At 47.1% G+C, this 115,343-nt stretch carries 98 protein-coding genes, 2 tRNA genes, 4 pseudogenes and 1 riboswitch (1 of these 105 running past the window's edge); of the genes and pseudogenes, 69 read left to right on the top strand and 35 right to left on the bottom strand.

The window, feature by feature from the left end; genetic code table 11:
• Window positions 1-235, bottom strand: the 5' portion of a protein-coding gene (lepB, locus tag AC5JR3_RS22770) for a signal peptidase I (RefSeq protein ID WP_495848839.1). It extends 383 nt beyond the left edge of the window; the window shows 235 of its 618 coding nt (coding positions 1-235); the start codon lies at window positions 233-235; the stop codon falls past the left edge of the window.
• A 155-nt stretch (window positions 236-390) separates the two neighbouring features.
• Here lepB and AC5JR3_RS22765 point away from each other — a divergent pair.
• Window positions 391-729: pseudogene (locus tag AC5JR3_RS22765) on the top strand (dihydroorotase); the annotation flags it as partial.
• A gap of 275 nt (window positions 730-1,004) precedes the next feature.
• On the opposite strand, the gene tsaE reads toward AC5JR3_RS22765, so the two are convergent.
• Together tsaE and AC5JR3_RS22755 are read right to left on the bottom strand one after the other, a co-directional pair.
• The gene (gene tsaE, locus AC5JR3_RS22760; RefSeq protein WP_495848838.1) at window positions 1,005-1,481 is read right to left on the bottom strand and encodes a tRNA (adenosine(37)-N6)-threonylcarbamoyltransferase complex ATPase subunit type 1 TsaE; all 477 of its coding nucleotides are present in this window, start codon (window positions 1,479-1,481) and stop codon (window positions 1,005-1,007) included.
• 44 nt (window positions 1,482-1,525) lie between these two features.
• A complete protein-coding gene (locus AC5JR3_RS22755) occupies window positions 1,526-2,935 on the bottom strand; it encodes a gluconeogenesis factor YvcK family protein (RefSeq protein ID WP_495848837.1) in 1,410 nt (469 codons plus the stop codon).
• Between the two features lie 303 nt (window positions 2,936-3,238).
• Here AC5JR3_RS22755 and ruvC point away from each other — a divergent pair, with 303 nt between their 5' ends.
• From ruvC to AC5JR3_RS22740, 3 genes are all read left to right on the top strand, one after another.
• Entirely contained in the window at window positions 3,239-3,772 is a 534-nt protein-coding gene (ruvC, locus tag AC5JR3_RS22750; RefSeq protein ID WP_495848836.1) for a crossover junction endodeoxyribonuclease RuvC, read from the top strand.
• A gap of 164 nt (window positions 3,773-3,936) precedes the next feature.
• The gene (locus tag AC5JR3_RS22745) at window positions 3,937-5,184 is read left to right on the top strand and encodes an FtsX-like permease family protein (protein ID WP_495848835.1); all 1,248 of its coding nucleotides are present in this window, start codon (window positions 3,937-3,939) and stop codon (window positions 5,182-5,184) included.
• 49 nt (window positions 5,185-5,233) lie between these two features.
• Entirely contained in the window at window positions 5,234-5,704 is a 471-nt protein-coding gene (locus AC5JR3_RS22740; RefSeq protein ID WP_495848834.1) for a nitrate reductase associated protein, read from the top strand.
• A gap of 365 nt (window positions 5,705-6,069) precedes the next feature.
• Here the strand turns inward: AC5JR3_RS22740 and AC5JR3_RS22735 are convergent, their stop codons facing one another.
• Window positions 6,070-6,249 (bottom strand): hypothetical protein, encoded by a 180-nt coding sequence (locus tag AC5JR3_RS22735; protein ID WP_495848833.1) that lies wholly within the window; start codon window positions 6,247-6,249, stop codon window positions 6,070-6,072.
• Window positions 6,250-6,611: 362 nt separating this feature from the next.
• Between AC5JR3_RS22735 and crn3 the strand changes: the two genes are divergently transcribed.
• Window positions 6,612-6,956, top strand: coding sequence for a CRISPR-associated ring nuclease Crn3/Csx3 (gene crn3 / locus AC5JR3_RS22730; protein ID WP_495848832.1), 345 nt, complete (start codon window positions 6,612-6,614; stop codon window positions 6,954-6,956).
• 135 nt (window positions 6,957-7,091) lie between these two features.
• Here the strand turns inward: crn3 and AC5JR3_RS22725 are convergent, their stop codons facing one another.
• On the bottom strand, window positions 7,092-8,510 hold the full coding sequence (locus tag AC5JR3_RS22725) for a TIGR03985 family CRISPR-associated protein (RefSeq protein ID WP_495848831.1): 1,419 nt from the start codon (window positions 8,508-8,510) through the stop codon (window positions 7,092-7,094).
• 184 nt (window positions 8,511-8,694) lie between these two features.
• On the opposite strand from AC5JR3_RS22725, the gene AC5JR3_RS22720 reads away from it, so the two are divergent.
• The 9 genes and pseudogenes from AC5JR3_RS22720 to AC5JR3_RS22680 form a co-directional block, all read left to right on the top strand.
• A complete protein-coding gene (locus AC5JR3_RS22720) occupies window positions 8,695-9,975 on the top strand; it encodes a PDDEXK family nuclease (protein WP_495848830.1) in 1,281 nt (426 codons plus the stop codon).
• The gene (locus AC5JR3_RS22715; protein WP_495848829.1) at window positions 9,972-11,669 is read left to right on the top strand and encodes a Cas10/Cmr2 second palm domain-containing protein; all 1,698 of its coding nucleotides are present in this window, start codon (window positions 9,972-9,974) and stop codon (window positions 11,667-11,669) included. Before AC5JR3_RS22720 ends, AC5JR3_RS22715 begins: the two co-directional genes overlap by 4 nt.
• Window positions 11,620-12,300, top strand: coding sequence for an RAMP superfamily CRISPR-associated protein (locus tag AC5JR3_RS22710; protein ID WP_495848828.1), 681 nt, complete (start codon window positions 11,620-11,622; stop codon window positions 12,298-12,300). Before AC5JR3_RS22715 ends, AC5JR3_RS22710 begins: the two co-directional genes overlap by 50 nt.
• Window positions 12,297-13,880 (top strand): RAMP superfamily CRISPR-associated protein, encoded by a 1,584-nt coding sequence (locus tag AC5JR3_RS22705; protein WP_495848827.1) that lies wholly within the window; start codon window positions 12,297-12,299, stop codon window positions 13,878-13,880. The genes AC5JR3_RS22710 and AC5JR3_RS22705 overlap by 4 nt, the downstream gene beginning before the upstream one ends.
• On the top strand, window positions 13,880-15,436 hold the full coding sequence (locus tag AC5JR3_RS22700) for an RAMP superfamily CRISPR-associated protein (protein WP_495848826.1): 1,557 nt from the start codon (window positions 13,880-13,882) through the stop codon (window positions 15,434-15,436). Before AC5JR3_RS22705 ends, AC5JR3_RS22700 begins: the two co-directional genes overlap by 1 nt.
• Window positions 15,437-15,484: 48 nt before the next feature.
• Window positions 15,485-16,063 carry a type III-D CRISPR-associated protein Csx19 gene (csx19, locus tag AC5JR3_RS22695; protein WP_495848825.1) on the top strand — a complete coding sequence of 193 codons (579 nt, stop codon included), beginning with the start codon at window positions 15,485-15,487 and terminating at the stop codon, window positions 16,061-16,063.
• Between the two features lie 72 nt (window positions 16,064-16,135).
• A complete protein-coding gene (locus AC5JR3_RS22690; RefSeq protein ID WP_495848824.1) occupies window positions 16,136-16,711 on the top strand; it encodes a Uma2 family endonuclease in 576 nt (191 codons plus the stop codon).
• 51 nt (window positions 16,712-16,762) lie between these two features.
• Window positions 16,763-19,156, top strand: coding sequence for a TIGR03986 family type III CRISPR-associated RAMP protein (locus tag AC5JR3_RS22685; protein WP_495848823.1), 2,394 nt, complete (start codon window positions 16,763-16,765; stop codon window positions 19,154-19,156).
• A gap of 116 nt (window positions 19,157-19,272) precedes the next feature.
• A pseudogene (locus AC5JR3_RS22680) lies at window positions 19,273-19,512 on the top strand (hypothetical protein); the annotation flags it as partial.
• On the opposite strand, the gene AC5JR3_RS22675 reads toward AC5JR3_RS22680, so the two are convergent.
• Entirely contained in the window at window positions 19,509-20,504 is a 996-nt protein-coding gene (locus AC5JR3_RS22675; RefSeq protein WP_495848822.1) for a DnaJ C-terminal domain-containing protein, read from the bottom strand. The pseudogene AC5JR3_RS22680 and the gene AC5JR3_RS22675 overlap by 4 nt on opposite strands.
• Window positions 20,505-20,604: 100 nt before the next feature.
• Window positions 20,605-22,644: a molecular chaperone DnaK gene (gene dnaK / locus AC5JR3_RS22670; protein WP_495848853.1), complete on the bottom strand. Its 2,040-nt coding sequence runs from the start codon at window positions 22,642-22,644 to the stop codon at window positions 20,605-20,607.
• A gap of 339 nt (window positions 22,645-22,983) precedes the next feature.
• Between dnaK and AC5JR3_RS22665 the strand changes: the two genes are divergently transcribed.
• The 6 genes from AC5JR3_RS22665 (at window position 22,984) to AC5JR3_RS22640 (ending at window position 27,524) form a co-directional block, all read left to right on the top strand.
• Window positions 22,984-23,967: an alpha-ketoacid dehydrogenase subunit beta gene (locus tag AC5JR3_RS22665; protein ID WP_495848821.1), complete on the top strand. Its 984-nt coding sequence runs from the start codon at window positions 22,984-22,986 to the stop codon at window positions 23,965-23,967.
• A 240-nt stretch (window positions 23,968-24,207) separates the two neighbouring features.
• Complete coding sequence (gene secD, locus AC5JR3_RS22660; protein WP_495848820.1) at window positions 24,208-25,611, top strand: protein translocase subunit SecD; 1,404 nt, start codon at window positions 24,208-24,210, stop codon at window positions 25,609-25,611.
• Window positions 25,612-25,624: 13 nt separating this feature from the next.
• Window positions 25,625-26,590, top strand: coding sequence for a protein translocase subunit SecF (gene secF, locus AC5JR3_RS22655; protein WP_495848819.1), 966 nt, complete (start codon window positions 25,625-25,627; stop codon window positions 26,588-26,590).
• A 35-nt stretch (window positions 26,591-26,625) separates the two neighbouring features.
• Window positions 26,626-27,051 carry a hypothetical protein gene (locus tag AC5JR3_RS22650; protein WP_495848818.1) on the top strand — a complete coding sequence of 142 codons (426 nt, stop codon included), beginning with the start codon at window positions 26,626-26,628 and terminating at the stop codon, window positions 27,049-27,051.
• A gap of 134 nt (window positions 27,052-27,185) precedes the next feature.
• Window positions 27,186-27,329 (top strand): hypothetical protein, encoded by a 144-nt coding sequence (locus AC5JR3_RS22645; protein ID WP_495848817.1) that lies wholly within the window; start codon window positions 27,186-27,188, stop codon window positions 27,327-27,329.
• Between the two features lie 15 nt (window positions 27,330-27,344).
• The gene (locus tag AC5JR3_RS22640) at window positions 27,345-27,524 is read left to right on the top strand and encodes a hypothetical protein (protein ID WP_495848816.1); all 180 of its coding nucleotides are present in this window, start codon (window positions 27,345-27,347) and stop codon (window positions 27,522-27,524) included.
• A gap of 22 nt (window positions 27,525-27,546) precedes the next feature.
• Here AC5JR3_RS22640 and AC5JR3_RS22635 read toward each other — a convergent pair whose 3' ends face one another.
• Window positions 27,547-28,938: an ArsB/NhaD family transporter gene (locus tag AC5JR3_RS22635; RefSeq protein WP_495848815.1), complete on the bottom strand. Its 1,392-nt coding sequence runs from the start codon at window positions 28,936-28,938 to the stop codon at window positions 27,547-27,549.
• Between the two features lie 67 nt (window positions 28,939-29,005).
• Between AC5JR3_RS22635 and AC5JR3_RS22630 the strand changes: the two genes are divergently transcribed.
• Window positions 29,006-29,500, top strand: a complete 495-nt coding sequence (locus AC5JR3_RS22630; RefSeq protein WP_495848814.1) for a GNAT family N-acetyltransferase — start codon at window positions 29,006-29,008, stop codon at window positions 29,498-29,500.
• Window positions 29,501-29,608: 108 nt separating this feature from the next.
• On the opposite strand, the gene AC5JR3_RS22625 is transcribed toward AC5JR3_RS22630, so the two are convergent.
• Window positions 29,609-32,764 carry an MFS transporter gene (locus AC5JR3_RS22625; protein WP_495848813.1) on the bottom strand — a complete coding sequence of 1,052 codons (3,156 nt, stop codon included), beginning with the start codon at window positions 32,762-32,764 and terminating at the stop codon, window positions 29,609-29,611.
• A 713-nt stretch (window positions 32,765-33,477) separates the two neighbouring features.
• Between AC5JR3_RS22625 and AC5JR3_RS22620 the strand changes: the two genes are divergently transcribed.
• The 5 genes from AC5JR3_RS22620 to pth all read left to right on the top strand — a co-directional run bounded on the left by AC5JR3_RS22620 (window position 33,478) and on the right by pth (window position 36,948).
• Window positions 33,478-33,888, top strand: coding sequence for a DUF4112 domain-containing protein (locus AC5JR3_RS22620; protein ID WP_495848812.1), 411 nt, complete (start codon window positions 33,478-33,480; stop codon window positions 33,886-33,888).
• A gap of 2 nt (window positions 33,889-33,890) precedes the next feature.
• The gene (locus tag AC5JR3_RS22615; protein WP_495848811.1) at window positions 33,891-34,115 is read left to right on the top strand and encodes a hypothetical protein; all 225 of its coding nucleotides are present in this window, start codon (window positions 33,891-33,893) and stop codon (window positions 34,113-34,115) included.
• Between the two features lie 364 nt (window positions 34,116-34,479).
• Entirely contained in the window at window positions 34,480-34,704 is a 225-nt protein-coding gene (locus AC5JR3_RS22610; protein WP_495848810.1) for a DUF2811 domain-containing protein, read from the top strand.
• 135 nt (window positions 34,705-34,839) lie between these two features.
• Window positions 34,840-36,261, top strand: coding sequence for a protoporphyrinogen oxidase (gene hemG, locus AC5JR3_RS22605; protein WP_495848809.1), 1,422 nt, complete (start codon window positions 34,840-34,842; stop codon window positions 36,259-36,261).
• Window positions 36,262-36,324: 63 nt separating this feature from the next.
• Window positions 36,325-36,948: an aminoacyl-tRNA hydrolase gene (pth, locus tag AC5JR3_RS22600; protein WP_495848808.1), complete on the top strand. Its 624-nt coding sequence runs from the start codon at window positions 36,325-36,327 to the stop codon at window positions 36,946-36,948.
• 73 nt (window positions 36,949-37,021) lie between these two features.
• Here pth and AC5JR3_RS22595 read toward each other — a convergent pair whose 3' ends face one another.
• Window positions 37,022-38,296: a Sll1247 family protein gene (locus tag AC5JR3_RS22595; protein WP_495848807.1), complete on the bottom strand. Its 1,275-nt coding sequence runs from the start codon at window positions 38,294-38,296 to the stop codon at window positions 37,022-37,024.
• A gap of 338 nt (window positions 38,297-38,634) precedes the next feature.
• Between AC5JR3_RS22595 and AC5JR3_RS22590 the strand changes: the two genes are divergently transcribed.
• Window positions 38,635-39,981 (top strand): UDP-N-acetylmuramoyl-tripeptide--D-alanyl-D-alanine ligase, encoded by a 1,347-nt coding sequence (locus AC5JR3_RS22590; protein WP_495848806.1) that lies wholly within the window; start codon window positions 38,635-38,637, stop codon window positions 39,979-39,981.
• A gap of 541 nt (window positions 39,982-40,522) precedes the next feature.
• Window positions 40,523-41,326, top strand: a complete 804-nt coding sequence (locus tag AC5JR3_RS22585; protein ID WP_495848805.1) for a WecB/TagA/CpsF family glycosyltransferase — start codon at window positions 40,523-40,525, stop codon at window positions 41,324-41,326.
• A gap of 158 nt (window positions 41,327-41,484) precedes the next feature.
• Here the strand turns inward: AC5JR3_RS22585 and AC5JR3_RS22580 are convergent, their stop codons facing one another.
• From AC5JR3_RS22580 to AC5JR3_RS22570, 3 genes are all read right to left on the bottom strand, one after another.
• Entirely contained in the window at window positions 41,485-41,652 is a 168-nt protein-coding gene (locus AC5JR3_RS22580) for a hypothetical protein (RefSeq protein ID WP_495848804.1), read from the bottom strand.
• A complete protein-coding gene (locus tag AC5JR3_RS22575) occupies window positions 41,636-42,646 on the bottom strand; it encodes a glycosyltransferase family 2 protein (RefSeq protein ID WP_495848803.1) in 1,011 nt (336 codons plus the stop codon). Before AC5JR3_RS22575 ends, AC5JR3_RS22580 begins: the two co-directional genes overlap by 17 nt.
• A 269-nt stretch (window positions 42,647-42,915) precedes the next feature.
• Window positions 42,916-43,845, bottom strand: a complete 930-nt coding sequence (locus AC5JR3_RS22570) for a UPF0104 family protein (protein ID WP_495848802.1) — start codon at window positions 43,843-43,845, stop codon at window positions 42,916-42,918.
• Between the two features lie 503 nt (window positions 43,846-44,348).
• On the opposite strand from AC5JR3_RS22570, the gene AC5JR3_RS22565 reads away from it, so the two are divergent.
• The 9 genes from AC5JR3_RS22565 (at window position 44,349) to AC5JR3_RS22525 (ending at window position 57,124) form a co-directional block, all read left to right on the top strand.
• Entirely contained in the window at window positions 44,349-46,007 is a 1,659-nt protein-coding gene (locus tag AC5JR3_RS22565; protein WP_495848801.1) for an alkaline phosphatase family protein, read from the top strand.
• Window positions 46,008-46,279: 272 nt separating this feature from the next.
• Window positions 46,280-47,359 carry a polysaccharide biosynthesis/export family protein gene (locus tag AC5JR3_RS22560; protein ID WP_495848800.1) on the top strand — a complete coding sequence of 360 codons (1,080 nt, stop codon included), beginning with the start codon at window positions 46,280-46,282 and terminating at the stop codon, window positions 47,357-47,359.
• A 2-nt stretch (window positions 47,360-47,361) separates the two neighbouring features.
• Window positions 47,362-48,870 (top strand): GumC family protein, encoded by a 1,509-nt coding sequence (locus tag AC5JR3_RS22555; RefSeq protein ID WP_495848799.1) that lies wholly within the window; start codon window positions 47,362-47,364, stop codon window positions 48,868-48,870.
• Window positions 48,871-48,905: 35 nt separating this feature from the next.
• Window positions 48,906-50,201, top strand: coding sequence for an O-antigen ligase family protein (locus AC5JR3_RS22550; RefSeq protein WP_495848798.1), 1,296 nt, complete (start codon window positions 48,906-48,908; stop codon window positions 50,199-50,201).
• 35 nt (window positions 50,202-50,236) lie between these two features.
• Window positions 50,237-51,208: a glycosyltransferase family 2 protein gene (locus AC5JR3_RS22545; RefSeq protein WP_495848797.1), complete on the top strand. Its 972-nt coding sequence runs from the start codon at window positions 50,237-50,239 to the stop codon at window positions 51,206-51,208.
• A 143-nt stretch (window positions 51,209-51,351) separates the two neighbouring features.
• A complete protein-coding gene (locus tag AC5JR3_RS22540; protein WP_495848796.1) occupies window positions 51,352-52,632 on the top strand; it encodes a lipopolysaccharide biosynthesis protein in 1,281 nt (426 codons plus the stop codon).
• Between the two features lie 24 nt (window positions 52,633-52,656).
• A complete protein-coding gene (locus AC5JR3_RS22535) occupies window positions 52,657-53,688 on the top strand; it encodes a glycosyltransferase family 2 protein (protein ID WP_495848795.1) in 1,032 nt (343 codons plus the stop codon).
• 36 nt (window positions 53,689-53,724) lie between these two features.
• The gene (locus AC5JR3_RS22530) at window positions 53,725-54,747 is read left to right on the top strand and encodes a glycosyltransferase family 2 protein (RefSeq protein ID WP_495848794.1); all 1,023 of its coding nucleotides are present in this window, start codon (window positions 53,725-53,727) and stop codon (window positions 54,745-54,747) included.
• Window positions 54,748-54,853: 106 nt separating this feature from the next.
• The gene (locus tag AC5JR3_RS22525) at window positions 54,854-57,124 is read left to right on the top strand and encodes a WD40/YVTN/BNR-like repeat-containing protein (protein WP_495848793.1); all 2,271 of its coding nucleotides are present in this window, start codon (window positions 54,854-54,856) and stop codon (window positions 57,122-57,124) included.
• A gap of 36 nt (window positions 57,125-57,160) precedes the next feature.
• On the opposite strand, the gene galE is transcribed toward AC5JR3_RS22525, so the two are convergent.
• Window positions 57,161-58,159 carry a UDP-glucose 4-epimerase GalE gene (gene galE / locus AC5JR3_RS22520; protein WP_495848792.1) on the bottom strand — a complete coding sequence of 333 codons (999 nt, stop codon included), beginning with the start codon at window positions 58,157-58,159 and terminating at the stop codon, window positions 57,161-57,163.
• Window positions 58,160-58,609: 450 nt separating this feature from the next.
• Between galE and AC5JR3_RS22515 the strand changes: the two genes are divergently transcribed.
• Window positions 58,610-59,077 carry a hypothetical protein gene (locus AC5JR3_RS22515; protein ID WP_495848791.1) on the top strand — a complete coding sequence of 156 codons (468 nt, stop codon included), beginning with the start codon at window positions 58,610-58,612 and terminating at the stop codon, window positions 59,075-59,077.
• A 135-nt stretch (window positions 59,078-59,212) separates the two neighbouring features.
• Window positions 59,213-59,872 carry a DUF3318 domain-containing protein gene (locus AC5JR3_RS22510; protein ID WP_495848790.1) on the top strand — a complete coding sequence of 220 codons (660 nt, stop codon included), beginning with the start codon at window positions 59,213-59,215 and terminating at the stop codon, window positions 59,870-59,872.
• Between the two features lie 102 nt (window positions 59,873-59,974).
• Here AC5JR3_RS22510 and AC5JR3_RS22505 read toward each other — a convergent pair whose 3' ends face one another.
• Window positions 59,975-60,769, bottom strand: a complete 795-nt coding sequence (locus AC5JR3_RS22505) for a 7-carboxy-7-deazaguanine synthase QueE (protein ID WP_495848789.1) — start codon at window positions 60,767-60,769, stop codon at window positions 59,975-59,977.
• Window positions 60,770-60,873: 104 nt separating this feature from the next.
• Here AC5JR3_RS22505 and AC5JR3_RS22500 point away from each other — a divergent pair, with 104 nt between their 5' ends.
• Both AC5JR3_RS22500 and AC5JR3_RS22495 read left to right on the top strand, forming a co-directional pair.
• Complete coding sequence (locus AC5JR3_RS22500) at window positions 60,874-61,872, top strand: anti-sigma factor antagonist (protein ID WP_495848788.1); 999 nt, start codon at window positions 60,874-60,876, stop codon at window positions 61,870-61,872.
• 345 nt (window positions 61,873-62,217) lie between these two features.
• On the top strand, window positions 62,218-62,652 hold the full coding sequence (locus tag AC5JR3_RS22495; RefSeq protein ID WP_495848787.1) for an ATP-binding protein: 435 nt from the start codon (window positions 62,218-62,220) through the stop codon (window positions 62,650-62,652).
• A gap of 104 nt (window positions 62,653-62,756) precedes the next feature.
• Here the strand turns inward: AC5JR3_RS22495 and AC5JR3_RS22490 are convergent, their stop codons facing one another.
• Together AC5JR3_RS22490 and AC5JR3_RS22485 are read right to left on the bottom strand one after the other, a co-directional pair.
• Window positions 62,757-63,644 (bottom strand): hypothetical protein, encoded by an 888-nt coding sequence (locus AC5JR3_RS22490; protein ID WP_495848786.1) that lies wholly within the window; start codon window positions 63,642-63,644, stop codon window positions 62,757-62,759.
• Window positions 63,645-63,755: 111 nt separating this feature from the next.
• On the bottom strand, window positions 63,756-64,289 hold the full coding sequence (locus AC5JR3_RS22485) for a hypothetical protein (RefSeq protein ID WP_495848785.1): 534 nt from the start codon (window positions 64,287-64,289) through the stop codon (window positions 63,756-63,758).
• 253 nt (window positions 64,290-64,542) lie between these two features.
• Here AC5JR3_RS22485 and AC5JR3_RS22480 point away from each other — a divergent pair, with 253 nt between their 5' ends.
• From AC5JR3_RS22480 to AC5JR3_RS22455, 6 genes and pseudogenes are all read left to right on the top strand, one after another.
• Window positions 64,543-65,772 carry a glycosyltransferase family 4 protein gene (locus AC5JR3_RS22480; protein WP_495848784.1) on the top strand — a complete coding sequence of 410 codons (1,230 nt, stop codon included), beginning with the start codon at window positions 64,543-64,545 and terminating at the stop codon, window positions 65,770-65,772.
• Between the two features lie 219 nt (window positions 65,773-65,991).
• A pseudogene (locus AC5JR3_RS22475) lies at window positions 65,992-66,096 on the top strand (bis(5'-nucleosyl)-tetraphosphatase (symmetrical) YqeK); the annotation flags it as partial.
• A gap of 112 nt (window positions 66,097-66,208) precedes the next feature.
• Complete coding sequence (gene rsfS, locus AC5JR3_RS22470) at window positions 66,209-66,643, top strand: ribosome silencing factor (protein WP_495848783.1); 435 nt, start codon at window positions 66,209-66,211, stop codon at window positions 66,641-66,643.
• On the top strand, window positions 66,643-67,143 hold the full coding sequence (locus AC5JR3_RS22465) for a CGLD27 family protein (protein ID WP_495848782.1): 501 nt from the start codon (window positions 66,643-66,645) through the stop codon (window positions 67,141-67,143). Before rsfS ends, AC5JR3_RS22465 begins: the two co-directional genes overlap by 1 nt.
• An 83-nt stretch (window positions 67,144-67,226) precedes the next feature.
• Window positions 67,227-68,180: an asparaginase gene (locus AC5JR3_RS22460; protein ID WP_495848781.1), complete on the top strand. Its 954-nt coding sequence runs from the start codon at window positions 67,227-67,229 to the stop codon at window positions 68,178-68,180.
• A 93-nt stretch (window positions 68,181-68,273) separates the two neighbouring features.
• Window positions 68,274-68,350: transfer RNA gene (locus AC5JR3_RS22455), tRNA-Met, on the top strand.
• A 162-nt stretch (window positions 68,351-68,512) separates the two neighbouring features.
• Here AC5JR3_RS22455 and AC5JR3_RS22450 read toward each other — a convergent pair.
• Window positions 68,513-69,707, bottom strand: a pseudogene (locus tag AC5JR3_RS22450) (RNA-guided endonuclease InsQ/TnpB family protein).
• Between the two features lie 424 nt (window positions 69,708-70,131).
• Between AC5JR3_RS22450 and AC5JR3_RS22445 the strand changes: the two are divergent.
• Window positions 70,132-71,622, top strand: a complete 1,491-nt coding sequence (locus AC5JR3_RS22445; protein ID WP_495848780.1) for a YcjF family protein — start codon at window positions 70,132-70,134, stop codon at window positions 71,620-71,622.
• A gap of 79 nt (window positions 71,623-71,701) precedes the next feature.
• Here the strand turns inward: AC5JR3_RS22445 and AC5JR3_RS22440 are convergent, their stop codons facing one another.
• From AC5JR3_RS22440 to modA, 10 genes are all read right to left on the bottom strand, one after another.
• Window positions 71,702-74,482, bottom strand: coding sequence for a PAS domain S-box protein (locus tag AC5JR3_RS22440; RefSeq protein WP_495848779.1), 2,781 nt, complete (start codon window positions 74,480-74,482; stop codon window positions 71,702-71,704).
• Between the two features lie 58 nt (window positions 74,483-74,540).
• Entirely contained in the window at window positions 74,541-74,966 is a 426-nt protein-coding gene (locus AC5JR3_RS22435) for a secondary thiamine-phosphate synthase enzyme YjbQ (RefSeq protein ID WP_495848778.1), read from the bottom strand.
• 184 nt (window positions 74,967-75,150) lie between these two features.
• The gene (locus AC5JR3_RS22430; protein ID WP_495848777.1) at window positions 75,151-75,387 is read right to left on the bottom strand and encodes a hypothetical protein; all 237 of its coding nucleotides are present in this window, start codon (window positions 75,385-75,387) and stop codon (window positions 75,151-75,153) included.
• A gap of 13 nt (window positions 75,388-75,400) precedes the next feature.
• On the bottom strand, window positions 75,401-75,964 hold the full coding sequence (locus AC5JR3_RS22425; RefSeq protein WP_495848776.1) for a hypothetical protein: 564 nt from the start codon (window positions 75,962-75,964) through the stop codon (window positions 75,401-75,403).
• Window positions 75,965-75,977: 13 nt separating this feature from the next.
• Entirely contained in the window at window positions 75,978-77,063 is a 1,086-nt protein-coding gene (locus AC5JR3_RS22420; RefSeq protein WP_495848775.1) for a glycosyl transferase, read from the bottom strand.
• Window positions 77,064-77,266: 203 nt separating this feature from the next.
• Window positions 77,267-77,563, bottom strand: a complete 297-nt coding sequence (locus tag AC5JR3_RS22415) for a GNAT family N-acetyltransferase (RefSeq protein ID WP_495848774.1) — start codon at window positions 77,561-77,563, stop codon at window positions 77,267-77,269.
• Between the two features lie 17 nt (window positions 77,564-77,580).
• Window positions 77,581-78,783 (bottom strand): aminotransferase class V-fold PLP-dependent enzyme, encoded by a 1,203-nt coding sequence (locus AC5JR3_RS22410; RefSeq protein ID WP_495848773.1) that lies wholly within the window; start codon window positions 78,781-78,783, stop codon window positions 77,581-77,583.
• A gap of 342 nt (window positions 78,784-79,125) precedes the next feature.
• Window positions 79,126-80,187 carry a sulfate/molybdate ABC transporter ATP-binding protein gene (locus tag AC5JR3_RS22405; RefSeq protein WP_495848772.1) on the bottom strand — a complete coding sequence of 354 codons (1,062 nt, stop codon included), beginning with the start codon at window positions 80,185-80,187 and terminating at the stop codon, window positions 79,126-79,128.
• Between the two features lie 5 nt (window positions 80,188-80,192).
• Window positions 80,193-80,864 carry a molybdate ABC transporter permease subunit gene (modB, locus tag AC5JR3_RS22400; protein ID WP_495848771.1) on the bottom strand — a complete coding sequence of 224 codons (672 nt, stop codon included), beginning with the start codon at window positions 80,862-80,864 and terminating at the stop codon, window positions 80,193-80,195.
• A complete protein-coding gene (gene modA, locus AC5JR3_RS22395) occupies window positions 80,861-81,685 on the bottom strand; it encodes a molybdate ABC transporter substrate-binding protein (RefSeq protein WP_495848770.1) in 825 nt (274 codons plus the stop codon). Before modA ends, modB begins: the two co-directional genes overlap by 4 nt.
• 124 nt (window positions 81,686-81,809) lie before the next feature.
• On the opposite strand from modA, the gene AC5JR3_RS22390 reads away from it, so the two are divergent.
• Together AC5JR3_RS22390 and AC5JR3_RS22385 are read left to right on the top strand one after the other, a co-directional pair.
• Complete coding sequence (locus tag AC5JR3_RS22390; RefSeq protein WP_495848769.1) at window positions 81,810-82,301, top strand: ureidoglycolate lyase; 492 nt, start codon at window positions 81,810-81,812, stop codon at window positions 82,299-82,301.
• Between the two features lie 236 nt (window positions 82,302-82,537).
• Window positions 82,538-83,317 carry a class I SAM-dependent methyltransferase gene (locus tag AC5JR3_RS22385; RefSeq protein WP_495848768.1) on the top strand — a complete coding sequence of 260 codons (780 nt, stop codon included), beginning with the start codon at window positions 82,538-82,540 and terminating at the stop codon, window positions 83,315-83,317.
• A gap of 146 nt (window positions 83,318-83,463) precedes the next feature.
• Here AC5JR3_RS22385 and AC5JR3_RS22380 read toward each other — a convergent pair whose 3' ends face one another.
• Both AC5JR3_RS22380 and AC5JR3_RS22375 read right to left on the bottom strand, forming a co-directional pair.
• Window positions 83,464-84,495 carry a diguanylate cyclase gene (locus tag AC5JR3_RS22380; RefSeq protein ID WP_495848767.1) on the bottom strand — a complete coding sequence of 344 codons (1,032 nt, stop codon included), beginning with the start codon at window positions 84,493-84,495 and terminating at the stop codon, window positions 83,464-83,466.
• A 102-nt stretch (window positions 84,496-84,597) separates the two neighbouring features.
• Window positions 84,598-87,018, bottom strand: coding sequence for a response regulator (locus AC5JR3_RS22375; protein WP_495848766.1), 2,421 nt, complete (start codon window positions 87,016-87,018; stop codon window positions 84,598-84,600).
• Window positions 87,019-87,216: 198 nt separating this feature from the next.
• Between AC5JR3_RS22375 and AC5JR3_RS22370 the strand changes: the two genes are divergently transcribed.
• From AC5JR3_RS22370 to AC5JR3_RS22340, 7 genes are all read left to right on the top strand, one after another.
• A complete protein-coding gene (locus AC5JR3_RS22370) occupies window positions 87,217-88,749 on the top strand; it encodes a TM0106 family RecB-like putative nuclease (RefSeq protein WP_495848765.1) in 1,533 nt (510 codons plus the stop codon).
• Window positions 88,750-88,929: 180 nt separating this feature from the next.
• Complete coding sequence (locus AC5JR3_RS22365; RefSeq protein WP_495848764.1) at window positions 88,930-89,181, top strand: hypothetical protein; 252 nt, start codon at window positions 88,930-88,932, stop codon at window positions 89,179-89,181.
• A 231-nt stretch (window positions 89,182-89,412) separates the two neighbouring features.
• Window positions 89,413-89,486, top strand: a tRNA-Asp gene (locus AC5JR3_RS22360).
• A gap of 92 nt (window positions 89,487-89,578) precedes the next feature.
• A complete protein-coding gene (gltX, locus tag AC5JR3_RS22355) occupies window positions 89,579-91,027 on the top strand; it encodes a glutamate--tRNA ligase (RefSeq protein WP_495848763.1) in 1,449 nt (482 codons plus the stop codon).
• Window positions 91,028-91,214: 187 nt separating this feature from the next.
• A complete protein-coding gene (locus tag AC5JR3_RS22350; RefSeq protein WP_495848762.1) occupies window positions 91,215-91,721 on the top strand; it encodes a hypothetical protein in 507 nt (168 codons plus the stop codon).
• Window positions 91,722-92,078: 357 nt separating this feature from the next.
• Entirely contained in the window at window positions 92,079-92,297 is a 219-nt protein-coding gene (locus AC5JR3_RS22345) for a hypothetical protein (protein WP_495848852.1), read from the top strand.
• On the top strand, window positions 92,294-92,557 hold the full coding sequence (locus AC5JR3_RS22340) for a type II toxin-antitoxin system RelE family toxin (RefSeq protein WP_495848761.1): 264 nt from the start codon (window positions 92,294-92,296) through the stop codon (window positions 92,555-92,557). The genes AC5JR3_RS22345 and AC5JR3_RS22340 overlap by 4 nt, the downstream gene beginning before the upstream one ends.
• A 701-nt stretch (window positions 92,558-93,258) precedes the next feature.
• On the opposite strand, the gene AC5JR3_RS22335 is transcribed toward AC5JR3_RS22340, so the two are convergent.
• Window positions 93,259-94,167 carry a metal ABC transporter permease gene (locus tag AC5JR3_RS22335; protein ID WP_495848760.1) on the bottom strand — a complete coding sequence of 303 codons (909 nt, stop codon included), beginning with the start codon at window positions 94,165-94,167 and terminating at the stop codon, window positions 93,259-93,261.
• 51 nt (window positions 94,168-94,218) lie between these two features.
• Window positions 94,219-94,965 (bottom strand): metal ABC transporter ATP-binding protein, encoded by a 747-nt coding sequence (locus AC5JR3_RS22330; protein WP_495848851.1) that lies wholly within the window; start codon window positions 94,963-94,965, stop codon window positions 94,219-94,221.
• 185 nt (window positions 94,966-95,150) lie between these two features.
• Here AC5JR3_RS22330 and AC5JR3_RS22325 point away from each other — a divergent pair, with 185 nt between their 5' ends.
• The 4 genes from AC5JR3_RS22325 to cobW all read left to right on the top strand — a co-directional run bounded on the left by AC5JR3_RS22325 (window position 95,151) and on the right by cobW (window position 98,859).
• Complete coding sequence (locus tag AC5JR3_RS22325) at window positions 95,151-96,140, top strand: metal ABC transporter substrate-binding protein (protein WP_495848759.1); 990 nt, start codon at window positions 95,151-95,153, stop codon at window positions 96,138-96,140.
• Window positions 96,141-96,473: 333 nt separating this feature from the next.
• Window positions 96,474-96,995 (top strand): GNAT family N-acetyltransferase, encoded by a 522-nt coding sequence (locus tag AC5JR3_RS22320; RefSeq protein WP_495848758.1) that lies wholly within the window; start codon window positions 96,474-96,476, stop codon window positions 96,993-96,995.
• A gap of 215 nt (window positions 96,996-97,210) precedes the next feature.
• Window positions 97,211-97,356, top strand: a riboswitch (cobalamin riboswitch).
• 36 nt (window positions 97,357-97,392) lie between these two features.
• On the top strand, window positions 97,393-97,770 hold the full coding sequence (locus tag AC5JR3_RS22315; RefSeq protein WP_495848757.1) for a DUF1636 domain-containing protein: 378 nt from the start codon (window positions 97,393-97,395) through the stop codon (window positions 97,768-97,770).
• Window positions 97,771-97,806: 36 nt separating this feature from the next.
• Window positions 97,807-98,859: a cobalamin biosynthesis protein CobW gene (cobW, locus tag AC5JR3_RS22310; protein ID WP_495848756.1), complete on the top strand. Its 1,053-nt coding sequence runs from the start codon at window positions 97,807-97,809 to the stop codon at window positions 98,857-98,859.
• A 347-nt stretch (window positions 98,860-99,206) separates the two neighbouring features.
• On the opposite strand, the gene AC5JR3_RS22305 is transcribed toward cobW, so the two are convergent.
• The 3 genes from AC5JR3_RS22305 to lepA form a co-directional block, all read right to left on the bottom strand.
• Window positions 99,207-100,595: a UDP-glucose dehydrogenase family protein gene (locus tag AC5JR3_RS22305; RefSeq protein WP_495848755.1), complete on the bottom strand. Its 1,389-nt coding sequence runs from the start codon at window positions 100,593-100,595 to the stop codon at window positions 99,207-99,209.
• 104 nt (window positions 100,596-100,699) lie between these two features.
• Window positions 100,700-101,656 carry a UDP-glucuronic acid decarboxylase family protein gene (locus AC5JR3_RS22300; RefSeq protein ID WP_495848754.1) on the bottom strand — a complete coding sequence of 319 codons (957 nt, stop codon included), beginning with the start codon at window positions 101,654-101,656 and terminating at the stop codon, window positions 100,700-100,702.
• A gap of 351 nt (window positions 101,657-102,007) precedes the next feature.
• Window positions 102,008-103,819, bottom strand: coding sequence for a translation elongation factor 4 (gene lepA / locus AC5JR3_RS22295; protein ID WP_495848753.1), 1,812 nt, complete (start codon window positions 103,817-103,819; stop codon window positions 102,008-102,010).
• Window positions 103,820-104,149: 330 nt separating this feature from the next.
• Here lepA and AC5JR3_RS22290 point away from each other — a divergent pair, with 330 nt between their 5' ends.
• The 8 genes from AC5JR3_RS22290 (at window position 104,150) to AC5JR3_RS22255 (ending at window position 115,275) form a co-directional block, all read left to right on the top strand.
• Window positions 104,150-104,380 (top strand): hypothetical protein, encoded by a 231-nt coding sequence (locus AC5JR3_RS22290; protein WP_495848752.1) that lies wholly within the window; start codon window positions 104,150-104,152, stop codon window positions 104,378-104,380.
• A 166-nt stretch (window positions 104,381-104,546) separates the two neighbouring features.
• Complete coding sequence (locus AC5JR3_RS22285) at window positions 104,547-106,250, top strand: ATP-binding protein (protein WP_495848751.1); 1,704 nt, start codon at window positions 104,547-104,549, stop codon at window positions 106,248-106,250.
• A 231-nt stretch (window positions 106,251-106,481) separates the two neighbouring features.
• Entirely contained in the window at window positions 106,482-107,135 is a 654-nt protein-coding gene (locus AC5JR3_RS22280) for a DUF3386 domain-containing protein (protein ID WP_495848750.1), read from the top strand.
• A 186-nt stretch (window positions 107,136-107,321) separates the two neighbouring features.
• Window positions 107,322-107,564 (top strand): NifU family protein, encoded by a 243-nt coding sequence (locus AC5JR3_RS22275; protein WP_495848749.1) that lies wholly within the window; start codon window positions 107,322-107,324, stop codon window positions 107,562-107,564.
• Window positions 107,565-107,742: 178 nt separating this feature from the next.
• Window positions 107,743-109,989 (top strand): glycoside hydrolase family 57 protein, encoded by a 2,247-nt coding sequence (locus AC5JR3_RS22270; RefSeq protein WP_495848748.1) that lies wholly within the window; start codon window positions 107,743-107,745, stop codon window positions 109,987-109,989.
• 195 nt (window positions 109,990-110,184) lie between these two features.
• Entirely contained in the window at window positions 110,185-111,048 is an 864-nt protein-coding gene (locus AC5JR3_RS22265) for a Tab2/Atab2 family RNA-binding protein (RefSeq protein WP_495848747.1), read from the top strand.
• Between the two features lie 13 nt (window positions 111,049-111,061).
• Window positions 111,062-112,372 (top strand): TldD/PmbA family protein, encoded by a 1,311-nt coding sequence (locus AC5JR3_RS22260; protein WP_495848746.1) that lies wholly within the window; start codon window positions 111,062-111,064, stop codon window positions 112,370-112,372.
• Between the two features lie 233 nt (window positions 112,373-112,605).
• The gene (locus tag AC5JR3_RS22255; protein WP_495848745.1) at window positions 112,606-115,275 is read left to right on the top strand and encodes a chloride channel protein; all 2,670 of its coding nucleotides are present in this window, start codon (window positions 112,606-112,608) and stop codon (window positions 115,273-115,275) included.
• Window positions 115,276-115,343 lie beyond the last annotated feature (68 nt).

Below are 115,343 nucleotides of genomic sequence, written 5' to 3'. Positions count from 1 at the left end.
CACCCCGCTCTGGACTCCGAAAGTTGTAGCTCACCTTTTCGATAATCAGGCGGTCATTGATCTGTAGTGTTGGTAACATCGACCCTGAGGGAATGTAACGCGCTTCGGCAACAAAGCTGCGAATACCAAAGGCGAGAATGCCACTCAAGGTTAAGGTTTTGAGTAGTTCTACCCAAGGATTTTCAACCGATTGGAGGGGCTGTTTCTCAGGATCTTGTTTCTGCACGCGAGTCATAGGCGTTCAATCACCGTAGAGTCAGGATATTGCGAGAAGGGCGATGTCAGTAATGAAGCGATTCCGTTAACGGAAACAAAATCATGTCTACATTTAACTGTACAAACTTAAATATACATAGACAGCAGCGTTGAAGTTTAGTATCTATCTTAATTATGTCCTCCCAACCTTGCCTGTTAATCCGCAATTCGCATTCTCTTACCGACGGGTGAATTTTTGTAGGAGATGTGCAGACCGCAGGACGTGAAATTATCCAAGTGGCAGCTACACGGCCTGACATTAGCAACACTAAGGAAATAGACGCTTAGGGTTTAACTTTGTTGCCAGGGGTAATTGACCCACAAGTTCACTTCCGAGAGCCAGGGCTAGAACATAAGGAAGACTTATTCACGGCTAGTTGTGCCTGTGCTAAGGGTGGCGTGACTTCGTTTTTGGAAATGCCCAACACTCGCCCCCTGACTACCACTCAAGCGGCACTTGATGATGTTATTGAATACTAGTGCTTACGAAAAGATTGGGACGTTGGCGCAAATGAATCCGCCTTGGCGATCGCCTCACGACAATAGACCTCTTGCATAAGTCGAATAGACCCCCCTTAATCCCCCCTTAGTAAGGGGGGAGACTTGAAATCTTGCCCCCTCCCCTTACTAAGGGGAGGGTTGGGGAGGGGTCTGGTACATTTTTGCAAGAGGTCTAATGAAGTCCTTTGGCAAGCGCTACTCGATGGTGTCATTGACTTTATTGCCACCGATCGCGCACCCCATACCTTCTAGTCTTTATACAGGGATAGGGCACTGAGTTCAAATTCCCCAACGGCGGTTAATTGCGCCTGTCGTCCGCCATCAGCGGAGTAATGCAGTTGGATGCTGAGATAAGTTTCTGGTAAGTCTGGCATCCGTTCTGCCCACTCTATTGCCATAATTCCTGGTTCTACTTCAATCCCATCCCAGTACTGTTCTAAATACAAAGCGGAAACATCTGGAGGTTGTAAGCGGTACAAATCCAGGTGATAGAGGGGTAGCTGTCCTTCGGTATATTCGTTAATTAGGGTAAAGGTGGGACTAGCGATCGCCTCAGTAATCCCTAGCCCTTCTCCAATACCTTGAACCAGGGTTGTCTTACCCGCCCCTAAATCCCCTGCTAGTAAAATTACGCTACCAGCAGCCAGAGATTGTCCTAGCACCACACCCAGTTTATGGGTGGCGGCGGCATCATGTAGTGCAACTGTCAACGACTCTTCTACCATCTCTCTTGTGGGGTAAGTACCCTCCCTGACTCCCGATTACTCCCTCAGCTAGGCAATTTTAATAATCGGTGATTCAACTCCAATTTCTCGGTCTCGGCACGACTATACCAGCGCAATAGCACCCGTGCTAACCGTTCGGGATTGTGCCGCACCAGATTAGTTTGCTCATCCTCATCCATGACATTGGTCAGAACGACGCGCCGCCCTAGGGCTGCAACTTCGTCTCGATCGAGGAAAACCGGGTGGGAGTTTTCTTGGGCGTATTTAATTAAAGCCAGAGCCGATGGCGATCGCCGATGGACGAGTACGGCGTTAAATAGCTTTTGTCCACATGCCTCATCAATAGCACGGATGTGGTCTGAGACAGTATAGCCCTGAGTTTCCCCTACCTGAGTCATGATATTGCATACGTAGATGCGGGGTACGGCCCTCGCGGCGATCGCCTTGGCAATTTCTGGGACTAGGAGATTGGGAATAATGCTGGTATACAGACTACCAGGCCCAATAATAATGTAGTCAGCTTCTTTAATTGCCTTGAGCGCGGCGGGTAAGGCGGGAGGGTTTTCGGGAATGCAACCAATTTTTTTGATTTTTCCCAGAGCGGCGGTAATGTTAGACTCGCCTTGAATTTGTCGTCCATCCGTTAATTCTGCCCAGAGACAAACATCGCTCAACGTTGCAGGTAATACTCGTCCTCGCACCGCCAACACTTCAGAACTTGCCGCGATCGCCCGTTCTAAATCCCCCGTGATTTCACTCATCGCCGTCAGGAACAAGTTACCAAAGCTATGACCCACCAGCCCATCTCCTGCCCGGAAACGGTACTGAAATAGTTCCGTCATCAGCTTTTCCTGGTCGGCTAATGCTGCCAAACAGTTGCGGATATCCCCTGGTGGCAAGACGCCAATTTCCCGGCGCAACCGTCCACTAGAACCCCCATCATCCGCCACCGTGACAATGGCTGTGATATTAGCGCTGTATACCTTCAGCCCTCTCAGTAAGGTTGAAAGACCTGTACCGCCCCCCACCACAACGATTTTTGGCCCTCGATACAGTTTCCGATGCGCCATCAGCACATCAATCAGTTCTGCGTCTTTTCCTGGCTTGAGTACTTCAGTAATTGACCCTAGGGTTCGGGTTTGTCCCCAGAAAATCAAGACAATACCAAAAATAATTGCCACGGGGCCAGAGACGTAACTGGGGATAATGGTGGTAATCAGCTCTAGGATATCCACCATAAATTCGATTAAGTAAAACACCGGAGTGAGCTTTACCCAAATCGCCACTCCCAGACTGGTGAGCAGAACACCACCCGCGCTCAAAAGCAACCAACGCTTGACAAACAATCCCGGTGCTAACCATTTAAACCAGCGATTGACTCGTTGCGGCGTTCGACTTTGCGACTCATGGCGCAGGGTGCGCAGGGCTTTTTTGAAGAAACTGATTGAGGTCATTACTGATTTAGGTCGGGAAACACGGAAGATTGGGTAGACAAAGAGCGCTCCTTTGCAGAACGGCTCAAGCTAACGACTATATTTCAGCGTGATCTGTTGCTAACGGTGTCATATTACTTGCCAACTGCTGCTAATGTTCATCAGGATGAATTTAAGCCATGAAATTAAGGGGCGATCGCTAAAACATCAGTAATTTGGTTAGTTGGGCTGGGAATTGACAAATACATTGACGCAGTCGGCAATTAGACTAAGCGCCGCCAACAGAGTATCAGACTAAACGGGTATCTTAAAGCAGCAAGGTTAATGGAACAACGCATTTTAGGACTTGACCCAGGGTTAGCTATCTTGGGATTTGGGACAATTATCTGCCAAAAGGCAAAAACGCTTGCTGTCACCTCCGGGAATTCTGCCCCAATCACACCAGAGCAGCAATCGGAGTCAGTGCAGTTGCTGGATTTCGGCGTGATTCAAACTCCGGCTCGCACAGAAATAGGCGATCGCCTCCAAACAATTTATGAAGATTTACATACCCTAATGCAGCAGATGCGTCCGGATCTAGTGGCGATTGAAAAGCTGTTTTTCTATCGCATGAGCAGCACAATCAACGTTGCTCAAGCACGGGGAGTACTAATGCTGGTCTTGGCTCAACACAGCGTTCCCTTTGTTGAGTTTACGCCTGCACAAGTTAAACAAGCACTTACAGGATACGGCAACGCGGATAAACGTGAAGTGCAAGAAGCCGTAGCCCGAGAGTTGAGTTTAGAAAGCATTCCCAAGCCAGACGACGCCGCCGATGCCTTAGCTGTCGCTTTAACCGCCTGGTTTCACGAGGAGTGATGGAGTTTTAATCCTCGGGCGATGACTCGTTTTCTGACTCAGTCTTCTGAGCCAGCTTGACTAAAAGAGCGATCGCCTCTCAATTACCTTGGCAAGTCTCGCCATACTTTTATCTACTCTCGCCCTATTTTGTACTGCAACCCTAACGTTTATACGCCCTTACTATGGTTTCAATTGCTCGGAAAAACCTGCTTGAAGACCTTCCTCGCTTCCTTGTTGCTCAGGCAGGTATTATGTTTGCCGTTAGTTTGGTCACTATTCAAACAGGGATCTTCAATGGGTTCACCCGTTCAACAGCTCAGCTAGTTGACAACTCTAACGCCGATATTTGGGTGGCTTCAGAGAGCCTGGTACAACTGGAACTCACCCTACCAATTCCTCTATCTCATGTGATTCAATCGCGAAAGGTTAAAGGTGTTGAGCGAGCTGAAGCTTTTATTTTCAATGGTGGACTGTGGCGTAGCCCTAGCCAGGAAATTACCCGTGTCCGGGTGATTGGGTTTAACCCGGAGGGGCAATTATTTACACCCAAAAATCTTGTTCAAGGCAATTTGCAGGCGCTTAAAGAGCCATACAGCGTTATCGTAGACACCACGAATCAGGATTCTTTGAAAGTTGATCGGGTAGGCGATGTTGTTGAGGTGAATTCCTTACCAGCAGGGGTTGTTGGCTTCACGCAAAGAAATCGCTCTATTATTTCTAATTCCTACATGTTCACGTCTTTAGAAAATGCCAATGCCTACATAAACTCCGGTCAGAGTTCCAAATTATCCTGCGAATTACCATCAGGTTCTCAAAATCTGATCTGCACCAACACCTACTTCCCGGATTCGTCTCCAACCGAAACGCTTCCAGTTCCCAATAAGCTAGCCGCTTCTGACGTAATCAGTTTCGTTTTGATTCGCGCCCAGCCAAATCAGGATTTACAAGCCCTCAAGCAGCAGCTAGAAGCCGCTTTGCCCAACACTCGTGCCTATACCCGTGCTGAACTCATTGAAAAGACTCAGAGGTATTGGCAGCAACGTACAGGAATTGGCTACATTTTGGGACTAGGTTCTGTAGTGGGGATTATTGTTGGGGTAATTATTGTTGCTCAAATTCTCTATGCGTCCGTATCTGACCATCTCAAAGAGTTTGGTACCCTCAAGGCAATGGGCGCGTCGGATTGGGAGCTTTACGGCGTGATTATCGAACAGGCGCTTTGGATGGCAGTTCTCGGCTACCTTCCTGGCATGGTGCTATGTTATGGCGTAGTAACTTGGACTTATACCACTCAAGGTATTCTGATTTTGATTACTCCTGGTTCAGCGATCGCTGTTTTTGGACTGACAGTTGCAATGTGCATTGGTTCTGCTATCTTTGCCATCCAGAAAGTCACCCGTCTCGACCCGGCAATGGTATTTAAGGCATAGTTAAGTTAGATGCCATAAGATAAGTCGAAGAGTTTGCAAGCAACACTCAATGACACCAACTGATTCTCCCTTAGAATTTTTTCAGTTTGAAGCCGATTTTGTCGATTCCCTGCGCTGCATCCCCATGCAAGTCCGCTACAAACTTGACACTTGTGGCATCAAACTAAAACTGTCCCACTGGCATCAATTTAGTCAGGAAGAACGCACGCAACTCGTTACCATGCCCTATAGAACCCAACAGGAAGTTAAAGCCTACCGGGACTATCTTAATCATCTCGTCTTGAAACACACAGGTGAACTAGCAAAAGATTTGCCCGTTGAAGCCCATCCCCCTTGGATGAATGTCACCGCCGTACCGGAAACTCTCCAAGAGCAAGCCAGCGTCACTGACATGACTGTCACTCTTGAGCAATGGACAACTCTAACCCCCCTACAGCGATTTGTCTTACTTAAACTCAGCCGCCCTAGCCACGAAAACAAAAATTTTCTCCCTGCCTTAAAAGAATTTCACCTCATTTAAGAACAATCTTAAAAAGAGTTCATTCTATTAAGTAAGGTAAATTCCACGTAGCGTCTACACAATATGGAGGAAAAGCCCTTTTTATCTATTAGCATTCGCTATGCTAAAAGCAATTTTTAGCAGAATAACCCTCCTTTCGGTGGTTTATTGAACTCATTAATTGTTAGTTTGTTTTCCAAAATAGAATGATTTTATAGATAGTGTTGAAGCGTTGTAATGCTGCAATTAAACATTTAAATTACGCTAGCGATCGCCTAAATCATCAAAGCCTACTATGGCGTTATCAATATGAAGAATTAAGTAGGAACAAAATAACGGGTTAGGTGCCAAACTCACCTAACCCAGAATTGTTGCATAGGAGACTTTCAGGAACGATAACGCCCTTTTGAACTACACTCTTTTGCCCAACAGCGTTCCAAGAGTCGAATATTGTGACGTCCCCAAAAGCGACGGGGATTAAGAATTAGTTTGGTTGTGGAATCAAACACGGGCTGGGTGAGAAATTGCCACAGCGGAAACTTGTTGTAGTTGTGTTGAGGAGCCATAGTTGGGGAAGTACTTGTTGAGGAGATGTAAAAAAGGACGCCTTCCGTGTCGGTGTGACGCTCGGATCTTCATGCTAATTATTACCTTGCCACAAATTAGCTATAACTACCTGGTAATAATTGCGGAAGCCTTCACTAGTTTTTTAACACAGCCTGTAGTTTCACGGAACTTGTTCTTGGCATCTCATGTTTCCTGACAAAAGTCAATACCTTCACTAAACTTTAACAGAGCCTTGCTAAGACTAAATAGTCGCTCAAACAAGGAAAAAAGTTTCTGTACGTCTCCTACTATTGTCCTTTGGAAGCAGGGTTTTCCAGCACTTTGGTAGAGTAGCGTCATTAAAAATAAAACCGAAGTACCCATGAACCCGATTCAACTTGAGGTCATTTCTCATCAAACTCAGGAAGGTTTGCCGTATCAGCACCTACACTTTCAGATCATGACGGAGGACGGCATTATCGCACCAGCAGACATTAGGGGTCTAAAGCTGCCAGAGGGTATGCAGTTCAACCGAGGTATTGTCATCGAGGGAAAAGGCCCGATTTGGCTATACGGCTACCTAGTCCATGAGTGCCACCCTGCTACCTGGGTAGGATGCTACGATCCCCGATTGGGAGCAGTGGTAGTTGCGACGCATACCCACGATGTATCAGTGAGTCAGGTATTAAAACTGGAACTACCAGCATCGGTTAGGAACAAGCGTTAAGGAAAAATAGCTATAAGTGCGATCGCGCTTTGAGAGTCAAAAAGCTGGCTTGCCAAGTGCTGACGATTAACAGCTTAAGCCTGAGAGCTGGATTAGCTCTCTTAGGAAATGGGTCTATTTGTTGGGCAGGGGCTATTATTTGTATTGCTGCCATATGTTTTGGATATCCAGAGCCATCTGCTGCCGTAAGTCCCAAGGTAGCAGGACTTCTACTTCTGAACCTAAAGCCCGCAATCGCCTGAGGACGTGGTAGTCTGTAACGCGGTATTTGGCTTGGTAGTAGGCATCGGCGGGAGAGCGAGACTGGAGAATTTCTAATAGAGATTGTCGCTGTTCTGGGTTTTGGGTGTGCTGTTTGATTAGGCTGGCTGCTTGCTGGTAGTCCACGGGTTCAAAGGTGTGATGCAGGAAAGTCCCTCGGATATAGCGATCGTGAAATTTCTGGTTAAACCGCAGTAGCATCAGGGCTGATGGTTTATAGAAGTCAAAACCCCAAGCTTGTTTCAGCTTCGTCTGGACTGTCTTTTGGGTTGGGAGTTGCCCGTCTTCGTATTTCTCCCGCAATAACTGAGGTACACGCGGGTCTTCCCAGTCCAATGTCACTAGACGTTTCGAGCAAATTCGATCGAGGCGATAATTGTGCCAGTTGATTTCACCGTTGGGAGTGCTGCCATAGGCACACAGGTATTTTGCCCGTTCCATGTAATAGATGCAGACGGGATAGACAACGCACTCTTTAACCAGACCGAGATGAGCGCTGTGATAGGTCAGCAGCAGAGGCTGAATTTGTCCGGAGTCCCAAATTTCCTGCAATTCCCCCTGGAGCTGATCGACATCATCTTGCTTTTGAGTAGACTCTGGCACCAAGTAGTCAACGTACAAAAAGACGCGACGAGTATCTTCGTGGGGCTGTTCAGAAATTTGTTCAGCTAATAGAGGGATATTGGGGTCGAGAAACCCAAGCATTTCCAGTGTTTCAGCTACATAAACTTGTTCTTTGGTTGTTAGGCTGCCTTCGGACTCAAGGTTTTCTAGTTTATGGGAAATGGGCAGTACTTCGACTCGGCGGTAGTGCTTGCTCCTGCCAGTCTGGCTAGGTACTCGCTGGAGCCAGCCCCAAGTAACGAGTAAGTCGAGGTCGCTCTGAAGCGATTTGCGGACTTGGGCAAATAGCCGTTCTTGCAGGAAGTCCTTTAAGTCAGAGTCGGAGATAGGGATTTGTTTTTGCAAAGACTGTTGCCATTCATCTACAGGTATATCTAGCTCATGGAGCCATTGAGATGTTGTTTTAGTGCAGGTGCAGTTGGGGTCTTGATGGCTGAAAACGTCTTCCCGCTTTTCATCCTGGTGTGTTTCGCTGAAGAAAGCCTGACGCCAATCGGCATAGGTGAAGCAGTCGGGCAGAGCTGTGTATCCTTTATCGCCGTAGAGCCAGCGTAGCAAAGCCCATAGTCTGACAGCACGGGTAAGATGGTGCTTTTGTTCTAGAAGTCCTTTGGCTAACTGTTGTAGGAGCTTGGGGTGCGGGGGATTGTGAAAGAGTACATCCGCCATCGGTTCTGTAAATCTAAGGTGTGCCTTATAGCGTATCAAGCATCGGAAGGGGGTATTTCCGATGGTGTGCCATATTGGGGTGGGATTTGCAGGAGACGGATAAAGTTACTGCCTGTAACTGGAGGGGGCGATCGCATTTCCTAGAGCAGCAGGAATTTCATACACGCTTTAAACGCCAGAAAATATGAATACATCTGAGTTTGATAAGTACAAAGTCGATCACCTCTTTTTGCTCATTGGTGAAAATCCGTTGCCTAATTATGTAGCCGCCAGACTTTTATTAAACAAGGGTGGTACGCCCTATCTGGTGTATACAACGGGTACAAAAGATACAGCAAAACGTTTGCAAACAATATTGAGTAACGAACCAATTGGCTTAGAGACGGCTCAACTTGTGCCACTTAATGATTACGAATCCGATGCTTATCACATTAAAGAGGCGATTCGTCCAAAACTAGAAGCAATCAAAGTTAGAGAAATTGGATTGAATTACACGGGTGGCACCAAGGCGATGGCTGTACACGCTTACAGAGCTGTTTTCAGCAAAGAGCATCCCAACACTGTTTTTAGCTATCTTGATCCACGCAAGCTAGAGATGTGCATAGACAGGGAAAATGGCGATCGCATCCCCCTTAAAGTCAAGCCAGAATTGCTGGAAGTCAAACTTGTAGAGCTTTTTGAACTTCACTGTTTAAAGTTAAACGGACAACCCACACGAGAAGCGCAATTACCCAAATTAGCCACAGCACTCGCCCAAGTATTTAATGATGAGAATAAGGCAAAACAGTGGTTTGATTGGTACTTCAACGTTTTTTGTGAAGAAGCTCGTAAGAAAAAAAATGGGAACTGGGATGATTGGAAAAGCCCGACAAAATTAGCTGAATTATCGATATCAGTAGAAAAACTACCACCAGAAGTTGAGACTGAGTTTAAGCAAGAAAACTTAATTGGTTCAGATGGTAAACTTTCGTTGCAAGCAGTACAACAATTAAAAACTATAAAACAGGAGCCTGTTTTTAAAGAAATTAAGTATTTTTGTAAACACCTTGATGGTTTTTGGTTAGAGCATCATGTTTTGCATCAAGTCAAAAATATTGCTGAACAAAACTCTATCAAAGACTACGGACTTAATTTTAAAGTGCCTCTCCCAGGAACTCAACAGGGATTTGAATTTGATGTGGCGTTTACAAGAGGATATCAGCTTTTCGCCATTTCAGTCTCAACAGCTAGCAAAAGAGAATTATGCAAACTTAAGCTGTTTGAAGCTTACTTACGGGCACGGCAAATGGGCGGCGATGAAGCGAGAGTTGCTTTAATTTGTTGTACTAACGAACCAAATACACTCAAAGCTGAGATGGCATTGCTAGACGACAAAAAGATTGCGGTTTTTGGACGGGAAGATTTAATGGATTTGTCTAAAAGGATTGAAGAATGGATTAAACAAACTGATAAGGATGCAAGATGAGAAAAATCACGGTTACCGTACTAGACACAACCGGAATTCAACCCTACATTTTCGGCAGTAACCGCCTACGCGAAAATATTGGTGCATCTTACCTAGTTTCTCAGGCAACAGATAACTGGGCGAGAGAGGCTTTAGAGAAGTTGAAAATAGATATTAAGCAAGAACTTTATGCCTTCAATCCTGAAAAACATCAACCAGATGCAAAACCGCGCATCGAAGATGATGGACTAGCTGCTGAGTTAGTTTATGCAGGTGGTGGTAATACAGTATTGCTTTTTTCAGACAAGCAATATGCTGTGCAATTTACTCAGATTTTGAGTAAGCGAATCTTAGAAGAAGCACCGGGTATCAATCTTATAGCAGTCCATAAAGAGTTTGATTGGGATAATCAATCTCTCTATGATGTTGTTCGGGATTTGATGAAAAATGACTTGGATGTCAAAAAGCGAAGTAGGATATCCTCTGCACCATTGCTAGGTTTAGGTGTAACAGCAACTTGCAGATCGACTCAATTGGTTGCTGTAGGGATGAGCGAGAAATTTGAAGATGACGAGCCTTATCTAATTTCTAGAGAAATTGATGCAAAACTCGAAGTTGTTCGTAATCGTAAAGCTAATGATAAGCTGCAAGAGATGTTTGCTACTTCTTTAGGTTCCTACGAATTTTCCATGAGAACCGACAAAATGGGTCGTTCAGAAGGGGATTCCAGCTATGCTGCTGTGATTCATGCTGATGGTAATGGCATGGGTAAACGATTTCAAGAGTTTGGCGAACATCTGTCTAACCGAGACTACATTATCGCTATGCGTAAACTGTCCCATAGCGTTAATCAGGCTGGTATTACAGCACTTAAAAACGTGGTAGATATACTGGTTAAATCTATTGAGATAGATAAAGATGGGAAGAGAAAGGTCAAGGGTCAGTTTGAAATAAAAGATAATTACTTACCTTTCCGCCCTCTCGTCTATGGCGGTGATGATGTTACCTTCGTTTGTGATGGACGCTTAGGATTAGAACTAGCAGCAATTTATCTCGAAGAACTTGAAAAACAGCCAATTGCAGACGGTAAGCTAATTAAAGCTTGTGCGGGAATTTGCGTTGTTAAAACTCATTATCCCTTTGCAAGGGCTTACCAACTAAGTGACGACTTATGTCAAAAAGCTAAAAAGTTTGTCAAAGATGAAGATAAAAAAGATTTCTCAGCTTTGGATTGGCATTTGGCAGCAAGTGGTTTAAGCGGGTCGATTGGAGAAATTCGCGATCGCGAATATCGCGTAAAAATTCCTGATTTCAAGGAACTTGTCTCACTAGAAATGCGACCTGTTAGTTTGAGAAAAGAGCAAGATAGTGATTGGCGGACTTGGGAAGCTTTCACAAAAGTAGTCAAACATTTTAACGAAGATGAGGAGTGGAAAGGTCGTCGTAATAAGGTTATTGCTTTACGGGAAGTGCTGCGTCAAGGCATTAAAGCAACTCAAGAGTTTCTGAGAAATTACAAAATAAAAGATGAGCAACTACCAATATTTCCCGAATTTAGCGGTCAAAGTAAAGACTTAGCTAAAAAAGGTTGGCTGAATGGCATTTGTGGTTACTTTGATGCCATTGAAGCAATGGAATTTTATATATCACTTAAAGAAGAATCAGATGCCGATTTGCCAAGTGAAATACAAACTGACAATCAAACTGCTGAGTGATACCACCTTTGGACGTGGGGATGGGGTAGCAGGTTTAATTGACCAAGAAGTAGAGCATGATGTTTATGGCTTTCCCTACTTGCGGGGGCGTACTCTCAAGGGATTACTGAGTGAAGAATGCGATAACTTAATCGCTGTACTTTCTCATCATAAACGGGATTGGGAGGAGGTTGCTTGTAAATTGTTCGGTACGCTTGGTAGCACCATTGGAACAATGGCAGCAGTTCATGTGGGAGATGCTTATTTACCAGATGATTTGCGTCAAACCGTTGCCTTCCAGATTCAGGATGAAACTTTAACAAAAACAGAAGTACTTGATTCTTTGACGACTATCCGGCGTCAGACTGCAATAAACCCAGAATCTGGTACACCGGATGAGGGAAGTTTGCGTTCATATCGTGTTGTTTTGCGTGACCTTTGTTTCACTGCTGACTTAATTTTTGAGGAAATCCCAAATGATGAAATGCTATCGCTTTTAGCTGTTGGCGCTATGGCACTCCGACGCTTGGGTAGTGGACGGAATCGGGGTCGTGGTCATGTTAAATGTACGCTACACAATTCAGAAGGAAATGACATTACCCATCAATATATGAACCATTTTGGGAAAGAGATTAAGGAAAAAGTTGCATGAAAGCAATTACTTTGACATTAGAAACTCAGCAACCACTTCTCGCTACTTCATTTCAAGGCGATCCAAACAGCGATGTGTCATATCCTTATATTCCTGGCACCATGATTCGCGGCGCAATTATTGGGCGTTATATGAGACAGCATAACTTGCCAGAACTTGATTTAACCAATGATGAAGTGAAGCGACTTTTCTTTGATGCCAAAAGTACTCGCTACTTAAATGCTTATCTTTTGAGCCAGGAAAATAAACGTAGTTTGCCTGTACCTAAGTCTTGGTTCAAGGATAAGGATGAAGAACTTAGTGATAATTTACCTATAACTGTATATGATTTCAGTATTGATAAAGGAGAAAATCCCGAAACCCCAAAGGCTGTTGGTGAATACTTCTGGTCAAAGGAAGGAGGAATTGTAAAGTTATACAAAGAGAAGCGACGAATTAATATTCATAATTTTCGCGCTCGCAAAAAAGGACGTTCTACAAATAGCCAAGGTGAACTATTCCGCTATGATGCTTTAGATGCAGGACAAATCTTTCAAGCTGTCATCCTTTGTGAAGATGACGATGTAGAAACGATTCAGAATTTATTAAGCGAACCCAATATCTGGTTAGGAGGTTCTCAAAGTGCTGGATACGGACACACTAAAATTATTGCAATAAAACTATCTAGCGATAATTGGAATGAAATAGGAATTTCAGCAGAAGACCGAGAAAATGATGAAATTTTAAGCGTTACCCTTCTCAGCGATACGTTGTTAAGAAACAAACAAGGTCAACCTATAGCCGATCCAACTTTAATTAAACAAGAAATTGAGGATGTGTTAAATATAACCTTGCCTCAACCTAAGCCGAGAGGTGTTTTTACTAGCAGTACTCTAATCGGTGGCTTTAACCGCAAATGGGGATTGCCTTTACCTCAAGTTCCAGCCTTAGCAGCAGGGAGTGTGATTGTTTTTGAAAGTGAAGATATTGAGATTACTTCAGAACGAATTCAGCTACTTGAAGCTTGCGGAATTGGAGAGAGAAGAGAAGATGGTTTTGGACGAATTGCTATTAATTGGCTAAAAAATGAACATATTAAAGTAAAATTAGCCAAGTCATCTAGTACCTCTAGCTTGCCTCCGTTAAGAAGCGAAGGCTCGCGGCTTTTGGCTGAACAGATGGCACAAAGATTGTTGGAACAAAAGCTAGAACAATATCTTCAAAAACAGGTTGGATATTTAAGTTTGGATGAAGGCATTAGTACCAGCCAATTATCACGATTACAATCTGTTGCACGACAAGCACTTTCCAACGGAGATTGTAATTTAGTTATCTCGCTGCTAAATAACTTACCATCCAATGCCCGTAATCAGTTTGAACGGACAAAGATTAGTAATGAAAATCCTAAAAAATCTTTTAAGCAACAGCTTGATGAGTGGTTGCTTAACCCGACAGATTGGATTAAGGGCATAGAAGTCAAAATTGCTGATATAGACCGAAAATTTGATGATGATCGCGCCCGACAAGATAAGTTAGCTGAAAAGTATACGCTACGGCTAATTATGGCAGTGGCGAAGAAGGCAACTAAGGAGAGAAACTAATGAGTCTTGAGCGCCTAAACCGCCACCAACGCCCTATTGCTAAACGCATCCTTGTACGAGGCACATTAATTTTAGATACTCCTACTTGTCTAGGAAGTGGTGATGCAGATAGTCCAACTGATTTAGCATTACTCAGAGATAGTATTAGTGACCATGCTCTTTTGACTGGTTCATCCATTGCAGGTGCTTTGCGAAATTACTTGCGCGAGTATGAGCATGGGTATGGTACAAGTGAACAAGAGTTCGATTGCGCTAGTGTCTTATTTGGTGGAATCCGCCGTGTTGATGATGGTGAACAAAGTCCATTAATTGTGAATGATGCCATCAGCAGCAAGATACCAACGGTGGAATTGAGAGATGGAGTAGAAATTGAAGGAACAACGGGTACAGCCAAAAAAGGTCAGAAATACGACTTAGAGCTATTAGCTGCCGGAACTGAATTTCTTCTCTGTTTTGAATTACTGATAGAGCAGAAACAAGACCCCAGAGAACAGCAAAATTATGAAGATAGGCTAGCAAAATCACTAGCATTAGCTTTACGAGGCTTAGAGCTTGGCGAAATTGGCATGGGCATGAAAAAGCGGCGCGGTTTTGGTCGCTGTCATGTAAAAGAGTGGCAGGTTTGGAATTTTAATCTAGAAGATGCAGGCGACAGAAATTTATGGTTAAACTTTGAACATTGGCGTACAGGTTTTATACCTATATTTAACGTACATACATCAATTACAGAAGCATTAGGAATTCAGCTAGATATAAATGGAGAAGATAAGCGCGATCACTTCATCCTTCACGCCACATTTCAATTAGTTGGTTCTCTCCTAATTCGTTCCGGTCAAGATTCTACTGGACGCGCTCCTGATGTTGTGCATTTGAAATCTCATAGATCAGGTAAAACAGATGCAGAACCAGTTTTATCCGGTACGAGTTTAGCTGGGGTATTGCGCCATCGAGCAGAGCGCATAGTGAATACTTTGCATGAAGTTAATCAACATATTACTCAAGAAATAGTAAATGATATATTTGGCTTTGTTTCAGACAAAAAAGCATCGAAACAGCCAGAAGCTAATGAAGCTAAGAAAAAGCCAGATGCTAAAGCAAGTCGTTTAGTTGTCCACGAGACAGTTATCAAAGAGGCAACTGACTTAGTACAAAATCGGATTGCGATCGACCGTTTTACAGGAGGTGCATATCACGGTGCATTATTTGACGAACAACCTATATTTGGTGGTAATGACACTCGTGTGACTATTGAATTAGAGTTACGCAAGCCAGAAGAGTATGAAATTGGATTACTACTTCTACTGCTCAAAGACTTGTGGACGAGTGATTTACCCGTTGGGGGTGAAAGTAGTATTGGACGAGGAAGGTTGAAGGGAACTTATGCAAAGATGACTTGCTACGAATCAGGAAAATCACAAGAATGGGTAATTCATCAGCAATGCGATAACAGTCTGCGTATCAGTCATCCTGAAAAACTAGGAGATTTTGTAAAAGCATTAGTTGATTATTCTGCGTCCATTTCTAATGCTGGCTCCGATAAGAAGACAGCAGCCTGAATATAGCGATCGCTGAAATTATCCAAACTGGAATGATATTTGATGAACATGACAATAACTAAACCAATATGTACTGAAACATCAGTTAATAGTGTTAAGTCTGATTTGTCAAAATGGATACAGAAAAATGCTAAAGACAAAAGATTGAGATATCTATTAGCTCATGCTGATGATGGTGTAATTTGGGGTGAACTTAGAGACGATGATTACGAGTTAGTGACATCTAGAGATGTATTTCCTCAGTTTGCTGAATTGCGCCTTTGCACTCTCCAACAATGCCGAATCTTTGGTGAAAATGCTGAAGTTATGCTTTGGAAGGTCGGTCAAAACTGGAAAGCACGTTCGATTGAAGATGGACATTTGTCAAAAAATGACTATATTACCGAAAACCAAATTCTTTGGGGAACAAAACCAGAATTAGAACCTAAAAATGGTTTTACTTTAGTTTCAGATGGTTCTCAAGGATTAAAACATGCTGTACCTTTAACTGAGATCAATTTTCCAACTAAAGATTACCGTCCCTTACGTTTAAAGGTTCATCATTATATTGATTATTGTGATGAGAGTGGTGTAGCAAGAATTTATCTGAGTCGTCTGGTTAATTTATATTCTCACCCGAAAAAGTAGATTTTAGTAACGAACCTTAGAATTCCAAAAGCACTTATTAAAATAGGAGTAGATTACATTAAGGAACAAATTATGATGGCTAATCCTCAATACCATCAAAAAATGACGGCTGAAGAATACCTAGTATGGGAAGCAAAGCAAGAACTTCGCCATGAATATATTGACGGCGAAATTTTGGCTATGACTGGAGGTACTCTTCCTCATAATGACATTGCTCTCAACTTCTATACTGCACTAAGACCTCATTTGCGTAATAGGGGCTGTCGAGTTAATGTGTCAGATGTGAAAGTTCAAGCTAGTAAAAATAGTCGCTATTTCTATCCTGATTTAGTTGTCACTTGCGATCCTGATGACTTGAAAGCCCGCGACTTTATTCAACATCCTAAACTCATTGTTGAGGTTCTTTCTCCTGGTACAGAAAGTTACGATCGCACGAAAAAACTTAAATATTATCGCCAGATTCCAACCTTGCAAGAATACGTCTTAGTTGATTCAGAAAAAATATCAGTTGAGGTTTATCAACGAGGGGAAGGCAAAATGTGGCATTACTATGAGTATGAAGCTGGGGAGGCGATCGCTTTAGAATGTATTGAATTTGAGTCTCCTATTGAACTTTTATACGAAGGGGTTAGCTTTGAGCAAGAGTGAGAAGGGAAATAGGTATTAAGTAAGTTTATTAAATTATAAGGAGATTGAACCATGAACCCTAAACATATTAATGCCGTACCAAAGTTTATTAAAGATGATAAAGGAAAAGATATTCCACGTCGTGCAGTTGCACCTTATAATTTTGTTGAACTTCCTAATAAAGTTGTTGAAGCAGAGCAACCGTTACCGAGTGGCGATCGCTATCATTCAAATCGCTACACTGGTAAAATTGAATGCACCTTAACTTCTGAATCTCCACTTTATACTCGTTGTGGTTGGAATCCAGATGATTTTGCAGAACATAGTGAAAAAGCTTTTAAAGACTTATCAGACGAGATAAAGCATAAAAGGGCTAACTTTTTTATAAACCCAGCTACTCAGAAACAGATAGTTCCTGGTAGTAACATACGAGGAATGCTGCGATTGCTGGTTGAAATTGTTAGTTTTGGAAAAATTGATCGTGTTTCAGATCAACAACATTTTTTCTTTCGAGCAGTTGCTGCTGAAGCAGACAATCCCTTGAAGGACGAATATAAGAAATATATCAAGCCTAAAAATATTGAAGCAGGTTACTTAGTCAATAAACAAGATAAGTGGTTTATTCGTCCCGCTATGCCTATTGATAAAGAGTCATTTGTATGGGTAAAAGAAGATAGGTTACACTCAATCTCTGCGTTTATCCCAATGAGTAATCTACCTGAGTATCGACCTCAATATTTTATCAATATTAGTTTTCAAGATATCTACACAAAAAACGCTCGCCGTTTTGCTGGGGAAGTTAGCAGTAATTGTACAACCTATCAATATAAAGGAGTTGTTGTAACTAGCGGAAATATGCTCGAAGGAGGAACTAATCCACGCGATCTCAAACGTCAGAATCACTGCATTGTCCGAGAACCAAACCCGGATGCTCAACCTATCCCCATAAATGAAGATGCTATTTTGGACTATTGTAGTGCATTAACTCCTTTCCAGAAACAAGAACCGCCATTCGATGAAAATAAGGGTGTTTTCAAAAATGGTCGTTGTATATTCTACTGTCAACCTGAGCCTGGACAACCAGTAACTCTATTTGGTCAAAGTCCTAATTTTCGGATTCCTTATTCGCCCCAAGGCAATGGAAAAGCTTCAACAGCAAGAGATTTCATTCCTGATTTCCTGAAAGATTCTAAAGACAAGCCAGCAATTACTGATGTGGCTGAAGCTATTTTTGGTTTTGTCAGACGTGAGCAGCAACCTGATGAAACAGAACAAAGTCGAGCAGGTCGAGTCTTTGTTAGCGATGGGATACTCAAGTCAAATCAAGAGAAAAAAGTACAAGCAAGCCAGGAAAAAACACCTGAAAAAATTCTTCTTTCGAGTCCGAAACCTACTACATTCCAGCATTATCTAGTTCAAAAGATGGCTGATAAAAGTCAACTCAAGCATTATGCTAGTAAACCACCAAGCGATACAGAACCGGGAAAAACAGTTATTCGAGGGCATAAACTTTACTGGCATAAACCTGCTCGAATTGAAGTTACCGATGACGCATCAGATACCCAAACGAGTCTGATTAAACCGATTGATTCAGGGATTAAATTTACTTTTACTATCCAATTTGAAAACCTGAGTAAGGTTGAGCTAGGTGCGCTGTTGTGGGTGTTGAGTCTTAGCAGTGAGAAGTCACAAACACTCGAAACTGGTAAACAGGGTGAAGAATACTGTTTTTCTCTGGGTATGGGTAAGCCATTGGGGATGGGCGCGGTGAAAATTGACTATGAATTGCATTTGAGTGATCGCACTGAACGCTACAAAAAATTATTTGACGGCAATCTCTGGCATACTGCCGAACGAAACAACGTAAACACAGAAGAAGCCGATTGTGTGAAAGCTTTTGAAAACTTCATACTTGATCAAAAGAAAGGCATTAGCGAGGACGATCACCCAGACGGGCGTAGAGCTAACAGTTTGAAGGAAGTGCCACGGATCGAGATGCTGTTAGCGATGTTGCGTTGCGATCCTAAACTGGATGAAGAACAAACGCGGTACATGACAATTGAAAAAAAAGAATATGTAAATCGCCCCGTACTGCCAACACCACTGCAAGTGATGGGTATACCTGATAATCGCAGGCACAGCCTTTCGGCTTCGTCATCCCCAAACAGAAAAGAAGGGATTACCCGTAAACAAGCTACCCAAAGTCAGGAGTCAGCACGGCAAGCGGAAATTTCCGAGCTTGTGAGTAAACAGCAATTAAAAGAAGGACAAATTATAGAAGCGAAAGTGACTAACAAAAAAGAACAAGGGAAACAGGTCACTTACGAAATAATTACAACTAGCCAGAAGTTAACCCAAAAAGAACCTAAGAAGTACGAAACTCTATCCATTGGGCAGATAGTTCAGGTAAAAATTTCTGTATTGAGAGAAGATGGGAGTATTAAACGTCTTAAGTGTGTGGATTGAGCCGCTTTCTAGGGAAAGAGCGATCGCTCCGTCTAGCTCCAAGCAATTACAGTGATAATTGATAGTAGGCTAACCCTAACCACAACTCAACCTACAAAGTATTGAACGCTTAATCGTGCCTAGCGGAAATGATTGCCGCGCAACGACTGAATGAAAACCCGCAAATGATTGTTTTCGGGATTGTTTCTAACGGAGCAATCTGGCAATTCGGTAAGCTGAAAGCTGATACTTTTACCCGAAATATTACCCTTTACAGCATTCAGGAACTCGATAAATTTTTTGCCGCTGTTAACTATATTTTCCAGCAGTGCGAAGTGCAACTCGATGAAAAAATCGCCTGCCAAATTCTTAACTAAACAGGCAAATCTGCACGAGGATTGAAGTTTTCTACTCTTAGCAACTTCTCATAAAGCTCTCTGGCTTGCGGATTGAGTTCCTTGGGAATAACAATCTGAATTTCAACCAATTGGTCGCCCCGATTCCCTGTGTTATTGGGATAGCCCTTCCCAGCAAGGCGTAGTCGCTGACCTGACTTGACACCACTGGGAATAGACATTTTCACGCGACCGTCAAGGGTTGGCACTTCTACAGGTACCCCCAGTGCTGCCTCGCTGGGAGTCAGGGGCAACTGACAGGCAATATCTGAGCCTTCTACTTTAAAAAACGGGTGAGGGGCGACAGTAATTTTCAAGTATAAGTTGCCGCCACCTGTGCCTTGACCTTTGAGGCGCACTCGTTGGTCTGTCACCATCCCCGGAGGCATATCGACTTCTAGGGAGCGACCATCTTCTAGGCGAATGCGTTCTCGCCCTCCTGTATAGGCTTTTTCTAAGGGGAGCGTCAGTCTGGCTTCTACATCTCGCCGTGGCTCAGAACTGACAGTATAAGCGGTTCTGGTTTTCCCCGGGCGAAAGGCATCTGAGGAATCTACGCGAGCGCCGGGACGTTCTGTGGTGGTGGTGCCACGAGATGGGGGACGATTTCCCAGGAGTTGTTCAACAAAGGTGTTGAAGTCTTTGACCTCACCATAGTCAAGTTCTTGGGTAGAACTGCGACCGTTGCCGTTGCGATCGCTAGTTCTAAAACTGCGTGCTTTATCGGCTTTGCGAGTAAATCGTTTCTTTTTCCAGAAGCGGCTCAACTGATCGTACTGCGATCGCCGATTTGGATCAAAGAGGACTTCGTAAGCTTCTCCGATATCCTTAAACCTTTCCTCTGCTATCTTGTCATTGGGATTGAGATCCGGGTGATATTGCCGCGCCAGCCGCCGATAGACCTTCTTAATCTCCTCCGCCGTGGCATCGGTAGGTACACCTAAAATCGCGTAATAGTCCCGAAAGTTTTGCATAGCAGTTGATAAAATCGATAGTTGGTAGTTATTAGTTGTTAGTTAGTAGTTGGAACGAAGATATTGTCTGGTAAAAACTAAAAACTACCGCTAACAACGTTTAGAACCAGTCGTCATCCTCATCATCCCAGTCATTTTGTAAGGGAGCCGGACGCGATCGCCGCCCACCATAATCTCGATCGGTATCATAACCTCTCATTGGACGACGGTCATCACTGCGATAGGGGTCATTATTGCGGTAGGACGGACGCGAGAAGTCATCGTCATCATCTCCCAGAATAGTGCGACGGATCGACCCAAAGAAATCATCATCCTCTTCGTCACTATATTGCAGTCGCACCTCACGGTTGAGTTCTGCTAGGGCATCTTGTAGGTCAGATTGCGCCCGGTCAATCGCCCGGTCATCATTACGAGCGACACTATCGCGCAGTTCTTGGATAAGCGCCTCGATCCGACGGCGATAACCCATCGCAAAAGACGTACCATAGTCGAGCGCCACTTCTTTAAGTTGCCGTTCGGCTTGGGTTGCCAAGGTTTCCGCACGATTGCGTTTTTCGACCCGTTCCCGGCGCTCTCGGTCAACCTGGGCATATTGTTCCGCCTCCTGAATCATGCGATTCACTTCCGATTCATTCAAGGTCGATGCCTCTTGAATGGTGACACTCTGCTCTCTACCCGTTGTGCGGTCTACGGCAGTCACCTGCAAAATACCATTAGCATCAATATCAAACGCTACCTGCACCTGTGGCACCCCTCTAGGGGCGGGAGGAATTCCCGTCAGCTTGAACCGACCCAGAGACTTGTTGTCCGCCGCCATTTCTCGCTCGCCTTGGAGAACGTGAATTTCCACCAAGGTCTGATTATTTTCAGCGGTTGAGAATGTATCCGATCGCCGCACCGGAATTGTAGTATTGCGGGGGATAAGCTTTTTCATCACGCCGCCAATGGTTTCTAGCCCCAAGGACAAGGGCGTCACATCCAAAAGCAGGATATCTTTCACTTCGTTGGAGAGAATGCCAGCTTGAATCGCAGCTCCCACTGCCACCACTTCATCGGGATTGACATTTTGATTCGGTTCCTTGTCGATCAAGCTCCGCACCAGTTGTTGCACCAGGGGAATACGGGTCGAGCCACCCACTAGCACCACTTCATCAATTTGCACAGGGCTTAAACCCGAATCAGAAAGTGCCCGTTTTACAGGTCTCCGCAGACGGCTCACCAAGTCGCCACATAAGCCTTCAAATTGGGAGCGAGTGAGGCGGGCTTCTAAGTGTTTTGGGCCGTCTTCTGTCGCCGTAATAAAGGGCAAATTGATGTCGGTGACACCAACACCCGATAGCTCAATCTTGGCTTTCTCTGCGGCTTCCGTGAGGCGCTGGAGGGCTTGGCGATCGCGTCTGAGGTCTATCCCTTCCGTTTCCAAAAACTGCTCGGCTAACCAATCAACAATTTTTCGGTCAAAATCATTGCCCCCAAGTTGGGTATCTCCACTAGTCGCCTTCACTTCAAACACACCATCCCCCACTTCCAAGAGGGAGACATCAAAGGTGCCACCACCCAAGTCAAAGACCAAAAGCGTTTGACTATCCCGCCGATCCAATCCGTAGGCTAACGCCGCCGCCGTCGGTTCATTGAGAATCCGCAACACCTCCAAACCCGCAATCCGTCCGGCGTCTTTCGTCGCTTGCCGCTGCGAATCATTAAAATAGGCAGGGACTGTAATCACCGCGCCCGTCACATCCTGCCCTAAATAACGGCTAGCTTCGGCTGCCAACTTTTGCAGCACCATTGCCGAAACTTCTTCGGGAGCAAATTCCTTTTTCAAGCGGGGACAGCGGATTTTTACATTGCCACTTTCATCGCGGCGAACTGTGTAGGCGACGCGCTTTGACTCTGGCGAGAGTTCCGCATACTTGCGTCCAATGAACCGCTTGACTCCATAAAACGTATTTTGCGGATTCAGTACAGTTTGACGCCGTGCCATTTGTCCGACTAGGCGTTCTCCTTCCTTACTAAAGCCAACGACTGAGGGTGTGGTGCGCGTGCCTTCTGCATTGGCAATCACAATCGGCTTGCCACCCTCCATGACAGCTACCACAGAGTTTGTTGTCCCCAAGTCAATGCCGACTACCTTGCCCATGCGTGCTTTTGTCTCCTCTTGTCGTATCGGTACCAACTCGATTAACTACTTTACCTACCGTTTGTCCATGTAGTTGAAAAGTTTGCAGCAAACATCATTGCAAGAGAGCGTCGGTTATAAATAAAACCCCACCGTCAACACTGCAAGCCTTATCTTGTCTGCTGAATTTATTCTATCTTGCTGACGCAGCCTGCCTTCAGTTGTCAATGGTTCAGGATTCACATTGTTAATGGCTAATCTCCCGATCTCCCTAACAAAGTAGCTACCTGTAGCGGTAATATCTATTGATCGGCATAGGCAATGATACGATCACATTTGCCGCAGAGGAATGAGGTATTGATGGCAGAAACACTTTTCTTCAACGCCCTACGCGAAGCCATTGATGAAGAAATGGCTCGCGACGACTCCGTGTTTGTACTCGGAGAAGACGTTGGTCACTATGGCGGCTCTTACAAAGTCACTAAAGACCTCTACAAAAAATATGGTGAACTGCGGGTTCTTGACACGCCGATCGCTGAAAATAGCTTTACGGGTATGGCAGTTGGTGCCGCGATGACAGGGTTACGACCCATTATTGAAGGCATGAACATGGGCTTTTTGCTCCTGGCTTTCAACCAAATTGCTAACAATGCTGGAATGTTGCGTTACACGTCCGGCGGCAACTTCAAAATCCCCATGGTAATTCGTGGCCCCGGTGGAGTTGGGCGTCAGTTGGGAGCAGAACACTCCCAGCGGCTTGAAGCCTATTTTCAGGCGGTGCCAGGGCTAAAAATTGTTGCCTGTTCGACCCCGTACAACGCCAAAGGATTGTTGAAGTCAGCCATTCGTGACGAAAACCCGGTTTTGTTCTTTGAACATGTCCTCCTGTACAACCTAAAAGAAGACTTGCCAAATCAGGAGTATCTGGTGCCCCTAGACAAGGCAGAAGTAGTACGGAAGGGGAAGGATGTCACAATCTTGACTTATTCCCGGATGCGTCACCACGCTCTGCAAGCGGTGAAGCAACTGGAGAAAGAGGGGCTAGATCCAGAAGTCATTGACTTGATTTCCCTCAAGCCCCTCGACTTTGAAACCATTGGCAAATCGATCCGCAAAACCCATCGCGTGATCATCGTTGAGGAATGTATGAAAACGGGGGGTATTGCAGCGGAATTAATCGCCTCGATTAATGACCAGTTGTTTGATGAGTTGGATGCACCTGTAATGCGGCTATCGTCTCAGGACATTCCCACTCCTTACAACGGGGCGCTGGAAAACCTAACTATCGTGCAACCTCACCAGATTGTTGAAGCCGTACAAAAAATGGTGGCACTGCGGATTTAGGCGATTGGGGAAGTGGAGGAGATGAGGGGCAAGGGAGCGGCGGCGCAGGGGGCACCCGGAGCATCCGGAGAAGCGATCGCTCTTAGCTCTGACTCCTTACCCCTCATATTTCATACTTCATCCTTCACACTTCATCCTTCACCCTTCATACTTCATCCTTCACCCTTCATCCTTTCTCCCCATCCCTACCAGGCTTGTCAAAACAGATTATCATAGCATTTGTTGCGGCAAGTTGTAGTTATGCAGAGACAGCGTTCGTTAATAGCCTTAATTCTTGTCCTCACGATCGCGGCGATCGTGGTGTTAGTAAAAATTCCACTTCAGTTGGGACTGGACTTACAGGGCGGGGCACAGCTAACCATCCAGGTACAACCCACAGAAGATATCCCAAAAATTACCGAAAATGAATTAGAAGCGGTGCTGCGGGTTGTAGAAAATCGGATCAATGGTTTGGGAGTCTCAGAACCCGTTGTGCAAACAGTGGGTTCTAACCAAATTTTGGTGCAGTTGCCGGGAGTAAATGACCCACGACAGGCAGAACGCGTCTTGGGTGGAACGGCACAACTGGAGTTTCGCAAGCAATCACCGGGTACAGAAGGGCAGTTTCTGGCTGAACAGCAGGTGCGGCAAGAACTGCTGCAAAAGCAGGCGCAACTGAGGCAGAGTGGGAATGAATCAGCGATCGCGGAAAATCAAGCCGCCATTGAGCGCAGCAACGAGGCGATTCTAGAACTATTTGAGCGCGCTGGCTTAACAGGCAAAAACCTCAGAGAGGCTAGCGCTCAACCACCGCAAGTTGGGAATCGCTGGGATGTGGCGATTCGCTTTGATGGTGACGGCGGTGAGAAATTTGCCCAACTAACAAAAGACTTGGCAGGGACAGGACGCACGATTGGTGTTTTCCTCGACAACACCCTGATTAGCTCTCCCACCGTTGGGCCGGAATTTGCTGCCAATGGGATCACGGGCGGTAGTGCAGTCATTACAGGTAACTTTACAGCAGAAACTGCAAACGATTTGGCGGTTCAAATCCGAGGCGGCGCGCTGCCTGTGCCTGTAGAAATCGTGGAAAACCGCACGGTTGGTGCGACCTTGGGACGAGATAGTATTCGCAGCAGTCTCTATGCCGGGATTGGTGGTTTGATCTTGGTGTTGGTCTTTATGGCAGTCTACTATCGGCTTCCAGGAGTAATTGCTGATATATCGTTACTCATTTACGCTTTGCTAACCTTTGCGGCGTTTGCGCTTTTGGGTGTCACGTTGACCTTACCAGGCATTGCCGGGTTTATCCTCAGTATCGGCATGGCAGTAGATGCGAATGTGCTGATTTTTGAGCGGACGCGGGAAGAATTAAGAGCAGGACGAACTTTGTATCGCTCCGTTGAATCTGGTTTTTACCGAGCATTTTCTAGCATTTTGGATGGCAATGTGACAACGTTGATTGCTTGTGCCGCACTATTTTGGTTAGGGTCAGGCTTGGTGAAGGGGTTTGCTCTGACACTGGCGATTGGGGTAGTAGTGAGTATGTTTACTGCCCTCACCTGTAGCCGCACATTTATGCTTCTAACTGTTTTGGGCTTCCCGAAAGTGCGCCAGAAACCAGAACTCTTCTGTCCCAATCTACCAGCGACAGCTAAATCATAGTGGAGAAGTCAAGATGAAACTCAATATCATCAAACAGCGATCGCTTTGGTGGACGATCTCTGCCGCTGTGATTCTGGCTGGCATTATCAGCATGGTCATCTCAACGGCAACCATCGGCACACCCCTGCGTTTGGGTTTGGATTTTGTTGGTGGTACCAGACTGCAAGTTGAACTCGATTGCTCTCAACCCGGAAACTGTGATCAACCGATTGACCTGGCAGAGGTGCGGGATATCATGGCAACTCAAGGATTGGGGAACAGCAGTATCCAAATTTTGGGAGATGAACGCCAAGCCCTAACAATTCGCACCAAAACCCTAGATGTCGAGCAACGCACCGAGTTACAAGGCATCCTAGAAGAGAGAATCGGTGCATTTAACCCCAAAGCGACGCAGATTGACACCGTAGGCCCAACTTTGGGGCGGCAGCTATTTTCTGCCGGGTTACTGGCGCTTTTGGTGTCCTTTGGCGGCATCCTCGTTTATCTGTCGTTCCGTTTCCAGTTTGACTATGCGCTCTTTGCCTTCGTCGCCTTGTTACACGATGTTTTAGTCACCTTGGGACTATTTTCCTTCTTGGGGTTAGTGCTGGGGGTAGAAATCGATAGCCTCTTTGTCGTCGCCCTCCTGACAATTATCGGGTTTTCGGTGAACGATACGGTGGTGATTTACGACCGGGTACGAGAGGTACTCAGTCTTAATCCCGAACAGCACATTGACCAAGTGGTCGATGATGCGGTGAATCAAACTCTGGCACGGTCAATCAATACCACTTTGACTACCATGCTCAGTTTGGTAGCAATCTTCTTATTTGGTGGGGCGACGCTGAAATATTTTGCCTTGGCGTTAATTGTTGGCTTCATTGCTGGGGCTTACTCCAGTATTTTTGTTGCCAGTAGTATGCTCGCTTGGTGGAGAGAGCGTAATGGTCGAGCTTATTCTGCCCCTTTAACAGACGCCAAAGTGTCTGATGAAGTATAACCGAGATCAGTTTGCCACGTTACTTTCAATTGCTCATGGATCGGCTAGACCCACAACGCCCAGAAATGCCCAAAAATGCCCCAGAAATAGCGTTAGACCCCGTCTTTAAGGCGCAAGTCGAGCGCTTACACCAGCTGACTGTCTATAGTCGGTGGCTAATTGTCGGTATCCTCTGGATTAGTGTTGCTCCCTTGAGTGTGTGGGGGTGGCGTTATGAGCTTTCGTTGTTGCGATCGCATTTCACCTGGGCAGCCCTGCGCTATGGCATTTTCTTCAACAATCTGCCAGTTCTGGGTTTCTCCCTATGTGTAGGCATGACGGCGGCGGTTCTAGTGTGGCAAAGCCGCAACATATTAATGGGACTGCCCCGCGAGGAGCAGCGTCGTCTAGAGAAACAGGTGCTACGAATTCGTGCCTCTGGCTCTAGCCATCCCTTGTGGAAGTGGATTTGCCAGCCCTAGGGCATGTCATCAATTAGGTCTGCAACGGGCTTAAGATCGCTCACTGTAGTCTAAGTCAGAGGATTGCCCTCAACCCCTAACTCCTTCTCCCATTGAGAGAGGGGTTGGGGGAGAGGGCTAACTCAGGTACGGCGATGATTAACCGATTACAAACTCCAGCATTCCTCAAACTTCAGGTAATCTGTGAGCATCGACGGTTATTTATGGTGGCTCACCTCAGCCGTTGTCTATACATTTCCCCAACTTTAGCTGACGAACTAAAGCGTTATCTCAAATAGAAAGCTGACAATATTATGTATATTTCCCCAACTTTAGCTGATGAACTGAAGCGTTATCTCAAACAGAAAGCTGACAATGGTGACAAAGAGGCGAGAGCTGTACTAGAGCGTGTCGAAGCCGCTGCTGCCTCATCTCCAGAAGCAAGACAACAAGCCTTGTCTGAGCCGATAGAAAACATGGAACTCGGTTGCTGAAATGTGATTTGTCTCAGAAATATTAAGCAATTAGCCAAGGGAGCCAAATTGCTAAACCCAGCAGTGTAATAAACAAAACTGGCAATGTCAGGAAAATGCTGAGGCGAAGGTACTCACCCCAAGTCATGAATAATCCCTTACGAATCAGGACGTTGAGCCAGAGTAGGGTTGAGAGGCTGCCGAGGGGAGTGATTTTTGCTCCAATGTTGCAGCCAATGACATTGGCGTAGACCATTGCTTCTCGCATCGCCGGATCAATACCAGTGGTGTTTTGAATCGCTAGGGCATTGATGAGGATGGCGGGTAGGTTGTTGATAGTCGCAGAAAATAATGCGGCTAAGAAACCAGTTCCTGTGATGGCAAAGGTTAGTCCCCAGTGAGACAATCCCTCTAAAAGCTGGCTCAGAGGTAGAGACAAGAGTGCCTTCTGTACGCCAATAACGAGGATATAAATTCCCAGACTAAATAAAATCTCTTGCCAGGGGATCTCTCGCCAAACCTGAGGAAGGGAGATAACTACCGTTGCTTGCGGTTGGAACCAGCGTCCGGCTAATGCCAGTAGAACCAGCGCTCCCATACTAGCGATGACGCCAACAGGGAGGGAGAGGGTGAGATTCGGGGTAGGCAAGAAGGGTGTAGAAAGACGCAGCGAGAGCGGTTCTAGTAAAAAGTAGCTGAGGAGCAACAAGCCTAGAATAGTGAAGCCCCAACGACAGATCAGGGAATCTCGCACTGCCAAATCGGGGTGTGGTAGCGGGGTAAGGCGGTAGGTTTTTGGGAGATAACGGTCGAAGTAAAACCAAAGAACGCCTAAGCTGGCAATAATGGCGATCGCGTTTACTGGCACCATCACTAAGCTGTAACGCAAAAAGGAAATGTTGAAATAGTCAACAGAGATCAGGTTGACGAGGTTACTTACAGGAAATGCCAAACTGGCAGCGTCGGCAATGAAATTGGTGATGAAGGTAAATGCCAAGGCTGTAATCGGGCGCAGCTTGAGTAGTAGCAGCAGTTCGATGACGATGGGTGTCCAGATCAAAGCCGTAGCATAGTTAGTCAGTAGTGCCGCGATCGCTGCTCCTAAAAGCACAATTAAGAGAAACAGCAACCGACCCCGTCCAAATCCCCAACGGGCAATATGCAACGCTGAAGTGCGAAATAACCCGGCTTTATCCAAAATTAGGGAAATAAGGGTGAGGGCAGTTACCGTCAGCAGGGCATTGCTAATTAGTCCCCCAACCGCGAGGAGGTCTTGCCACGTTACAACGCCAGCAAACAGCGCCAGGATTGCGCCAGCGATCGCGGTCATGCCAATGCGGTGTCGTTGCGGCTGCAAACTGAGCTGCAAGATGACGAGAACTAGAACTAGCAAAAAAATAGCGATCGCCAAAATGACACAATTTAATCTGCACAAGCAGACATTTATGTAGCTGCGCTCAGGAACGCCTGTCGGTAATTGATCTTAAACTAACGCCACCCCTATGAATCTACGTGATGCGGTTGAAACTGACCTCCCTAGGATCGTAGAGATCTACAACGAGGCGATCCCAGGTCGCATGGCAACAGCCGACACTGAGACGATATCAGTGGAAAGTCGCCTTAGCTGGTATAAGGAGCATCACCCCCACAGCCGCCCGCTTTGGGTAGCAGAGTTAGAGGGAGACATAGTCGGTTGGTTGAGTTTCCGCTCCTTTTACGGACGCCCCGCTTATCACTCCACAGCGGAAATTAGCATTTATGTTTCTCCCCATTACCAGCGTTGCGGAGTAGGGCAACAATTGCTCCAACAGGCAATTCACCAAAGCCCAAGACTGAAACTTAATACTCTAGTTGCTTTTGTTTTTGCCCATAACAAACCCAGCTTGCAGTTATTAGAAAAGCATAATTTTCAATGCTGGGGCTATCTGCCTAAAATTGCCGAACTAGATGGGATAGAGAAAGATTTAATGATTTTGGGGTTGCAATTAGGGAAGTAGTATGCTGCACTCCTACAGGCTCCTAAAATCTGATTAGTATGACGCCAAAAAAAGAGGCGCGATCGCTCGCACCTCCTATACCTTTGTCAAGGATTTAAATTAGAGCTATTACAGAGCAGCTACCGCCAGTACCCCAGCAATAGCAGAAGCAATAGCAGAAGCCAATGCGGTGCCAAAGAGCCACCAAGCAGCGGTAGCCGCTGCCTTGCGGGTTTCTTCAGCTTGCCGTTGTGCCTGGTGCTTGACTTCCTCTACACGGCGTTGGGCTTCGGCTTGGATGCGTTCTGCCCGTTGTAGAACGTTGTTCCGAGCGCGGTCAACGGAGTCAAAGATGCGGTTGACATCAGATTCTGAGATGTCTTCGCGAGAACTCAAAACAGCCACTAACGTTTCGCGGTCAAACTGACCGAGGCGATCGCGCAGAGCATCAAACCCAGCTTGTGGATCATCAAACAGCGTCCGCATATCGCGCATGATGCCGTCGTAGTTGAGTTCAGGACGCTCCAGGGAGTTGAGGTAGTTGCGGATGCGAGCAATAATACCGTCAACTACCGACTGCACGCGGTTCTGGACGCTTTGAATTTGGTGATTGATTTGTTCGCGGACAGACAGGATGTTATCAACAATCCATTTCACTTCTGACTCTGAGACATCCTGTCGCTGAGACAAGAGGGCAATCAAAGTCTCGCGATCGAAGTGAGAAAGGCGATCGCCCAAGCTATACGCCCCAGCTCTGGGGTCATTCAGCAACAGTTGCAAGTCGCGCTTGATGCCATCTGGGTTGAGTTCGTCCTTACCCGTGTTTCGCAGGTAATCTTCAATCGTTGATTGAAAATCTCTCACCTGGGTTTGGGTACGAGTCGCCAAGCGCCGTGGTGCCCTGATCACAGTACGCAGCGTATCCTCTAATGCCGCAATCGTTTGATTGACTTGTTCTTCCGTCAAATCCCCCCGTTGAGTGAGCAATTTCACCAAGGTGTCACGATCCATTCGCCCCAAACGCTGTCTCAGTGCAACTGCACCGACTTGCGGGTTGTTGAGCAAAGTGGTGAGGTCGCGCCTGATGCCATCTGGGTTGAGTTCCTCTTTACCCGTATTTCGCAGGTAGTCGGTGAGTGAGGTTGTCACTTGGTCGTACTGATCTTTGGCTTTGCCTGTCAGATTTCCAGGGGTGTGACGAATCCGGCTCCAGACTCTTTCCACCTGGTCAATAGTTTGATGGACTTGATCCTCATTGAGATCGCTGCGCTCGGTCAAGAGCGATGCCAAAGTATTGCGGTCAAAGTGCGCTGCGCGATTTCGCATTAACGCTAATCCGGCTTGCGGGTCTCTTAACAGCACTTGTAACTCGCGATTGATGTCCTCTGGGTTCAGTTCTTGTCTACCCGTATCACGTAGGTAAGACTGTACCTTCAACCACTGAGCTTCTACTTTCGCTCTTACGGCTTCTTGCTGTTCTCTTGACTCGCTCAAAGCGCGATCGCGCTGATGTTCCAGCGTCGAAATTAGCGCTTCTTTTTCCGCTTGTGTCAAATCACCCCGCTGATTTAACAGCCGTTCAAAAGTCGAACGGTCGAACTGCGCCAAGCGGGTACTCAGGTCTTCGTAATCTGCCTCTGAGTCTTCCAGCAATGGTTTGAACTCTAGAGCAATTTTTTCGGGCGTAAAGTTTTCCTTCGGTGTGTTGAGGAGATAACTTTCCACCGCTGCCATCAGGGCAACTGAGCGCTCCCGCGTCTGGGCGGCTTGCGCTACCGACAGAACTTCTAACCGGATGTTTTCTAATCTATTAGAAAGTTCGGTAATTTGCGTCTGGGTAAACATGCCTTTTTGAGCTAGCAAATCGGCAAAATCGCCGCGATTTATCTGCTCTAGCTCGTAGGCGACGCTACCTGGGTCGGCAGCGGGGTCATACAGCACATCGCGAAACTCTCGCCCTAGGTTTTCCTGCTTCATTTGCCAGGGGTAGGCATTGAGCAAGTAGTTTTCAATATCAGCACGAACCGTACTGTAGGGTACATCTGGGGTCGAAGTTCCTAGCTGATTTGTGACCTTTCCCGCTTGCTCGCTGGCTTGATCTCTCAGCCCTCTGAGCCGATTGACGATTGCCTCCACATCAAAGTCAGACAGGTCTGTACGACCCAGGATCATCCCAATCAAACTGTTGACGCCCAGCGTCATGGCTTGACTAAGGGGGCCAGTACTTTGGTTTTGGGACTGCTGTCCTTGTCCTTGTCCTCTATTACTACCTATGGCATCAATGAGCTGGTCAATTCTCCGGTTGAATTCGTCCGGGATCAGGTTGCCGGATGCTGCCGAACGGAGGTAGCTCAGGATATCGTCGTTGGGCTCTTTGTCTGGCAATTGGTTAACTGTGTTCTTCCAAACCTCTTCGAGTTGATCGGCGATCCGATTAAGGTCTCGTGGCGACAAGTCGCTGCGGCTGCTAACCAAATCAACAAAGGTTTGTCGGTCAATATTGCCGAGGGCAGCACGATTAGCGACCGTTTTCAATTCCGGGTCATTAATGATGTCCTCAAATTCTCGCCGTATCCCTTGTAAATCTAATTCGGGCGGACGGAGGGAGCCAAAATAATCCTCAATGTTTTCACGGATACTGACGGGATCGATCGCTGAACCAAGTTCCCGACGTACCGCTGACGCCGCCGCCTCTGCTGTCGCCACAACTTGTCTACTGGCAGCACCGCCTCCAATCGCGGCGGTGGCTGTCCCCACAATGGCTTGAAGACCGGAAGTGGCGGTGTTTACGACTGAACCAACCAACGAACCCACTGTAGTTGAACTGATCCAAACTAGCAGTGAGAAATAAACGGCCCAGATAACAAGACCAACAATCGCTCCTAAACCGGGACTAATCAGTAAGCTCAGTTTGACTGCCAACAGGCAGGCAAAAAACAGAGAAACTGTAACCGAGATTAAGGTTGCCAGCCCTAAAAAGAAGCCAATTTTACGAATCGTACTACCGATGCTCGTATTGTCGTGTGTGTCGTGTGTATTGTGTGTGTTGTCTGAATCTCCGTCTCCCCCTAAAGCAGAGACTCCGACGGCTACGCCTAGGTTGGTCAACAATAGCTGAAACGCAAAGGCAAGAAATACCCCAGCAATCACAGCGATAAAAAATTGTGGCCCATCTAGTACCAAAGCAGCCTCTTCTGGCGTTTCCAATCTTGGAACGACTGGAACTTGCGCTATCCAGCCCATCCCGCTCATTAGGTTTAGTGCCATTCCTGCACTCTGCAACATGATGTGTCCCTCGTCCAAGTTCTATTCATTCAGCGTAATACTGAGATTACTTTAAGGATGGATGTTTTAGTGCTGTAAAATTCACACCTAGTGAATAGCATCCTGGGTAGAAGAGATTGTCTGCATCTTTCCTAGGTTTGAACATTGGAAGAGTATGCCAAATTATTTCTTCATGAATGTCTCGAAGAGAAATGTTGCAAGATTTGAAGCACTCAGATGGTATTTGGAAAACCAGTGCAACTTGGCAGAAGTAATTAATTAATTACAGTTTGATAAGTACAGAAGTCGGTTAAAATTGCTTAAATCCCTGGAAAAACTCGAATTAGTAGGGAGATCAATGCTGCCTAAACAGCCGTCCTACTGAATCTAGTTCGATGATTATTCTCCCTTTTGAAAATAAAACGGGGTGGAGTAAAAAAGCCACGATTTTAGAAAATTGGCAGTTTCAAAGTATACAAATTCAGGGTGTACTTCCGGTATATGTCCGGGGTAAACCTGCGTTTAAATCTCAATTAATCTGTAGTTGAGTAATTGGCTGACTATTTAAATCAGTTTGCTAAAATCTCAAAAAAGGCGATCGCTACTTTTATTCAAGAAACTTATTACAAAGACGAATGCCTCAGGGGAGCGCTACAAACTGCCCCTATTTACAGGCTTATTTCTTTCTTCAGATATAAGACAAGACTTAATAAAATGTGGCAACCTTACTAATTATGAACACTGATGAACGTCTCGCTACTCTTAAGCACATCCGTCGCTTGAGCCGCCTGATGGATACTGCCATTCGTATCCCAGGAATCAACTTTCGCATTGGATTAGACCCTATCCTTGGCTTATTTCCTGGTGCTGGAGATTTAGTCAGCGCCGGATTTTCAGCATACATTATTTATCAAGCAACGCAGCTGGGTATATCGCGCCAAAACTTGAAAAAAATGCTCTTTAATGTTGGCTTAGAAGCGGTTGTGGGCACAATCCCCTTAGCGGGTGACTTATTTGACGCTTACTACAAGTCAAACATTCGGAATTTGGAAATTCTTGAGAAACACCTCCAGGAATTTGATCCCGAACTTGAAGAAGCGGCTTCTCACTCGCCAGAAGTTCAGGAATTAATTGCCCAGAAGTAATAGTGTGCTGGCACTCTGAGGATGGCGGCACGACCGCTGTTTGTGGCGGACTGGGAGTCCAAGCCCTTCAGTCGAAGTTTGAGATGAGCGATCGCTGGTTGAGAGACAACTGGCGATCGCTAAACTTTTTTAGAGGTTTGCAATTCTTATTTTTTGCCGCTGATTTCCCCCACAGATTCCCCAGGGTTTCCACAAAAAGACCAAAGCTTTTCCACAAGTTACTGTAAGTTTTCCACAGGACTACACGCTGGGATCGGGTCTTCAGGTTTTACTGGGGATACTATTCATCACCTGTCCCGCTGCCGTAAGGTACCTCTACTTGTAAAGTTGTGTAACGGGGATCGGGCTGTAACCCTGATTCTCTCGTGTGGCTTTTTAGGGTTTAGCCGTGGTTGTAACATTTCGCAGCATTGACAACCCCACCCCATCTCAGCAGACAATGGTGCGACCAACAACTAAAACCTTCTGACTTAGGCTGACCCCATAGCGGTAAACGCCGGGGCTTTTCCCAAGTTCGATGTTTTTGTGCTTTTAGCAAAGACGCTGGAAGTCAGATTGTCTTCACTATCCCTCAGATTTGAGTAGCTCACTATGAATGCAACCGTCAGTATCCTTGCCGAAATTCCCGAAGACTTGCACGAATCCTTAAAGCGCTACCTGGAAACTCATCCCAATTGGGATCAAGACCGGGTATTTGCCGCCGCGTTGTCGCTGTTTTTGCTCCAAAATGGAAGTGGCAAGACACCGGAAGCCACCCAAAGTTACCGCGCTTGTGCTCGCGTATATCTAGAATCGTTGTTTCAGCATCCTGCCTAGATTTAGCAGCCAAGGGCTAAGAACTGGAAGCTACAAAGAGGCTTCAAGTCCGAAAACGAGCGTCAACGGTAACGGCGGCAGAGTTTTCCTAGGCAGTGTCTGCTGATGAGTTAGTTTTTAGCGAGTTGATCGACCGTGATAGACACCTTGATTGTTGGGGCGGGAATTAGCGGCCTCAGCTTGGCTCACGCCCTACAGAAAGATGCGCGGCAAGTTTTGGTGACAGAACGCCAAGGACGAGTCGGAGGGAACATTACCACCAATCGAGTGGCTGGATTTCTTTGGGAAGAAGGGCCGACAAGTTTTTCTCCGAGTCCAGCATTACTTCGCTTGGCTGTAGAGGTGGGACTAAAAGACGAGTTGGTACTGGCAGATCGGCGGTTACCCCGCTATGTTTACTGGAAAGGTCAACTTCTGCCCGTACCGATGAATCCTCCCGCCGCCGTGACATCTCAGCTTTTGAGCTGGCGGGGAAAATTGCGAGCCTTAACCGGGGCGCTGGGCTTTGTCAGTCCCCCAAGCGGTAGCGAGTTAGCCCAGCAGGGAGGCAAAGAAACGGTAGCGCAGTTTTTCCGTCGTCATCTGGGTACAGAGGTGGCAGAACGCCTGGTTGCTCCCTTTGTTTCTGGGGTGTATGCGGGGGATGTGCATCAGTTGAGTGCAGATGCTGCCTTTCGGCGCATCACTCAGCTTGCCGATGTGGGAGGTGGGCTGGTGGCAGGAGCGATTCTTCAGCGGCGACAGAAGCCGAAAACAGTAGAGGCGCAGGATGCGAACATTCCCCAAACGAAGCCTGGAGAATTAGGGTCATTTAGGGAAGGGTTAGGGGCGCTTCCAGAGGCGATCGCCTCTCGTTTGGATGGTGCGGTTAAACTTAACTGGACGTTGACCCAGTTGCGCCCCACAGAGCAGCAAACCTATATCGCAGAATTTTCCACCCCAGAAGGCGATCGCCAAATCGAAGCCCGCAGCGTTGTCCTCACAACCCCCGGTGATGTAACGGCAAAGTTGTTACAACCGCTTCTCCCCACCGTTAGCCAAGCGTTACAAGCGATTCCTTACCCGCCTGTGGCTTGTGTGGTGCTGGCTTATCCAGATTCAGCGGTAGGACGACCCTTACAAGGCTTTGGCAACTTAATTCCCCGCCATCAAGGGATTCGCACCCTAGGGACGATCTGGTCTTCAACGCTGTTTGAAGGTCGTACGCCCCCAGGATGGCAGATTTTGACGAACTTTATTGGCGGCGCAACTGACCCGAAAATTGCCGAACTAGATCAGGAGCAGATTGTCCAAGAAGTGCATAATGACTTGCGGCAAATTCTTTTAGCGCAGGATGTACAACCGAAAGTTTTGGCGGTGCATCTGTGGAAGCGAGCAATTCCTCAGTACACTTTGGGGCATCAAGAACGCTTAGAAGCAATTAATCGAGGTCTTGAGCAGATGCCGGGGCTTTATTTATGTAGTAATTTCATTGATGGCGTTTCTTTGGGAGACTGCGTGACTCGCGCCCAAAAAAGGGCGGCGGAGGTTTCTAAATATTTGCAGGCTTCGGTTTAGGGTTTGTTTTTAACGCGGAGTTACTTTGCGTTAAAACAGTTAGGGTTGGCTTGATTGGAAGGTATGGCAGAAGAAAGCTCGGCAGGACAGTTGGTAATTCCCCAGTTGATTGTAGGTTTGGGAAATCCTGAACCGAAGTATGACAAGACGCGGCACAACATTGGGTTTGATGCGGTGGATGCTTTGGCGCGTCGGACGCAGATTTCTTGGAATGAAAATCGCCGCTTTCAGGCAATGGTTGGGGAAGGTCGGGGGATACATGGAGATAAAATCCGCCTGCTGAAGCCGTTGACTTACATGAATCGCTCTGGACAGGCGATGCGGGCGGCGATCGATTGGTATAAGTTACCGCCGGAATCGGTGCTGGTAATTTATGACGATATGGATTTGCCTGTGGGACGCTTGCGGATGCGGCTGTCGGGTTCGGCAGGTGGGCATAACGGGATGAAGTCAGCGATCGCTCATCTCGGTACTCAGAATTTCCCCCGCCTACGGATTGGCATTGGCAAGACTAGCGAAGATCAGGACACAATTGGTCATGTTTTAGGGCGATTTTCCCCCAAGGAAGCCCAAATCATGGCAGAAGTTCTCCCCCTTGTTCTGGATACCGTAGAAGTTGCCCTCAAGCAAGGTGTGGCAAAAGCAATGAGTCTCTATAACAGTCGGACTGTCAGTTTAGAGTCGTAATTGCTCGGCAAAGTAGCAATTAACAAGTAGCGCTTATTCCTTTCATACTTCATCTTTCACACTTCACACTTCTTTACATAATCTGACTCAAACAGGATAAATCGGCGGAGCCAAAGTGGACGCTTAAGGCAACATTTAAATACTCTAAGGATTTAACCAACCACGGCACACCATCTTTTGCCGATGACTCGTAGTGGTTAAATAAAATGGCAAAGCGTTTTTCTAAGTAAGGTTTGACTTTACGGCAGAGCAGGACAATTTTCAGTAATAAGCCAGTTGTGAAGGTTGCCCCTAAGTTGGTAATCAAGTCAACAAAAACGAAGTGATTCGGACGTTGGGGGCTTTCGACCACCAGGAAGTTCAATAACTGGCTGCAAGTCCGGATGATCAGAAATTCAGTTGGCTTCTGCGAATCGTTATGAGCCAGCGTTTTTTGCAGATGGTTATACAGGCGGTCGTTAAATTGGCGTTTTCCATAGGCGGGGTCGATTGTCGCCGTCAGGTATTCGTATAAGTCGTCCTTAAAGGCACTGTAGGAGGAGGCTTGGCTACTGTGGGTGAGAAAACTTTGAGCAATATCCCGGTAGGTGTCGGCACCTTGCACTTTGCCGACAAATTGCTTGAGGGCAGCTCCTAGCTCGCGATCGCTTAATAGGGTGGGATTATTCACAGGTTGGATAATCCGGCTATTGGGGGACTGGCTCTTCATCGATTGCGCCCGTCGCACCTGATAGGTTACATACTGCGACAAGTCCAACTCAAAACGCCGTTGTACTCGTGATTGAATTTGTCGTACTGTTTGCTGATGCTCATAGCTGCTATCCTCACTCAATAGACAATGCTCGTACAAATAGGGATAGCGACAAATCAGCGTGCCAACTGGGTTGGAGTCACTGCCAGTCGTTGCAGCTGTTTCGCTCATTACTTGTGCTAAACGTCGCAGGGTCAAAAATTGCTCGGTTTCTGTAAACAGCTTCAGCAATTGCCGCAAACGCCTTGCCCCACGAGAGTAAACGGCTCCCACAGGTGGTGGATTCTCAAACAAGGCGACTAATTCTGGGATTGAGCCTTGTAGGTGAGGTTGCATCTGCCAGCGATTGATTAAAATGTGGCAGCAACGGTTTAAGACAAACTTGAATTCTTGTTCAGCACGCTTAGAAGTCGCCACCGTTTCTAGCGCCAGCCAAATTTGCGGTTCATGATATCTCGCTCCTCCCATAAAGAGGTAGCGAAACCGCTCAATTAGCTCGTCAGGTGACTCCACTTGCACGTAGTAGAGCAAGTGATCGTATAGCTGCTGTTCTTCCGGGCTAGTTTGTCTAATGTAAGAGTCTGTCCAAGTAGTCACTTTAGTTAGCCCTCCTACGTGCAAACGCTAGGGCTCATCAAGATGAGTTTTACGAAGGTAGTCTAGCTTCAAAGTATCGTCCTGCCGATCAGGGACAGGAACATTTTGCTGCACTTTAGTAGTAGGCCTCCATATATTAGGGTATACTTGATAGTTCTTTAAGCAAAAATATGTCCCCTCTGATAGAGGATATCTTGACCAACTCTTAATAGTTATCCGCAAATATGCGGCAAACTGATAAAGATTAAGTAAAGTAATTGTCACTGCGTACTAGTACAGTCGTACTGACAGATAATTCGCAAACAGCGTAATCCTGTATAACTGTGACGGCTGAACTTATGCCTTGTCAACTCCCTCTTGAACAAATAGTAGATATTATTGCAGCGACACCTCTTAATATTTCAGACGATGTCTTGGCAAAACGGTCAACTGGGATTACAACCGACACCCGCAGTCTGAAACCGGGGGAGATATTTATTGCCTTGCGAGGGGAGAACTTCAACGGGCATGAGTTTGCTGTCTCTGCGGTTGAGAAAGGGGTGATCGCTACTGTTACAGACCATAAACTGGACGATCCTGTTCCCCAACTGCTGGTAAAGGACACACTTGAGGCTTATCAGCAAATCGCCAGTTGGTGGCGCAAACAATTTGATATCCCTATTATTGCCGTCACGGGTTCCGTCGGGAAAACGACCACAAAAGAATTGATTGCCGCCGTACTATCAACCACGGGAAACGTCCTGAAAACGCAGCTCAATTACAACAACGAAATTGGTGTTCCCAAAACCTTGCTGGAATTGAGTGCAGACCACGACTATGCCGTTATCGAAATGGCAATGCGGGGAGCCGGACAAATTGCCCTATTGGCACAAATTGCCTCTCCCACGATTGGCGTAATTACAAACGTTGGGACAGCCCATATTGGATTGTTAGGCTCAAAAGAAGCGATCGCCCGCGCTAAGTGCGAACTACTAGAGGAAATGCCTACTAGCAGTGTGGCAATCCTTAACCATGACAACCCCCTGCTCATTGCCACAGCCAGTACAGTTTGGCAGGGGCAAACCCTCACCTACGGATTAGAGGGGGGAGAGCTGCGCGGGGAATTGCCTAATAGCAGTACCCTCAGTATCGCTGGGATGGAGCTACCCCTCCCCTTAGCGGGGCGTCATAATGCTTCTAATTTCTTGGCAGCTTTAGCAGTGGCGAAAGTTTTAGGAATTGATTGGCAGCCGTTGGCGACAAATCTGTCTGTGAGTCTTCCGGCAGGACGTGCCACAGTTCACTCGTTGCCCAACGACATTATATTGCTTGATGAAACCTACAACGCTGGCACCGAATCTATGTTAGCGGCACTGCAATTGCTAGCAGAGACACCGGGGAAGAGGCGTATTGCCGTGTTAGGGGCAATGAAGGAATTGGGAGACGCCTCCGAGGAATTGCATCAACAAGTAGGTAGGGAAGCTGAACAGTTGCAACTAGATGTGCTGCTAGTTTTAGTTAACGATCCGGAAGCGCAAGCGATCGCCACCGGGGCTAGTGGCATCTCTTCCGAGTGTTTTTCAACCCATGAGGCGTTACTTGCTCGATTGCAGGAGATTTTGCAACCTGGCGATCGCCTCCTCTTTAAGGCTTCTCATTCTGTTGCCTTAGATCAGGTAGTTAAGCAGTTGTGCGCGGCGGGATGAGCAATCGGCGAATAAGTGCGATCGCGCTGCCGATGCTTTCCCTCTACGTATATTCTCGATAGTCAACAAAAGAACCAAATCGTTAAGCGCGATCGCTGATTTTGAGCAGGCTCGACAAATAGCTTCCTCCTAGCGACAGATGCAGTCAAAATGCGGTTTTGACTAAACTAACCTTGCGCTCTGTGTTTAGCTAGCCACTACGACTACAGATACAAAAGCGCTAACCTTAAACTTTTCTTAATCATATGGCAGACGGGTCTGACTAGATCAAAGATAGTTTTTCCAGCGGTACAGTGATACAACGGACATAAGTCAGTGATGTTTTTAAAGTTTGTGTAAACAGAATATACTTTTTTGATAAAGCTCCGTAGAAATACTGGCATTATCTCCCAGTATTATGCAAAATAAGTATAATCCTCTAACAAAACACGACTCTTTAATAATTCTGAACTACTTCAACTATTAAATCACTCCCCTGAATCCATCCAATTTGTTCCCTATCCACAAGCGATAGAAATCTATAAGTTACGGTGCACACCAAATGAAGACAGTCAACCTACTGAATATATCTCTTAATAATTTATCAACGGTAGAACTGCTGGAACAGCTCAAAAGCGGCATTGTATTCACACCAAATGTAGATCACTTGATCAAGTTGCAAAGCGATCCAGACTTCATCAAAGTTTATCAAACTGCCAACTATAGGGTGTGTGATAGCAAAATCCTTCAATTTGCATCAAAATTCTTAGGCTCACCCATCAAAGAGAAAATTTCTGGTTCTGATCTTTTTCCAGCTTTCTATACATACCATCAGAATAATGAAGATATTAAGATTTTTTTACTAGGTGGCAAAGAAGGAGTAGCTAATAAAGCTCGATATAAAATCAACGCTAAAGTTGGGAGAGAAATTGTTGTTGGTTCCCTTTCTCCGTCTTTTGGCTTTGAGAAAAACGAAGAAGAGTGCCAAGAAATTATTGAAATCATTAACCAATCGGGTGCTACAGTTCTGGCAGTCGGAGTTGGTGCACCTAAGCAAGAAAAGTGGATCTGCAAGTACAAAGACCGCTTACCCCATATAAAAATCTTCTTAGCTGTCGGAGCAACGCTTGATTTTGAAGCCGGCTCTATCAAAAGAGCTCCTCTGTGGATGAGCGAGTTAGGGATAGAATGGCTTTTCCGGTTGTCATCTGAACCCAAAAGATTGTGGAAAAGATATTTAGCGGACGATCCTTTATTCTTTTGGTTAATTTTGCAGCAAAAACTTAATATTTATCGCTCTCCATTTGACAGTGATGAGCAATTTAACAAACGTCGTACCAAGTGGAACCAAGTAACCGGGCGCTAAAATGCTCAATTTCCTTCTAATTTCACAGAAAGTTTAAGAGACGTGAGTTTTATGCTCACGTCTCTTTTCGTTGTAGGAGGAGTGCGCTAGAGGATGCCGCGCAAGTACGATAGTTGAATTTATGCAAAGCTGCACTAGTCTAAAAAAATCTACGCCTGTCAACAAAAAGGGATAAACAATAAAAAGAAAAGAGTAACAAGTGAAAAGCGATAAAAAGAAAATTCCTTAAAATCACTACTGACCCTTGTTACTCTTTCCTCACCAATACTGCTAATTTTGAAAGCTGGATTTTTGAGAGAGTCATTCTTCTCAATTACCATTGCCATTGTTAGCTTCTCTTTCAACCACTTCTCTGACTCTATAGATAGGTCTGCCTTGAGATTCATGATAAGTCCGCATCAGGAGTTCTCCTAATAGACCAAAGCTAAAGAGCTGCACGCCTGCCAAGAGCAAGATTACTACCAAGATCAGTAAAGGGCGATCGCCAATGCTTTGACCCAACCCCAACTTGAGAAAAGTTAAGTAAAGCCCTAAAACAGTTCCTAATACTGTAGAAGAAATTCCCAACAAACCAAATACATGCATCGGTCGCGTCAGGAACTTCTTCATAAAGAAGACCGTGAACAAATCCAGCACAACCCGAAAGGTACGTCCCAGACCATACTTACTGCTACCATGACGACGGGCATGGTGGCGTACAGGTACCTCAGTAATTCTTGCGCCTTCAATAAACGCTAGGGCTGGCAAAAACCGATGCAACTCACCGTAGAGATTCATGTCGGCGATCAGTTCTGCACGGTAAGCTTTCAGGGAACAACCATAATCATGTAGTTTCACACCCGTGATCCGCCCAATCAACCAATTGGCAATTTTGGAAGGCAGCAACCGCGTCAGTGCCGCATCCTGTCGGTTTTTGCGCCAGCCACTCACCAAGTCGTAGCCTTCTTCTAGCTTGGCGAGCAGCATGGGGATATCTGCCGGGTCATTCTGCAAGTCGCCATCTAACGTAACGATAAAGGGAGCTGTGGCGTACTTGAATCCTGCTGCCATTGCTGGTGTTTGACCGTAGTTGCGACGGAGTAGGACGGCGCGTAGATGCGGACGAAGCAGCGCTTGTTGCTTTAACAACTCTGACGAACCATCTTTAGAGCCATCATCCACGCAGATGATTTCGTAGCTCAATCCCATATTGCTGACACTAGTCGTAATTGCCTCAAGCAACTGGATCAGGCTCTCTACCTCGTTATAGAGCGGCACCACAACTGACAATTCAGGTGGAGTTACATCTGAGAGGGTGGATGTCCTAACTATTTGAGCCATTGATGTAAGTATGCACGCGGATTGTTCCTAATAAAAACAGTAGCTGCAATTCCAGAAAATTTGAGTCCTGCCCTTAAAGAAGCTATCTTTAGTCACTCGCACCTGGTCAAAGTTCTCTAAAACAGGTTTTCCTTCTCAAGCGAACAAGGGCGGCTACGGAACAGCATAAGGTGATTACTGTAAAAAATAGGTAAACCGAAAGAAGTTATTTTAAGATTCTGTAAAGCTTTAAGTAATTGATGCCGTTTAGGACAGCGAACTTTACTTTCTTAGCTTCGCAGCTTGAAAAAGCGGTATTCATACAGAACCGCTAGTCCTGCACCTGCTGCTTCTGCCAGAATGCTAATCAAGCGGTACAGAACAACCGCGCTCAGGAGCAGACCAGCTGAGAAGTTACCCTTGAGTAGGGCGATAATTGTTACTTCAAACACCCCAATTCCTCCTGGCGCTCCTGGTACCACTAGACCAAGCAGCCAAGCTAGGCTGAAGGCGCTCAACAGCAAAGGGAGTTGCGCCGGAATGACAGAGCCGAGGGCTAATAGAGTTAACGCAAATCCTGTACCTCTCAGCCCAACGAAGCCCAGTTCTCCTAACAGCGGGAGAAAAGGATAGCGTTGAATTTGTAAGGGTTCAGCGGCGGCTTGAGATTTAGATTTAGTTGCTTTACCTTTGAATTTGCTTAACAGCTTAATGCCAAAGTTCAGAAATCGGGGATGAATGGCAAGCAGCACAACGGCGAGGCTGAGAACTTGTAATTTCCAGTTGTTTCGCTCCAGGCTGATTAAAGCAATCAGTAAAGCAGCGGCTGCCATCAGTAATGGCTCTAGCAGCACGCTGAGAGTGGCAACTCCGAAGGAAACACCAATCGCTTGAGTCGCTCTGACCCGACCGTAGAAGTGCCAGACATTTCCGGGTAGATACTTAGCAATATTAGTTTTCAGGTAAATGGCAACGCTCCAGGAACCTTTGACGGGTGCTGAAAGAGATTGTAAAATCCACCCCCACACCCATCCAGACCAAATATGCGCTGTTAAGGTTACGCTCAAGGCAATCGCCAAAATTGCCCATCCTGTCGGCTCAATTCGGATTGCTGCGGCTTCCTGCCAGTGATCCTTAAGTGTCTTAAGGAGAAAAAATAGCGTCCCGCCGAGAATTACCCAGCGTAAGTAAGGCTTCAGGCGCGACCAAATTTGCTTCATCAGCTTGAGGATTTGAGGGTTATTGGGCTTAACTCAATTAGGTTCATTGTTGAAGACGAGCAAGGAAAGTTCCCTTCATCAGCCACTTTCAAGCCACTATACAGCCCTAATCAATTTCCACAAAACGGACGGAGGAGACATGGGAAACCGCATCTCTCTTGCTACCCTTAATAGTGCCAAATGTCGAGCGGGATTTTTGTCTCTAGCAAGCTTTACTAAACTTTTTGAAAACTATCTTTACATTCGATAAATTTTTATCGCAACATCCCTGTAATTAAAAGCTTCATCTAAACTTTATGAGAATCACCTATATCTTCAGTAAATTTTCACCCTTACCCCTAAGAAAAAACGTTAGTGTATTAAAAGCATAGTAATTGCCCTTATTGCTCCTTTATTATTGTTAGCTTATTAGCGATCCAAGACAGTTATTTATGCCTACTTAAAAGATATATTTATAGCTTTTTACTGACACCTCTCTTTAGCATTTCTTGCCAAAGGAAATTATGAAGAATCCCGTCATTGCCATTGGACTGGACGCAGCCGATCCTTCCCTTATTGAAACCTGGATGTCTCAAGGACATTTGAAAAACCTGCGTCGCTTACGCGACAAAGGGGCTTACACTCGTCTGAAAACGTTTGAGTACTACAGAGCCGAGACTCCCTGGACAACATTTCTTACAGGCTGTTCCCCTAAGCAAACTGGGTATTGGGCACCGCTAAAAATCAAGCAAGGCACCTATGAGGTAGAGGATATTCAGTCTCATGATTTTAAGGAACATGAACCTTTTTACGCTCTAAAAGACCAATATCGAGTTGCCGCTTTTGACATACCCCAAGCACCGCTAGCCAAGCAGGTAAACGGGCTGCAAGTCCTTGCTTGGGGGGCTCACTCGCCCCAAACCCCCAGTCATTCCCTACCAGCCTCTCTGTATCAGGAAATAGTTGATAAGCATGGTGAGCATCCCACCCTTCGCAAAGACCATGCCAGCATCATGGATGTGGAGGCATTGCAAGAACTGCAAAAGGCGCTCGAAGTCGGTATCGCCCGACGGGCAACGATCTGCAAAGACTTGTTGCAACAAGAGCCTTGGGACTTGTTCCTGACAATCTTTGGGGAAACCCATTCAGCGGGACATTATATGTGGCACCTGAGCCAAACGGACCATCCTTTATATCCCTATCTCGGCAAGCACTGCTCTGGTGACCCCCTGTTGGAAGTCTTTGAAAAAATCGATACGGCTGTTGGTGACATCATTGACTCAGCCCCCGAAAATGCGAATGTTGTCGTTTTTGCGGCTCATGGCATGGGGGCGAATGTGATGGATCTCCCCAGTATGTTCTTCCTCCCAGAATTTCTGTATCGCTGGAATTTCCCGGAAAAATACGGCATTGCCCGTGGCAAGATGGGTAAACCTCCTGGAGAACCATTAATCAATGGTCGTGCTAAAAAAGGATGGATGGGAACAATGTGGAGTTTAAAGTACGAGAAAAACCCACTTAAAGGATTTTTGAGACGCCATCTTCCGACCAAACTGTTCAACCTTCTTCCTTTCTCAAAGTCTTCCGAACAACCTGATTTGATTTCTCCTTTTGACTTGCTCGAAAAATCCGATCCTTTCTTCTTCCAAAGTGCGGTGTGGTACAAGCCGTTCTGGCCACAGATGAAAGCCTTCGCCTTGCCTAGCTACTCAGAAGGTTACATCCGCATCAATCTTCAAGGACGGGAGCCAAATGGCATTGTTGCTCCTGATGATTATGATGCTGTCTGTGATGAGCTGATAGAAAAGCTTTACCAGCTTAAAGATGCTCGGACAGGAGAACCAATGGTGAAGGAAGCGATCCGGACGCGTCAATCAGCAACTGAGAGCGACCCGAAGTTACCTGATGCCGATATCGTTCTTATCTGGCAAGAGAAGTATGCAACGGATGTGGTTGAAAGTTCCGACATCGGACGGATTGGGCCTGTTCCCTTCAACCGCACAGGTAGCCACCGCTCTGATGGCTTCCTGATGATGCAAGGACCTGATATAGCTCCGGGAGCTAGCCTCAGTGCTGGTCACTCTCTAGACTTAGCACCAACGATTTTGAGTTTAATGGGTGCAGAAATTCCTGACTATTGCGAGGGCAAGCCTCTTTTGGAGCGCCCAACTGTACTGTGTTGAAATACTGAACTAGTGTAGGCAAAATTGCAAGCAACCATTATCTCCTAAGAACGAATGGGTCTGCTTGCTCCTTTGTCTCTGTAACAAAAATTTGGGATATACTAGCAGCTTGAGTACAGCATTTTACCAGCAACTATCTCTTTTAAAGCAGCAGCCTTCCTCATGGATAGGTAAATTAGGTCTGTTTTGAAAGTGGTTGTGTAAGACGTTCAACAACAAGTTACTGAATAAACCGTTGTTGATTGATGTAGCCTCCGGGGGAAGATACCGATATGTTTTTTACAAAGTACCTCGCCTTCGCCACTATTGCGATCACTGCTGTGGTAGTCGTTCCGAGCCGAGTACAGGCACTACCCCTATCTCCAGGCGATCGCCTCCGGGTTTCTATCCCTGATGAAGGATTCTTAGAAACTGAAGATCGCTTTAGTGGTACCTATGAGGTGAATTTGGACGGGAATTTAGCAATTCCCTACCTCCCACCGTTGCCTGTTCAAGGGTTAGAGATTGCTCAAGTTCAACAGCGGCTGAGGCAAGCCTTAATTGCAGGAGGATTCTTCCGACCCCAGTTTCTGCAATTAGGAGTCACTATTTCACAGTGGGCTCCTGTACAAGTGACAGTGTCTGGAGCCGTATTCCAGCCCGGTCGGGTCTTAATTAACGATCCAGCACTGAGAGCGCAAAATCAAAATCAGCCGGGGCTTCCTCCTGTGTCTGGAGATTATCCCCCAGAGCGTTACTTGACGGCGGCGATTCGCACCGCCGGAGGCGTGAAACCGAATGCGGACATTCAAAATGTTCGTTTAGTACGGGGCGAGCAAGAACGGGTCTTTGATTTGTCAGGCGTCTTCACAGGAGGTCCTGTAGAAGATGTTCCCCTCGTTGCTGGGGATTTGGTGGTAGTTCCTCAATTCGAAGTTGCTCAAAACAATGAACTGGTTCGTCCTTCTCAGGTGACTCCGCTCACCATTCCTGTGTTCTTCTCCAACTTGTCAAGCCCCAATCCAGGCGGCGGGAATGCACAAGCCCAAGAACTTGCTTATGGCTCACGTTTTTCTAATGCTGTCATTGCTGCAAAGTGCGTGGGTGGAAGTCAACCGACTAATGCCAAGCGGCGTGTTGTTTTAGTACAAACTGATCGTTTAACGGGGCAAGTTGAGACGTTGAATCGCTCGGTCGAAGATCTAGTCAGAAACCCCAGTGATGAAGTTGCGAATCCTTACCTGATGCCGGGAGACGGTGTGGTTTGTTACGATTCAACTGTCACCAATGTTTCTAGTGTGTTCCGCGTCATCGGTGACATTCTTAATCCACTTAATGTAATTAGAGATCTCATCTTTGGTGACAACGAGTAACAATGACTAAGTCTTCCACTATTCCGGGTTCTTCTGCCCCAGCCTCTCTGGGTCGGTGGCGTTGGTTGCATTATTTATTTTTAGCTGTAGCTGCGAATACAGCAATTTGGGGCTTAACATTTGCGTACTTGAAAGAAACAGACCCCACCTACACGAGTAAGTGGACTCTCACCCTTCCCGCTGCTGGCTCATCCACTCGAATCTCAATCCCAGAGGTCGGCAATGCTTCTTCAGAAGTGAAGTCCCCTTATAGCGATCGCTCCCTAGATCCACGAGCAGAATATGAAATTATTGCCGAAAGTGACGCGGTTATAAAAGCAGCCGCAGATAAACTCAATCTCACACCCAGCGAATTCGGTCAGCCTCGCATCAAAATTATTGACAATACCACGTTGATAAACCTTGAAATGGCTGGCGATACCCCGGAAATCGCTCAACAAAAGGCCTTTGCCCTTAATGAAGCTTTTAATAATCGACTCAATCAGCTCAGAATTGAAGGAGCCGAAGCACAAGAAAAACCGACTCGAGAAGCCTTAGAAGCAGCGCAGAAAAAACTCATTTACGCCCAACAACGCCTTGCTGAACACAAAGCGCGTACAGGGCTAGCATCGAAAATACAAATCGATCAAACTTCCCAGACGATTGAGGAACTCAAGAGACAGCGTGCCGAACTTCGAGCGCAGCGGCAACAAACATCAGCGAATCTGCGAGAACTATCGTCTAACCTCAACTTGTCAGCCAAACAAGCCGCAGATGCTTTTACGCTCAAAGCCGACTCCATCTTTCAACAGCACTTACTCGACTACAGCGAAGCGTCCTCAACTTTAACGATCTTAAATGCGAAGTACGGATCTAATCACCCAGCAGTGGTTCGAGAAGGAAATCGACAAGCCGAAGCCAGAGCCGCTATGCTCAATCGCAGCCAGGCGCTTGTAGGTCGCTCCCTAAGTCAACCAGCGATTGACCAACTCAATATCAGTACGGGCAATCAAGGTGGCTCGGCAAGAGAACAGCTATTTGAACAACTCATTACCATCAAAGTCCAAGGAGAAGGACTCGAAGCGAGTACTCAAGAACTCGACCGACAGATCTTTCAACTGGAAAACCAGCTTAGAACGATGGGGCAAAACGCCCTTACCCTCTCAGTCCTAGAGCGAGACTTACAAATTGCTGAAGCGATCTTTTCCACCACATTAACTCAACTCGATCTCAGTCAAGCCAGCCTATCTAGTAGTTATCCTCAACCGCAAGTCCTCACCCCACCTAACCAACCGGAGCAACCCTCATCCCCAAAAAAATCTTTGGCAATGTTAGGTGCCGGAGGAAGCTCCTTGTTGATAACCCTAGGACTACTCTTACTCTGGCTGCGTCCCCGCTTACTAGGCAAGCGCTCAAGCACAAACCTGACTTCAGCTCCCCTTAACACTCCCGCGCCGGATATCGCGCCCTTACTACCAATGACTAATTCATCTGTTTTAAAACCTTGGGAAGAAAGCCGGCACAAAAGCTAAATTCGAGCCTAGCGTTCTGAGATATTTAAGCATAAATGAAACCTCAAAATCTGGAAGAAAAGATAGTTTGGTACTACATTACTGGTACTTATGTTCTTTTTCTCCTTGGAGCACAGCATTTTGTAGCGCCATTAATGGGTTGGTTTTTTGGTGGCTATGTCTGCAAAAAACTCTGGGAACAAACTGATGAGACACCCCCTGAGGAAAGAATAACTATTCCTTTTGGGGTGTGGCTCTGGGTGATTTGCATGTTGATGATGGAAGTCACAATCATTGCCAATCACTTAGATTTCGATCTTGGACTGACGCGCATTATCAAATCAACCATCAATATTTTTGGTAAAAGCTGGGCATTAATGGCGTTATTTCCCCTAGCGGGTTGCTTGAAAATTCGACCTCAGTTGATTTCTAGAGCAGTCTGCATACTTTGCCTGCAAAGCTTATTTTTTATACCCGTTTCCTACATTGCTGGACAAATAGGTCTTCCTGATGCTTTGTATGTATCTCCCCTTTATAAGGTGGGAGCGGTGGGGAAAGCTGCCTACACGGTGTTCTTGTACGGTACGGAACCAGGATCGAGTGCAACCCGCCTTTTTTTGTTTGCACCGTGGGCTCCTGCTTTAGGCTTAATAGGAAATATTTATTTCTTTCTCGCTTGGCAAGACCCGAATAAGAAATGGCGATGGATTGGCATGATTAGTTCAGCCATTATGGTTTGGGGATCAGCTTCACGCTTAGGTTTAATCAGTCTCGTTTGTATACCCATTATTACTTTTGGGTTGATTAATGCTACTAAACCTGTCATGCAAATTACTGCCGGAGTTGGTAGCCTCTTTGCTGGATTATTTGGCTCTCAGCTCATAACAACCTTAAAGGATTTTAAAGACAATTTAGAAGGTCAGCGTGCTAGTTCTTCACGAGTAAGAGAAATCCTCAATCGCATGGCTTTCTATCGTTGGCAGACTGAGGCTCCTATCTGGGGACATGGTTTCCTAGATGAGAAAGGACCATATCTAGTTGCCTATAAACCTATTGGTTCTCACCACACCTGGTTTGGTGTGTTGTTTACTCAGGGCATCGTCGGTTTTATTGCCTTGGCTACGGCTATGACTTTAAGCTTTGTAGATTTGCTAATCAAAGCCCAGAAAAACGCGACCGCTCAAGTGGGTTTAACCATGCTCCTAGTTTTAATATTCTATTCAATTGGCGAAAATATCGAAGCACTTGCCTATCTGTACTGGCCTGGTCTAATGATGATGGGCATAGCGTTTAAAGAAAAAATCTCGCTGACGAGCAGTGAAGCCTGTCAAGAGACTAGGGTTTATTCATAACTATCGAAGCATTATTTGTGAGGAAATGAGGGTGTATGCCAGTTGTCTCTGTTGTCGTACCTGCTTATAACGTTGAAAAAACGATTTTAGAAACTATTCGCTCGATTCAACAACAAACCTTTTCAGAATTTGAATTAATCATCATTAATGATGGCTCAAAAGATGGCACTTTAAAGCTCGTTAATTGTATTAACGATCCTCGCATTAAAGTATTTTCTTATGAAAATGCTGGCTTACCAGAGGCTCGGAATCGAGGCATTGCACGCTCAACTGGAGAATTTATTACCTTCATTGATGCTGACGATGTATGGACAGCAGATAAGATAGAACTCCAACTGGCTGCTTTGCAGAAAAACCCGGAAGCGGGAGTCGCTTACAGTTGGACAAGCTTTATGGATAGCGAAGGGAAAACCTTCAGTAAAGACCAGCCTGTCTATTTTGAAGGGAATGTCTATCCTCAACTCTTAATGGGCAACTTCATTAACTCAGGTTCAAATGTCATGCTACGTCGGCAAGCGATTGAATCGGTAGGAAAATTTGATGCCTCTTTAAGATCGATTGAGGATTGGGAATACTGGCTGAGATTAGCGGCTAAGTGGTCTTTTGTCTTAGTTCCTCACTATCAAATTCTTTATCGCCAGTCTGCGACATCAATGGCCTCTAAAGTTGATGTCATGGAACATTACAGTTTGCTCGTCATTAACCGAGCCTTTGAGGCAGCACCTCCAGAACTTCAGCATCTTAAAAAGAGAAGCCTGGCGAATACTTATCAATATTTAGCTCGTTTGTGTATTACTCACGCGCCAGATGCTGAAAAAATTAATCAAGGATGGAAATTTTTAAAAAAAGCAGTTAGTTTGTCTCCTTCCGTATTAACGAAGCGAAATACGCAGCGCCTTTTAATCAAGTGGCTAATTCTGCGCTTCTTACCGCAAAAGACGGCACAAGGTTTTATGCAACGCTTTGGCAAAATGAAGGCTAGCAATGACCCGAGATTAAAGGCTTAAGAGAGATTAAGACTCACTCTTTCTTCCGCAGGTTTCAGCAGCCTTTAGAACTTGGCGATCGCGCCATAGCGAATCTCAACCTCAAGTAGCACTGCTTTCCTTCAGTTTCTTAACTCTAACTTCATCCTAATTTTGGAGACAGCATGAGCTTACTACAGCGAACAATCGATCGAATTAAGCACAAACTAGCAGATCGTTTTGTTCGGAACTTAGGCTGGCTCACTGGCTCAGAAGCCGTAACTAGAGTCATTAGCCTCTTAAGAACAGTCATTTTGGCACGCTTCTTAACTGAAACAGACTATGGATTAGCCGCAATTGTCCTAACCGTTTACGAATTTACCCTGGCCTTTACTCGAATTGGGGTGGGTGCCAAACTAATTCAGTCGGATGAAAAAGACTTAGAGGAATTGTGTATATCTGCCTATTGGTTGAACTGGGCAGTATTTGCTGGGTTGTTTGTTGTGCAGTGTCTTGCTTCAGTTCCCATTGCTTTCTTTTATGGGAATAACCAGTTGATTTTTCCAATTTGCATTGCGGCAACTCCCTTACTGATTGTGCCAATTTCCGCCATTAACTATGCTTTAATCCAAAGACAAAACCGCTTTAAAGTTGTTGCCCTTAATAACACCATTCAACTATCTTTTAGTAGTCTCTTCAGTGCCTTGCTCGCCTTTTTGGGATTCGGGATGTGGGCAATTGTTCTACCCATCGTCATATCGGCACCAATTTGGGTGTTAATTTACTACATTAACCACCCTTGGCGTCCCAAGAAAAAGTTTACAACCAAACGTTGGGGGGAGATTTTGGGCTTCGGCAAACACCTTTTAGGAGTTCAACTTTTAAGTACTTCAAGAAACTATTTAGATTACTTAATCGTTGGTCGTTTTGTCAGTATTAAAGAACTAGGAATTTACTTCTTTGCTTTCAATGCCGGGTTGGGAATTAGTTTAAGTATTATCAAAGCTATTCAAAACGCTCTTTTGCCTCACTTGTCAGCGGTTAAAACAGATTTCTCTAAGTTTAAGCATTATTACCTGAGCAGTTTAAAAACCATCGCGATAGTAATCGTTCCTTTTGTCCTCCTGCAATCGAGCCTTGCTCCCTTCTATGTTCCGATTGTTTTTGGTCAGAAGTGGGTAGAAGCTGTTCCTATCCTGGTGTTGATTTGCCTCTCAGCAATTCCTCGCCCCTTTTCTGAAGCCGCCTCCCAGTTATTAATTGCTTTTGGCAGACCCGATCTAGACTTGCGTTGGAATGCCATCTTTACCACTGTCTTTATTGCTGCAATTCTCATCGGAGTTAACTGGGGCGCTTGGGGAGTAGCGATGTCTGTGTTGCTGATTCACCTAATAGCGATGCCTTTGTTTACCATGTGGGCGACTAATTATGTGTTCGGCAAAATGAGAGTCTTAGCTGCCAAGTAAAAGTTACTAAATTTGAATCAAACTATGAAAACTGTTTCAGTTATCGTTCCAGCTTACGGGGTTGAGAAATTTATTGCTGCAACCGTGCAGTCAATTTTAAACCAGACTTATCAAAATTTTGAGTTGTTGATCGTTGACGATGAATCTCCTGACCGAAGTGTAGAGATTTGCCGTCAATTTGCCGATCCTCGAATTAAAATTATTAGCCAAAAAAATCGTGGCTTGGCAGGCGCAAGGAATACAGGTATTCGCCATGCCACAGGCGAATATTTAGCGTTCCTGGATGGCGACGATCTCTGGCTACCGGAAAAGTTAGAAAAGCACGTTGAGCATCTTGAGCGATCGCCAGAAGTAGGAGTGAGCTTTAGTCGCTCAGGCTTTATTGATGAATATGGCGAATCTTTGGGAACCTATATCATGCCCAAGTTAACAGGAATCACTGCAACGGACTTGTTTTTGGGCAGTCCGATTGGCAATGGTTCAACGCCTGTAATTCGGCGAGCAGTTCTAGAAGCGATTCAGTTTCAAGAAAATTTCTATGGAACTGTAGAAGATTTTTACTTCGACGATCGCTTTCGTCGCTCAGAAGACATTGAGTGTTGGTTACGCATTGCCATTCAAACCGACTGGAAAATTGAAGGCATCCCTGATGTCTTAACGTTGTATCGCGTCAACTCAGGGGGATTATCCGCCAATTTATTCAAGCAGCTTGACTCTTGGGAGCAGGTTCTGCAAAAAACTCGCTCCTACGCCCCCGAATTGGTTGCTCAAATGGAAAGCCAGTCTAGGGCTTACCAGTTGCGCTACCTCGCCAGAAGCGCCCTGCGCCTGCAAGCCGGTGCCGAAGCGGTAACCTTGATTAATCGCTCCTTGTTAACCTACTGGCGTATTGCTGTAGAAGAACCACGCCGCACTCTCTTGACTTTAGCGGCGGCTTACATGCTGGGATTCTTACCGCAGCCTTTGTACGCCCAGCTTGAAGGGTTGACAGCCAAACTAGCAGGGAAACTGCAAAGACAGCGCATCTTACAAGAGCAGTCTAAGCAAATGGTTTGATCTGACCAAGATTATTTTTTAACTCGTAAGAAATTCATGCCGAAAGTTTCAGTCATTATTCCCGTCTATAAAGTCGAACAATACATTGCTGCCACGGTTCAATCTGTTCTCGATCAGACTTATGAAGACTTTGAACTCTTGATCGTTGACGATGGTTCTCCCGATCGAAGTGTAGAAATTTGCCAGCAGTTTGCCGATCCTCGGATCAAAATTATTCGCCAAGAAAATCAAGGTGTATCGACGGCTAGAAATACAGGAATCGCTTATGCCCAAGGACAGTATTTGGCGTTCATAGATGGCGACGATCTTTGGGTACCAGAAAAGTTGGAAAAACACGTTCAGCATTTAGAAACTTCACCCCAGGTAGGAGTAAGTTATAGTTATTCAGCCTTTATTGATGCATCGGGAGTGGCGTTAGGAATTTATCAGACTGCCAAGACTGAGAAAATTACTCCTGCCTATATCTTCCGCCGCAATCCGGTAGGCAATGGCTCGACTCCGGTGATTCGCCGTGAAGTATTTGAAGCGATCCACTACCGACAAGCGGGGGCGTCAGCAGACTCCTTTTTCGATCGGGAGCTGCACAATATGGAAGATGTGGAATGTTGGCTGCGGATTGCCATTCAGACGGACTGGCTCTTAGAAGGATTGCCGGAAGCCCTCACCCTATATCGCATTCATTCAAAAGGACATTCAGCCAATCTCCAAAAGCATTTGAGTGCGGTGGATAATGTAGTGGAGAAGACTCGCGCTTATGCGCCGGAAATTGCGGCTCAATGTGAGAAACCAGCTCGCGCCTATGCCTTGCGATTTTTGTCTCGGCGGGCAGTGACTTTAAGAGATGGGGCGAAGGCAGCAGAACTGCTCCATCGCGCCCTAATGAACTACTGGCAAATTGTGCTAGAGGAACCCCGTCGCACTTTATTAACCTTTTCGGCTGTCTATACCCTCTGGTTGTTGCCTCAATCTTTGTACTGTCAGATAGAAGCTTTAGCGCTCAAAGTTACCGGGGCTAACCAAAAGCGCCAAATTCAACAACAATCTCAGCAATCGGTATGAGTTAGGCTCAAGCGCGATCGCCCCCTTCAAAGCAGAGTCCGACATTTTTGACCTGCTCCCGTTACAAAACGCAAATTGCTTGAGGTTTTAGTAGTAGTGCGTAATTATGGTTAACTGGCTTGCGATCGCCAAACAATTGCTCCCCAGCCTTTTCATCTTTGCGATTGGGCTTTATGTTGCCCAAGTTGTCTCTCATACCATTGGGTGTATCAGGAATTCCCGACGCCGTTGGTTAAGCCAAGGCGTGCGTTTTGTCATACTGATCTTATTTACCGCGATCGCCTTGCAACCGATGCAACTGACGAGCAACCTCAGCAATTTTGCCTCAGGAAAGGCTGAGGTAACAAACGCTCAACGTTATCGCTCTGATGCTCGTCTCGGAGCGCTCAATGTCGCCTTGGGGGGAGGCGGGTATGTGACTGGTATCTATCTCCATCCGCGACAGCAAGATCTAATCTACATCCGCACTGATATCGGTGGCTTTTATCGCTGGGACGCCAAAGAACAACGCTGGATCGCGCTCACCGATCATTTCCCTTTAGCTAAAAGTAACTACTACGGCGGCGAAGCACTAGCCCTAGATCCGAACGACCCCAATATTGTGTATATCGCAGCAGGCAAATACCTCTGGGCAGAACCGGGGACGATTTTTAAATCTACCAACAAGGGACAAACCTGGACAAAGCTGAACCTGGATTTACACATGGGGGGCAATCAGGATAAACGCTGGTTGGGAGAACGACTCGTCGTCAGTCCCTTTGATTCTCAACTGCTCTTTTTTGGCTCGCGACGAGATGGGCTGTGGAAATCCTCAGACGCGGGAAAAACCTGGTCATCGGTTAAGGATTTTCCGGGAAAACCGCAAGAGGATATCGGCATTACCGCGATCGCCTTTAACGACAAGCAAAAGGGCGAAATTTACATCAATGCTTACGGAGACGGCATCTACCAGTCAACTGACAGCGGGAAAACCTGGCGCAAAATCCCCGATAGCCCCCAAACCGCAACCCGTCTGGCTGTGGCGGTGGATGGAACCCTCTACGTTACAAGTGAAACCCATCCGCGAGTGAGTAAGTATACTCAGGGAGTTTGGCAAGACCTCACTCCCCCCGGTTCTCAAGCGGAATTTAACGGATTAAGTCTTAATGCGACTAATCCGCAGGAGGTGCTGATTGCGACGCGGGAGAAGTCTGAAAACACCAATCTTTACCGTTCCTTAGATGGCGGTCGTACCTGGAGAGAAATCAAACGTTCCGTCAATAACACAGTTCCTTGGTGGTCGAAGTACATGCTCTCTAATCCTGCCACCTCAGCGATCGCCTTTGACCCCAAAGTCCCCAACCGAGTTTGGTTGACCGATTGGTACGGAATCTGGCGAACTGACAATATCAACCAACAGCCCTCAATCTGGACTAACTATCAAAACGGTCATGAAGAAGTTGTTCCCTTTACCCTGGTCGCACCACCGCAGGGAGCAATCTTATTGAGCGGTGTCGCCGACGTGGATGGATTTAACCACAACAACGGCTTGGATACCTATCCCTCCTACAGCATTGGCAGGAAAGGACCAGCTTTCCAAGATACCTACAGCATTGCTTATAGCGAAACTGACCCGTTAAAACTGGTGCGGGTAGGCGGAAATCGCTGGAATAACACCTACACTGGGGCAACTTCTACAGACGGCGGCTCAACCTGGAAAGCCTTTTCTTCGTTTCCCAAGCAGACAATGCCGTTACGGGTGGCAATGTCGGCAACGAATCCCCAGTCAATTTTGGTGATAACCAGTGGCGGTCAGCCGCTATACACGACGGATGGAGGTGCCTCCTGGAAAACGGCTTCGGGTTTACCAAGCGGGATGGAGGGAGCCTGGAATTGGTCGCAACCCCTAGCAGCGGATACCGGAGAGGGGAGAACATTTTACTACTACGACAAAGGTAAGCTTTACCGAAGTACGGATGGCGGCGCAACGTTTGCCTCGGTTAGTGAATCTCTCCCCAGCGACTACTGGCACTTTCTTAAAACGCCACCCCAGAGCAAAAACGAAGTTTGGGTCAGTCTTGATAAGAAAGGACTGTACCGCTCAATCGATGGGGGTAATACATTTACCAAACTGGAGAAAATCAAGCGATCGCATTTGTTCGCGTTTGGAAAACCAAAGCCAGGAAGTAAAACACCAGCTTTGTATTTGTACGGAGAAATTGCCGAGATGGGGGAAGGAATTTTCCGTTCTCTTGATGAAGGAAAGACGTGGGAAAGTATTGGCGATCGCTCCCGACCGATTGGTAACGAACCGAACGTCATGGAAGCCAGCAAACAGCAGTTCGGGCTTGTATTTGTTGGCACCAACGGCAGAGGAATTTACTACGGAACCCAGTAACATCTCCCTATCCTTCAGTTTGGCAAATTATGGCAGTCAAACACTCCGATGTCTCTGCTGATGCCACTTCCAAGCGTGTTCCAGAATGGTTCCTAACTCCCCATACTGCGGTTGCCAACCTAAAAGACGCTGTGCCTTCTCAGCACTGCCAACCAGTGCAGGAGGGTCTCCTGGACGACGTTCGGCGAGAGTAACGGGAATTGGGTGACCCGTGACCGTGCGGGCGGCTTCGATTACCTCTTGCACGGAAAATCCCTTGCTATTGCCCAAATTAAACACCTCCGTGCCGCCTCCTTTGAGCAAGTACTCAAGACCGAGAACATGAGCTTGGGCAAGGTCGGTGACGTGAATGTAGTCCCGAATACAAGTACCGTCCCGAGTATCATAATCGGTGCCATAAACAGAAATGCTTTCCCGCTTGCCGAGGGCCGTCATCAACACCAAAGGAATCAGGTGAGTTTCGGGGAGATGATCTTCTCCCAAACGTCCTTGAGGATCGGCACCCGCCGCGTTGAAGTAGCGACATCGGACAGAACGCAAATTATAGGCCCGATCGAAATCATCAAGGATTTGCTCCACCATTAACTTACTCATGCCATAGGGGTTAATGGGCTGCTGTGGATGGTTTTCGGCAATGGGAATGTGTTGGGGTACGCCGTAGGTGGCACAAGTCGAAGAAAAAACAAAATTCATCACTCCCGCATCGCGCATTGCTTCTAGCAGTGTCAAAGTACCTGCCACATTATTGCGATAGTACTTGTCTGGCTGCACGACTGACTCACCCACATAGGCGTAGGCAGCAAAGTGCATAACAGTCGCAAATTCTCTGGTTTGGAAGATCCGATCTAGTAGTTCCCGATTGCCAATATCTCCCTCAATCAGTTCTACCTTGAGTACCGTCTCTACTAAAGCTCGATGACCGTAGACTAAATTGTCGAGAATTACCACCTCATAGCCCGCTTCTCGCAGGGCGAGAACGGCATGGGAACCGATGTATCCGGCACCGCCCGTTACTAAAACTGTGGGTTTTACCATTACCGCAAATTTTTATTTGATCCCATAGCAAAAAACAGTTGAGAGCTTATGTTAACTTGATGTAAATGTTAATTTCTTATTAGTCTTTAGACAAGTTAAAGACAAATGCCTTTAAGAAGAATTCGTAAAAAGATTGTCTGAGATGAACTTATTGATCAGGTGAGCTGAGATTTATTTAAGTAGGGTACTGATAAAAGTTGCCGCAGGGATAGCGATCGCTCTCGCCCCGTTGGTAACGAACCGCAAGTCATGGAAGCCCGCAAGCAGCCGTTCAGTCTTGGAGCTACTGACACCAACGGTAGAGGACTTTACTACGGAACTCAGTAAACCAACATCTAGTCTGCTATTAAGGGAGTTGCCATCTAACTAACAAGAGTTAGGCTCCGTAGCTGCTGATAATGCCCCTATCCCCTTGTAGCAAACTGTAAGTAGATCGATATAAAGTCTTCAATGGTAGTCCAGAAGTATCGTGTGCAAAAGCGCCTGCTAATTTATCCACTTGCCGCCCTATTCACCTTAACTGGTGTTTCTACGTTTGTTAATTACTTATCTCAGCGAGATAACTATTCATGTGATGCCGGGGATTTGCTGCCAAAAGACCTTAATACTTACAAAACTCATCCGGTTAAGGTGGTGGCTTCACCCTGGCGCGGACAGCATCACGTTTACGGGATTTTTATGATCCCAGAGGAATACGAGCCAAACCGTATGAGTGTGGTAGAGATTGAGGGGTCGGGCAGTTATTACCGGAAAGTCGTCTCAGAGAAACAATGGACTGATGGCATGCAAGCTGACCCAGGATATTATTTCACCAAAACCTATATTAGAACTCGGACGGTATTGGGGTGGAGCGTTTTCGGCTTTTTACCTCAATTCAGAAAACGATGTAACTGGACGCTGACTTATACAAAACAATAAATCTTCCTCTCCCTAACCGCCGCCGTAATTTTTCTCGCTACCAACATCTATGATTAGCAACTCTTGAAGCAACGTTTTACAATAATTTCAGGGAAAAGTGTATAAATTTGTTGGAAATCCTCTGGAGCCAGATCAATGACCTCCTATGCAACCACCTCTGCCAGAGCCGAAATGAGCGAACTGCGGCGGCTAAAGACTTTATTACCACCAGAGCTACAAAGCTGGGTGATTGTGGAAGGCACAACCGAAGTGAATCCACCTCTGCTTCGCTGTGAAGAAATTGGCAGAGATGAGGTTGAGATTCAAATAGACTTGGTGAAATGGGAGCAGTTGGCGCTCGATCAGCGCAACCTGCTATTTTGGCACGAGGTTGCCCGGATTCAAAATGACACCATCCCCAGAGAAGGTTGGGAGATGGCAGCACTGGCGATTGGGTTAGGCGGTGCTGTGGGTGAACTTTGGGTGCAAGATGGCTTGTTACTGCTGTTGGCGTTGGGACTATGTAGTATTTCTGGCTATCGCCTCTGGCAGAAGAATAACAGCGATCGCAATGTGAAAGAATCGATTGACGCCGATGAAAAAGCGATCGCTCTTGCTACCCGCTTTGGATATTCTCTCCCCAACGCCTACAAAAGCTTGGGTAGCGCCCTAAAAACCTTAATCGAACAAACCCCCAGCCGTCGTCTGCGTCGCCGCTACGAAGCTAGACTGCAAGCCCTCAAACGCAGTGCCTCCAAAGCCAAAGCGCGAGTCAAATCCAAGCGGGAAGGTTCCGGTGCAATGCTTGGGGAATAACGCCGCCAATCCACCCAACACACCAAAATCATTTCAGGAGAAGGATTGATCAGGTGTAGTGAGTGCCTAGCTCACCACACCTTTTTGCCATTCAACCCAATCCTAAAGCTGACCGATTAATTTATGAGTCTGCGGCACAACCCGCACCGACTTGAGGATGGACTTCAGTGCTGTTTGCCAAGCAAGTACCTGTTCAGGAGTAGGCGGCAACACTTGGGTCGATGGCGTAGGTGTTGCGGCTGTATCCAGTGGCGTTACAGGTTGCAAAAACATCGGAATTTCTGGACTCACAGCCGTGACTAACTCAGCCGCTTGTTGCAGTTCTGCAAAGTTAGTGCGGTTAGAAATAATTACCTTGACAAATACGCCTAAAGATGAATCGTAGCAGCACTGCAAGAATTCTCCATGTGCCTGCCAATGTTCTTCCCCACTTACACTGGGCAATTTAATATCCATACCTACCGTATCGAGATAAGGCGCAACCTTCACCAACTGTTGTGGGCGATGTCCCCCTGTTTCCAGATAGATAGCTAGCCCGGTGCGATGCCGCAATTGAGGAAGAAAATCTACCAAGAAAGGGGCATGCAGTAGCGGTTCGCCACCTGTTAGGCTAATGCTGTCATGCAAGCCGGGTTGATTTTGTCGGTCAACCCATTCCAACAACCTAGACAGTGTTACAGGGTTAGGATGAGTTTCAAAATCACGGCATCCTGGTGTCTGCTCAATTTGACAACTTGACGGAATCTCCCAAGTGTGGGCACTATCACAAAAAAGACAGCGCAAATCACACAGGGCAAAGCGAATAAATAACTGGCGAGTGCCAACATTAAGCCCTTCACCTTGGATAGCAGAAAAGACTTCAATTAGCCGTGCTGTTGGTTCAATATTTAGTGTCATCGGAACAATTGCTCTTTTTTTGATGCTAATTGTTTGTGAAGTTTAAAGTTGTAAGACAAAATTATTGGTCAAGATAATTGGTAACAATTGAGTGCAAGGTCTTTATGGTTGACCCAACCCCAGAGGTAGATTTCAAAATTATGTTTTGTGATGGAACTCCGATGATGGAACTCCCCAAGCGCTTGAGCGTGCTTGAGGCGGTGGCGTTTAAACAGGCTTGTCAGCGGTTGTGTCAGGACAATGATGTACCCAACAAAATTGTCCTTGATTTCAACCAGACGCAATTTATTGATAGCAGTGGCGTGGGTGCTTTAGTAAGCAATGTGAAGATTGCCAAGGAAAAGGACATCGCCCTAGTACTCCAGAATGTTCATCCACCCGTGATGGCTGTCTTATCGATGACGGGGCTAGATAACATCTTGAATATTGAGCCTTGGCACCCCTCCGTACAGCCAAAAGTGCGAGAGCGCTCTGACTCTCAACCGCCTGCGACTCATCCTTCTATCCGTTCTTGGGTCAAGCGCAGTATAGATGTTGTCGGTGGGATCGTTGGTTTAGGGCTGACAGCGATCGCGTTTATTCCCATCATAATCGCGATTAAACTTGACAGCCCCGGCCCGATTTTCTTTGCTCAAACCCGCTGTGGTTGGATGGGAAAGCAGTTTCGGATTTGGAAATTTCGCTCAATGTGTATTGATGCGGAAGCCCTAAAAGCGCAAGTAAAAAATCAAGCCAGTGGTGCGTTTTTTAAAAATACAGACGACCCTCGCATCACCAAAGTTGGTCGCTTTTTGCGGCGCACTAGTCTTGATGAACTTCCTCAATTTTGGAATGTTATCAAAGGTGAAATGAGTTTGGTGGGGACTAGACCCCCAACACCGGATGAAGTGGAACGTTACGAAGTACCGGAGTGGCAGCGTTTAGACGTGAAACCAGGAATGACCGGAGAATGGCAGGTCAATGGACGCTCAACCGTACGAAACTTTGAAGATGTCATCAAGCTGGATTTACGTTACCAACAGAACTGGAGCTTGATCTATGACCTGAAGCTGATCCTCAAAACTATATTGATTTTATTTAACAAAAACAGCGGCGCTGTCTAGTATCTCGGACAATAAAACTAAGGGTGCTGGAGCTAAGGGAAAAGATTCTCATTCTCGTCTGGGTGCGGTAGCGATCGCGCCATGCATCTCTGTCTATAACTTCGCTGTTGATATATAAAAAAACGCGAAAACTCTCCCAACTTTTTCTTTCCTTTGTGTCCTACTCCCTAGAGAACAGCTATGCTAAGTGTGCCGGAGTGGGCTATGAGGCTCGTCAACAATGCCCCGCTACGTGCTACATGCCTACCGTGCAAATACTAATGTGCTTCAAATCGCTCACCGTCCAAGGACTGCCGGACTTGGGATGCAGATACACCTTAGAAAAACCTTACCTATGCCTTGTTCATGCAAGATGAACAACCCATTCAACAATCCCATCTTCAGGTAAAGACAGACTTAAAAGCTTTAACAGAAGTCTTGCAATGGTTTGAGGAAAAGGTTTCACCCCTAATCACTCAAGACGTGTTTTGGCAATGTCAAGTCGCTTTAGCAGAAGGTTTTACCAACGCCGTTCGTCATGCCCACCAGGAGCGATTTTGGACGACTTCAATTGATCTGGAAGTCCTAGTTTTCCATAATTACCTGGAGATGCGGATTTGGGACTACGGAAAACCCTTCGATATGCTAGCCAAGCTTCAGTCCCTAGATAAAGAGGCTCAAGACCCCTTAGAAAAAGAAGGAGGTCGAGGGCTAATTTTTATGCAGCAACTAACGGATCAACTCGATTATCTGCGGGTATCAGGCAATCGCAACTGTCTAATGATGCGGAAAAAAATTTAGTTCAGTTGGCGATCGCTGTTGTCAGGGCGGGTTGAGCGGAATAAATTGGCGAGTAGACCCGCAAATTCACCACACAAAACCCACCCATTTCTAGAAAATGAGGCTTAAATTTCAGCCACTGCCCGTTCAATTAAACGACGCGCCAAGGTTTGCGTGCCCGTATGTTCGTAGTAGTTGGTAGACATATCGAGGAAGGCACCGAGATAGTCCAGCTTGTCATCGGAAATCTCCACAAACCGTTGCAGGTTACTGGATACTTTTTCCGGCGTCAGATTGTGAGAGCCAACAAAGTTACTCATCCATCCCTTAACTGAGTCGAAACTGTGACCGATGAAGTCAAGTTTCCCCGCTGTAGTGCTACCAGGAATTACCTCATTGACCCGACTAAAGGTCTGATTGCCTTGCAAATCGGAAGGATTTAGCCGAGAGAGAGCGGTTTGGGCTTGCATAATAAAGTCAGGGCCCAGGGGAATCAAGCCATCAATACAAACCAAGGCTGTCATCCGCATCAGGGACTCGCCACTGTAGTCAGCGAGAGAGGCAACAAAATCGCCAATGCTGTCACCGGGGATGCCATTGATTTGGCAGAACGCCACTAACTCCACAACTAATTTCAGGCACAAGTCAATGCTCTGAGCTTTGTCGGCTTTTGGTGTAACTCGGTTTAAGAAGCCCATCAAGGGGATTCTCTCCCCCACCTTGTTCGCCAAAGCCGCAGTCGCCAGCGCCACATCAGTATTATCAACGGCTTGGTAGAGCCACAAAGCCCGCTGGTAGCCTTGGGAGCGGTCGTTGAAGAGATAAACGGCGCGATCGCCAATTTGCTGAATGAGCGCTTCGTCGGTTTCCCCCGTAATCGTGCGAATCATATTTTCAAAACCAACTAGGTTTTGCCATTGACCGGGAATGACCCAGTCTAGCGATCGCAAGGTAATAATCGTCAGGTTATTAGTTGGCAGTTCGTCAACTAGTTGAAAAATCGCTTTGCTCACCAGAGCTTGCTCCTTGAATCTAATGTTTTTTACCAAGTCACCGATCAATACTGTCCGGCATAAGTGACTGGCGATCGCTCATCAGGCATGAACCCTAAGCCAGTCAACCCCTTACTGCAACTGTGCTAGACCATTCAAGTCAAATTGTTGTAACCATGCTTGGCGATCGCTAGCTGTAAACGCCGGGTCTCGCGATTGAATCTTCACCTGAAAGCGATCGGCGACAAGAACCGCCGTTGCGGTATTCCCTTGCTCCACAGCGGGATAGCCAGCAATTTGAAGGCGGCTTTGCTGGAACTTTTGCGCCGCTGTGGGGTTACTAATCGTGTCGGAAATCGACAGCATTGCTACATCTTTCCCCTCTCGTTGTAACTTTGCTTCGACAAAACCTTTCTTTTCTTGCGTATAAATGCCCTTGTAACCGTTACTACCTTTAGGGAAAAATTGATTAAAGTTGCTGCCTTGTACAGCATCCTTGGCAACAGCTTGACCACTTTTTTGCTGGCTGCTTTCCTGTTGTGCCTGCTCAAAACGAGACGGAGGTTCCGTCCCACAGCCAGTCACAAACAACAACAGGCTCAGGAGTAGGGGAGCCAAGGCTTTCTGAAAACGGCGCGTGATGATCATTTTCGATTTCACAATCATTGAATATCTTGTACCAATTTTGGCTTACAGGTTGACCACCTGTCTTGCCCCAAAGTTTCGTCACAAGCCTAGCGGTGAGAATTGGTCGGAAAACAACTTATCTTTCGGTTGTGTCTTTAGAAACTTGACAGAAACAACAACAAATTTCAATGAAACTTCAAACACACCCAAAGATACAGCAGTTAGGCTGTAGGGTAAGGGGGGCTTCGATCGCTCAGTCAGCATCCACGAAGATTGCAGTTCTGGTTGATCTATGCGAATTTTGATTTATACGTACAATTACTTTCCCGAACCGATTGGGATTGCTCCCCTGATTACAGAACTAGCCGAAGGGTTAGCACGTCGAGGACACCAAGTGCGTGTCGTGACGGGGATGCCCAACTATCCTGAGCGTCAGATTTATCCTGCTTACCGAGGAAAGTGGTATCTGACTGAACTCACCAATCAAGTGGCTATTCAACGCAGTTACATCTGGATTCGCCCCAAACCCTCTTTGCTCGACCGCTTGCTTCTGGAGTTGAGCTTTGTGGTTACAAGCTTTTTCCATGCCCTCAAAGGAAAGCGTCCAGATATCATTCTCCTCACCGCTCCTCCCTTACCTGTGGCGCTTCCGGCTGCCTTCTTGGGCTGGATTCACCGCTGTCCGGTTGTGTTAAATCTTCAGGACATTTTGCCTGATGCTGCCGTTCACGTCGGTTTGCTGAAGAATCCCAAACTGATTCGCATCTTTGAAATCTTGGAAAAATTTGCCTACCGAACCGCCACCAAGATTAGTGTCATTGCCGATGGCTTTGTGGATAACCTCCGCAGCAAAGGGGTTCCCGCTCAAAAAATTGTGCAAATTCCCAACTGGGTTGATGTCAATTTCATTCGTCCCTTACCCCGAGAAAACAACGAATTTCGCGCCACCTACGAACTGAAGGATAAGTTTGTCGTCCTTTATTCCGGTAATATTGCCCTTACCCAAGGCTTAGAAACCGTGATTGAGGCGGCGGTTCACCTGCGACACATTCCTGACATTGCCGTTGTTATTGTCGGCGAAGAGAAAGCATTGGAGCGATTGCAGGCTTGGTGTAATACTTGCGGCGCAACCAATGTCAGACTAATTCCTTTTCAACCGCGCCCAAAATTACCAGACATGCTATCGGCGGCAGATGTGGGATTGGTGGTGCAAAAGCGTAATGTGATTTCGTTCAATATGCCGTCGAAAATTCAAGTGTTGCTGGCAAGCGGTCGGGCAATTATTGCCTCTGTTCCTGCCAACGGCACAGCCGCCAAAGCAATCCAGCAAAGTGGTGGCGGCTCAATTATCCCTCCAGAAGACCCTGCCGCCATGGCAGAGGCAATCTTGGAGCTGTATAACAATCCGGCGAAGGCAGCGATTATGGGCAAGAAGAACCGGGAGTATGCGGTAGAAAATTATGCTTTTGAGCAGGCGTTAAACCGCTATGAAGAACTCTTTGCTACCCTCCAAAAACGTTGAGTTAAAATAGAGTAAAGCCTACTATTGCTGTTTGCGATCGCGCACCCGCAAATCTTCGCTGTTGCCATGAGTTCTTACGTTGTAAATCGCCATCAGGTTCTAGCCTGGTTAGCCGATCGCATTCCCAAACAATGCCTCCAATCCCTGGGAATGTCAGCGTGAGCGTGGAAACAGAGCGATGAGGAGAGCAATCGCGGCAGTCGAGGTTTTCATGGCGACCGTAGCCATACTTGGGGACGCCCTGGCATCAGTTTATTAAGCTATGTAGTGTTTATTACCAACACTCTTGAACCCAGTCGCGGTAACACTCCAGAATTAGAGAAAGCTTAAAATTTGTTGAGTGGAATATTCATTTTTTATTACCCTTGACCGTCAAAACACGCCTAAACTCACCAATGTCTAAAGTTTCAGTTTCACTAGAGGAAATGAGAATTTAATGTCAGATCAATTTTCAATGCCTTACTCTTCGACTCTAATCGCCACCCATCCCCAAAAAATGGAAAATAGCGAGGGAGTGGCTTTGACCGTTGCTCAGGCGATTGAAGACCGTAAAGGGGAAGATATCCTCGTACTACGGGTTGCAGAGGTTTCCTATCTGGCGGATTACTTTGCGATCGCCACGGGCTTTTCTAAGGTGCAGGTGCGAGCGATCGCCCAATCAGTTGAAGATAAATTGCAACAAGAGTGGCAGCGCTTGCCTATACACGTTGAAGGCAAAGCTGAGGGAAGCTGGATACTCTTAGATTACGGTGATGTGATTGTTCATATCATGCTGCCTCAAGAGCGGGAATTTTACAACTTAGAGGCATTCTGGGGGCACGCCGAACAGATTGACTTCCAAAGTAAAAACCCCGAACTAGACGAAAACTGATGATGAAATCTCCTGCTTCTATCTGTCCTGTTCCCTCGGAACAGCAACCCCTAAACGAATACCAATCCCTCAAAGAATCCTGGATTTTTCAATGGGTTACCCTTGACCTGCGCCGTTACAGCACCAAACTCCTTTGGGTTTGGGGTTGGAGTTGGCTGATTGCAGGGCCGATAGCAGCAGCGAGTTTTGCCCCCCAAAAGCACTGGGGGCAGTTTTTTCTGTGTGGGTCAGCCGGGGCGGGAATTTTTGTCTCCTTGTTGGTGCTGCGGCTGTATTTGGGTTGGTCTTACGTACGCGATCGCTTGATGAAAGAAACGATTTTCTACGAAGAGTCCGGCTGGTACGATGGACAAACCTGGACAAAACCGGAAGAAGTCCTCACCCGCGATCGCTTAATCGTCTCCTACCAAATTCAGCCGATTTTGCAGCGTTTGCAGCGGACGTTTGGTTTACTCGTGTTATTGCTCTTTGGTGGGAGTATCGTTTGGAATTTTGTGTAAACCCTGACAAATTTCTATTAGTTGGCACCAATTTTGTCTGAAGTAGTTCTGTATTGTCCCCTTCCAGTGTTAAAGTCTTACCCATGACAAGGGGAAAACGCACTTCATCACCGGATTTAGAAGTCCGTCTCTTAAGGGAAGGCATCATCGAATCCACCCATCATGTCCAAGCTGTAATTTGCGATCAGCGGGGACGTGTTCTATCTGTTGCCGGGAATGCGGAGACAGCCGCCTTTATTCGTTCAGCCCTGAAGCCATTTCAGGCTCTGGCTGTCACCACTACAGGAACCATGGAACGCTATGGTTTAAACGATAAAGATTTAGCCGTCATGTGTGGTTCCCACCAAGGAAACACTGAACAAGCACGGCAAGTTTTCAACATCCTTTGGCGCAGTGATATTGACCCATCGGTCTTGCAATGTCCCATACCAGAAGGCAAGCAAAGCCCACTGCAACACAACTGTTCCGGTAAACATGCGGGAATGTTAGCGGTATGCCAACAGCGCAATTTTCCGCTCAACACCTACTTGCAGCGCCAACACCCGGTACAAAAGTTGATTTTGAGCCAAGTGTCGGAACTGCTGCGAATGCCAGGAGAAGAGTTTATTAGTGCCCACGATGATTGTGGCGCACCGACCTACTTCATGCAGTTGGGGCAAATGGGAGCCTTGTATGCTCAACTCGCATCCGGCGATCGCTTGGACTTAGAACGCATTGTCCGTGCGATGACCCATCATCCCCAAATGGTTGCTGGTTCTGGGGCATTCGACACAGAACTGATGCGCTTAACTGAAGGAGAACTCGTCAGTAAATCCGGTGCCGAAGGTATTCAATGTATCGGTCGCGTCGGTGAAGGGATGGGATTGGCAATTAAAGCGATGGATGGAGCCAAACGCGCTAAGTACGCTGTCGCTATCCACCTGCTCAAGCAATTGGGCTGGCTGACTCCTGCTGTGTCGGAAACTCTCGCCGAACAGTTTATGGAGTTGAGCGAATTTAAACGCTTAGATGTCGTTGGCGAACTTTCCCTGCTCTAAGGCGCAGGTCGTATGGCTTCAGTCAGAAGCTGGAATTAATTTTCCCCAAAGTTTGCCACAAATGGGAATTGTGCGTTATAGTAAGAAAAGCGACGCGGGATAGAGCAGCCTGGTAGCTCGTCGGGCTCATAACCCGAAGGTCGGTGGTTCAAATCCGCCTCCCGCCACCAAATAAAACATAAAAAAAGTTCTGTACAAGTTGCAGGGCTTTTTTTTGTAGTTACTGACAACAGAGACAGCCTCTTTAGGGAATTACAATCCTGGACAAATTGACACTCTCCGGGCTGAAGCGTTCGACTGAGCTCACGCCGAAGTCCACGGAGATTCTTGGCTCAATCAGTCGGCTTGCTCAATGATGTCACCATCAACGAGCAGAGGTCGGTCTGTCCCCAAGCGTAGATTCCGGCGTGCCCCGCCGTATTTAGCTCAATTCCTGCTTGCCGCAGAGCTTTTGCCAAGATATTCAATGCAGCGTTGTGGTCGCGGTCTAGTGTTGCACCACAACCGCAAACATGAGTTCTCATCGAAAGTGATTTCTTGACGGTTTTTCCACAATTTGAGCAATCTTGCGAAGTATATTGAGGGGCAACAGCAACCACTGTTTTCCCGTAAACTTTCCCCAGGTATTGCAACCATTGAGCAAACTGTGACCAAGCAGCATCACTGATACTCTTAGCAAGCTTATGGTTTGTTACCATATTTTTCACCTGCAAATCTTCGTAGGCTATGAAGTCATTAGATTTCACTACGCACAACGCCGTCTTAATGGCGAAGTTTTTACGTTGCCTACTGACCTTGAGATGTTTTCTCCCTAATCTGTTAATGGCTTTTTTGCGGTTGGCTGACCCCTTCTTTTTACTCGACGCTCTACGCTGCAACCTCTTGAGTGCCTTCTCACTTTTACGGAGATGGCGTGGGTTGGGCACCGTCGCTCCAGTACTGTCGGTCAAGAAGTGGTTCAGCCCCACATCTATCCCGACAGCCTTGCCTGTAGGGATGACCTATAAGAGTCCGCTCTACACTGATGCAGAACTGAATGTAATAGCCATCCGCTCTACGGATAACTCGCACCCGCTTTATCTGGTCTGGGGCATAAAAGTGTAGGTCGCGAGAACCAACCAGTTTAAAGGTACCTGCGGCAAAGCCGTCTGTGAAAGTTAATCTTCTTTTGTCAGAAGAAAGCTTCCAGCCTGAAGTTTTGTACTCCACAGAACGTGTGAATTTCTTGAATTGTGGATATCCTTTCTTTCCAGGCTTGCTGGCTTTGCAATTGGCAAAGAAACGTTGAATAGCAAAAATGGCGCGTTCTGCCGAAGCTTGACGTGCCATTGAGTTAAGTTTACCCGCCCATTCAAACTTTTTAGCCAATACGGCGCACTGTTTGTATAGGTCAGCTAGTTTAACGTTTTGATTGTCTATCCAGTATCTTAGAGCTTTGTTACGGATAAACTGCGCGGTGCGGATCATGTCGTTAATGATCTGATACTGCTGCTGTTTACCTTTTAACTTAAACTCCAGGATTATCATGGATGTATGATAGCGTCTTTATAGCTATCTGTGGCTATAAATAAAAAGCCGTCCTAGTGGTCACTGAGCTTGCCGAAGTGAAGGACGGGGCTTTAAACCCATTTTTTTTGTAATACTATTTCCCTAAGAGCCTACACAGAGATCCCCCAAACCCCCTAAAAAGAGGGAGAGCAAGAAAAGTATCTGTAGCCAGCATTTAGAGAATTGGTACAACTCAGCTAGGGGTGCAGCAGGATTGTTAAAATTGGCAATTCTTAGGGAATCTGTATTCCTCCGCCTCTATTGGAGCAAAGTGGCGATCGCTCTGGCTTAATCTTCCTCGGAGATCTAGCCCTGCAAGGCTTAGCATAGAGAAAAGGAGATCTGCCAAAACTTCAGCTTTAATGGAGTCAGACTTAGTGGCAGTAGCTTGGGGGAAGGAAAAATGGCGATGAAATTGCAGCGACCTTTGTTAGTCGGTGGAGTAAGTCTATCGTTTTCACTGTGGCTATTACAGAGCTTGCATCACTCGATGGCAGCATTCGGGGAGTTTGGGATGCTAGGCTTACTTGCCGTGGGCACTAGCTTTTGGTTGTTTCAGCAAAAAACCGCCAATACTGCACAACCGTCAACGGTTTCATCGCCTCTAAATCGAGAGACAGTCGAGCAAGCGATCGCCCAAACCGAAACAGCGATCGCTCACTTGGAAATAGAAGCCGAAAGTTATCAGGTAAATGCTCAACTACGGCAGCAGCTGACTCCCTTGAAAGCAGAGCTAGAGCGGCAGGAGCTACGATTGGTAGTCACAGGGGGTAAGGGAGTTGGCAAAACCCACCTGCTACAAGCCCTAGAAACAAGCTGGATTCCTTCCCAAAGTCAAAAGATTAGTGCAACGGAAACCAGCGCCTTATTTGTCGGCACAGATGCCGAAGAAACCACTGACACCGCTGCCAAGAAAGCTGCCCTGAGTTCAGACTTGGTTTTATTTGTCATTGCGGGCGATCTTACCGATACCGAGTTTAAAACGCTACAGGAACTGGCGGCGGCTAATCAGCGGCTTGTTTTGGTATTTAATAAGCAAGACCAGTATTTACCCCCCGAACGGGCAACAGTATTAGAACAGCTCCAACAGCGGCTTTTAGATGTTTTGGGAGCAGAAAATGTAGTCGCGATCGCCGCAGCACCAAGCCCCGTCAAAGTCCGCCAGCATCAACCAGATGGTGCCATGCGAGAGTGGTTGGAGCCACAACCCCCTCAACTAAATTCCCTCACAGAACACCTCAGCCAAATTGTTGCTCAAGAAAGCCAGCAGTTGGTGTGGCGTACCACCTGGCGCAAAGCTACGTCGCTAAAAGGTGAGGTGAAGACTGTTTTAAATCAAGTCAGACGCGATCGCGCCATACCCGTGATTGACCAATATCAAATCGTTGCTGCTGCTGCTGCCTTTGCCAATCCCGTTCCGGCGCTGGATTTACTAGCAACTGCCGCGATTAACGGTCAACTAGTGATGGATTTAGGGGCAATTTATCAACAAAAGTTTTCCCTTCCCCAAGCTCAGAACGCGGCGGGTACATTGGGAAGTCTGATGCTCAAGCTAGGTTTGGTAGAACTTTCAACTTCAACCATTGCAGGCGTTCTCAAGAGCCACGTCTTCACCTTTGTGGCTGGCGGTGCCGTACAAGGGGTGAGTGCCGCCTATCTGACTCGCATTGCGGGTTTGAGTTTGATTGAATACTTCCAAGAGCAAGAGATTAACCTGGAAACAGCAAATGAGAGTCCTTTCAATCTCCACAAACTCGGACAAACCCTGCAAAAAGTCTTCCAGCAAAATCAACGCGCTGCCTTCTTGCAGTCATTCGTCAAGCAAAGTGTCGGGCGTTTGATGCCAGAAGCCTCATCAGAGAAAATTGCGGGTTCTGAGGCGTTGAGTAGTTAATTTCAAGGCGGCGTTGGCAAAGGGAAAGTTTTCGCCTACCGTTGATTCATTCCGGGAGTTGAACAAGGGGTGAGGTTTGTTAGACAGCGATCGCGCTCTGACTATTTCTCGCCTCAATTTCTGGCTGAATGGCGATTTCAATCGTAAATTCTGCTCCTTCGCCAACCTGGGAGGAGCAGGTTAATTGACCCTGGTGTTTTTCCACAACAATTTGGTAACTAATCGCTAATCCCAGTCCTGTTCCTACACCAATGGGTTTGGTGGTGAAAAAAGGATTGAAAAGTTGATTTTTGACCGTTTCTGTGATTCCTGGCCCATTATCGCGAATAGAAATTGCAATGCGGCTATTGTCTTTTACGGTTGTACTAATCCGAATCTGGCTAGGATTGGCGATGACTTCCTCTAAGCTTCTGGTGGAATTTTGTTCGTCAATCGCATCAACAGCATTTGCCAGCAGATTCATGAAGACCTGATTAAGCTGTCCGACGTAACATTGTACTGGGGGCAAGTTGCCGTAGTCTTTAACAATTTCGATCGCCGGATGTTCGGGTTTGGCTTTGAAGCGGCTTTGCAAAATTAGCAGGGTGCTTTCAATACCTTCGTGGATATCAACTTCTTTCATCTCCGCTTCGTCAAGGCGCGAGAAATTGCGGAGACTGCGTACAATCTCGCAAATTCGCTCTGCCCCAACTTTCATAGAGTTGAGCAGTTTGGGTAAATCTTCTCGGAGGAAATCTAAGTCAACAGTGGCAGTGGCGTCGCAGATTGTGGGTGTCGGTTGAGGATATTGTTCCTGATAGAGTTGCAGCAAGCGCAGCATGTCTTGGGTGTATTCATCGGCATAGGCGAGATTGCCGTAGATGAAGTTAACAGGATTGTTGATTTCGTGAGCCACCCCAGCAACGAGTTGACCCAAGCTCGACATTTTTTCGCTTTGGATAAGCTGGGATTGAGTCTGTTGCAGTTCTTTGAGAGTGGCTTCTCGCTCTTGCGCTTGTCGTTGGGCGATCGCGGCAGCTTCGCGACTTTGGGTGTAGAGTTCGGCTTGGTTAATAGCGATCGCTAACTGATCGGTCACGGCTTTGAGCAAGTCCACCTCACTCTCCGTCCAAGGATGAGGCTCAGTGCAGTGTCCTACAGTAATTACCCCAACTTGACCGGAACGAGTCCGAATCGGCAAACTGAGCAGCGATGTGTATCCCAATTGCTGTAAAAACTCCTGGTGAAGCGGTTCTTCAACTGCTGTCACATCGTCGGTTTGCAGAAGGGTTTGCGCTAACAGTAGCTCAGTGACTGAACCCAGCATGGCAGCAGGATAATCACCCAGCGTTGGGGGAAGGCTCGGATTCTTGGCTTCCTTAATAATGTTCCACACCGGGAGATCGGCGTGCGGTACATACCAGGCAAAGGTACAGCGATCGATTTGTAGCAAGTTACGAATTTCCTGCACGGCGGTTGCTAGTACCGTATCCAAATCCAGAGAGTTCCGGATTTCTCTGGCTAAACGGTTGAGCAATTGTTCCCGTTGAGCTAGTTCTCGGAGTTGGGCTTTGCTGCGATGTAGGGCTTCTTCTGCTAGTTTGCGATCGCTAATATCTTCAAACGAGCAAAGTAGACCGACCACATTGCCAGCACAATCTCGCAAGGGGATTTTACTGCTGTCGATCCAGCTTAGTTTCCCATCGCGCCGCCGTAGCTGTTTAATTTGGTGGTAAATCGGCGTATTGCTTTTCATCACCTGGCGATCGACGGCATGAAAGAGTTCGGCTTGCTGATTGTTGTTTGATAGCTCGTAGTCTGTTTTGCCAATAATATCGCTGGGACTCTCATATCCTTCCGCCTCAGCAAAGGCTTGATTGCATCCCAAAAACACAGAGTGGCGATTCTTCCAAAAAATGCCTTGAGGGATATTGTTGATGACCAACTGCAACATCTGTTGGGAGTCGCGCAACGCTTCTTCTGCGAGTTTACGATCGCTAATATCAATCGCCAATCCGTCCCAAACGATATCCCCATTGACTTGTTTTTCCGGTCGAGAAGACGATTGTACCCACTTCAAGCGACCTGACGGGGTAATCAAGCGGTTTTCCTGCTGCCAATGTTGTAAGGTTTGGGCGGAAATACCGATTGATTCCTCAAACTCTTGGCGATCGTCAGGATGAATCAAGCCGAAAGCAGAGGTAGCATCCTGTAGAACTTGTTCTGGCTCTAGTTCGTACAATTCTCGACAACCGAGACTGACATAAGAAAAAGCATGAGAGCCATCGGGATGCAACCGATACTGATAAATCATTCCGGGTACATTCGCTGCAAATTTTTGGAAGCGAGCCTCACTTTGCTGTAGAGCTTGCACCGCTTGTTGACGCTCAACAATTTCTAAAGAGAGTTGTTCGTTAGCTGCCGCCAGAGCTGCCGTGCGTTCTGCGACTAAATCTTCGAGCTGTTCCTGGTACTGCCGCAACTGGGCTTCACCTGGCTGGGTAGGCGTTCCGACTTCGCTGTCATGGGTGGGTATGTTGGTGTCGGTGGCTAACGCCTCAACGCTCAAGATTAATCCGCCAATTTCACCCGTACTATCCCGCCAGGGTTGGCATTGCCACTTAATCCCATTCTCTAGCTTGTAGCCTGCCTCTATTCCTGCCAAACACCGCTCGGCATACTGTCGCCACTCTTGGCTCAGTTGGGGAAAAACGTCATAATGCGATCGCCCAATCAAGTTTTGTTCATCTAGTCTATGTTCCCTGAGCCACTGCCGAGAAACAAGCAAGTAACGCATTTCGCGATCGCACATTGCCACCGCCGTTGGTGTATGTTCCAAAAATTGCTGGAACAGCTCGGCATTGTTCAGGCAATACATCATAGTACTGATCCTTTGACGAAAACTGAATTGTTGTGAGCGTTATGCCAGCAGATTCTGATTAGAGATTATTCCCAGAAACATGAATCACCACTTCTCGGTGATGTCCTCGCTGTCGGTGTTCCCAAACATATATCCCCTGCCAGGTTCCCAGAAGTAACTTCCCATTAGCAATGGGAATTTGTTCTGATGTTTTGGTGAGGGCGGTGCGGATATGAGCAGGCATATCATCTGGGCCCTCCGCACTGTGGATATAGCTTTTGCCGTCCTCTGGTACTAGTTTGGCAAAAAAGTTGGATAAATCTTTCAGAACATCTGGGTCAGCATTTTCCTGAATCAGTAAACTAGCAGAAGTATGGCGTAAAAATACCGTGCAAAGACCTGTTTTTATGCCAGATTCAGCAACGACAGCTTGCACCTTATTGGTGATTTTTTGCAAAGATTTGCCAGTTGTTTGAACGTTCAGCAGTTGTTGATAGTGATTCATAGATAAATCGCTCAATTGAGACCTCGCACCGTTCTCTAAGGTTCGTCTGAGACTCAGCAAGATTCTATCTATCTTACCCACTCCGGACTTCAGACTCTGAAGTGGACTCTTAGGCTAGCGAACTGGTATCACCAAAATCCGCCACAGAACGCCCCCGAAGGCGATTAACGACGGGTAGAGTCTGTCAATCTTCCTGGAAGGGTTCTGTGGCTGCTGATGGTTCGTCAGATTCCCCAACATCTTCTAGTGCCTCGGTGTTCTCTTCGTCCTCATCCTCATGCCAAGGAGAGTCGTAATGATTCCAAGGCAGGATCGGCGTGTTGGGTAGGGTATTCGTCAGCACCGTGATATTGTCCGGATCTGGCTTCGGCAGCTTCAGCGGTTCGCTAGATGAGGGTATATCAGCTCGTTCGGAACTCATAGTCTAAGCCTAGCTAAAAACTTTTCAGGTCAATCGCAGAGATAAAATAAGCTGCCACGATATGCAGGGTAAGAATCAAAGCAATACACCAGGTAACGTAAGCAGAATACTTCAAGGAAGAGGAAATGTCTTCTAGCCGCTGCTTATTGGCATTATAGGTTTCCACTAAATTAACCATCATTTGTAGCTGATATTCCTCCGGTGATAACGTCAGATAGCGTTCCAGAAACTTGTTATCTCCAAGATTGGGGCTGATTGCCATCTGACGCGGCAGAAATGCATTAATCAGCAGCGTGAAGTTTAGTAAAAATCCCAGAATTTCCGTAATGCTAAATACACTAGGAAAAAATGCTAGCCGAGAAATCATCAAGCTTGTAAATAACGCTCCGTTGGTAACAAAGAGAATATTTAACTTGGTTGTTAAGCTTTGACTGCGTTCTCTTTGCTGTGACAAAACCATACGGACATCTTGAGCAGCCAGATCAAGGGTGATAGGAGAAAAGGTAGTATTTGCGGGGCTTTCTATCGTCTCTGTGACTTCTTGGGGGGTTGACAGGGAATCAACGGCGGCGATCATGGAGGGGCATCACTTACGAGGATTGGAAATGATTGACAACAGCCTGGGCGATCGCTGTTGTGCCATGTTTCTCTATCATCTCTTGACGGCGAGGCGGTTGGGGAGTTTGATGTAAAAATTCCCAACGGCTGCTAAAAAATTCCTGGGGAGCGAGAATTTGGTGATGGGCGTAGTTTTGGATACCCTCGATCAATAATGGGGCTTCTGCAAAGCCTTCGCGGGTAAGGGAAACAATCGGAACCTCCAGCCGCAAGGCTTCTGCGAAGGTGCTATATCCGGGTTTAGAGACTACTCGCCCGCAGATGGGCATAAAATCAACAGGGCGATAGTTATGCCGCCCGGTAATTTTGAGTAAATTAGGCAAAATCGGCGCTTTTTGGTCAAAGGTAATGAATTGCCAATCCGGGAAGGCGTGCAGGTTGTCGTAGGGAATTGCTTCTAAACTCAAACCGCCAAAGGTTAGCAAGATAGTTTTATCGGTAGGGGCGGTTAAGGAAAAGCGATCGCGCAATTCCTCTGGCGTATACTGCGGTATCCCTCCGGTTAAACCCACATCAGTAATTTCTGGGAAAGCCGACATCGGTTCGTGTAGAGGAAGGCGAAAGAGGCGATCGCATTGGCTATAACACTCACTTATCCCATCGGCGATTTCCCCAAACTCTCCTCCCCAATCTCGATAAATAAAGTCCCAGCCAAAATTACTGAGCATCCAGCAAGGAATCCCCGCAGATTTGCCAATTGAGGCAGCTAAAGGCGGGATATCTGCCAAGATTAACCCCACCCGATTCGTCCGGATAAAATTAACCTCACCCCTAATAATGGCATTTTGCGATCGCCGAATCTCCTGTAACTTCTCTAGGGTGGCGGCTTTATCCATAGTCAAACTATCAGACTGAATTACCCCCACATCAAAAGCACGAGGGCGATGGATAAAGTCACCAGGGATGTAAGACTCCAGCAACCATCGCGGTACTGTTGTCACCAGTACCAGCAAAATATCTGGGCATAGTTGCTGAATCGCCGCCGCAACAGAAGCCGCACGCACCGCATGACCGAATCCGTGGCTGGTAATGGCGATGTAAAGAACAGGTCGAGTCATTGATTAAAGTATGAAGTATGAAATATGAAGTATGAAGTGTAAGGGATATTCTCCCCATCACCTTATCTCCGGGCTACGCTAACATCTTCCCATCCCCTCATCCCCCTCTCCTTCTCTTATCTCCGCGTCCTCTGTGCCTGGTGTGGTTCATTAAACCCACCCCCATCAGGACTCAGCATTTATATCTTTCATCCTGCTTGAAACTAACCTTCAAAAACAGCACGCGGAAGCTCAAAACGAATCACACCGCTTTCCGAACCCTCGCCAATATTAACGAACCGATTCTTTTCTAAAACACGGATTGATGGCGTCAGTTCTGGCAATGTCTCCGCAATTACCCGATTTACTTGAGGATGAGTAAACGCCCAAGCCGTAATTTTGAATTCACTCAATGGCGATCGCTCCTCATGCATATTGCTTTCAAACACAGTAATCTCATGTATTAGGGGAACAGGGGTGATGGGGAGATGACGACTCACCGATTCACCAACTTCCTTCATACTTCATCCTTCATACTTCATACTTCATCCTTCATACTTTCTACGGCTTCCACCAACTGGTCAATCTCTGAGGGGAGGGTGAAGTAGTGGACGCAGGCGCGGATGCAGTCAGGATCGACGAGGGTTCGCAGCAAAAAGCCTTTTTGTTCTAGAGACTGCACTAATTGCTTGTGGGGCTTACCATTGGTGAGTTGGAAGGAAACCAGTCCGGCTTCGGGTGGGGAAGTTTTCAGACAGTGAACCTGATCGAGTTGGGAAAGTTTGCGCCAGAGATACTCGCTGAGTTTGCAGATTTGCTCGTACCGTTCTTGAGGGGTTCCCCAGGCAGAATGAGTAGCGATCGCTGCACGCAATCCGGCATACAAGGGGTAAGCGGAAGTCGCCACCTCATAGCGCTGTCCATCGGGCTTCCATCCGGTCGGTTCGCCTTTTTCCCCGAAGGTGATGCCCCGCCAACCGATAAAGGTTGGATGGAGGCTTTCTAAGGCATCAGGACGCACGTAAAGACCGCCAATCCCTTCCGGCCCGCAGAACCATTTATGCCCCGTGAAGGCGTAAAAATCCACGCCTAATTCTGGCAAGTTGAGGGGGAGAGAACCGGCTGACTGGGCAGCATCAGCGAGGATTCGCACGGGAGCGTCAGCGGTAGGATGGTTGCGGCAAGCGGCGACAATATCCGCCAGGGGTAAGATTTGCCCCGTGTTCCACAACAGATGACTGAGGACGACTAATTTTGTGCGCGATCGCAAATGCTCTGCGATCACCTCTACCGGATTACCCTCATTCAGGGTTGCCAGGATGGGGCAAGTAGAAACTTCGATATTGTAGCGGCGTTGCAGTTCGTAGGCTGTGGCGATAACGCCGGGGTGTTCGCAATCCGTCATAAGTAGATGATCTCCGGCTTGCCAATCAATGCCCCACATGGCGATATTGCAGCCAACCGTGACATTTTCCGTGAGGGTAATGCTGGATGTCGGTGCGCCCAACTCAGAGGCGATCGCTTCTCGCGTGGCATTCCCTTCCTCCATCAGCCAAGCATTCACCCCAGTGGAAAACGGCCCATTGTGCTGGATATATTGATAGGTCTGACTAATTGCATCTAGCGACGCCTGGGGCAGCGTTCCTTGCCCCCCAAAGTTGAAATAGGCTTTATTCGCCAACGCCGGAAATTGTTGTCGATGCAGGTCAATGCTACTCTGGGCGGGAAAAATGCCAGTCATATCCTAACGGTGCTTAATTACTCCTTGAATCTTAATTCTCTCGCTTAACCGCACTCTCATGCCAAGTCCGCCCCATTGCTACTTCAATATCGACCCCCACCACCTGAGCGGCTTTATGGATCATGATTCCACACCAACGCCCTCGCCGACGCGCAAAAGGGAGCAGGAATCCGGTTCCCCTTTCCCTCTGAGGGAACCGCAACACTTAATAATTGATGGAGGTTTGAGTCTAAATTAAAACTACTCAAATAGACGTTCTATCGGTTTAGTTTAATTTCGTAAAAAAATCATGGCTTAATGCTTTGTTTAACTATCAAATTTTTGCTATAAAAAAATATTATTTCATTTCATCAATATCAATCGCATTGGGTCTAAGTACAGGTACAACGGAAAAGGTTGGTCTTTGAGGATGTGCCATTTTTCCTTAAAGACTTCTGCTTGCAGATGGTAGTCTTGGGGGCTGGTGGGAGAGGAATGCAGCTTTAAATACAGCGTCATCCGGTGGGGTGTTTCACTGGTTTGAGCCAGCCAGCAGGGGAAAGTATTCTCCTGATTTGGGTTGTTGGTGAAAGTGAGCTGATGGGCGCGAATTCCGATGTGGGAGAGGGAGTCGGGGAGCGATTCGATCACCTGGAGAGTGCAGCCCCAGCCTGTTGCTTCTACTTGAGACGTAACAGTAACAACAGCGTTAGAGATGTTTTTGCATCCGGTCAATTGGGCAACCCGCTTTGTGGTAGGTCGGTCGAAAATATGATGTTTAGCACCGTAAGCGATCGCCTTTCCTTGTTCAATCACCAACAAATCTTGGCAAATTCGGTACGCCTCTTCCAGGTTGTGGGTCACAAATAAAGTGACTCCTTGATAAGTCGCTAGGGTTGAAATTAGTTGCTTTTCTAGCTGATCTCGCAGATGAGTATCCAGTGCCGAAAACGGTTCATCCATCAGTAGCACTTCCGGTTGACTCGCTAACGCCCTCGCCAAAGCGACTCGCTGCTGCTGCCCGCCGGATAATTGCTGCGGATAGCGATGTTCTAAACCTTGTAGCTGCACTAAAGCAATGTGTTCGGCAACACAGGCGCGAGCTTGAGCTGATGTCAGCTTGGGTAAGCCGTAGGCGATATTTTGAGCGACAGTGAGATGGGGGAACAGGGCATAATTTTGAAACAAAAAGCCGATGCGGCGATCGCGTGGCGGTAGGTTAATGCCTTTTTGGGAGTCAAACAAAACCCGCCCGTTTAATTCAATTCGACCGCGTTTGGGAGTTTCTAGTCCAGCAATGCAGCGCAGAGTCATACTTTTGCCGGAACCGGAAGCACCTAAAATGGAGAGCGTTTTCTCTACAGTGAATGCCACTTCTAGGGTCAGCGCTGGCAGTGGTTTCTGGATGTCCACTAAAAGTTTCATTAGACCTAGGTGATTTTGGTGTACTGCTTTGAACGCCAATCCTGGCGCTGGAGGCGACGCACCCAGAAGAGGAGGAAAAAGCACAAAATGGTCATCACCAATACCATCAGGTTAGCCAAGCCATACTGACTATTTTGCACGGCATCATAGATGGCTAGGGGTAAGGTTTGCGTGCGTCCGGGTATATTGCCTGCAATCATTAACGTTGCCCCAAATTCCCCTAGCGCTCTAGCTACCCCCAACAAAAGTCCGGCGAGAATTCCCTGTTGTGCCAAGGGTAGGGTGATTCGCCACAAGACTTCGAGTTCTGAGGAGCCGAGGGTACGCGCTGCCGACTCCAGTTCCGGATCTACTTGGGCGATCGCTGATCTCGCCGTTTCTACCATCAGCGGTAAACCGACCACGAAGGAAGCGATCGCGGCGGCTTCCCAGGTAAACAGCAGCCGTATCCCCAGCCACTGCACCACGGGGCCATCTCGACCCAAAAACAGCAATAGATAGTATCCCACGACACTAGGAGGCAGTACCAGAGGCAAATTCAGCAGCGTTTCCACAACTAGTTGACCGGGGAAGCGACTCCGCGCCAACAGGATCGATAACCCTAAACCCACCACCCCAATCAGCACCGAAGCAACTACCGTCACTTGCAGGGTGAGAATAAATGGCGACCAAATCATTGAGTTGCTTTTTCCCCAGGTAGGATAAAGCCGTATTTCCGCATCAGGGGTCTGCCTTGCTCACCATTGATAAACTCCGCAAAATGTCGGGCTTGCTCCTCATGGGGAGTATTTTTGATCACGGCTAGCACTTGGTCAAGGGGCTGGTGCAGTGATTCGGGGATTAGCACCCAGCGTCCCGAACCAATAACGCTCAAAGACAAGGCAGTAATTGACACATCCACGTTGCCAGTGACAGCATACTGATTGGTTTGACGCACGTTCTCCCCGAAAATCAGCTTCGGTTGGATTTGCTCCCAGATGCCTGCTGATTGCAAGGCTTCACGCGCCGCGATACCGTAGGGAGCATGAGCGGGATTGGCGATCGCCACTTGCTTGACTTCCGGTTTAGTCAAGTCCTGAATGTCTTTCAAGTCTAGGGGGCTGTCCTTTGGCATCCACATCGTAATGCGCCCGCGCCCGTACAGTTTTTTACTGTCGGGGATGACCGCGTCTTCTTTTTCTAGGCGTTCAATAAACGACCGATTAGCCGCCGCGAACAAATCGATGGGTGCGCCCTGCTGAATCTGTTCAGTCAGTTGACCTGTGGAGCCAAAGTTAAACTGAATTTTGTTTCCCGTTTCTTGCTCCCATAATGCCCCAATCTCCTGAAATACGTAGTTGAGGTCAGCCGCCGCCGCAACAGTCAGCGTCACGGGTTGAGCTTTTACGGGTAAAGTGGCTTGCTGCTGATTTTTTGTTTCTATCTGGTTACAGCCAACTACCACCAAAAATGTCACCAGTATCCCAGCCATTAAGCTAAGAATGCGTCTTTTTCTCATACTTGGTTTGAATGGCGAGTAAAACCGGATTGAGTGGAATAATACCAGAGGCGATCGCTCCTTGGTTCAAATCCCTGATTTCGACGTAAATTAATAACTAAAAGAGCAGCAAGCAAGAATAGCAATGAGTCAGTCAATTATAGTGAAACAATTAAAAGCCCAGGAGATTACACCTGAAAACTTTCAACCCTATGGACAAGTAATTTTTGCCTCTGAAGATGGCAAAGCTTACGATGCGAATGATGCTCAATTAAGCTTGCAAAATGGCACTCCTCGGTTTTATATCATGCGTCTGCCTAAAAAAGGTCGTAAGTTTCACAAAATCACCCGCCACCTTCACTGCACTCAATGTTTAGGTTCCCTAGAAGGAAAAGAGTGGTTCATTGCTGTAGCTCTAAAGAGTGATTCTGAACAACCTGTACTAGCAGGAATGGCTGCCTTTAAAATTCCAGGAAATTGTTTTATTAAGTTAGAGGCTGGCACTTGGCACGCTGGGCCTTATTTTGAAGAAGAGTTTATTGATTTTTATAATCTTGAATTGAGTGATACAAATGTTGTCGATCATTTCACTCACAACTTTCTTGAAAGCCAGCAGATGCAGTTTGAGATTGTCTAATCATTCAGTTACTGGAATTTATAGCGGTCTTGGTAGCTCAGGTAATTTCTTTTTTGTCCAGTACTAGATCTTATTTTAGCTAGCATTTTTCGCCTTTTTTCAAATCTATTTATTTAGGTTGACCTGCTGAGTTAAGTATACAAATTCTTTTTAAACCCTCAAAAATAACCTGTGAATGCTATATTTGACTACAGCATATACTGTAGTTTGAGTAAACTTTAAAAAGGATTAACAAAATGGTTGAAAAAGAGTTTATTGATGAGCTATTTAATAAATACAAGAACGGAAGGCAGGAGCTATCAACCTACAGCTCATATGTTTCAGGCTCTCAATATACTCTGCTCTTCCAAAAGAGTAGGAAATACCTCAAAACAGCTCAAAACATTTTGGATTGGGGAAGTGGGAATGGGCATTATTCTTTATTTTTGAGAAGAATGCAGAAAACTGTAAAAGCCTATTGTTTTGAATCCACTAATATTCCTGAACTTCAAAATGATGATTGTTATGAAGCAACATTTGGATCTACTAAAGATCCAATCATCCTTCCCTATGAATCATTAACTTTTGACGCTGTAGTATCTGTTGGAGTTTTAGAGCATGTCAGGGAAACAGGAGGAAATGAGATTAAAAGTCTCTGTGAGATAAATCGACTACTAAAAGATAATGGAATATTTATTTGTTATCACTTGCCAAACTATTATTCCTGGATTGAGTATGTAGTCAAAAAAATAAAGCCAAGTCAGTATGTACATCCATATAAATACAAAAGGAAAGATATAATTGATATGCTAGTCAGCACAAGGTTTAAAATTATAGAAATTAAGCGATATGGAATACTGCCAAGAAATATATTTGGCACCAAATTAATCCCAGAAGGTTTTAAAAATTCGCCTCTACTTTCTGATATTTATAATTCTATCGATATGATTCTGTCTTTGATGTTTTCATTTATATGCCAAAATTTCTTAATTATTGCTAAGAAAGATTTAGCAGCCGATCGCTATAGTGAAACCTAACACCCACACCGATAAGCTTATTTACTTTTAATACCCTGAAAAATTTCAACAGCTTTTAGAAAAACTGGGCATTTAAAAATACGGCATCAAACGCTTGACTGTGAGTGAACTTACAGAAGTCTCGCAATGTCCAGCAAATTCTACACCTAGGATGGAGAGATGTTCATCCTAGAATAGGGGTCTAATCCGGATAAAACCGTTTGATTGCGTCCTCTTTCCTTAGCTTGATAGAGTGCCTCGTCAGCGCTTTTTAGCAGTGCTTGCTCGTTTAGCGGCTCATCTTCGTTGGACACCACTCCTCCTAAACTTACGGTTATTGGGAGTTTTTCTCCAGCTATGAGGCAGATGGGGTCAAGTTCAATGGCGAGTCGCAACTGTTCTCCATACACCAAGGCTTGTAAGGGATTGATGCCTAGAGTAACGCAGATAAACTCTTCGCCGCCGTAGCGATACAGGGAACTTCCGGGGAGGCAATGGGATTGTAAGCGTTGAGCAACAATTCGCAGCACTTCATCCCCAATCAAGTGACCGTAGGTGTCGTTAACTTTTTTGAAATGGTCAACATCGATGAGCCAAACGTTCAAGTAGCGGTAGCGTTTGCCTTCAGAGCGTGCCCCAATTTGTTGTAAGAGTCCCGGCAAGGTGGTGTCTAGAGCGCGGCGATTGAGAACACCTGTGAGGGAATCGGTGAGGGTGAGGGATTCTAGGAGTTGGTTTTGATAACGGAGTTGCTGGTTGACTTCAATAAGCGATCGCGTCACTTTTCGCAGCCGCAAACCGACCCGAATACGTGCCCGCAACTCTTCTGGGGCAACAGGCTTGCAAATAAAATCATCCGCTCCGATATCTAACCCCGTCACTCGGTCAAAAATCTCGCGGCGTACTGTCAGCAAAATAAAGTAAATAAATGGCAATTGCGGATCTGACTTGATTTGCTGACACAAGTCAATTCCCGAAATTCCCGGCATCGACCAATCACAGATAATCAAATCCGGCGGCGATTCCTGAATGACAGACAACCCCGTTTCTCCACAGGTGACAGTTTCCACCTGATAAGCCGCCTCCCGAAGATAGTGGGAAATCAGCTTCAAAATTAACGGGTCATCATCAATAACTAAAATTCGTGAGGGTTGAGAGGGGGTCACAGGTGTAGGTTGTTCATATTTAACGTTGTTCATGGTAAGGAAGAGATGAAAGCCAGAAATCTGTAGCCTTGTGGCAAAAAGTTCTTCAAGAAATCAAAGATTGTTAAAAGCCGATGTGAGGGTTGAGGGAGGAGGTTATCCGCAGGGGCAATTCTCGTTATGGTAATACTCGTGAGTCACGGCATCAAATGCCGCCTGTAGTTGGGTTAGCAAAGCCGTAGCGCTTTCCCAACATCCCTGATGGGCTGTTTCTTCCAACTGGGTAGCGAGGGTATGCATCACTACCGCCCCGACATTGGCACTCGCTCCCCGCAGTTGATGAGCTTCCTTTCCCAGGGCTTCCGGATTGCCAGCCGTCGCCGCGATCTTGGCAGCCGCTAAATGACATCGGGCATCGCTGACAAACAAATCCAGGAGTTCTTTGGCAAAAATGCGATCGCCGCCAGAAATTTGCTGGAGATACTCCCAATTCAGAACGGCTTCAGTGGGGCTTTGGCTTTCGGGTGCGGTTGGCAATGACAGGCTTCCCCATCGTTGCAACGCCTCTTGCAATTCTTCTATCTTCACAGGCTTTGTAATGTAGTCATCCATCCCCGCCGCTAGGCATTCCTCGCGCACCCCCTCCATCGCATCCGCCGTCATCGCAATAATCCGGGGCTGCTGTCCCGGACGCGCCCGAATGCACTGGCTTGTCTCTATCCCATCCATTTCCGGCATTTGCAGATCCATTAGGATGACATCGTAGTTTTGGCGCTGCAAGGCTTCCAAGGCTTCTATCCCATTGCCAGCCACATCTCCTCGGTAGCCCATTCCTTGCAGCATCCTCAGTGCCACTTTTTGGTTCACGGCATTGTCTTCAACCAGTAAGATTTTGAGCGGGAGTTGTGTTGCCAAGTGGGAATTAATTTGTAGGGATTTAACGGGTACTGGAATCAAACGCCGATTTGCTCTTTGAGATTGGGAAGTAAAGACCCTCAGCAACACCTCATAAAGCTGGGAGCCTTTAATCGGTTTATTTAACCTGGCAGTAAAGCCCAGGCGATCGCTTCTAGTCTCTCGCACCCCCACCGAAGTCAACATCACCAAAGGTAGGGCGTTTTGGTCTAGGTGCTGGCGAATTTCTGCCGCCAGGGTAAGACCCTCCATTTCTAGCATTTGCATATCCAGAATCACTACATCAAAGCGATTGTCCTGACGAGAATCTGCCCCGGTACTCTGCACAAGGCACTTGAGCGCCTCCGTACCCGTCGCTGCCTCCTGAGGAATCATCCCCCATTTCTGAGCTTGTAAGCGCAAAATCTGGCGATTTGTAGCATTGTCATCCACAATCAGTAGGCGTTTGCCTTGCAATTGCGGTTGGCTTCCATGCAGGTAGATGCGGGGTTGACTAGGAGCCGCCGCCGCCACAATGGAAAAGTAAAAGGTAGACCCTTCCCCCACCTCACTTTCCACCCAAATTCTTCCTCCCATCAGTTCGCTCAAACGCATACTGATCGCTAACCCCAACCCTGTTCCGCCATATTGTCGGGTGGTTGTGGCATCAACTTGAGCAAAAGACTCAAAAATGATATCCATCCGGTTTGGCGGAATGCCAATCCCTGTATCTTTGACAGCAAACCGGATAACGTGGAAGTCTGCCTCCCGGCGATCGCTACTGAGAGGGCGAGAGGTAACAGAAATAACCACTTCCCCCTTTTGAGTAAACTTCACGGCATTACTCAGGAGATTGACAAGAATCTGACGCAAGCGCGTGACATCGCCAATCAGAGTATTAGGGATGTCGTCATCCATGAGATAAGCAACATCTAGCCCCTTGCTAGTTGCTTTTGTCACGATCAGATCGAGGGACTCCTCAATGCAGTCGCGCAAATCAAAAGGCGATCGCTCCAGCTCTAGCTTGCCCGCCTCTATTTTAGAAAAATCTAGAATGTCATTAATGATTGTTAAAAGGGCATCCCCACTGCGACGAATTGTTTCGACAAAATCCCGTTGTTCCTCAGTCAGGGAGGTATCCAGCAACAACCCAGTCATCCCAATCACCGCATTCATTGGAGTGCGAATTTCATGGCTCATGTTTGCCAAGAATTCCGACTTGAGGCTCGTTGCTGACTGTACTTCCTGAAAGGCAAGATCCAGTTGAGCATTCTTCTGCCGCAGTTCTGTTGTAACGCGCTGCATTTCTGCATCAGCGCCAATCTTACTTTGCCCCAGCAAAACAACAAAAAGCCCTAAGCACAAAAGCAAGAGTAAGGTGAGAAAAAGTAAGATGAATCCCCAGGATGAAGGATGAAGTGGGAAGGATGAAGTATGAAGTGTGGAGGATGAAGGATGAAGTGGGAAGGATGAAGTATGAAGTGTGGAGGATGAAGTAGCGATCGCTGTTTCTTGTTCCCCCCACTCGGCGGGGTTAGGGGGGATGGAGAACGGTCGGAGAGCGAGTGTCCATTGCCACCAAATGTAACTGGCAACGGATAAAAATGCCAGGGCACCAAGGGCAATCAGAGACAGCCTAGTTAGACAACGAGTTTGAGATTGGGAAATGCTGTCGGTGCCCATACGCACAACAATAAGGGTGAAAAATTTGCTTAACTTTCTTTGAAGGCGCGCCGTAATTTGTAAAAGTTTTTGCAACCATTAACTACATATCGTGAAAGTCTACTTTTAAGGCAATAGCTCTGTCATCCGCAGCCTTACGGTAAAAAACGTTGGTTTTCCCCTACCCTTAAAACCCAGAAAATCCGCTAGCGTTAAAATATGCTAATTACTGAAGACTTGTTGCTGCATTACAAACGCTGTCCGCGTCGAGCGTTTTTAGATATCTACAACGACCCGAATAGTAAAGACCGCGATCAGGATTTTCTCCTGAAGTTGCGCCAAGACAGCCTTGCTCATCGACAATCCATCCTGGCACTGACGACGGTACAACGCCCCTACTACCCCTCACGGGATTGGCAAGCTGGGGCAAACGCGACGCTGGAGTTAATGCAGCAAGGCGTTGAACAGATCACAAAAGGTGTTCTGATGCTGTCGTTGTCTGACGATTTGGCAGTCCCAAGCTTCAATTCCCTCTCCTACAATCACGGCAATGATTTGCCCCTAGTCACTTCCGGTTCTCCCATTGCGGTGACACTTGTCGCCTACCCCGATTTACTTACCAAACATCCTGGAAAATCTGACTTTGGCGATTGGATATACGTCCCCACCACCATCAAACTCGGTCGGCGTCCCAAGCCTGAGTATCAAATTGTGGCGGCGTTGCAAGCCCAACTGCTAGCAGCAACCCAGGGTGTTTGGTCAGAAACAGCCCAATTAATTTTGCGGAATCAAGATTCCTATTCCGTGAAGCTAGAACGATGGGTACCGCAGATGCAAACGGTACTGAAAAATTGCATCGAAACCCTGCTGGCGTCACCAGCCCCAGAGGTGTTTATTTCTCGACATCGCTGTAGTCTTTGTCATTGGTACAGCGACTGTTATGCCCAAGCTCAAGCCCAGCAGCACCTATCCCTCTTACCGGGAGTGACCCCCAGCCGTTACCAGGATTTGCAGATGCTAAACCTCACGACGCCGGAGTCCCTCGCCAATGCGAGTCCAGCACAACTAGAAACCGTCTTCGATGGGGAACTGACAACTCAACTGATTCGACAAGCCCAGGCGGTGGTGCAAAATCGAGCGATTTTGAAGACGGATTCTCCAACTAGTGGTGCGCTAACTATCCCTTCTGCGCTTGTGGAGCTTTATTTTGATATTGAGGCAGAACCGGAACGTCATCTCGATTATCTGCTGGGCGTGCTGGTGGTCGAACGGGAGGCTGAACGGGAAAGGTTCTATCCCTTTTTGGCAGAACAACCCTTTGAAGAAGCCGCCATCTGGCAGCAATTTTTAGAGTTAGTGGCGCGTTACCCCGATGCGCCGATATTTCACTATTCTGACTACGAAGTGGATACGGTAAAGCGGCTAGCTAAGCTTTACGAGACTCCACGCTCGTCAGTGAAATCTCTGCTATCTCGCTTTGTCGATGTGCATCAGTGCGTGATGGGGACGGTGACGTTTCCTGTAGAAAGCTATTCCCTGAAACATTTGGCTCACTGGCTGGGCTTTGAATGGCGAGATGCGGGGGCTTCGGGGGCGCAATGCGTCTGGTGGTATGACCAGTGGCTAAGGACGGGCGATCGCACTCTGCTAGAGGCGATTTTACGCTACAACGAAGATGATTGCCGCGCTACCTATCGATTGAAAACTTGGCTCTGCGAATTTCTACAAGCGGCTGCTACAAACTGCAACTGAATACAATTTTTCGTTAACTATAAAGTTTTGTAAAGATTTTTGTAGTCAATAGCGTTAGTAATTAGGACTACAACTAGCACTACTAAGTAAGTGTTACGTTAACAGTATCAAGATTTTAATCTACTTATTCAACACAACTTTTGCCGCAAGAGAGCTGAACTGTAATTAGGTAATTCCGTTATGCTCCCGATTTTTCTAGTTTTACTGGCAAGTGCGCTTTGTGGCGTCGGAGTGCTTCTACGTGCCTCTCATGAAATTTCTCGTCTGCTTGCTTTTGGTACGGTAATTATTTGCTCAATTTGGGCATTTACCATGGCTCCGTGGTTCATTCAAGTTTTAATATTAGTTGCTGTTTTGAGGATGAAGCGTTTGCACAGCTTCATTCCCGTTGAAGCTGTTCCCCAAACCTGCAATAACCGCAGAGTAGATTAAGTTGGTGTCGCAGACACGAAAAAGTTGGGCATTGCTGAGTAGGGGTTAGGGAGCAGGGGAGAAGTGATAGCCCTTAACCTCTAACCCTTCATACTTTATCCTTCACATTTCATCCTTCCTTCCCGACTCCCTTCATGCTTGACCCCGCTCCTAGGGGATTGTGAGAATTTTCAAAAAAGGAGTTGACAAAATCTAGTAGATGAGTGAATAATAGAAATCGGCGCAAAAATTGGGACTGTAGTTCAATTGGTTAGAGCACCGCCCTGTCACGGCGGAAGTTGCGGGTTCGAGCCCCGTCAGTCCCGTAAGATTAAAGAAAGAAGGATAAACGCAGGAATAATCAATTGCTGCTGTTGTCCTTCTTCTGTACTTTGAAGCGACAATAGAGAGGTCTTTTGTGACTGTGAGAGTCCGCATTGCCCCTAGTCCCACGGGCAATTTACATATTGGTACGGCAAGAACTGCTGTCTTTAACTGGCTATTTGCCCGTCACCACGGCGGCAAATTTATCCTCAGAATTGAAGATACCGACTTGACGCGATCGCGTCCGGAATATACCCAGAACATCCTCGACGGACTCAGTTGGTTAGGTTTGGATTGGGACGAAGGGCCAATCTTCCAGTCCAAGCGCTTAGAGCTTTATGAAAGAGCGACTCAAACTCTCTTAGATAACGGTTTGGCTTACCTCTGCTACTCCACAGAAGCGGAACTTGACGAAATGCGGGCTGCTCAAAAAGCCCGGAAACAGGCTCCGCGCTATGACAACCGCCACCGCAACCTCACCCCAGAACAACGCGCCGCCTTTGAAGCCGAAGGGCGCAGACCTGTGATTCGCTTCAAAATTGACGACGATCGGGAAATTGTCTGGAATGATTTAGTACGGGGCAAAATGACCTGGAAAGGAAGTGATCTGGGTGGCGATATGGTCATCGCCAGAGCTTCAGAGGATAATGCCATCGGTCAACCGTTGTATAACCTAGCAGTGGTGGTTGATGACATTGATATGCAGATTAGCCATGTCATCCGGGGCGAAGACCACATTGCGAATACGGCTAAACAAATTTTGCTCTACGAAGCAATGGGCGCAACAGTGCCAGAATTTGCCCACACCCCGTTGATTCTCAACACAGAAGGGCGCAAGCTCTCCAAACGTGATGGGGTGACTTCTATTTCTGAGTTTCAGCAGTTGGGCTATACCTCGGAGGCGATGGTCAACTACATGACCTTGCTGGGATGGTCGCCACCGGATTCGACGCAGGAAATCTTTACCCTAGATGAAGCCGCAAAACAATTTGGTTTTGAGCGCGTGAATAAGGCGGGGGCAAAGTTTGACTGGGCGAAGCTCGATTGGCTCAACGGTCAATATCTCCACGCCAAACCCGTACCGGAACTGCTAGAACAACTGATTCCCTTGTGGCAGGAAGCGGGATATGAATTTGACCCAGCGAGCGATCGCGTTTGGTTAGAACTATTGACAGACGTGCTGCGAGAGAGCCTGACGCGCCTGCCCGATGCGGTCGATATGAGCAAAATGTTCTTTACCGACTTGGTGGACTTTACCGACGAAGCAAGGGAACGCATCGCAGTGGAAGGAGCGCCAGCGGTATTGCAAGCGTTTTATGATCAGTTGGGCGATTACGAACAACTGAGTGCTGATGACGCGCAGCAGCTCGTCAAGCAGGTAACAAAAGCGCAGAATGTGAAAAAAGGTTTAATAATGCGATCGCTCCGAGCCGCTTTAACGGGTGATGTCAACGGGCCTGATTTGATTCAGTCCTGGGTCATCCTCCATCTCCAAGGACGCGATCGCCTGCGCTTACAGCAAGCACTAAACCAAATCAAATAAAACAAAGCTGCTGCGTCCTAAATTCACCATTCAGGAACAAACTTTACGGCTTTATCGTCAAAAATGGTAGCGACAGCGCATAATATTCCATAATCTACGCGCCGATAATAGCCGTTAAATGCATAAGCCAGTGGCGAAGCAAGGAACAAAATTTGGTGGGAGATCCAAGCGGGCAAGCGTACTTAGCTTGACCCTATGCACCGCTCACGCCTCGGCACTGGTTGCTGGGGCGTTAGCAGTCGGATCTGCCGCTCAAGCCCAGCCCGTTCAATCCCCACCCATCTTTGAAAACGTCAGGATCGGGCCAAGGTTTTCCCCAGACCCCTTAGTCATTCGCGGAATTAGTGGCGGTTCTGTTCCAGTAAGATCCATTGCTGGTCGCGCCGAAACTCCCACAGGCCCTTGTGTCGGTTTTGTCGATGAACAGCCTGACCATACCTTAGTGCTGACCTCTTTTTTCAACTTTCTCAGCCTGCAAGTAGAAAGCCCAGAAGACACCACCATTTTGATTAAAGGGCCAGGAGGAAGTTGGTGTAACGACGACTTACAGGGCAAAAACCCTGGTGCTGCAGGTCAATGGCTTGCAGGCACCTACGGGATCTGGATTGGGTCTTATGAAAAGAACCAGTACCATCCCTACGTCATTCGCCTTAGCGAAGTACAACTACTCAATCCTGGCCCCTTCCGGCGGTAATTTTTAATCCCTATTTTGCGAAGAGGCAGGGACATTTTTGAAGACGCGGAGAGTAAAAAATTCTCCGCGTTTGCTGTGTCTCAACGCTCAGAACTTAGCACTCAAATTTGGTTTCGCATAATACGAGCGTTTTACTGAGTTGGCTTGGGCAGATAGGCGGAACTTTGCCGTAGCTCCGCCTTGCCGGAATCGTTCTAAGGCATCGGACAAGATGGCACTCAGCAGTTACTTCATTATGAAGACACTTAGATAAACTGGGAATATCTCAACCGTACTTTCCGTCATTTCAGGGGCGGTTAATTCAAGATGATTGCGATTCTTGAGGAGATGTTATCTTTCTTCTGTGAGTACAGAACGATGACTGATTTACTAGAAAGAGCAATTGCGAAGCTCAAGACCTTACCTGCTAGCGAACAAGATGCGATCGCGGCAATGATTTTGGAAGAACTTGAAGATGAAGCTCGATGGGATGCAACCTTTGCGAAATCGCAAGATGTTCTTGCTAAGCTTGCAGCCGAAGCAATGGCTGAATATCGTGCAGGTAAAACCCAAGAATTAAATCCAGAGACCTTGTGAAGTCACGCACAACTGCTCAGTTCCGTAAGGCATTTGCGGAACTACCTGAGCAAGTTCAAGAGCAAACACGCAAAGCATATCGTCAGTTCAAGCAAAACCCTAATCATCCTAGTCTGCGCTTCAAAAAAGTACATCCAGAATTGCCAATTTACTCTGCTCGTATCAGCAGAAGTTATCGAGCAGTTGGACAGCTAGAGGGAGATACAGTCATCTGGTTTTGGGTCGGTTCCCATGCAGAATATGACAGGTTACTCTCTTAGTTGTAGCGCCAGCAGCCTAACCAGTGCGTTGCAGTGAATGGAGTAGATGTCTTGGTGCTGAGTTCAAGACTACTTACCGCCGCTGAACGCAACCGTTAGCTTGCTAAGTTATCTTTGGGGACGTAGCCGCTAGGTTGTTTGAAGAGCGATCGCATTTAGTTCAAACTTAGTGAGGCAAATATCTCCATCACTAAAATAGTTTGAGAGTCCTCAACAACTTTGCACGCCTGCTCAGACTTTTATTTCTCGCCAAATATTGGTCTACTCCTCACTATCCGCAAAATTGACTTTCTCGTAAATGTCTTTTAAAGGAATTTGAAACTCGACAGAACTTAGTTCAAGAACCGCTTCTTCAGATTCCTGCTCACTCAGTAACCATTTACCTTCAGCTAAATATTCTTCTGGCGTGTAGTAGCGTTTTTGTGTCTATAATTGCATATAAGATACCCGCTATTGCTCTACTTCTAATATTTTCTGAGCCGAAACGTGATCAGGCTCGATCTTCACTAATGGCTTCCATCCTAACTTTACTGAGTCTTGAATCGGATGCACTTCTGGCGTAGAAGCACGGTTGAACACTACATACAACTAGTCGTCCTGCTTCAACCGCTCCGCCGTCTTCTACTCATTAGTCGTTAACGCCACCTCACCTACAGCAGACCGTTCCTTGACCTCAATAAACCGAACGGCGATCGCCAACGTTATCGCGTTTGCTTGAACAATGGAATCAGGCTTTTAATCTCTCGCCAAATCTTGGACTGACTTGACGCTTGAGAACGCGGATGAGTCAAAATTCCCTGGCTGGGACTGAAGAGAAACGCCAGCATGAAAAAGCTAAAGGTAACTAAAACAATCGCGGGGCCAGAAGGGAGATTGAAGAAGTAGCTCAGATACATACCGCTGATGCTAGCAACTACGCCAATTACCGAACCTAAAATCATCATCTGGTGCAAACGACTGACTAATAAGTAGGCGGTGGCTCCGGGAGTAATCAGCATCGCCAGCACCAAAATAACACCAACGGCTTTGAGGCTGGCGACAATCGTCAGGGCTATCAAAATCATCAAGCCAAAGTCAAGGAGATTCGTCGGTAATCCTGCGGCTTGCGCCCCAACGGGATCGAAGGTGTAGAACATTAATTCCTTGTACAGCAGCACGACAATGGCAAGAACGATCGCTGTAATTACTGCTGTATTAATCACATCACCACTAGTGACAGCAAGGATATTGCCGAAGAGAAAGTGATTGAGGTCAATTTTGTTGTCTTTCTGAACGACGGTAATTAAGGTGATGCCGAGGGCAAAGAAGGCGGAAAAGACGATCCCCATCGCCGCGTCTTCTTTAATTTGCGATCGCGTCCGAATCCAGGTAATGACGATCGTACTAATGACTCCGGCAATAAACGCCCCCAAAAAGATGTCGGCTCCTACAATGTATGCCAGAGCTAATCCAGGTAAAACTGAGTGACTGATCGCATCTCCCAACAATGCCAGCCGTTGCACCATTAAGTAGCTGCCAACGGAGGCGCAAACGATACCGACTAAAACGGCGGTGAGCAGCGATCGCTGCATAAAGCTATATTGCAGCGGTTCTACTAACGCTTCTAACATAGTGTGTCCTTCAAATTGCAGGGTTGACGGTTAGTGACCACTTCCACCCTTCTACGCTGCCTGCTCGTTAAAAAACACAACTTGACCACCGTAGGCACGTTGTATGTTATCAGCCTTTAGTACCTGTTCGCGCCCCCCTGTGGCAATTAGCTCCCGATTCAGCAAAATCAAGTCGTCAAAGTTAGTAATCGCTTGTCCCAAGTCGTGGTGAACGACGAGTACGGTTTTGCACGCATCGGCAAGTTCGTGGAGGATATTGAAAATAACACCCTCAGTTTTCTTGTCAATTCCTGCTAGCGGTTCATCAAAAAAGAAAATCTCTGCATCTTCCGACAATGCTCGTGCCAAAAAGACGCGCTGCTGCTGTCCGCCGGAAAGCTGTCCGATGGGGCGGTCTCGAAATTCGCTCATCCCCACCCGCTCCAGCGCCTCGGCTGCTAAACGCCGGGATACCGTCGAAAAGCGGCGAAACCACCCTGTTTTCCGCACTCGTCCGATCAGGACGACATCCCACACGGTTGCTGGGTAAGTCCAGTCAATTTGCGATCGCTGCGGTACGTAAGCCACGTCTTCCAACTGCTCCATCAGGGGCTTATCTTTATATATTGCCGTACCGCTCGTTGGGGATACTAATCCCAACATGGCTTTCATTAAGGTACTTTTGCCAGCACCATTAGGCCCGATGATTCCTGTAAGTCGTCCGGGTTGAATCTCACAGTTGATATTGTTCAATGCCTCTACCAAGCGGTACTGCACCCCCAGGTGCTTAACGCTCAAAACTCTCTTACCGTTGCTCATGCAGTCCATGCAATAGTCTTCCTTAGTAATGTTCTGTTGCGAGTTTACTTCTGTTGTGAAACATTCCCTGGGCAAAAAATGAGATAAATATGAATATCGATTTAATCAAAAAATGAAACAAATATGAAAATAGTAATAGTATAGGATAAAAATGAGACAACTATGAAAATTAATATATCAATTGTATGAAAGTAAGGACTCAGTCGTGCGGTATAAAACAGCAATGGCTGATATTAATATCAACGCTTGTTGGCTTAGGACTGGGGCTGGGCGGCTGCAACACTCCCACCAACTCAACAGGGGAGCAGAAGCCCCGTGTTGTATCCACCAGCACTATAATTACCGACTTAACTGAGCAAGTGGGCGGAAACGAAATTGCGCTAACAGGCATCCTGGAACCAGGAGCAGACCCTCACACCTACGAACCAGTGCCTATTGATAGTCAGGTACTAGAAGAAGCTGATTTGATTCTCTACAACGGTTATAACCTAGAGCCAGGGTTGATTAGGCTGATTGATTCTTCTGGAGTTAATGCCAAGAAATTCGCCGTGGGGGAAGTGGTGCAACCGCTAGATTTTGACTACGAAGGCAGAAGAGAACCCGACCCCCATGTTTGGGGAAGTGCTGAAAACGCGATCGCCATGGTGAATGCAATTCGCGATCGCTTAATCGAGCTTTCCCCAGAAGACAAAGAGACATTCACAGAAAATGCTGCCCAGCTTACTGAGGAATTGCAGCGAGTAGATCAGTGGGTTACTCAGCAGATTCAAACCATTCCCGCCAATCAGCGAAGACTTGTCACTACCCACGATGCTTTTCAATACTACGCCCGCGCCTACGGTTTAGATGTAACGGGAACTCTGATTGGTATCAGCACCGAGGAGCAACCCAGCGCCCGAACGGTGAGTAGATTGTCGGATGCTGTCAAAGCGGCCAAAGTTCCAGCGATTTTTGCGGAAACAACGATCAACCCGGCATTAATTCGAACTGTCGCAGAGGAAGCGGGGGTGCAGTTAGCATCACAAGAACTCTACTCAGACTCGATTGGCGCACCAGGGGGCGAGGGAGATAGCTACATCAAGATGATAGTTGCTAATACCCGCACGATAGTAGAAGCCTTGGGAGGCAACTACACGGCTTTTGAGCAGCAGGAAGCTTCTTTGCTAGTGCGTTAAGTGCTGTTTATGTGGGAAAGGGGAAAAAAGGCTGTTGTCCCCTTTCTCCCAAGCTTGGGAGAAGGGGTTAGGGGATGAGGAATGAGTCAGATTGCGCTTATAAAGCTACCTTGGCTAATATCAAGTTGATCAATTTATTACGATTGATTTTGATGTTTTTAATGAACCATAAAGACGCATAAACGCGACAGCGGCTTGCCGAAGGCTAGAGCGCAAAGGAAAGAAAAATGTAGAGATTTTTTTAAATATTTAAGTTTTTATGACGATTACAATTTTATTTTGACAATCAAATATGGATCTAGCTAACTAATTATTCAATGATAGAACTATAAAATGCAAATAAAGACATCGCGACTTATTCTTAGAGAATTTATACGAGAGGATTTTCAGCAGCTAGCTCCACTACTTGCTAATCCACAAGTGATGAAATTCTCTACAATCGGTAGGCTCTCAGTCTCGCAAACGCAAGCAAAAGTCGAGAGTTTTATTAGTTCCTATTCCAGGTACGGTTTCGGAAAATGGGCTGTTGTTCTTAAAGAAAGTAAGGATTTGATAGGCTACTGCGGCATAGCAGTAGAAATTATTGATGACCAAGAGGAAAAAGAACTTGGATATCGATTAGATGAAAAATACTGGGGAAGAGGTTTGGCAACGGAAGCGGCTTCAGCGGCTTTAGAATATGGATTAAATAAACTTGAAATTGCCTATATTTTAGGAGTTGTGGAGCGGGAGAATATAGCTTCAGTTAAAGTTTTGAAGAAAATCGGAATGAAGTACGAAAAAAAGACCGTATTTCAGGGAGTAAGCATGGATGTTTATCGGATAGAAAAAGAAAAGCCCTCAGGATTCCAGTAGCGATGTCGTTACGGTTGTGTCGTGAGTCTGCTTGACTGACAGAGCTTTAACCCTTTAACCGGAGAAAGGGAGCTAGAGCCATTCAAGGTTTCTCATGCGTCCCTTTCGGGTTCTCTTGAGAGGGATTTAGGGTGAGGGGGAAAGACTTTTTTCAGTTAACTAGGTCGTGAGTAGAGATAAGGTTGGATAATAGATGCGATCGCAATAACCGTGATACATTGAGGAAACTAGTCGGTTCTGATGGAGAGCAGCCGTTAGAAGTAATGGGGAAAGTTCGGTGCAAATCCGACGCTGTCCCGCAACTGTAATGAAACCACTAAGGTTTCTTAGTCAGAATGCCCGCCGACGTTAAGAGTTACTTTGATATCCATCTGCGAGGTACAGATGAAGAATCGTTATGACCCAAACAACTTTATTTGTCTGCACCACCTGTGCTAGCACCTGGAAGGACGGCAAACCTATCGGTGTTAGCGGCGGGCAAAAACTTTTAGAACAACTTCAGCACCTCCAGCAAGGTGACAACTTCTCGATTCGCCCTGTCGAGTGCATGAGTGCTTGCAGCCATGCCTGTGTGGTTTCCTTCGCTGCCCCTGGAAAGTACACTTATGTGTTTGGCGACTTACCCGTTAATGACGAAGCATTACCTGTCACCTCAGCCGCCGTGCTGCAATGTGCTAGTCAGTACTCTGCCAAGTCAGATGGATTGTTGCCTTGGTCAGAACGACCAGAACCGCTGAAACGTAGCCTTTTAGCGAAGGTTCCGCCGCTTACTTGAGCAAAGACTAAAAAGCTTTCAATTAAGGAGTGAATTGTGGGTACAAAGATTCCCGTTACGGTTGTTACTGGCTTTTTGGGAGCAGGTAAAACAACGCTGGTGCGCCAGTTGCTGCAAAACAATCAAGGGCGACGTATTGCCGTGCTGGTGAATGAGTTTGGCGAAGTTGGCATTGATGGCGAACTGCTGCGTTCTTGCCAGGTTTGTGACGACGACGAAGACTCCATCAGCAATATTGTGGAATTGACGAATGGTTGCCTGTGCTGCACCGTACAGGAAGAGTTTTTGCCGACGATGCAAGAATTACTCAAGCGGCGCACTCGCCTCGATTGTATCGTGATCGAAACTTCCGGTCTAGCCTTACCAAAACCGTTGGTACAAGCCTTCCGTTGGCCAGAGGTTCGTACAGGCGCAACGGTGGATGGTGTGATTACGGTAGTTGATTGTGAGGCAGTCGCAGCCGGGACTCTAGCCTCTGATTTAGATGCTCTCAACACCCAACGGCAAGCTGACCCCAACTTAGAGCATGAAACGCCGATTGAGGAGTTGTTTGAAGACCAATTGGCTTGTGCGGATTTGGTGCTGCTGACTAAGGTTGATTTGGTGGATGAAGAAACCCGCCATAAGGTACAGCAGTGGTTACAGCAACAACTTCCTTCGGGAGTAAAGGTGGTGCCTTGCCGTAGCGGTGAAGTTAGCCCAGAGTTACTGCTAGGCTTCAATGCAGCGGTAGAGGATAACCTAGATAGCCGTCCTAGCCACCACGACACGGAAGAAGACCACGAGCATGATGATCAGGTGAACTCGATTCATGTAACCCTCGATCAAGCCTTTGAACCACAAGCACTAGTGAAGCGACTTTCGGCTTTAGTGGAACAGCAGGAAATTTACCGGATTAAGGGTTTTGTTGCCGTGCCGAACAAGTCGATGCGTTTGGTGCTGCAAGGCGTTGGGAAGCGGTTTGATTCCTTCTACGATCGCCCCTGGCAAGGGACGGAACCCCGTCAGACAAAGTTGGTGGTCATTGGTCGCGCTTTGGATCGGGTGCAAATCGAGCAAGCAATCCGGGGCGAAGTTCTGGTTGGCTGAGTCGCTTGCGGCTAGTCCATTCTTTGTTGAGTCCGCGCAGGCGGAATAAGCCTGGTTGAGGCGAGATTTCAGTCGTTATACCAATTCTCACCAAATACATTGCGCTTAATTCTCTTGGTGGTGTGCACACCACTATGGGTTAGGGGTGGGGTTCCGACATCGCATCAACCTAAATTGGTTTAGCTTTAATAAACCGCAGAGGCACAGAGGACGCGGAGGAGAGAAGAGGAGTATGGAGAGATTTGCCAGCCTACTCATAAAAAAAAGCCCCCCTTAAAAAGGGGGGTTGGGGGGATCTCCTGTTTTAATGACTGATGGCTAAGGATTAAGGACTAATAGCCGCAACCTTAACGTCCAATCCCAACGTAGCGGAATCCTGCCCGTTCTACGATTTCGCGATCGAGGAAGTTACGACCGTCGATGATCACAGGGTTGTTCATCAGCGATGCCATCTTGGGGAAATCTAGCTTCAGGAATTGCTGCCAGTCGGTTACGACTACCAAAGCGTCGCAGCAATCTGCCAAGCGTTCTGGATCGGTTTCTACCAGCACGCCCGTTAAGCCATGACGCATTCCGGTTTGGGAAACAATGGGGTCGTACGCTTTGACTTTTGCACCCAAGCGGTTCAACTGTTCGATCAAGTTGAGGGCGGGGGCGTCACGCATATCATCGGTGTCAGGCTTGAAGGTTAAGCCGAGTAAGCCGACGGTTTTGCCTTTGAGGATTTTCAGTTCTTGCTGGAGTTTTTCAACGGCCATTAAGCGCTGACGATGGTTGACGCTGACCGCCGCTTTGAGGAGGGTGGCGTCGTAGCCGTAGTCATCGGCGGTGTGAACCAAGGCAGAGACATCTTTAGGGAAGCAGGAGCCGCCCCAGCCAATCCCGGCTTGCAGAAATTTACTACCAATTCTGGAATCTAGACCAATACCTTTGGCAACCTGGGTAACATCAGCACCAACGCGATCGCAAATGTTAGCGACTTCGTTAATAAAGCTAATTTTGGTGGCGAGGAAGGCATTGGCAGCGTATTTCACCATCTCGGCTGAGCTGATGTCAGTGACGACTACAGGAACGGGTGCGGCGGCTTTGTCTTCGGCATGTTGGCGTTCGACAATCGGGGTATAGAGTTCTTTCATCATCGCGATCGCTTTCGGGCTGTTGCTCCCCAAAACGATGCGGTCAGGATTGAAGGTATCGTATACAGCGGAACCTTCCCGTAAGAACTCTGGGTTACTGACTACTTCAAAATCAGCGGCGACTTGGGTGATGACATCGTCGCTAACGCCTCCCGCACCGACTAACGCCTTCTGACGTTCGGCAACGCCATCTAAGACAATCATCCGTACCCAGTCACCAGAACCAATAGGTACGGTGGATTTGTTGACAATCACTTTGAAGCCGCCGTTGAGATGGTTACCAATGCCACGGGCGACAGCTTCGACGTAACGGGTGTCACTTTCGCCTGTCGGCATAGGTGGTGTCCCTACAGCAATGAAGAGAATTTCGCCATGCTCAACACCGGCTGCCAAATCAGCGGTAAATTCCAGACGCCCTGCTTGGGTAGAAGCCTGCATCAGCTCTGATAGTCCCGGCTCGTAGATGGGCGACTGTCCAGACTTCATCAATTTGACTTTCTCTTCGTTGTTATCAACGCAGATAACATGATGTCCGATATGAGCCAGGCAAACGCCAGTAACCAAACCAACATATCCAGTACCGATGACACAAACGCGCATGGGGAAGTCCTCAAGAATAGAATTTGGAAAGTTTTTTGGGCAGTATCTTGCTCGAAAACAGATTCAGTTAAAACACACAGCTCAACTTATAGTTGATTGGTTTTTCACAACGATGCCATGTGATTTTCTGGAGTGGAATTTAAGCGATCGCGAAAATCCTCAATGGTCATTTTTAATCCCTCTTCTAAGGGAATGGTGGGTTGCCAATCTAGCAGATTCTTCGCCCGCGTAATATCTGGACGACGGCGGCGCGGATCGTCTTCTGGCAAGGGTTTGAAGCTAAGTTTTGCGTCGGGATTGACCATCTTTTGAACCGCCTCAGCCAGTTCTAAAATGGTGTATTCATCAGGATTCCCTAAGTTGATGGGACCTGTATGTTCGCCATTCATCAGTCGCATCAGCCCTTCTACCAGGTCATATACGTAGCAGAAACTACGCGTTTGTGACCCGTCACCATACACGGTAAGGGCATTATTTCTGAGGGCTTGCACGACAAAGTTGCTCACCACGCGACCGTCGTTTTCTAACATGCGACTGCCGTAGGTGTTGAAAATCCGGGCAACGCGAATTTCCAAACCACCTTGTCTGTGGTAGTCAAAAGCCAGGGTTTCTGCAACACGCTTGCCTTCGTCATAACAGCTACGTATCCCAATGGGATTGACGTTACCTCTGTAGTCTTCTGATTGCGGATGAACTTCTGGGTCGCCGTACACTTCCGAGGTTGAAGCCAGTAGGAATCTTGCCTTTATCCGCTTGGCTAACCCCAACATATTCAGGGTTCCCAAAACGTTTGTTTTTATGGTTTTGACAGGATTGAACTGGTAGTGTATTGGCGAAGCTGGACAAGCTAGGTGATAGATTTGATCGACTTCTAAGCGAATTGGCTCAGTAATATCGTGCCTTATACATTCAAAATAGGGGTGATCTAGCCATTTGAGAATATTGCGCTTACTTCCGGTATAGAAGTTATCTAAACAAATGACTTCATGACCATCCACCATCAATCGATCGATGAGATGGGAACCGATAAAACCAGCACCACCCGTAACCAGAATTCTCATGCAACTGACTCTTATGGGTTGAAATCAATCTTAAACTAACCTTGGAACACAAAGGTGTCCAGATCTGTAGGGTTTTATCAAGTTATAGTGAAGAATTGTACATCTTATGGTAAAGACTCTTTGAACCTTGAAAAAGGGTGTACGAGAAAAGGCGATCGCTCTCATCCCAATCAAGGATTCAAACAACACTCTTGCTAGAGTCAGCGTCGCCCCAAGCTTCCTACTGGCGGGCAATCAAGAGAACTTAGCAACAACCCGCCCCACCAAATCTGTAGGTAAATAAAGCACTAGGGGGTACCAACCTGCCGTACCCCTAGAGAAAAAAATGGATTTTTGGCAGCCCCCTTTATTTTATGGCGATTCCAAGCGCAGCACTGCCATAAACGCTTCTTGGGGGACATCCACCGTACCCACGGCTTTCATGCGCTTTTTACCCTTGGCTTGCTTTTGGAGCAGCTTTTTCTTCCGGGAAATATCACCGCCGTAGCACTTCGCCAGCACATCCTTGCGTAGGGCAGGAATCTGTTCACTAGCGACAACGCGACTACCGATAGAAGCTTGGAGAGGAATTTTAAATTGGTGGCGAGGAATCAGTTCCTTAAGTTTTTCCACCATCGCCCGACCGACATTGTACGCCTTGTCGCGGTGGACAATCATTGCCAAAGAATCAACCGCATCGCCATTAATCAAAATATCCAGCCTCACCAAAAAGTTCTCCTGGTAGCCGATGATCTGATACTCCATACTGGCGTAGCCGCGAGAACGAGACTTAAGTTGATCGAAAAAGTCGGTCACGATTTCCGCTAAGGGCAACTCATAAACTAAAGTTGTTCGCCCTAGAGTGAGATATTTCATATCCTTGAAAACGCCCCGCCGAGATTGACACAGTTCCATCAACGTGCCAACGTAATCTTCCGGTGTAATCATCTCTACTTTGACGTAGGGTTCTTCAATTTTCTCCCGTTCCTGCGGTGAAGGTAAGGTGCTGGGATTATCAATATTCAAGACTTCACCCTTGTTCGTAGTGACGCGGTACACCACAGAAGGGGCGGTAGTGATCAAGTCCAGGTTGTACTCTCGTTCTAAGCGTTCTTGGACGATCTCCATGTGCAGCAATCCCAAGAAGCCGCAGCGAAAGCCGAAGCCCATCGCACTAGAGGTTTCCGGTTCGTAGTTCAAGGAAGCGTCATTGAGTTTGAGCTTTTCTAGGGCATCCCGCAAGTCTTCGTACTGAGCGGCATCTATCGGGAACAAGCCACAGAACACCATCGGTTTGGCTTCGGTGTAACCCGGTAGAGCGGTTTCAGCCGGAGTGGCGGCGAGGGTAATCGTGTCACCAACACGGGCGTCTTCGACAGCTTTAATGGCAGCCGCAAAGTAACCGACTTCCCCAGCGTGAAGTTCTTCAACCTGAACTTGTGTAGGGGAAAGGATGCCCAACTCGTCAATTTCGTACTCTTTCTTCGATGCCATCAAGCGGACGCGATCGCCTTTTTTGACCGTACCATCCATGACTCGAAAATAGACAATCACTCCCCGATAGGGGTCATAGTAACTGTCAAAAATCAACGCCCGCAACCGCTGATCTACTGTGTCTTTTGGCGGGGGCACCAAATGTACAATAGACTCTAAAATTTCGGGAATCCCAATTCCTTCTTTTGCCGATGCCCTAATCGCCCCGCTACAGTCAAGCCCGATAATTTCCTCAATTTCGTTGATTACCCGTTCCGGTTCGGCTCCTGGCAAGTCAATTTTATTGAGGACGGGGATAATTTCTAGGTTATTTTCTAGGGCTAAGTAAACATTTGCTAATGTCTGGGCTTCCACTCCCTGAGAGGCATCGACAACTAATAATGCCCCCTCACAAGCCACTAGCGATCGCGACACCTCATAGGAAAAGTCCACATGCCCCGGTGTATCAATCAGATTGAGGACGTACTGCTCACCGTCACGGGCAGTATAGTTCATCCGTGCCGCTTGCAACTTGATGGTAATACCTCGCTCCCGCTCTAAATCCATGTTGTCCAGGAACTGTTCTTTCATCTGCCGATCGTCCACCGTGCCCGTGGTCTGTAGCAAGCGGTCTGCTAGAGTGGATTTTCCATGATCGATATGAGCAATGATCGAGAAATTGCGGATGCGCGAGACGGGAACGTCAGTCATAGTTATTCACAGGTCACAAAAAAGAACCAGCAACCAAAGAGTCAGTAGCACTTAATGTATTTTAATGTTTCCGCAATTCCTGTGGATGTTATAACAAGCTCGACAGGATTCAGTGCCTTTGCCACTCTCAAGTGAAGCCTTGGTTTCCCAGTCTCCCGCTTCTAGACAGTCTTAGCCAGCCGAGACCGCGCCAACAGACAAGATTGCTTTTGCTATCTTAAGCCAGAGAAGCTTAAATAAAGTGGCTCTTTAGTGGAGACAAGTGCTATTGACTGAGTAACTTAAATAGTTATCGTAAAATGCATTTAAAAGAAACTCCCCTGAGTAAACATGAATGAGCATGCCTTACACCGCGAACATTCCCCTGATAAAGAAGAAATTTCCATTCATATAGACGTCGAACTTGTAGACCAAATTAAGCACCTGACGAACGACCCTAGTAAGGTCATTGAAACAGCAATTCGGCAGTGGCTGAGAGGGGAACGTCAACGAGATGACGAGCTAGCTCGTACCTTAGAGCGCAATCCTCCGGTGCCGCCCCGTGGGGAATGGAATGATTAAATCAGGCTCAGGCATTTTGCCAAAAAATCGGTACTGAGGCTTTGAGCCACAGTTGATTGCATCTACAGGGGTTCGCTACATCTTAATTTCGTAACTTGCAGTTCCCAAGTTCCTGCTAATGATTGCTTCTGCTAACTCTCAAAGTCCTCAATATTGGTATAACCCTATGGAATCTGCAACTGCACAAGGCAACGTTAGCTTTTTGCAGGATCTAGGTTCAGAACTGGTATTTACTCAAGATGCGTCAGGTCAGTATCTCTCGTTTTACTGGCAAAATGCTGAACGCTATGACTTGAGTCTAGAGAAGGTGGTAAAAGTACCCTTAAAGGAGACCTTTCACCCCGTGGCTCTAGACTGCTATCAGGCACAAATCCAAAGAGTTTTAGAACGACGAACTCCAGAACGTGGCGTCTACTCCTTTTGCTATGCTGACCAACATTTTCCAGTGGAGTTAGTCATTAGCCCCATTTTGCCAAGGGAGGGTAACGCCACTACCGTACTCGTGATGGGGTATCTATTGCCCCAGGCGCTAGCTTCAACGGTGATGGAGCCAATTTTGCCACCGCTTGCTGATCCCTACAAAAACCTCCAAACCCAAATTTCCCGCAGCATTCGTCGTACCCTTGATCTCGACACAATTTGGCAACGTACCGTCACGAGTTTAGGCGAAGCTCTCGCGGTTAGTCGCTGTATTATTTGCTCCTACAAACCAGAGCAGCAGACGATTAATGTAGAAGCAGAGTACTGCCAGAAACCCTTTAGCTCAATGTTAGGTCAACGGCTGAAACTCGCCCTAGAGCCGCACCTAAGACAGGCAATCGATAGCGAAGAACCCGTAGTTGTCGAGCAAATCACTCCGACGACATTTGAAGAACAATCAGTCTTAGTGGTTTCAACTTCCTATAAAGACAAACCCAATGGTTTGATTAGCTTGCAACAATGCGATCGCCGCCGTCACTGGACTGTTGCAGAAATTGAACTCGTGCGGGAATTAGCCGATCAAGTGGGTACGGCGATCGCTCACGGCACCCTCTATAAAGAGCTAGAAGCAGCTAGGGCGCAAGCAGAAGAAGCCTCTCGGCTGAAAAGTCAATTTCTCGCTAATACAACTCACGAACTCCGGACGCCCCTCAATGGCATTATTTGTAGCCTGAAGTTAATCATCGATGGATTGGTAGACAGCCCAGAGGAACAAAGTGAGTTCATTGATGACGCTCACCGCTCGGCTCTCCACCTCCTCGATATCATCAACGATATCCTCGACATTGCCAAAATCGAAGCCGGGAAAATGGAGCTGGATTTAAGCCCTGTCCAGCTCAACGAACTGATGCATGCTGTTGAGAAGTTTACAAATAATCAGGCACAGGAAAAGAAACTGAGCCTTAATATCGAGCTACCTCCCACCCACGATAATGTGATTTTATTTGGCAACTACCAACGATTGTTGCAAGTGCTACTGAATTTGGTAGGCAATGCGATCAAATTTACCCACGAAGGCGGCGTGACAGTCAGCACGGAAATTGTGAAGAAAAAGGTGACGCTGAAAAACCACAAACTTCCTGGCGTGGTGAAAGTGCGCGTTGCTGATACAGGAATTGGGGTCTCTCTCGACAAGCAAGACAAGCTTTTCCAATCTTTTAGTCAAGTTGATGGGGAACGCACTCGCCAGTACGGAGGAACAGGCTTAGGACTGACGATTTCCCAGAAACTCGTTGAAAGCATGGGAGGCGTGGTCAATTTTTACAGCATGGGGGAAGGACTAGGTTCAACAGTCACCTTCACCATTCCGTTGTATCAAGAACCCGTGATGATTTCTTCGCAAACATCAGAATCAGAAGGCATTGAGCTGCTTAATTTAGGGATGGAATAGCTTCTAACGAGGTGTGGCGCTGAGGAAGCCCTTTGCGGGGATGAAAGCAAAAATTAACTTTTTCTTTGGCTTGAGCGATCGCGTTTCCAAGCCAGTATACTTTTGCATGGGAACGCGAGACGCCTTTACCCGAAGGCTCAGTCGAGATTGATTACAAAAATGCGATCGCGCTGACTCAACGCAGTCAGTAACAATTTCTACAATATAAAAAGTTAATTCAAGTAAAGTTCTATGACGACAGAGCAAACCAAAGCGCGGGAAATGTTTCAGGCTGCCTACGAAAACCGCTACACATGGAACGAAAACTTCCCTGGCTACAGTGCTGATGTTGAAGTCAAGCAAAATGACGAAGTTTACAGCGGTAAAGTTCAAATCAATCGCGATCTCACTGTAGAGGTCACCGGAATCGAAGACGAAAAGGTACAAGAAAGCGTCTACAACCAGATGCGTGATATTGTCACTCACCGCAAGCGCTCATCCTTTGAAAAGGCTCATGGCAAAAGCGCCTTTAGCCTGGGGGAAGAAGACCCCACAGGTGCGGTGGAGATTCTGGTAAAAGGCGATTCCATGGGATCTAACTACAAAGTCCGAGGCAAAGAAATTAGTCAAGTCAGCCGTGTCATGGGACCGATGGCATTCACCATCAACACAAAAGAAAGTCTCGACACTGGAGAAGGCTATGTTTCATCAGCCTACAACGCTGTTTTCCGCAACGCCAAGACAGGCGATGTCACTGGCAAACAAGACTTCGAGGAGACATTTGAAAAAGTCGGCAACTACTACGTGATGACGCGTCAAGTCGTTCACTCCATCAAAGGCGACGACAAAACCAGCACGGAGTTCAATTTCTCCAACATCAAGCTCTTAGAACCCGCTACAGTCTAGCGTTTTTATCCTCAAGGCTCGGTCACTCAGCCATCAATAATAGTGCGATCGCTAAACCAAGTAACTAGTGCCGTTCGGATATCGATCCTCATTGATGGCGAGTAGCCGATTTCTGTAGCTCTGTTGAGGAAAGTTAGGATAAACACAGAGCGAAAATTGCAAGTAAACAATCACAAAAGGTAGATTATGTCTCAAACATTGGCACTCACTCCTGAAAACGTCGAAACGGTTTTGGATGAATTGCGTCCTTACCTGATGGCTGATGGCGGTAACGTTGAACTCGTTGGCTTAGATGGCCCAGTGGTCAAACTCCGCTTACAAGGTGCTTGCGGGTCTTGCCCTAGTTCAGCCATGACCCTGAGAATGGGCATTGAGCGTCGCTTGCGCGAATTTATCCCAGAAATCGTTGAAGTCGAGCAAGTGATGTAGAAATTAGGGACGGTGGGGTAGGCAGACAAGTATGAAGGATGAAATGCTGGATATATTCACGTTGGTAGCTTTCAACTTGTTTACTTTCAACCTTCAACTAAATCCTGACTACTCAAAACCCAGCACGCTCTACCCCATCCCTAGTCCCTAATTGCCCACCTCTGGCCTAAACACTTCTATGTCTTATCCTTTATACGTCGCGTTTATCTGGCACCAGCACCAGCCGCTGTACAAAAGCCGCACGGGTACCACCGATGCTCCGGGTCAGTATCGTCTGCCTTGGGTGCGACTGCATGGTACGAAAGATTATTTAGATTTGGTATTGCTTCTAGAGGATTATCCTAAGTTGCATCAAACGGTGAATTTAGTTCCCTCACTGATTTTGCAACTGGAAGATTATATTGCTGGCACTGCCATAGACCCCTATTTGGCGGCGGCTTTGACGTCTAGCGATCAGCTCTCTCGTCAGCAACAAGAATTCATTATTGAACATTTCTTTGACGCCAATCATCACACCTTAATCGACCCCCATCCTCGCTATTCACAGCTGTACCACATGCGGCAGGAGAAAGGGGCAGTGTGGTGTCTGGAGAATTGGACAGACCAAGATTACGGCGATTTGCTGGCGTGGCACAATCTGGCATGGATTGACCCGTTGTTTTGGGATGACCCAGAGATTGAGCAGTGGTTGAAGCAGGGACAGAATTTCAGCTTAAGCGATCGCCAACGTATTTTCTCCAAGCAAAAAGAAATCCTCAGTCGCATCATCCCGCAGCACAAAAAAATGCAGGAGGCAGGGCAGCTAGAAGTCATTACCTCGCCCTACACCCATCCGATTTTGCCCCTGCTAGCAGATACAAATGCGGGACAGCGGGCAGTGCCCAATATGGCATTACCCCAGCAACGCTTCCAGTGGTCAGAAGATATTCCCCGGCACCTGAGCAAAGCGAGAGAGATGTACAAAGAGCGATTTGGTTGCGCTCCTCGTGGCTTATGGCCTTCCGAGCAATCTGTAAGCCCGGAGATTTTACCCTACATTGCCCAACAGGGATTTGAGTGGATTTGCTCAGATGAAGCCGTCTTGGGCAATTCCATTAACCACTTCTTCCACCGCAATGAAGCGGGCAATGTCTCAGAACCGGAATTAATTTACCGTCCCTATCGTCTAGAAACACCCGATGGGCCGTTATCGATTGTCTTTCGCGACCACCGCTTGTCCGACTTAATCGGCTTTACCTACGGGTCGATGGAGCCAAAACAGGCAGCAACGGATTTGGTGGGACACTTAGATGCGATCGCCCGTTCCTTGAAACACCGTCAACCCGGCGGTGGCTCCTCCCTAGAACAGCCGTGGTTAGTCACCATTGCCCTAGATGGGGAAAATTGCTGGGAATACTACGAAAAAGACGGCATTCCCTTCCTGAAGTCTCTCTATCAGACTCTCAGCAATGAGAGCAACATCAAGCTAGTCACCGTTTCCGAGTTCATCGAACAGTTTCCCCCCACAGAAATCCTCCCCGCCCAGCAACTGCACAGCGGTTCCTGGGTAGATGGCAGCTTCACCACTTGGATTGGCGACCCTGCCAAAAATCGCGCCTGGGATTTGCTAACTACCGCACGGCAGACCTTAGCCAATCACCCAGAAGCAACGGAAGAAAATAACCCAGAAGTTTGGGAAGCTCTTTATGCGGCGGAAGGCTCAGACTGGTTCTGGTGGTTTGGCGAAGGTCATTCTTCAAACCAGGATGCGATGTTTGACCAATTGTTCCGGGAACACCTCGCTGCAATCTACCAAGCCCTCAACGAGCCAGTTCCTCCCAACGTCAAGCAAGCGGTGGAAATTCATGCCCTTCGCGGCGATCATCGACCGGAAAGCTTCATTCATCCGATCATCAACGGCTGGGGTGATGAGCAAGACTGGGATCAGGCAGGTCGCATTGAAATCGGCGGCGCACGGGGGACAATGCACCGCAGCAGCGCCGTTCAGCGGCTCTGGTATGGGGTAAATCACCTCAACTTCTTTTTGCGCTTGGACTTCAAAGCGGGCGTGCAACCGGGCAAAGATATCCCTGGAGAACTGCATTTACTCTGGTTTTATCCTGAGCGAACAATGCACAATAGCCCCGCACCCTTGGCTGAGGTACCCGACGAATCCCCCTTAAATTACATGTTCCACCACCACCTTGGTATTAACCTGCTGACTCAAAGCTGTTGGCTTAAAGAGGCAGCAGAACATCACCAATGGTCTGCCCGTGTTAGCCGCGCTCAAGTCGCCTTTGAGGAGTGTCTGGAAGTGGCAGTCCCCTGGGCAGATTTACACATTGAGCCAGACTTTCCCTTGCACCTAGTTGTCGTCTTGGCAGATAACGGTATTTTCCGCAGCTACATACCCGAAAATGCCTTGATTCCGATTCAAGTTCCCTAAAGATGGGAAAGAGATTCGGTGAGTCGGGGTTTCTCGTCAGTTGGGATTGATCCTAAGTCCCTCCGGCTCCCCATCTCCCCATCTCCTGAGCACCTGCTCATCCCCGTTTCCCATCGTCAGTCTCATTTCTCAATCGCTTTCGAGTCCGAAAAACCTCTAAAGTGAAGAGATGGGTCAGATAAGTAACTGTGCGGCATGAGTACTGTTTGGGAATTAGATTTTTATTCGCGTCCGATTTTGGACGAAAATCAAAAAAAAGTTTGGGAAGTTTTAATTTGTGAAAGTCCTCTGGACACGCGGCAGTCCACTGACTCGTTGTTTCAGTATGCTCGGTTTTGTCCGAACCAGCAGGTCAATTCACTTTGGTTGCGGGAGGTATTGGAGGAGGCGATCGCTAAAGCCCCCCAGCCGCCCCAAAAAATTCGCTTTTTCCGGCGGCAAATGAGCAACATGATTACCAAAGCCTGTGACGAGTTGGGTATTGCTGCCTACGCTAGCCGCCGTACCTACGCCCTGAATCGGTGGACAGAACAACGCATCCAAGACTTTTATCCCCAGCAGCCAGGGTATGTAGCCTCGGCGGCGGCTTCCTCCTTTGTTCGTTATCAACCACAGACGCCACAACGTTTACCGGATGCCTTGATCGGTCAGCAGTGGGCATTTGTCACCTTAGAAGCCGCTGCTTTTGAGGAGATGGACGAGTGGGAAATTAATTTTGGTGAAGCCTTCCCGATTTCTATGTTTGACCTCGCTCCTGATGCCCGGATTCCTGGTGTGGTGATTTTTTCTCCGAGAGCGACTCCTCTGGCAGGCTGGATGTCTGGTTTAGAGCTGGCGTTTGTGAAGTTTGATAGTGGTTCTCCAGCCCGATTGCTTCTGGAGACGGGGGATAGTGATAGCTGGATTCTGGCACCCATTAAAGACCCTCAAATCATCAAGGAAGCTACAGGATTTGAGGAAGCCAAGCAAAAAGCCCAGAATGTCCATTTTCTCGCTGTTCAGGAGAACCCAAATACAGAATCCTTTGCCGGATTTTGGCTGTTGCAAGAGTTGAGCTAGGAATTGGGGATTAATGAGTACTAACGACTTACCACAAACAGTACCGATTCAGCAGCTATTAGAGTTGGCGGCTTCGTCAGGGGCAACGAGTGCAGAAGTCTATCAGTCGCGATCGCAATCGCGGCCTGTTTTTTTTGAAGCTAACCGACTCAAACAGCTAGAAAGTACTCAATCCGAAGGGATAGCGTTGCGGGTTTGGCGAGAGGGGCGTCCAGGACTAGCAGTTGCTTATGGCCCTGTGGAACCCCAGGATTTGGTAGAGCGGGCGATCGCCTTATCAAAGCTCAATGAACCGGAAACCGTCGAGCTGGCGGACGGGCGAACGTCCAACTATCCCGATCTGGGGGAGGTGGTGCCTGTCGAGGAACTAGTGAAAATGGGGAAAGAGGCGATCGCCAGAGTGCGAGAGGTTTATCCTGATGTACTATGCACGGGGCAATGGGAATGTGAAGAAGAGACAACGCGCCTGATCAATTCTCAAGGACTAGATTGCTACTACACCGATACAACCTTGAGCTGCTTTCTTGCCGCTGAGTGGGTGCGGGGCGATGACTTTTTGAGTGTTTCCGATGGGCAAACCCAGCGCAATCAGCTGGACTCGGAACAAGTTGCCCAGCAAATCTTACAGCGTTTAGCTTGGGCAAAGGAAAATGTTGCCCCGCCGAGCGGTCGGGTGCCGATTTTGTTGACGGCAAAAGCAGCAGATTTGCTCTGGGATACGGTACAAGCGGCATTGGATGGTAAGCGAGTTGTGGAGGGGGTCTCACCCTGGAGCGATCGCTTAGGACAAACCGTCGTCTCAGAAAACATTACCTTGTCTCAGCAACCGGATTGGGGCCCATTTAGCTGTCCCTTTGATGATGAAGGGACTCCCACAAAGCGACTCTTGTTTATTCTCGAAGGACGATTGCAGCAATTTTATAGCGATCGCACAACCGGACGTCAGCTCGGTACAGACTCGACAGGAAGTGGTTTTCGTCCCAGTTTAGGCAGCTATCCTACCCCCGGACTGGTGAATTTGCTCGTCCATCCCGGACAGCAATCTCTTTCCGACTTGATCGCTCAACTGGATGAGGGACTGATTATCGACCAAATATTAGGCGGCGGCGCAGGAATCGAAGGAGATTTTTCGATTAACGTGGAGCTAGGCTACCGCGTGCAGCAGGGGCAAATTATTGGTCGCGTGAAAGACACAATGGTTGCGGGTAACGTTTACTCTGCCCTCAAACGCTGCCTTGCTATAGGCAGTGACGCCGATTGGAACGGCCCGTGTTACACGCCATCGTTGATTGTGGAAGGGCTATCAGTGACGGCGGGGAGGTGAGTCGGTGAGTCGGTGAGTCGGTGAGTCCTGAGTCCTGAGTGGGCAAGAAAGTATGAAGTATGAAGTATGAGGTATGAAGTATGAGGTATGAGGTATGAGGTATGAGGTATGAGGTATGAAGTTATCACTGCTCCCCTGCTCCCCATCTCCTCATCTCCCCAACCTCAACACTCACCGAGTCAAGACTCATAAACTAGTGACTAATCCAGTTGTTGGTTACTGGTAGAGAGCAAATGCCACAGGACAAAAAACTCTTCGCCAAACTCTCGCCACAATTACAAACTTGGTTCCGACCGCGACAACGATTGGCGATCGCGGAAGCTTGTCTGATTGGTCTAGTATCTGCTCTTTCTGCTGTTTTACTGAAATACAGTATTGGCGTTTTAGGTTCGTGGCGCATTCAATCAGCGCAAGCACTGCCTGCGTTCTTCGTTTTACCAGTTATTGGACTTTCTTTCGGTTTACTTTCTGGTTTACTGATTGAGTATCTCGCCCCGGAATCCACAGGGAGTGGCGTACCGCAAATTAAAGCCGTCCTTGCCCGATTTCCCATGCCCTTAGATTTACGGATAGGGCTGGTGAAGCTAGTAAGCACTATTTTTGCTCTCGCGGCGGGGCTGACGTTAGGAAGACAAGGGCCGACATTACAAATTGGTGCAGCAGTCGCCGCGCAACTTAGTCACTGGGTGCCCACCTCTCCCGACCATCGGCGTCAAATGATTGCGGCAGGAGCCGGGGCAGGGTTAGCCGCAGGCTTCAACACTCCGCTGGCTGGGCTTCTCTTTGTCGTTGAAGAACTACTCCGCGACCTCTCTAGCCTGACTCTTGGTGTAGCGATCGTTGCCGCCTTTATTGGTGCAGCGGTCTCACGGATTTTGGGGGGTGGCAGTCTCGACCTCAATTTACAATTACAGGCAATTTCTACTAGCTTTTCTGCCCCAGAAATCCCCTTTTATCTTTTACTCGGTAGCCTCGCTGGGTTGCTAGGTGGCTTGTTTAATCGGGGTATTTTTGCCAGTCTTAGCTTTTATCATCGCTTACCCCTTAGCTTGCCCCTAAAGATCGGCTTGGCAGGATTGATTTCTGGCTGCCTTGTCGCTTTGCTCCCCGATATCTTTCGAGACAATGCTGGCTTACGAGAAATTCTGATTACGGGTGGGGGTGGGGCAGGTTGGCAGATTCACGCGATCGCATTTATCGTACAGTTTGCTCTGACTTTGGTTGCCTATGGCTCTGGCGCACCGGGTGGTCTGTTTCAGCCATCTCTGGTTTTGGGTTCGGCGTTGGGTTATCTGGTAGGGGCTTTACAGTACCAGGTTCTCGGACTGGGAGAGCCGATTACTTACGCCCTAGTCGGCATGGGAGGATTTTTCAGTGCCGTGTCGAAAGTGCCGGTGACAGCGATCGTTATTGTGTTTGAGATGACAACTGACTTTAATCTGGTGCTGCCGTTGATGATGACTTGTGTCACGTCTTACTTAGTAGCAGACCGGATTGCCAAAGGGTCGCTTTATCAACGGCTTTTAGAACGCAATGGCTACACTCTCCCTCAAGAAGCAAGCACCAATGACCCTCTATCAAGACTAAAAGCATCAGACATAATGCAACGGCGGGTAGAAACCTTATCCAGCCAGATGCACTTAGATGAGGCGATGCAGGCATTTTCTCGCTCCCATCATCGTGGATTTCCTGTGGTTGATGACGGCAAGTTGGTAGGAATTGTTACCCAGACTGACTTGGCTGAGGCAACTCAAAGTCAGCGGAATGAAGAAACGCTCCTGTCTGAGTTCATGACGCCTAAGCCAATCTTCGTTAAACCTGTGGACTCTTTAAGTCAGGTGCTATATCTGCTTAACCGCTACAAACTCAGCCGCCTTCCGGTAACTGAGGGGCGAAAGTTGGTGGGAATTATTACTCGCGCCGATATTATTCGCGCTGAAGCTGACCAACTTTCCGGCGAAATGGCTCAACTCGGCCCGGTGCCAGAACCTTCCTATGTGGTTTACCAAACCCGCGCCCCAGCAACGGGAACAGGACGGCTGCTGATTCCCCTGGCAAATCCGCAAACTGCGCCGATACTGCTGCAACTCGCCGCCGCGATCGCCAAAGACCACAATTATGAACTAGAGTGCCTACAAGTCATCATCGTTCCCCGCCACAGCAGCCCAGCAGAAACCCTCGTGCAGACGACCAAGAGTCGCCGCTTGCTACATCAGGCGGAGCAACTGGGGCGGAAGTTTCACCTGAGTGTCCATACTCAGATTCGCGTTGCCCACGATACCGCCTCTGCCATCTTAGAGGTAATTAAAGATCGTCATATTTCTTCCCTCTTGATGGGATGGAACGCCGAACCATCCGCTTCTGGTCGCATCTTGGGCACAGTTGTAGATACTTTGATTCGGCAGGCTCCTTGTGATGTTGTTTTAGTGAAATTAGGTCATCGAGATGAGGTTTCTCAAGATGGCACAGCCGTTGCTGCCTGTCCGTTACCGGACGCTTGGAATCATTGGTTAGTGCCCATTGCAGGAGGCCCGAACTCTCAACACGCCCTAGAACTGCTTCCGGCTTTCACAAACATTGCTCATGAACCCTCAATCACCGTGACGCAAATTTTCTCACCGTTGGTTTTATATCCGGATACGACGCTGCTGGAAAAGGCGGCTTACAACTTAAGCAACCAAATCAAAACTAAGGTCATGACGCTGCCTGTGCATTCTCAGTCTGTCTCTGAGGCAGTGATTCATCTGGCTCATGCCGAACCCTACGATGTTGTTGTCTTGGGCGCTACGCGGGAAGGTTTATTGCAACGGGCGGTGCATGGCAATATTCCTACAGCGATCGCCCGTGGAGTGAACAGTACCGTAATTTTGGTGCGCGGGGCGTCGGAGGGAAATCATAAATGAGTGGTGGGCAAGAAAGTATGAAGTATGAAGTATGAAGTATGAAGTATGAAGTATGAAGTATGAAGTAT

The sequence above is a fragment of the Kastovskya adunca genome, assembly GCF_059505785.1.
Note: the sequence above shows the minus strand (reverse complement) of the source record. Positions and strands in the feature narration are given on the sequence as shown.

Excerpts from the sequence above, each read along its gene's own strand:
- tsaE (WP_495848838.1), bottom strand. The coding sequence starts at position 1,481 with ATGGTAGAAGAGTCGTTGACAGTTGCACTACATGATGCCGCCGCCACC.
- AC5JR3_RS22755 (WP_495848837.1), bottom strand. The coding sequence starts at position 2,935 with ATGACCTCAATCAGTTTCTTCAAAAAAGCCCTGCGCACCCTGCGCCAT.
- ruvC (WP_495848836.1), top strand. The coding sequence starts at position 3,239 with ATGGAACAACGCATTTTAGGACTTGACCCAGGGTTAGCTATCTTGGGA.
- AC5JR3_RS22745 (WP_495848835.1), top strand. The coding sequence starts at position 3,937 with ATGGTTTCAATTGCTCGGAAAAACCTGCTTGAAGACCTTCCTCGCTTC.
- AC5JR3_RS22740 (WP_495848834.1), top strand. The coding sequence starts at position 5,234 with ATGACACCAACTGATTCTCCCTTAGAATTTTTTCAGTTTGAAGCCGAT.
- AC5JR3_RS22735 (WP_495848833.1), bottom strand. The coding sequence starts at position 6,249 with ATGGCTCCTCAACACAACTACAACAAGTTTCCGCTGTGGCAATTTCTC.
- crn3 (WP_495848832.1), top strand. The coding sequence starts at position 6,612 with ATGAACCCGATTCAACTTGAGGTCATTTCTCATCAAACTCAGGAAGGT.
- AC5JR3_RS22725 (WP_495848831.1), bottom strand. The coding sequence starts at position 8,510 with ATGGCGGATGTACTCTTTCACAATCCCCCGCACCCCAAGCTCCTACAA.
- AC5JR3_RS22720 (WP_495848830.1), top strand. The coding sequence starts at position 8,695 with ATGAATACATCTGAGTTTGATAAGTACAAAGTCGATCACCTCTTTTTG.
- AC5JR3_RS22715 (WP_495848829.1), top strand. The coding sequence starts at position 9,972 with ATGAGAAAAATCACGGTTACCGTACTAGACACAACCGGAATTCAACCC.
- AC5JR3_RS22710 (WP_495848828.1), top strand. The coding sequence starts at position 11,620 with ATGCCGATTTGCCAAGTGAAATACAAACTGACAATCAAACTGCTGAGT.
- AC5JR3_RS22705 (WP_495848827.1), top strand. The coding sequence starts at position 12,297 with ATGAAAGCAATTACTTTGACATTAGAAACTCAGCAACCACTTCTCGCT.
- AC5JR3_RS22700 (WP_495848826.1), top strand. The coding sequence starts at position 13,880 with ATGAGTCTTGAGCGCCTAAACCGCCACCAACGCCCTATTGCTAAACGC.
- csx19 (WP_495848825.1), top strand. The coding sequence starts at position 15,485 with ATGACAATAACTAAACCAATATGTACTGAAACATCAGTTAATAGTGTT.
- AC5JR3_RS22690 (WP_495848824.1), top strand. The coding sequence starts at position 16,136 with ATGATGGCTAATCCTCAATACCATCAAAAAATGACGGCTGAAGAATAC.
- AC5JR3_RS22685 (WP_495848823.1), top strand. The coding sequence starts at position 16,763 with ATGAACCCTAAACATATTAATGCCGTACCAAAGTTTATTAAAGATGAT.
- AC5JR3_RS22675 (WP_495848822.1), bottom strand. The coding sequence starts at position 20,504 with ATGCAAAACTTTCGGGACTATTACGCGATTTTAGGTGTACCTACCGAT.
- dnaK (WP_495848853.1), bottom strand. The coding sequence starts at position 22,644 with ATGGGCAAGGTAGTCGGCATTGACTTGGGGACAACAAACTCTGTGGTA.
- AC5JR3_RS22665 (WP_495848821.1), top strand. The coding sequence starts at position 22,984 with ATGGCAGAAACACTTTTCTTCAACGCCCTACGCGAAGCCATTGATGAA.
- secD (WP_495848820.1), top strand. The coding sequence starts at position 24,208 with ATGCAGAGACAGCGTTCGTTAATAGCCTTAATTCTTGTCCTCACGATC.
- secF (WP_495848819.1), top strand. The coding sequence starts at position 25,625 with ATGAAACTCAATATCATCAAACAGCGATCGCTTTGGTGGACGATCTCT.
- AC5JR3_RS22650 (WP_495848818.1), top strand. The coding sequence starts at position 26,626 with ATGGATCGGCTAGACCCACAACGCCCAGAAATGCCCAAAAATGCCCCA.
- AC5JR3_RS22645 (WP_495848817.1), top strand. The coding sequence starts at position 27,186 with ATGATTAACCGATTACAAACTCCAGCATTCCTCAAACTTCAGGTAATC.
- AC5JR3_RS22640 (WP_495848816.1), top strand. The coding sequence starts at position 27,345 with ATGTATATTTCCCCAACTTTAGCTGATGAACTGAAGCGTTATCTCAAA.
- AC5JR3_RS22630 (WP_495848814.1), top strand. The coding sequence starts at position 29,006 with ATGAATCTACGTGATGCGGTTGAAACTGACCTCCCTAGGATCGTAGAG.
- AC5JR3_RS22625 (WP_495848813.1), bottom strand. The coding sequence starts at position 32,764 with ATGTTGCAGAGTGCAGGAATGGCACTAAACCTAATGAGCGGGATGGGC.
- AC5JR3_RS22620 (WP_495848812.1), top strand. The coding sequence starts at position 33,478 with ATGAACACTGATGAACGTCTCGCTACTCTTAAGCACATCCGTCGCTTG.
- AC5JR3_RS22610 (WP_495848810.1), top strand. The coding sequence starts at position 34,480 with ATGAATGCAACCGTCAGTATCCTTGCCGAAATTCCCGAAGACTTGCAC.
- pth (WP_495848808.1), top strand. The coding sequence starts at position 36,325 with ATGGCAGAAGAAAGCTCGGCAGGACAGTTGGTAATTCCCCAGTTGATT.
- AC5JR3_RS22590 (WP_495848806.1), top strand. The coding sequence starts at position 38,635 with ATGCCTTGTCAACTCCCTCTTGAACAAATAGTAGATATTATTGCAGCG.
- AC5JR3_RS22585 (WP_495848805.1), top strand. The coding sequence starts at position 40,523 with ATGAAGACAGTCAACCTACTGAATATATCTCTTAATAATTTATCAACG.
- AC5JR3_RS22580 (WP_495848804.1), bottom strand. The coding sequence starts at position 41,652 with ATGGCAATGGTAATTGAGAAGAATGACTCTCTCAAAAATCCAGCTTTC.
- AC5JR3_RS22575 (WP_495848803.1), bottom strand. The coding sequence starts at position 42,646 with ATGGCTCAAATAGTTAGGACATCCACCCTCTCAGATGTAACTCCACCT.
- AC5JR3_RS22570 (WP_495848802.1), bottom strand. The coding sequence starts at position 43,845 with ATGAAGCAAATTTGGTCGCGCCTGAAGCCTTACTTACGCTGGGTAATT.
- AC5JR3_RS22565 (WP_495848801.1), top strand. The coding sequence starts at position 44,349 with ATGAAGAATCCCGTCATTGCCATTGGACTGGACGCAGCCGATCCTTCC.
- AC5JR3_RS22560 (WP_495848800.1), top strand. The coding sequence starts at position 46,280 with ATGTTTTTTACAAAGTACCTCGCCTTCGCCACTATTGCGATCACTGCT.
- AC5JR3_RS22555 (WP_495848799.1), top strand. The coding sequence starts at position 47,362 with ATGACTAAGTCTTCCACTATTCCGGGTTCTTCTGCCCCAGCCTCTCTG.
- AC5JR3_RS22550 (WP_495848798.1), top strand. The coding sequence starts at position 48,906 with ATGAAACCTCAAAATCTGGAAGAAAAGATAGTTTGGTACTACATTACT.
- AC5JR3_RS22545 (WP_495848797.1), top strand. The coding sequence starts at position 50,237 with ATGCCAGTTGTCTCTGTTGTCGTACCTGCTTATAACGTTGAAAAAACG.
- AC5JR3_RS22540 (WP_495848796.1), top strand. The coding sequence starts at position 51,352 with ATGAGCTTACTACAGCGAACAATCGATCGAATTAAGCACAAACTAGCA.
- AC5JR3_RS22535 (WP_495848795.1), top strand. The coding sequence starts at position 52,657 with ATGAAAACTGTTTCAGTTATCGTTCCAGCTTACGGGGTTGAGAAATTT.
- AC5JR3_RS22530 (WP_495848794.1), top strand. The coding sequence starts at position 53,725 with ATGCCGAAAGTTTCAGTCATTATTCCCGTCTATAAAGTCGAACAATAC.
- AC5JR3_RS22525 (WP_495848793.1), top strand. The coding sequence starts at position 54,854 with ATGGTTAACTGGCTTGCGATCGCCAAACAATTGCTCCCCAGCCTTTTC.
- galE (WP_495848792.1), bottom strand. The coding sequence starts at position 58,159 with ATGGTAAAACCCACAGTTTTAGTAACGGGCGGTGCCGGATACATCGGT.
- AC5JR3_RS22515 (WP_495848791.1), top strand. The coding sequence starts at position 58,610 with ATGGTAGTCCAGAAGTATCGTGTGCAAAAGCGCCTGCTAATTTATCCA.
- AC5JR3_RS22510 (WP_495848790.1), top strand. The coding sequence starts at position 59,213 with ATGACCTCCTATGCAACCACCTCTGCCAGAGCCGAAATGAGCGAACTG.
- AC5JR3_RS22505 (WP_495848789.1), bottom strand. The coding sequence starts at position 60,769 with ATGACACTAAATATTGAACCAACAGCACGGCTAATTGAAGTCTTTTCT.
- AC5JR3_RS22500 (WP_495848788.1), top strand. The coding sequence starts at position 60,874 with ATGGTTGACCCAACCCCAGAGGTAGATTTCAAAATTATGTTTTGTGAT.
- AC5JR3_RS22495 (WP_495848787.1), top strand. The coding sequence starts at position 62,218 with ATGCAAGATGAACAACCCATTCAACAATCCCATCTTCAGGTAAAGACA.
- AC5JR3_RS22485 (WP_495848785.1), bottom strand. The coding sequence starts at position 64,289 with ATGATTGTGAAATCGAAAATGATCATCACGCGCCGTTTTCAGAAAGCC.
- AC5JR3_RS22480 (WP_495848784.1), top strand. The coding sequence starts at position 64,543 with ATGCGAATTTTGATTTATACGTACAATTACTTTCCCGAACCGATTGGG.
- rsfS (WP_495848783.1), top strand. The coding sequence starts at position 66,209 with ATGTCAGATCAATTTTCAATGCCTTACTCTTCGACTCTAATCGCCACC.
- AC5JR3_RS22465 (WP_495848782.1), top strand. The coding sequence starts at position 66,643 with ATGATGAAATCTCCTGCTTCTATCTGTCCTGTTCCCTCGGAACAGCAA.
- AC5JR3_RS22460 (WP_495848781.1), top strand. The coding sequence starts at position 67,227 with ATGACAAGGGGAAAACGCACTTCATCACCGGATTTAGAAGTCCGTCTC.
- AC5JR3_RS22445 (WP_495848780.1), top strand. The coding sequence starts at position 70,132 with ATGGCGATGAAATTGCAGCGACCTTTGTTAGTCGGTGGAGTAAGTCTA.
- AC5JR3_RS22440 (WP_495848779.1), bottom strand. The coding sequence starts at position 74,482 with ATGATGTATTGCCTGAACAATGCCGAGCTGTTCCAGCAATTTTTGGAA.
- AC5JR3_RS22435 (WP_495848778.1), bottom strand. The coding sequence starts at position 74,966 with ATGAATCACTATCAACAACTGCTGAACGTTCAAACAACTGGCAAATCT.
- AC5JR3_RS22430 (WP_495848777.1), bottom strand. The coding sequence starts at position 75,387 with ATGAGTTCCGAACGAGCTGATATACCCTCATCTAGCGAACCGCTGAAG.
- AC5JR3_RS22425 (WP_495848776.1), bottom strand. The coding sequence starts at position 75,964 with ATGATCGCCGCCGTTGATTCCCTGTCAACCCCCCAAGAAGTCACAGAG.
- AC5JR3_RS22420 (WP_495848775.1), bottom strand. The coding sequence starts at position 77,063 with ATGACTCGACCTGTTCTTTACATCGCCATTACCAGCCACGGATTCGGT.
- AC5JR3_RS22415 (WP_495848774.1), bottom strand. The coding sequence starts at position 77,563 with ATGAAGGAAGTTGGTGAATCGGTGAGTCGTCATCTCCCCATCACCCCT.
- AC5JR3_RS22410 (WP_495848773.1), bottom strand. The coding sequence starts at position 78,783 with ATGACTGGCATTTTTCCCGCCCAGAGTAGCATTGACCTGCATCGACAA.
- AC5JR3_RS22405 (WP_495848772.1), bottom strand. The coding sequence starts at position 80,187 with ATGAAACTTTTAGTGGACATCCAGAAACCACTGCCAGCGCTGACCCTA.
- modB (WP_495848771.1), bottom strand. The coding sequence starts at position 80,864 with ATGATTTGGTCGCCATTTATTCTCACCCTGCAAGTGACGGTAGTTGCT.
- modA (WP_495848770.1), bottom strand. The coding sequence starts at position 81,685 with ATGAGAAAAAGACGCATTCTTAGCTTAATGGCTGGGATACTGGTGACA.
- AC5JR3_RS22390 (WP_495848769.1), top strand. The coding sequence starts at position 81,810 with ATGAGTCAGTCAATTATAGTGAAACAATTAAAAGCCCAGGAGATTACA.
- AC5JR3_RS22385 (WP_495848768.1), top strand. The coding sequence starts at position 82,538 with ATGGTTGAAAAAGAGTTTATTGATGAGCTATTTAATAAATACAAGAAC.
- AC5JR3_RS22380 (WP_495848767.1), bottom strand. The coding sequence starts at position 84,495 with ATGAACAACGTTAAATATGAACAACCTACACCTGTGACCCCCTCTCAA.
- AC5JR3_RS22375 (WP_495848766.1), bottom strand. The coding sequence starts at position 87,018 with ATGGGCACCGACAGCATTTCCCAATCTCAAACTCGTTGTCTAACTAGG.
- AC5JR3_RS22370 (WP_495848765.1), top strand. The coding sequence starts at position 87,217 with ATGCTAATTACTGAAGACTTGTTGCTGCATTACAAACGCTGTCCGCGT.
- AC5JR3_RS22365 (WP_495848764.1), top strand. The coding sequence starts at position 88,930 with ATGCTCCCGATTTTTCTAGTTTTACTGGCAAGTGCGCTTTGTGGCGTC.
- AC5JR3_RS22345 (WP_495848852.1), top strand. The coding sequence starts at position 92,079 with ATGACTGATTTACTAGAAAGAGCAATTGCGAAGCTCAAGACCTTACCT.
- AC5JR3_RS22335 (WP_495848760.1), bottom strand. The coding sequence starts at position 94,167 with ATGTTAGAAGCGTTAGTAGAACCGCTGCAATATAGCTTTATGCAGCGA.
- AC5JR3_RS22330 (WP_495848851.1), bottom strand. The coding sequence starts at position 94,965 with ATGAGCAACGGTAAGAGAGTTTTGAGCGTTAAGCACCTGGGGGTGCAG.
- AC5JR3_RS22325 (WP_495848759.1), top strand. The coding sequence starts at position 95,151 with ATGAAAGTAAGGACTCAGTCGTGCGGTATAAAACAGCAATGGCTGATA.
- AC5JR3_RS22320 (WP_495848758.1), top strand. The coding sequence starts at position 96,474 with ATGCAAATAAAGACATCGCGACTTATTCTTAGAGAATTTATACGAGAG.
- AC5JR3_RS22315 (WP_495848757.1), top strand. The coding sequence starts at position 97,393 with ATGACCCAAACAACTTTATTTGTCTGCACCACCTGTGCTAGCACCTGG.
- AC5JR3_RS22305 (WP_495848755.1), bottom strand. The coding sequence starts at position 100,595 with ATGCGCGTTTGTGTCATCGGTACTGGATATGTTGGTTTGGTTACTGGC.
- AC5JR3_RS22300 (WP_495848754.1), bottom strand. The coding sequence starts at position 101,656 with ATGAGAATTCTGGTTACGGGTGGTGCTGGTTTTATCGGTTCCCATCTC.
- lepA (WP_495848753.1), bottom strand. The coding sequence starts at position 103,819 with ATGACTGACGTTCCCGTCTCGCGCATCCGCAATTTCTCGATCATTGCT.
- AC5JR3_RS22290 (WP_495848752.1), top strand. The coding sequence starts at position 104,150 with ATGAATGAGCATGCCTTACACCGCGAACATTCCCCTGATAAAGAAGAA.
- AC5JR3_RS22285 (WP_495848751.1), top strand. The coding sequence starts at position 104,547 with ATGGAATCTGCAACTGCACAAGGCAACGTTAGCTTTTTGCAGGATCTA.
- AC5JR3_RS22280 (WP_495848750.1), top strand. The coding sequence starts at position 106,482 with ATGACGACAGAGCAAACCAAAGCGCGGGAAATGTTTCAGGCTGCCTAC.
- AC5JR3_RS22275 (WP_495848749.1), top strand. The coding sequence starts at position 107,322 with ATGTCTCAAACATTGGCACTCACTCCTGAAAACGTCGAAACGGTTTTG.
- AC5JR3_RS22270 (WP_495848748.1), top strand. The coding sequence starts at position 107,743 with ATGTCTTATCCTTTATACGTCGCGTTTATCTGGCACCAGCACCAGCCG.
- AC5JR3_RS22265 (WP_495848747.1), top strand. The coding sequence starts at position 110,185 with ATGAGTACTGTTTGGGAATTAGATTTTTATTCGCGTCCGATTTTGGAC.
- AC5JR3_RS22260 (WP_495848746.1), top strand. The coding sequence starts at position 111,062 with ATGAGTACTAACGACTTACCACAAACAGTACCGATTCAGCAGCTATTA.
- AC5JR3_RS22255 (WP_495848745.1), top strand. The coding sequence starts at position 112,606 with ATGCCACAGGACAAAAAACTCTTCGCCAAACTCTCGCCACAATTACAA.